The organism is Pseudomonas sp. PAMC 25886 (genome assembly GCF_000242655.1).
GTDB lineage: Bacteria > Pseudomonadota > Gammaproteobacteria > Pseudomonadales > Pseudomonadaceae > Aquipseudomonas.
Genome location: NZ_AHHC01000081.1, coordinates 112,993 through 195,523 on the forward strand (window position 1 = coordinate 112,993; position 82,531 = coordinate 195,523).

At 60.0% G+C, this 82,531-nt stretch carries 82 protein-coding genes and 3 pseudogenes (1 of these 85 cut by a window edge); 48 read left to right on the forward strand and 37 right to left on the reverse strand.

Annotation, left to right across the window (positions count from 1 at the left end; genetic code table 11):
* Positions 1 to 296, forward strand: partial view of an aldehyde dehydrogenase family protein gene (locus tag MUM_RS0125970; protein WP_010175790.1) — the final stretch only. The gene continues 1,096 nt to the left of window position 1, outside the view; 296 of the gene's 1,392 nt are visible here — the last part of the coding sequence; its start codon lies beyond the left edge, outside the window; its stop codon occupies positions 294 to 296.
* Positions 297 to 420: 124 nt separating this feature from the next.
* A complete protein-coding gene (locus MUM_RS0125975; protein WP_010175792.1) occupies positions 421 to 1,053 on the forward strand; it encodes an SMI1/KNR4 family protein in 633 nt (210 codons plus the stop codon).
* Here the strand turns inward: MUM_RS0125975 and MUM_RS0125980 are convergent.
* The gene (locus MUM_RS0125980; RefSeq protein ID WP_010175794.1) at positions 1,050 to 1,688 is read right to left on the reverse strand and encodes a TetR family transcriptional regulator; all 639 of its coding nucleotides are present in this window, start codon (positions 1,686 to 1,688) and stop codon (positions 1,050 to 1,052) included. The two genes, MUM_RS0125975 and MUM_RS0125980, sit on opposite strands and share 4 nt — an antisense overlap.
* Before the next feature lie 129 nt (positions 1,689 to 1,817).
* Between MUM_RS0125980 and MUM_RS0125985 the strand changes: the two genes are divergently transcribed.
* From MUM_RS0125985 to MUM_RS0125995, 3 genes are all read left to right on the forward strand, one after another.
* Entirely contained in the window at positions 1,818 to 2,474 is a 657-nt protein-coding gene (locus tag MUM_RS0125985; RefSeq protein ID WP_010175796.1) for an O-methyltransferase, read from the forward strand.
* Between the two features lie 98 nt (positions 2,475 to 2,572).
* The gene (locus MUM_RS0125990) at positions 2,573 to 3,784 is read left to right on the forward strand and encodes a YeeE/YedE family protein (protein ID WP_010175798.1); all 1,212 of its coding nucleotides are present in this window, start codon (positions 2,573 to 2,575) and stop codon (positions 3,782 to 3,784) included.
* 26 nt (positions 3,785 to 3,810) lie between these two features.
* Positions 3,811 to 4,251: a bifunctional diaminohydroxyphosphoribosylaminopyrimidine deaminase/5-amino-6-(5-phosphoribosylamino)uracil reductase RibD gene (locus MUM_RS0125995; RefSeq protein WP_010175800.1), complete on the forward strand. Its 441-nt coding sequence runs from the start codon at positions 3,811 to 3,813 to the stop codon at positions 4,249 to 4,251.
* A 164-nt stretch (positions 4,252 to 4,415) separates the two neighbouring features.
* Here MUM_RS0125995 and MUM_RS1000000133570 read toward each other — a convergent pair whose 3' ends face one another.
* A complete protein-coding gene (locus MUM_RS1000000133570) occupies positions 4,416 to 4,799 on the reverse strand; it encodes a c-type cytochrome (protein ID WP_010175802.1) in 384 nt (127 codons plus the stop codon).
* 81 nt (positions 4,800 to 4,880) lie between these two features.
* On the opposite strand from MUM_RS1000000133570, the gene MUM_RS1000000132855 reads away from it, so the two are divergent.
* Positions 4,881 to 5,444 (forward strand): hypothetical protein, encoded by a 564-nt coding sequence (locus MUM_RS1000000132855; protein ID WP_141629549.1) that lies wholly within the window; start codon positions 4,881 to 4,883, stop codon positions 5,442 to 5,444.
* Here MUM_RS1000000132855 and MUM_RS0126005 read toward each other — a convergent pair.
* From MUM_RS0126005 to MUM_RS0126020, 4 genes are all read right to left on the reverse strand, one after another.
* Positions 5,441 to 6,346: an alpha/beta hydrolase gene (locus tag MUM_RS0126005; protein WP_050543227.1), complete on the reverse strand. Its 906-nt coding sequence runs from the start codon at positions 6,344 to 6,346 to the stop codon at positions 5,441 to 5,443. The genes MUM_RS1000000132855 and MUM_RS0126005 overlap by 4 nt on opposite strands.
* A gap of 62 nt (positions 6,347 to 6,408) precedes the next feature.
* Positions 6,409 to 6,849: a tryptophan-rich sensory protein TspO gene (gene tspO / locus MUM_RS0126010; protein WP_029616103.1), complete on the reverse strand. Its 441-nt coding sequence runs from the start codon at positions 6,847 to 6,849 to the stop codon at positions 6,409 to 6,411.
* Positions 6,850 to 6,973: 124 nt separating this feature from the next.
* Positions 6,974 to 7,366: a hypothetical protein gene (locus tag MUM_RS0126015; protein ID WP_010175810.1), complete on the reverse strand. Its 393-nt coding sequence runs from the start codon at positions 7,364 to 7,366 to the stop codon at positions 6,974 to 6,976.
* Between the two features lie 45 nt (positions 7,367 to 7,411).
* Positions 7,412 to 8,011: a hypothetical protein gene (locus MUM_RS0126020; protein WP_010175813.1), complete on the reverse strand. Its 600-nt coding sequence runs from the start codon at positions 8,009 to 8,011 to the stop codon at positions 7,412 to 7,414.
* 464 nt (positions 8,012 to 8,475) lie between these two features.
* On the opposite strand from MUM_RS0126020, the gene MUM_RS0126025 reads away from it, so the two are divergent.
* Complete coding sequence (locus tag MUM_RS0126025; RefSeq protein WP_010175815.1) at positions 8,476 to 8,802, forward strand: DUF6124 family protein; 327 nt, start codon at positions 8,476 to 8,478, stop codon at positions 8,800 to 8,802.
* Between the two features lie 171 nt (positions 8,803 to 8,973).
* Positions 8,974 to 9,210 (forward strand): hypothetical protein, encoded by a 237-nt coding sequence (locus MUM_RS1000000133575; protein WP_081480131.1) that lies wholly within the window; start codon positions 8,974 to 8,976, stop codon positions 9,208 to 9,210.
* 123 nt (positions 9,211 to 9,333) lie between these two features.
* Here the strand turns inward: MUM_RS1000000133575 and MUM_RS0126030 are convergent, their stop codons facing one another.
* Both MUM_RS0126030 and MUM_RS0126035 read right to left on the reverse strand, forming a co-directional pair.
* A complete protein-coding gene (locus MUM_RS0126030; protein WP_003214497.1) occupies positions 9,334 to 9,567 on the reverse strand; it encodes a hypothetical protein in 234 nt (77 codons plus the stop codon).
* 216 nt (positions 9,568 to 9,783) lie between these two features.
* Positions 9,784 to 12,645 (reverse strand): DNA methyltransferase, encoded by a 2,862-nt coding sequence (locus MUM_RS0126035; RefSeq protein WP_010175817.1) that lies wholly within the window; start codon positions 12,643 to 12,645, stop codon positions 9,784 to 9,786.
* A 219-nt stretch (positions 12,646 to 12,864) separates the two neighbouring features.
* Between MUM_RS0126035 and MUM_RS0126040 the strand changes: the two are divergent.
* The 5 genes and pseudogenes from MUM_RS0126040 to MUM_RS01000000132715 form a co-directional block, all read left to right on the forward strand.
* Positions 12,865 to 13,240 (forward strand): annotated as a pseudogene (locus MUM_RS0126040) (transposase); the annotation flags it as partial.
* Between the two features lie 217 nt (positions 13,241 to 13,457).
* Positions 13,458 to 15,752, forward strand: a complete 2,295-nt coding sequence (locus MUM_RS0126045; protein WP_010175821.1) for an AAA family ATPase — start codon at positions 13,458 to 13,460, stop codon at positions 15,750 to 15,752.
* The gene (locus tag MUM_RS0126050) at positions 15,749 to 17,596 is read left to right on the forward strand and encodes a UvrD-helicase domain-containing protein (protein WP_010175823.1); all 1,848 of its coding nucleotides are present in this window, start codon (positions 15,749 to 15,751) and stop codon (positions 17,594 to 17,596) included. The genes MUM_RS0126045 and MUM_RS0126050 overlap by 4 nt, the downstream gene beginning before the upstream one ends.
* A gap of 284 nt (positions 17,597 to 17,880) precedes the next feature.
* A complete protein-coding gene (locus tag MUM_RS0126055; protein ID WP_010175824.1) occupies positions 17,881 to 18,444 on the forward strand; it encodes a DUF6990 domain-containing protein in 564 nt (187 codons plus the stop codon).
* 69 nt (positions 18,445 to 18,513) lie between these two features.
* Positions 18,514 to 19,887: pseudogene (locus MUM_RS01000000132715) on the forward strand (transposase).
* A 363-nt stretch (positions 19,888 to 20,250) separates the two neighbouring features.
* On the opposite strand, the gene MUM_RS0126065 reads toward MUM_RS01000000132715, so the two are convergent.
* Positions 20,251 to 21,078, reverse strand: coding sequence for a hypothetical protein (locus tag MUM_RS0126065; protein WP_010175826.1), 828 nt, complete (start codon positions 21,076 to 21,078; stop codon positions 20,251 to 20,253).
* A gap of 398 nt (positions 21,079 to 21,476) precedes the next feature.
* On the opposite strand from MUM_RS0126065, the gene MUM_RS0126070 reads away from it, so the two are divergent.
* Positions 21,477 to 22,421: an EamA family transporter gene (locus MUM_RS0126070; protein ID WP_085989927.1), complete on the forward strand. Its 945-nt coding sequence runs from the start codon at positions 21,477 to 21,479 to the stop codon at positions 22,419 to 22,421.
* A 170-nt stretch (positions 22,422 to 22,591) separates the two neighbouring features.
* Here the strand turns inward: MUM_RS0126070 and MUM_RS1000000133580 are convergent, their stop codons facing one another.
* Positions 22,592 to 23,092 (reverse strand): GNAT family N-acetyltransferase, encoded by a 501-nt coding sequence (locus MUM_RS1000000133580; RefSeq protein ID WP_010175830.1) that lies wholly within the window; start codon positions 23,090 to 23,092, stop codon positions 22,592 to 22,594.
* Between the two features lie 108 nt (positions 23,093 to 23,200).
* Complete coding sequence (locus MUM_RS1000000134345) at positions 23,201 to 24,355, reverse strand: hypothetical protein (protein ID WP_141629550.1); 1,155 nt, start codon at positions 24,353 to 24,355, stop codon at positions 23,201 to 23,203.
* Between the two features lie 701 nt (positions 24,356 to 25,056).
* Between MUM_RS1000000134345 and MUM_RS0126080 the strand changes: the two genes are divergently transcribed.
* Genes MUM_RS0126080 through MUM_RS0126090 form a run of 3 tightly spaced genes read left to right on the forward strand, consistent with a single transcriptional unit; the run spans position 25,057 to position 29,122 of the window.
* Positions 25,057 to 25,509, forward strand: coding sequence for a (2Fe-2S)-binding protein (locus MUM_RS0126080; RefSeq protein WP_010175832.1), 453 nt, complete (start codon positions 25,057 to 25,059; stop codon positions 25,507 to 25,509).
* The gene (locus tag MUM_RS0126085; protein ID WP_010175835.1) at positions 25,509 to 27,761 is read left to right on the forward strand and encodes a xanthine dehydrogenase family protein molybdopterin-binding subunit; all 2,253 of its coding nucleotides are present in this window, start codon (positions 25,509 to 25,511) and stop codon (positions 27,759 to 27,761) included. Before MUM_RS0126080 ends, MUM_RS0126085 begins: the two co-directional genes overlap by 1 nt.
* A gap of 17 nt (positions 27,762 to 27,778) precedes the next feature.
* The gene (locus tag MUM_RS0126090; protein WP_010175837.1) at positions 27,779 to 29,122 is read left to right on the forward strand and encodes a c-type cytochrome; all 1,344 of its coding nucleotides are present in this window, start codon (positions 27,779 to 27,781) and stop codon (positions 29,120 to 29,122) included.
* 325 nt (positions 29,123 to 29,447) lie between these two features.
* Here the strand turns inward: MUM_RS0126090 and msrA are convergent, their stop codons facing one another.
* Complete coding sequence (msrA, locus tag MUM_RS0126095; RefSeq protein WP_010175839.1) at positions 29,448 to 29,954, reverse strand: peptide-methionine (S)-S-oxide reductase MsrA; 507 nt, start codon at positions 29,952 to 29,954, stop codon at positions 29,448 to 29,450.
* A gap of 242 nt (positions 29,955 to 30,196) precedes the next feature.
* On the opposite strand from msrA, the gene MUM_RS0126100 reads away from it, so the two are divergent.
* Together MUM_RS0126100 and MUM_RS0126105 are read left to right on the forward strand one after the other, a co-directional pair.
* Entirely contained in the window at positions 30,197 to 31,534 is a 1,338-nt protein-coding gene (locus tag MUM_RS0126100) for an MFS transporter (protein WP_010175841.1), read from the forward strand.
* 243 nt (positions 31,535 to 31,777) lie between these two features.
* Positions 31,778 to 32,245 carry a thiol-disulfide oxidoreductase DCC family protein gene (locus tag MUM_RS0126105; protein WP_010175843.1) on the forward strand — a complete coding sequence of 156 codons (468 nt, stop codon included), beginning with the start codon at positions 31,778 to 31,780 and terminating at the stop codon, positions 32,243 to 32,245.
* A 6-nt stretch (positions 32,246 to 32,251) separates the two neighbouring features.
* Here MUM_RS0126105 and MUM_RS1000000134830 read toward each other — a convergent pair.
* Positions 32,252 to 32,575 (reverse strand): annotated as a pseudogene (locus tag MUM_RS1000000134830) (hypothetical protein); the annotation flags it as partial.
* Positions 32,576 to 32,606: 31 nt separating this feature from the next.
* On the opposite strand from MUM_RS1000000134830, the gene MUM_RS0126115 reads away from it, so the two are divergent.
* Entirely contained in the window at positions 32,607 to 33,149 is a 543-nt protein-coding gene (locus MUM_RS0126115; RefSeq protein WP_141629551.1) for a GNAT family N-acetyltransferase, read from the forward strand.
* A gap of 6 nt (positions 33,150 to 33,155) precedes the next feature.
* Here the strand turns inward: MUM_RS0126115 and MUM_RS0126120 are convergent, their stop codons facing one another.
* A complete protein-coding gene (locus MUM_RS0126120; protein WP_010175847.1) occupies positions 33,156 to 33,719 on the reverse strand; it encodes a recombinase family protein in 564 nt (187 codons plus the stop codon).
* Positions 33,720 to 33,990: 271 nt separating this feature from the next.
* Between MUM_RS0126120 and MUM_RS0126125 the strand changes: the two genes are divergently transcribed.
* Positions 33,991 to 35,058: a fatty acid desaturase gene (locus tag MUM_RS0126125; RefSeq protein WP_010175849.1), complete on the forward strand. Its 1,068-nt coding sequence runs from the start codon at positions 33,991 to 33,993 to the stop codon at positions 35,056 to 35,058.
* 4 nt (positions 35,059 to 35,062) lie between these two features.
* Positions 35,063 to 36,208, forward strand: a complete 1,146-nt coding sequence (locus MUM_RS0126130; protein ID WP_010175851.1) for an EstA family serine hydrolase — start codon at positions 35,063 to 35,065, stop codon at positions 36,206 to 36,208.
* A gap of 96 nt (positions 36,209 to 36,304) precedes the next feature.
* Here the strand turns inward: MUM_RS0126130 and MUM_RS0126135 are convergent, their stop codons facing one another.
* From MUM_RS0126135 to MUM_RS0126145, 3 genes are all read right to left on the reverse strand, one after another.
* Entirely contained in the window at positions 36,305 to 37,339 is a 1,035-nt protein-coding gene (locus MUM_RS0126135; RefSeq protein WP_010175853.1) for a methionine synthase, read from the reverse strand.
* 27 nt (positions 37,340 to 37,366) lie between these two features.
* Positions 37,367 to 38,350: a DUF1852 domain-containing protein gene (locus tag MUM_RS0126140; RefSeq protein WP_010175855.1), complete on the reverse strand. Its 984-nt coding sequence runs from the start codon at positions 38,348 to 38,350 to the stop codon at positions 37,367 to 37,369.
* A gap of 240 nt (positions 38,351 to 38,590) precedes the next feature.
* The gene (locus MUM_RS0126145; RefSeq protein ID WP_010175857.1) at positions 38,591 to 39,043 is read right to left on the reverse strand and encodes an Lrp/AsnC family transcriptional regulator; all 453 of its coding nucleotides are present in this window, start codon (positions 39,041 to 39,043) and stop codon (positions 38,591 to 38,593) included.
* Between the two features lie 189 nt (positions 39,044 to 39,232).
* Here MUM_RS0126145 and MUM_RS0126150 point away from each other — a divergent pair, with 189 nt between their 5' ends.
* Genes MUM_RS0126150 through MUM_RS0126160 form a run of 3 tightly spaced genes read left to right on the forward strand, consistent with a single transcriptional unit; the run spans position 39,233 to position 41,230 of the window.
* Positions 39,233 to 39,850, forward strand: a complete 618-nt coding sequence (locus MUM_RS0126150) for a LysE family translocator (protein ID WP_010175859.1) — start codon at positions 39,233 to 39,235, stop codon at positions 39,848 to 39,850.
* 24 nt (positions 39,851 to 39,874) lie between these two features.
* Positions 39,875 to 40,714, forward strand: a complete 840-nt coding sequence (panB, locus tag MUM_RS0126155) for a 3-methyl-2-oxobutanoate hydroxymethyltransferase (protein ID WP_029616108.1) — start codon at positions 39,875 to 39,877, stop codon at positions 40,712 to 40,714.
* A gap of 30 nt (positions 40,715 to 40,744) precedes the next feature.
* Complete coding sequence (locus tag MUM_RS0126160; RefSeq protein ID WP_010175864.1) at positions 40,745 to 41,230, forward strand: MaoC family dehydratase; 486 nt, start codon at positions 40,745 to 40,747, stop codon at positions 41,228 to 41,230.
* A 71-nt stretch (positions 41,231 to 41,301) separates the two neighbouring features.
* Here MUM_RS0126160 and MUM_RS0126165 read toward each other — a convergent pair whose 3' ends face one another.
* Positions 41,302 to 42,534: an MFS transporter gene (locus MUM_RS0126165; protein ID WP_010175866.1), complete on the reverse strand. Its 1,233-nt coding sequence runs from the start codon at positions 42,532 to 42,534 to the stop codon at positions 41,302 to 41,304.
* Between the two features lie 65 nt (positions 42,535 to 42,599).
* Between MUM_RS0126165 and MUM_RS0126170 the strand changes: the two genes are divergently transcribed.
* Positions 42,600 to 43,598, forward strand: a complete 999-nt coding sequence (locus tag MUM_RS0126170) for an AraC family transcriptional regulator (protein WP_010175868.1) — start codon at positions 42,600 to 42,602, stop codon at positions 43,596 to 43,598.
* Here the strand turns inward: MUM_RS0126170 and MUM_RS0126175 are convergent.
* Positions 43,595 to 44,458: a LysR family transcriptional regulator gene (locus MUM_RS0126175; RefSeq protein ID WP_010175870.1), complete on the reverse strand. Its 864-nt coding sequence runs from the start codon at positions 44,456 to 44,458 to the stop codon at positions 43,595 to 43,597. The two genes, MUM_RS0126170 and MUM_RS0126175, sit on opposite strands and share 4 nt — an antisense overlap.
* A gap of 107 nt (positions 44,459 to 44,565) precedes the next feature.
* Here MUM_RS0126175 and MUM_RS0126180 point away from each other — a divergent pair, with 107 nt between their 5' ends.
* Positions 44,566 to 44,958 (forward strand): tautomerase family protein, encoded by a 393-nt coding sequence (locus MUM_RS0126180; RefSeq protein WP_010175872.1) that lies wholly within the window; start codon positions 44,566 to 44,568, stop codon positions 44,956 to 44,958.
* 54 nt (positions 44,959 to 45,012) lie between these two features.
* Here MUM_RS0126180 and MUM_RS0126185 read toward each other — a convergent pair whose 3' ends face one another.
* Together MUM_RS0126185 and MUM_RS0126190 are read right to left on the reverse strand one after the other, a co-directional pair.
* A complete protein-coding gene (locus tag MUM_RS0126185; RefSeq protein ID WP_010175874.1) occupies positions 45,013 to 46,122 on the reverse strand; it encodes a threonine aldolase family protein in 1,110 nt (369 codons plus the stop codon).
* A gap of 57 nt (positions 46,123 to 46,179) precedes the next feature.
* Positions 46,180 to 47,106 carry a DMT family transporter gene (locus tag MUM_RS0126190; protein WP_010175876.1) on the reverse strand — a complete coding sequence of 309 codons (927 nt, stop codon included), beginning with the start codon at positions 47,104 to 47,106 and terminating at the stop codon, positions 46,180 to 46,182.
* A 124-nt stretch (positions 47,107 to 47,230) separates the two neighbouring features.
* On the opposite strand from MUM_RS0126190, the gene MUM_RS0126195 reads away from it, so the two are divergent.
* From MUM_RS0126195 to MUM_RS1000000133590, 7 genes are all read left to right on the forward strand, one after another.
* Positions 47,231 to 48,037 carry an AraC family transcriptional regulator gene (locus MUM_RS0126195; protein WP_010175878.1) on the forward strand — a complete coding sequence of 269 codons (807 nt, stop codon included), beginning with the start codon at positions 47,231 to 47,233 and terminating at the stop codon, positions 48,035 to 48,037.
* Between the two features lie 73 nt (positions 48,038 to 48,110).
* Complete coding sequence (locus MUM_RS0126200; protein WP_010175881.1) at positions 48,111 to 48,560, forward strand: MarR family winged helix-turn-helix transcriptional regulator; 450 nt, start codon at positions 48,111 to 48,113, stop codon at positions 48,558 to 48,560.
* A gap of 28 nt (positions 48,561 to 48,588) precedes the next feature.
* Positions 48,589 to 49,152, forward strand: coding sequence for a cysteine hydrolase family protein (locus MUM_RS0126205; protein ID WP_010175882.1), 564 nt, complete (start codon positions 48,589 to 48,591; stop codon positions 49,150 to 49,152).
* Positions 49,153 to 49,154: 2 nt separating this feature from the next.
* Complete coding sequence (locus MUM_RS0126210) at positions 49,155 to 49,484, forward strand: hypothetical protein (protein WP_010175884.1); 330 nt, start codon at positions 49,155 to 49,157, stop codon at positions 49,482 to 49,484.
* Between the two features lie 5 nt (positions 49,485 to 49,489).
* On the forward strand, positions 49,490 to 50,704 hold the full coding sequence (locus tag MUM_RS0126215; protein WP_010175886.1) for an MFS transporter: 1,215 nt from the start codon (positions 49,490 to 49,492) through the stop codon (positions 50,702 to 50,704).
* 176 nt (positions 50,705 to 50,880) lie between these two features.
* Positions 50,881 to 51,252 (forward strand): hypothetical protein, encoded by a 372-nt coding sequence (locus MUM_RS0126220; protein WP_010175888.1) that lies wholly within the window; start codon positions 50,881 to 50,883, stop codon positions 51,250 to 51,252.
* 4 nt (positions 51,253 to 51,256) lie between these two features.
* Positions 51,257 to 51,436: a DUF1289 domain-containing protein gene (locus tag MUM_RS1000000133590; RefSeq protein WP_081480132.1), complete on the forward strand. Its 180-nt coding sequence runs from the start codon at positions 51,257 to 51,259 to the stop codon at positions 51,434 to 51,436.
* Positions 51,437 to 51,455: 19 nt separating this feature from the next.
* Here MUM_RS1000000133590 and MUM_RS0126225 read toward each other — a convergent pair whose 3' ends face one another.
* Positions 51,456 to 52,319, reverse strand: coding sequence for a DNA/RNA non-specific endonuclease (locus MUM_RS0126225; protein WP_010175890.1), 864 nt, complete (start codon positions 52,317 to 52,319; stop codon positions 51,456 to 51,458).
* A gap of 92 nt (positions 52,320 to 52,411) precedes the next feature.
* A complete protein-coding gene (locus MUM_RS0126230; protein WP_032882222.1) occupies positions 52,412 to 53,044 on the reverse strand; it encodes a TetR/AcrR family transcriptional regulator in 633 nt (210 codons plus the stop codon).
* Positions 53,045 to 53,115: 71 nt separating this feature from the next.
* Between MUM_RS0126230 and MUM_RS0126235 the strand changes: the two genes are divergently transcribed.
* Positions 53,116 to 53,982, forward strand: coding sequence for an aldo/keto reductase family oxidoreductase (locus MUM_RS0126235; protein WP_010175894.1), 867 nt, complete (start codon positions 53,116 to 53,118; stop codon positions 53,980 to 53,982).
* Positions 53,983 to 53,985: 3 nt separating this feature from the next.
* On the opposite strand, the gene MUM_RS0126240 is transcribed toward MUM_RS0126235, so the two are convergent.
* Positions 53,986 to 54,681 carry a tRNA (adenine(22)-N(1))-methyltransferase gene (locus MUM_RS0126240; protein ID WP_010175896.1) on the reverse strand — a complete coding sequence of 232 codons (696 nt, stop codon included), beginning with the start codon at positions 54,679 to 54,681 and terminating at the stop codon, positions 53,986 to 53,988.
* A 95-nt stretch (positions 54,682 to 54,776) separates the two neighbouring features.
* Here MUM_RS0126240 and MUM_RS0126245 point away from each other — a divergent pair, with 95 nt between their 5' ends.
* The 6 genes from MUM_RS0126245 (at position 54,777) to MUM_RS0126270 (ending at position 60,103) form a co-directional block, all read left to right on the forward strand.
* Complete coding sequence (locus tag MUM_RS0126245) at positions 54,777 to 55,283, forward strand: GNAT family N-acetyltransferase (RefSeq protein WP_010175898.1); 507 nt, start codon at positions 54,777 to 54,779, stop codon at positions 55,281 to 55,283.
* A gap of 75 nt (positions 55,284 to 55,358) precedes the next feature.
* Positions 55,359 to 56,249: a bestrophin family protein gene (locus MUM_RS0126250; protein WP_010175899.1), complete on the forward strand. Its 891-nt coding sequence runs from the start codon at positions 55,359 to 55,361 to the stop codon at positions 56,247 to 56,249.
* A gap of 128 nt (positions 56,250 to 56,377) precedes the next feature.
* Positions 56,378 to 57,880, forward strand: a complete 1,503-nt coding sequence (gene proP / locus MUM_RS0126255; RefSeq protein ID WP_010175902.1) for a glycine betaine/L-proline transporter ProP — start codon at positions 56,378 to 56,380, stop codon at positions 57,878 to 57,880.
* A gap of 123 nt (positions 57,881 to 58,003) precedes the next feature.
* Complete coding sequence (locus tag MUM_RS0126260; protein WP_010175903.1) at positions 58,004 to 58,432, forward strand: DUF2231 domain-containing protein; 429 nt, start codon at positions 58,004 to 58,006, stop codon at positions 58,430 to 58,432.
* Positions 58,429 to 59,721: a PQQ-dependent sugar dehydrogenase gene (locus MUM_RS0126265; protein WP_010175905.1), complete on the forward strand. Its 1,293-nt coding sequence runs from the start codon at positions 58,429 to 58,431 to the stop codon at positions 59,719 to 59,721. The genes MUM_RS0126260 and MUM_RS0126265 overlap by 4 nt, the downstream gene beginning before the upstream one ends.
* Before the next feature lie 82 nt (positions 59,722 to 59,803).
* Positions 59,804 to 60,103 carry a DUF3144 domain-containing protein gene (locus tag MUM_RS0126270; RefSeq protein WP_010175907.1) on the forward strand — a complete coding sequence of 100 codons (300 nt, stop codon included), beginning with the start codon at positions 59,804 to 59,806 and terminating at the stop codon, positions 60,101 to 60,103.
* A 15-nt stretch (positions 60,104 to 60,118) separates the two neighbouring features.
* On the opposite strand, the gene MUM_RS0126275 is transcribed toward MUM_RS0126270, so the two are convergent.
* Together MUM_RS0126275 and MUM_RS0126280 are read right to left on the reverse strand one after the other, a co-directional pair.
* Positions 60,119 to 60,499 carry a hypothetical protein gene (locus tag MUM_RS0126275; RefSeq protein ID WP_010175909.1) on the reverse strand — a complete coding sequence of 127 codons (381 nt, stop codon included), beginning with the start codon at positions 60,497 to 60,499 and terminating at the stop codon, positions 60,119 to 60,121.
* 111 nt (positions 60,500 to 60,610) lie between these two features.
* The gene (locus MUM_RS0126280) at positions 60,611 to 61,834 is read right to left on the reverse strand and encodes an MFS transporter (protein ID WP_010175911.1); all 1,224 of its coding nucleotides are present in this window, start codon (positions 61,832 to 61,834) and stop codon (positions 60,611 to 60,613) included.
* Positions 61,835 to 61,958: 124 nt separating this feature from the next.
* On the opposite strand from MUM_RS0126280, the gene MUM_RS01000000132720 reads away from it, so the two are divergent.
* Complete coding sequence (locus MUM_RS01000000132720) at positions 61,959 to 62,663, forward strand: TetR/AcrR family transcriptional regulator (protein ID WP_010175913.1); 705 nt, start codon at positions 61,959 to 61,961, stop codon at positions 62,661 to 62,663.
* Here the strand turns inward: MUM_RS01000000132720 and MUM_RS0126290 are convergent.
* The 4 genes from MUM_RS0126290 to MUM_RS0126305 all read right to left on the reverse strand — a co-directional run bounded on the left by MUM_RS0126290 (position 62,566) and on the right by MUM_RS0126305 (position 66,605).
* Complete coding sequence (locus MUM_RS0126290; protein ID WP_010175915.1) at positions 62,566 to 63,489, reverse strand: LysR family transcriptional regulator; 924 nt, start codon at positions 63,487 to 63,489, stop codon at positions 62,566 to 62,568. The genes MUM_RS01000000132720 and MUM_RS0126290 overlap by 98 nt on opposite strands.
* Before the next feature lie 73 nt (positions 63,490 to 63,562).
* Positions 63,563 to 64,075 (reverse strand): hypothetical protein, encoded by a 513-nt coding sequence (locus tag MUM_RS01000000132725; protein WP_010175917.1) that lies wholly within the window; start codon positions 64,073 to 64,075, stop codon positions 63,563 to 63,565.
* Between the two features lie 96 nt (positions 64,076 to 64,171).
* Positions 64,172 to 65,212, reverse strand: a complete 1,041-nt coding sequence (locus tag MUM_RS0126300; protein WP_010175919.1) for a hydroxyacid dehydrogenase — start codon at positions 65,210 to 65,212, stop codon at positions 64,172 to 64,174.
* A 28-nt stretch (positions 65,213 to 65,240) separates the two neighbouring features.
* Positions 65,241 to 66,605, reverse strand: coding sequence for an MFS transporter (locus MUM_RS0126305; RefSeq protein WP_050543229.1), 1,365 nt, complete (start codon positions 66,603 to 66,605; stop codon positions 65,241 to 65,243).
* Positions 66,606 to 66,759: 154 nt separating this feature from the next.
* On the opposite strand from MUM_RS0126305, the gene MUM_RS0126310 reads away from it, so the two are divergent.
* Positions 66,760 to 67,677 carry a LysR family transcriptional regulator gene (locus MUM_RS0126310; protein ID WP_010175923.1) on the forward strand — a complete coding sequence of 306 codons (918 nt, stop codon included), beginning with the start codon at positions 66,760 to 66,762 and terminating at the stop codon, positions 67,675 to 67,677.
* Complete coding sequence (locus MUM_RS0126315) at positions 67,670 to 68,563, forward strand: LysR family transcriptional regulator (RefSeq protein ID WP_010175925.1); 894 nt, start codon at positions 67,670 to 67,672, stop codon at positions 68,561 to 68,563. The genes MUM_RS0126310 and MUM_RS0126315 overlap by 8 nt, the downstream gene beginning before the upstream one ends.
* Here MUM_RS0126315 and MUM_RS0126320 read toward each other — a convergent pair.
* Entirely contained in the window at positions 68,548 to 69,456 is a 909-nt protein-coding gene (locus MUM_RS0126320; protein WP_010175927.1) for a LysR family transcriptional regulator, read from the reverse strand. The genes MUM_RS0126315 and MUM_RS0126320 overlap by 16 nt on opposite strands.
* 116 nt (positions 69,457 to 69,572) lie before the next feature.
* Between MUM_RS0126320 and MUM_RS0126325 the strand changes: the two genes are divergently transcribed.
* The 3 genes from MUM_RS0126325 (at position 69,573) to MUM_RS0126335 (ending at position 72,908) form a co-directional block, all read left to right on the forward strand.
* Entirely contained in the window at positions 69,573 to 70,238 is a 666-nt protein-coding gene (locus tag MUM_RS0126325; RefSeq protein ID WP_010175929.1) for an RraA family protein, read from the forward strand.
* An 11-nt stretch (positions 70,239 to 70,249) separates the two neighbouring features.
* Positions 70,250 to 71,458, forward strand: a complete 1,209-nt coding sequence (locus MUM_RS0126330) for a pyridoxal phosphate-dependent aminotransferase (RefSeq protein WP_010175932.1) — start codon at positions 70,250 to 70,252, stop codon at positions 71,456 to 71,458.
* Positions 71,459 to 71,549: 91 nt separating this feature from the next.
* Positions 71,550 to 72,908, forward strand: a complete 1,359-nt coding sequence (locus tag MUM_RS0126335) for a cation:dicarboxylate symporter family transporter (RefSeq protein ID WP_010175933.1) — start codon at positions 71,550 to 71,552, stop codon at positions 72,906 to 72,908.
* On the opposite strand, the gene yghU is transcribed toward MUM_RS0126335, so the two are convergent.
* The 4 genes from yghU to MUM_RS0126355 are packed head-to-tail and all read right to left on the reverse strand — an operon-like array spanning position 72,841 to position 79,486.
* Entirely contained in the window at positions 72,841 to 73,674 is an 834-nt protein-coding gene (gene yghU / locus MUM_RS0126340) for a glutathione-dependent disulfide-bond oxidoreductase (RefSeq protein ID WP_010175935.1), read from the reverse strand. The two genes, MUM_RS0126335 and yghU, sit on opposite strands and share 68 nt — an antisense overlap.
* A gap of 5 nt (positions 73,675 to 73,679) precedes the next feature.
* The gene (locus tag MUM_RS0126345) at positions 73,680 to 75,122 is read right to left on the reverse strand and encodes an efflux transporter outer membrane subunit (RefSeq protein WP_010175937.1); all 1,443 of its coding nucleotides are present in this window, start codon (positions 75,120 to 75,122) and stop codon (positions 73,680 to 73,682) included.
* On the reverse strand, positions 75,115 to 76,296 hold the full coding sequence (locus tag MUM_RS0126350; protein ID WP_010175939.1) for an efflux RND transporter periplasmic adaptor subunit: 1,182 nt from the start codon (positions 76,294 to 76,296) through the stop codon (positions 75,115 to 75,117). Before MUM_RS0126350 ends, MUM_RS0126345 begins: the two co-directional genes overlap by 8 nt.
* A 1-nt stretch (position 76,297) precedes the next feature.
* Positions 76,298 to 79,486 (reverse strand): efflux RND transporter permease subunit, encoded by a 3,189-nt coding sequence (locus MUM_RS0126355; protein WP_010175941.1) that lies wholly within the window; start codon positions 79,484 to 79,486, stop codon positions 76,298 to 76,300.
* A gap of 288 nt (positions 79,487 to 79,774) precedes the next feature.
* On the opposite strand from MUM_RS0126355, the gene MUM_RS0126360 reads away from it, so the two are divergent.
* Positions 79,775 to 80,191: a MarR family winged helix-turn-helix transcriptional regulator gene (locus MUM_RS0126360; protein ID WP_029616110.1), complete on the forward strand. Its 417-nt coding sequence runs from the start codon at positions 79,775 to 79,777 to the stop codon at positions 80,189 to 80,191.
* 857 nt (positions 80,192 to 81,048) lie between these two features.
* On the opposite strand, the gene MUM_RS0126365 is transcribed toward MUM_RS0126360, so the two are convergent.
* Both MUM_RS0126365 and MUM_RS0126370 read right to left on the reverse strand, forming a co-directional pair.
* Entirely contained in the window at positions 81,049 to 81,993 is a 945-nt protein-coding gene (locus MUM_RS0126365) for an aldo/keto reductase (protein ID WP_010175945.1), read from the reverse strand.
* Positions 81,994 to 82,005: 12 nt separating this feature from the next.
* Positions 82,006 to 82,531, reverse strand: a 526-nt coding sequence (locus MUM_RS0126370) for a TolC family protein (protein WP_010175947.1), incomplete at its 5' end; no start/stop codon positions are given.

Consider the following 82,531-nt stretch of genomic DNA (forward strand, 5'->3'; position numbering starts at 1 on the left):
AACTGTTCGGGCCGGTCGCCTCCATCATCACCGCCCGGGATGCAGAGCACGCCGTGGCCCTGGCCAACGACAGTGAATTCGGCCTCACCGCCAGCGTGTTCACCACCGATCCGGAAAAGGCGCGCAGTATTGCCAACCAACTGGAAACCGGCGGGATCTTTATCAACGCCTACAGCGTGTCCGATCCTCGGGTCTCGTTTGGTGGCGTGAAAAAGAGCGGCTTCGGGCGGGAGTTGTCGCACTTCGGCGTGCGGGAATTCTGCAACGCGCAGACCGTGTGGCTGAACCGCAAGTAATCCAGGACCTGTTCTATCCACCCACAGGAAGAGAACCCGGGTAGCATTCGCTACCCGGGTCTTGCGACGAGATTCAATCGCAGGGCGCCACCACGTTCATTCCAAACCAGGGACGGCAGGTAACATGGCTGAAGCGTTTCAACGGTTGGCAGACAGCATCGGCATCGAACTCCCCGAGCGCTTGTTGGCGCTTTTGAACGCGGCCGAATTGAACCCTCGTCTCCTGGGCTACTTTGTTGATTTCTTCTGGATAGATGCCGAGCAGGCCCAGCGGGAGATTGATGAGTGGCTCAACCCGATTGAGCAATCAGGTCGCACATTCCTGCCGTTTGCCACCAGCGGAGGCGGCGAGCATTACTGCTGGGTTCGACTTGAGAATGGCTGTTCGGGAGTGGCGCAGATTCTCCATTACGGGCAAACCACCTCACTCGCGCATGCGGACATTTCCTCATTCCTGACCAGTGAATACGTGTGCGTCGCCACCGACCTTTCATGGCTCGCGCCTCAAGCGGATGCCGGTGCCACACTGGCAAGTGAAGTCGAATTGATCCGCGCGGCACTGTCACCCAAGGACTACGCGTTTCTTCAGGAGCTGTTTGCCAGCCCGCGCGCCTCCCGAAGTTACAGACCGGGCCCGAGAAGCACGCAGAAGATGGTTGACTCATTCATTTCCCAGGACGAAGCACAACGGATACTCGACACCCTGCGCAACCCGGTCCACAGCGAATTCGAAGTACTCCGTGACTGGATGCGCTAGCGGCCAGATTGGTTAAGCACCGTCACATACGCACTGAACATATCCGCCATCGCGTCCGCGTAGGCGATGATTTGCACCTCGGTGCGCGGGCTTCCCGAGAACTCCTTTGCCACCGAACTGAAGGTGGTAGCGATCAAATCGCACGCCAGTAGGCGAGTGGCGTCCGGCACCTGCGGCAGCAATTCAAACATGAACGCCTGGAAGATGTTTTGTCCCTCCGCCCGAACCTCATGGGCCTCCGGCGCGTCACGGTAAAGCGGTGCCGCATCGCTCAGGGCGACCCGCATCTGCGCCTCATCACATTCCGAACGAATAAACGCATGCACCAGGGTGCGCAGCCGCTCAAGAGGCGGTTGACTCACGTCCTCCAGGATCCGGCTGAGCATTTGCGAGGTTTGCTGCCACTCATCCGTCTGCAACCGGAACAGGATGGCCGCCTTGTTGGGGAAATACTGGTACACCGAGCCCACACTGACGCCGGCCTTTTCCGCGACCCGTGCCGTGGTGAAACGGCTGGCGCCTTCCTTGGCCAAAACCTGAATAGCCGCTTCCAGAATGGCCGACACCAACTCGGTGGATCGCGCCTGTTTGGGCTCTTTGCGTGAGGAAATCTGCGAGGTCTGGCGGTCGGTCATGGCGCGTTCCTGCGGCTGGGCGAATGCGAATAGCGAATGTGACGAATTGTTCGCATACTTTAAATGCGACGAATCATTCGCATACTAGCCCGGCGCCTCCCGGCGCTCAACCTGCAACAGGACATCCCCATGAATACCCTTACCTCAGCCCCGATGGCGGCCCTGATTGAACGACTGTACACACAGGCCGATGCCGTCTCGAGCCCTGCTTTCACCACCATGCCCCACGAAGAACGCAACCGCCTGATGCACAGCAAGACTGAATACCTCGAATTCTACGGCCAGCTGAAAGACCTGTGGCTGCCGGTCTCCCGCGACACCGGCACCCTGCTTTACATGCTGGCACGCAGCGCAAAAGCCCGAGCCATCATCGAGTTCGGCACCTCGTTCGGCCTGTCCACCCTGCACCTGGCAGCCGCCCTGCGGGACAACGGCGGCGGCACGCTGATCACCAGCGAGTTCGAACCGTCGAAGATCGTCCTGGCGCGGGAGCACCTGGTGCAAGGCGGCGTGAGCGACCTGGTGGATATTCGCGAAGGTGATGCCCTGGTCACACTCGCGAGCGGCCTGCCTGAAAGCGTCGACCTGCTGCTGCTCGACGGCGCCAAGGCGCTGTATGGCGATGTACTCAGCCTGGTGGAAAGCCGCCTCAAGCCCGGCGCGTTGATCGTCGCCGACAACACCAACTACTGCCCCGACTACCTGGCCCGCGTGCGCTCCCCGGCACACGGCTACCTGTCGGTGCCGATCGGCGACGACGTCGAGCTTTCCGTACGTCTGGGCTAATGCCCCTCATCGGAGGATTCGAGGCACCCGTGCAAGAGTGCGAGGTTTATACTCGGCCCCCTCGCACTTAACTCACAGCCTTCGAAACGAGATACCCGATGAGCCTTTCTCTCTCTGCAACCCCTGCGCGCAAACCGGTCGCGCCACTGCTGGCGTTTGCCATCCTGGTGCTGGGCGCCGCCTTCCTGCAAAACAGCGTGGGCGCGCGCCAAGTGCTGTTGCTGGTGGTCGGCGCCGCGCTGGGCCTGACGCTGTACCACGCTGCGTTCGGCTTTACCTCGGCCTGGCGGGTGTTCATCACCGACCGGCGTGGCGCGGGTTTGCGTGCGCAGATGGTGATGCTGGCGATTGCCGTGGTGCTGTTCTTCCCCGCGCTGGGAGCCGGCACGTTGTTCGGCCAACCGGTGGTCGGGCTGGTGGCGCCGGCCGGGGTGTCGGTGGTGTTCGGGGCATTCATCTTCGGCATCGGCATGCAACTGGGCGGCGGCTGTGCGTCCGGCACCCTGTTCACCGTGGGCGGCGGTAATGCGCGCATGCTGGTGACCCTGTTGTTCTTTATCTGCGGTTCGTTGATCGCCACCCACCACGTCGACTGGTGGTTCTCGTTGCCATCGTTCCCGGCCGTTTCCATCGTCAAAAGCTTCGGCGTCGTGCCGGCCTTGCTGCTGAGCCTGGCGGTGTTCGGGATCATCGCGGCCGTCACCGTGCGCCTGGAAAAAGGCCGTCACGGGCAACTCGAAACCGGCGTCACCAGCGAACACCAGGGCCTGCGCCGTTTCCTGCGCGGGCCATGGCCCTTGGTGTGGGGCGCGATTGGTCTGGCCCTGCTCAACTACGCCACCCTGGCACTGGCCGGGCGGCCGTGGGGCATCACCTCGGCGTTCGCCCTGTGGGGCGCCAAGGTCGCCAGCGGATTGGGCGTGGACGTCGCCAGCTGGGTGTTCTGGCAAATGCCGGGCAATGCCAAAGCCCTGGCGGCGCCGGTGTGGGAAGACGTCACCAGCGTGATGGACATCGGCATCATCCTCGGTGCGCTGTTGGCCGCGGGCCTGGCCGGGCGTTTCGCTCCCAGCCTGAAGATTCCGGCACGCTCGCTGTTCGCGGCGGTGATCGGTGGCCTGCTGCTGGGTTACGGCTCGCGCCTGGCCTATGGCTGCAACATCGGTGCGTACTTCAGCGGTATCGCGTCGGGCAGCCTGCACGGCTGGGTGTGGTTGGTGGCGGCGTTTGTCGGCAACAGCGTGGGCGTGCGGTTGCGGCCGTTCTTCTTTGCGGGTGAACGGCCGCAAGTGGCGTTGAGCGGGTGCTAAGGCACGACTAGCAGGATCACGACGACATGACCAACCCGTCCTCCAACGCCGACTTCATGCGCCTCGCCCTCGCCCAGGGCCGCTTGGCGCTGCCCAAGTGCCTGCCAAACCCGCCAGTGGGTTGCGTGTTGGTGAGGGATAACGCGGTGATCAGCCAAGGCCATACACAGCCGCCGGGGCTGCATCACGCGGAGGCAATGGCGCTGGGCAACGTGTCCGGTGATTGCTCCGGGGTCACTGCATTTGTGACGCTGGAGCCCTGCTCCTTTCACGGCCGCACGCCGTCCTGTGCGCTGGCCTTGATCAAAAGCGGCGTCGAGAAAGTGTTTGTTGCGATGCTGGATCCCGACCCGCGAAACTCGGGAGCAGGCGTAAAAATGCTGCAGGATGCGGGGATTACCGTGGAGGTCGGTTTGCTGGCAGAGGACGCGGCCAAAGACCTGGCCGAGTTTCTGGTGCGCAAGTAGGAGCCGGCTTGCCGGCGATGGTCGTCAACGATGACGCTGGTACGCTGGATGAACGCAGCGCTCTCGGATTTTTCGCCGGCAAGCCGGCTCCTACAGGGGAAGGCCCGCCCTCGCGAAAAGCCTTGGAGAGCCCCAACACCTGCCGCGAGACTTTCCTCTCAACATCATCGGCTTTTTGAAATCACTCCACTCATGTACTCGTTCAAATCACGAAAGTCCTGAACCTTCCAGGTGAACGGCGACAGCTTCACACCGTTCTCGCGCAACGTTCTGGGAATCAGGTCGCCATTTGGACGAAGAATGATGGATGACACGATAACGCCCGGATAATCATTCAGGCGTTTCTTGAACGCGGGCGTTGTCAGGTCAGGCGTAGGCGGGTTGCTTTTATTGGCCAAGGGGCCTGAGCCCTTGATATCGGCCCCATGACACAGGCCACATCGCTGCACGTAGATGTTTTTTCCATTCACACTGTCCGCAAAGGACAGTGATGTTTGAACGAGCGCTAACACCCCCAACGAAGCGATGAATACTATTTTTGCTTTCACTGTTCCCTGTGACCTTGATATATAAACCGGATGATTTTCCTTCGGGCCGCACTTGCTTGCAAGGATCGCCCAGAGAAACCAATGAACACTCAGCATGGAGCGAGTCGATTGAAAGCCGTTAGATGCCTGGCCCTGTTAGCACTGCCACTGTTTTCCGGGTGCTCTACCCTGGACAGCCTCAAGTCGTTTACCACTGCGTATAAAGAACCGCAAAACCCGACCACCAGCCGACTGAGAGTGATCACTGACCAAGTGGTGCGGTTAATACCAGATACCCGTTGCGTCAACTGGGATTTGCCGGGTGCCGGCATGGTCAACGCCAGGAGCGCGGCCCCGTTGAACGATAAAACCTTCAACGACAAGCGCCTGGAAATCCCGGGGGCCGAGGCTGGGAAAAACAGCGCCGAAGTGTATGTCCAACCCGACAGGCCGCTGACGGTGGTCTACACAGGTTCCGCCCGCCGGTATGAATGCTTCTACAGCGTTGACTTTGTGCCTGAAGCCGGTGCGGACTATGAGGCAACCTCAGCGCTCTGCACGATCGCCATTCATAAGATCGTCAAGAATGCGGCCACAGGGGAAGTCAGTCGCGAGCCGGTTAAAAACGACCAGGCAAAGGTGTGCCCCTCGGTGTCCCCCATCTAATCTGCGACCCGAGCCGTTATCCACTCGCGGCTGTAAGCAAGCACGCGGCTGGACATCGCCGTCGGGAAATGAATAAACCCGTGGGCAGACGCCGGTAAAAGGAACACCTCGGACTCTGCCCAGCGATTACCCATCTGCAGCGTATCGTCGAGCAACGGGTCCAGCTCCCCCACAAACATCAGCGCCGGCGGCAGCCCGGCAAGGTCGCCATACAACGGTGACAACGGCGGCTGCCGACGCTGCTCATCGCTCAGGCCCGGCGTCAGCAGGCGAAGCGCCTCAACCATGCCCGGGCCATCCAGCAACAACGTGTCCGGCCCCGCCGCGCGCACGCTGGGGGTGCCGGTCAAATCGTAGACGCCGTAATACAGCACCGCCCCGCTCACCCGCGCCAGCAACGCTGGCCATTGCTTCAGCGCCAGCAACGTCGCCGCCGCCAGATGCCCACCGGCAGATTCACCAACGACGATCACCGGCAGGCCGGCAAACTCCTCGCAGTCCCCGAGCAACCAGCGCGCCGCCGCCAGGCAATCTTCCATCAGCCCTTCAACCGGCGTATTGACGGCGAGCCGATAATCCACCGACACCACCGCCACGTCGCACGCCTTCACCATCGCCACGTTCAGGTCATCATCCATCTGCGCATTGCCGATTACCCAGCCGCCGCCGTGGATATCCAGCACCACGCCCTTGGCTTTTCCATTCGGCCGAATAATGCGCACCGGCACTGAAGCATCGCCCACACCGACCACACGTGTTTGCGCCTGAAGCCCATGCTTGAGCAATTTATTCGCACCGCCCATTTGGCTGGCCCGCAACAGCGCCTGGATCACCCGGGGCGTGACGCGATTACGGATGCGAAAGCGCGGCAACCAGGCGAGCTTTTTGTTGAAGCGCTGCATTTGCGCCACTTCACCCTCGCCCGCCGGCCATCGCTTGTGGTTCGCCAATTCGAAATTCCTCTTCAGCGATTATTGCGCAAGATGGAAAAATTCAACGCAGCCGCAACGCTGAGCCACACGAGGTAAGGGAACAAAATCAGCCCGGTGATCAGGTCCAGCCGCACGGTCAGCAGCACCATGGCGGCGACCACCAGCCACAGCAGCGCGAGAATCACCATCCCCGCGAGAATGCGGTGGGTGCCGAAGAACACGGGCGTCCACAGCGTATTGAGCGCAATTTGCGCAGCCCATAGCGCCAGCACGATTTCGCTGCCGGGGATCAGCGTCAGGCGGTAGCCGGCCCAGGCCAGCAGCAGGTAGATGATCGACCAGGCGACCGGGAACAGCCAGTTGGGTGGGGTGAAGCCGGGTTTGACGAGAGTGGCGTACCACTCGCCCGGTTTGAAGATAATGCCGGTGCTCGCGGCGGCGGCGCAGGCCAGAAGAAAAATGCACAACGTCAGCATAATTGGTCCTTAGCTGGGAGCAGCTACCTGGAGATGAAAGCCATGACGGCGGTTTCAGGGTTGGACGCTCCGCGAAGCAAAAAGTGTATTTTTCTTTGCTCCGCACGCCGGCACACATGCGCTAGCTGAACGCGATATAGACGGGCTGTTGCTCCACCGCCGCCTGCTCACACGCACGGACCAGATCCCGCACGCAGTAAAGTCGCCAGCCCTGCCCCGCGCCCCACTTGGCAGCCACGTCATCAAGGGATGCCGCCTCATCCCGCGCGGCCCGCTCCCAATCATCGTGGCCGATCTCCGCGATCAAGCGTGTTTGGTAGTCCTGCAAAAAGGGAAGCAAGCCTTGGGCATGATCAACCTCCAGTAGCACAACGTCTGCCGTATCGAGTTGCTGCCTGGCCGCCTCGACCCAGTCCCGCGCCTGCAACGGAAGCGCGTCCAACACCGCCTCAAAGGCCGACCCGGACTTGTCGCTGCCCTGAAACGAACCGCACCCGATATCGCCACCTGCCATGTCGTTCTCCTTGAGAGTGATTCATGTGCGCCGGGTTACTGACGATTACTTTTCCGGGCAGGGATTAAACACTTCCGTCGCCGCCACCGCAGACACATACGGAATTTTCGTACCCGGGACCATCCCGACGGAGTAGGCGTTTTTGCCGGTTTCGCGCACATAGGTCTTATCCGTGGTCAGATCGCCCGGCTGGTTTTCACCCAGCAGGTAATCCAGAAACTGGATCTTCACCGGCGTGTTGAACTGCCCTTCGGCCGTCAGCGGAATGATCTGAGCAGCGCCCGCCCGAGTGAAGGCGAAAAACGCCGCGGCGGCTTCACGACTGCGGAAGGTTTTGACGCACAGCACATCGCGGGTACGCAGCGTGATAAAGCGCTTATAGCTGCCGCCGGAATAGGTACTCAGAATCAAGCCATCGTCCACCAGAACGCCCAGGCCCTGAGTGGCACGGCACTGGCCATCGCCACCATTCTCCGAGCCGTAGGGCAGGTAGCACCAGTTGGTCCGGCTCAAGGCCCGCACCGAGCCGGGGGCAATCTGCAGGTCGCGCTCGATTTGCTGGCGGGCTTCGGGGGTTTGATACGGAATGCTGCAGCCACTGAGGATCAGGGCCAGTAACACGAACAACAGGCGATAAGAGCGCATAGGTTTTCCATAATGGGCACGGCAGGTCGTTGCGCGGGTTGCCAGGGGGTCATTCCTTTGAAAGCTGCGCAGGTTCTGTCACATTCTACGACAAGTGCCTGAGGGCGTACCGGCTGGTGGTTCCGTTTGCGGGGTAAGGGAGACTGTGCGTTGACCGCAGCACCTTGCTCCATTGCCTACGCTTGCGTCAGAATCCGCCGGCTTGTGCACCTGGGTGGTCATCTCTAAGGTTGCTCGGTCGCTGAAAACTCAGTGATCGGGTTTAGTAGCCCTTAGTTGAATTGCGCTTAGTGCATGAGCTTCATCAATCAGACGTTCCTGTCTGTGCTTGATGGTGGCTGTGCGTAGGGCGCCTTCGGGCGCGCCGGCTTTGCGTAATTCCCCGGTCTACTAACCTGCGTGCAGCTGCCACCCTTTTCGTTTAGTAGCGAAAGGGGGTCAGCCCCAAGTCAGGAATTGCGTGTATGTTCAAAGTAACCCCGAACCCTCCGAAAGCCCCGGATTTAAAGCTCTACCAAGCGGCCGAACGCGCCCTTGATCACTATCTGAATCCCGCCAACGAAAGCGCCCCGGACACAAACGCCCTCTTCAGCGTCAGCTCCGACGCCAGCAACGAAACCCTGATCGCCAACAGCTACGAAACCGTCTCCTCCGTCAGCGCCCTGCTGCTCGACCTGTCCGACCAACTGACCGGCAAAGACCGCGACGTGGCATTGGCCATACACCAACTGAGCGAATTGAGCGTATTGCTGATCGGCAAACTGATGGACCGCGAAACACCTCGGGCGTAAAGCCCAACGCGGTCCTGCGGGACTAGCCCTTCAACTCACCCAACCGATTACTCGCCGCGTCGTCGTATGCCACATACAGCGACTCGGCGAGAGGTGCACGGTGCATTCAGCCATTGCTGAACCCCGCCTGGTTCGTTGTAATGAGCCGAGTCGAAACCCAAAAGGTGATTCATGGAAGCTGATCCGCTGTGCCTGGTATTTGTACCCGCCCTCGTAGCCGTTCTCACCGCCGCTGAAGGCAGAAAGGGCTCACCTCTTACTGAGGCTGAGGTCTGTGATATTCGAGACCGGGCGGTTTGTATCACCCTTCCCTTCAGCGTTGCGCTTGATATGGAAAGGCAGCGCGGCTATCCCGATCTGATTGCGGAGAATTGCTGGAGTGAATGGCAAAACCACAAAGGTCGTTGATCTATAAAGACCGCGACGTGGAATAGGCCATTCACCCGCTGAGCGAGTCGAGCGTATTGCTGATCGGCAGACTGATGGACCGCGAAACACCTCGGGCATAGAGCCCAACGCGGTCCTGCGGGATTAGCCCTTCAACTCACCCAACCGATTACTCGCCGCGTCGTCGTATGCCACATACAGCGACTCGGCGATTTGGCTTTTGATGGCTTTGGCGCTTTCCAGGCCCAATACAAAACCTTCAGCCTTGCCGCCTGCGCGGTTCAGGTCTTCTTTGGTGTCAGCACCAGTGATGGCGTCGAGGAGTTTGATGGCCTGAGGGCCTACGCCTTTTGGGAGGCTGATTTGGTCGATGCTCATTGGGATGCCTCGGATGGGGTGGTGCGGGGTGAAGAGGTCATGGGCGATACCTTGAGATTGAGGTCGGTAGCGCGTGGAACCACTGCCGGGGGGACATGGTAGACCGGTATGGGAATTAAAGGGCTGGTTTCGGCCATAGGCGGACATTCTTAGATATCTGCATATGGCAAAACGGCGTCATCACGCTCCGACTCAGAACAAAATGCAAATCCTAGTTTAACTACGATGGCCAAAAGCATCAGTACTTACCAGTGATTCAGGATGTGGGTAGGAGGGAGGCAAGCCCGGACCGTTAACCGTTTGTCCAGCAGCAATCTGCGTGGCGACTGCGTGATTAAGGTTGAGCAATCCTTCAAGCAAATCTTGCTTGGCAGAAAAGCCGTAAGCCTTCAGCACCGCGGTATCAAGGATCGCATGAGCGTCTTTGAGGGGGTTCTTACCGGGTACATCAATGGTGCGATAGAGGGCACGAAGACCTCCATCGAGATGTTCCAAGGCTTGATCGCGCACCTGACGCAAATGACGTCCTGCATTCACCACCGCGTCGATCTCGGCAACGCTTACATCTTGCGGCCAAGGAAAGGTATCAAACACTGATTCCGAGGTGTAGCGCGGGTCCGACTTCATATTAGAGCATTTGGCATGAAACCATTTGTAATGTGCAGCCGATTGTAGGATGCCGAAGCTGTAGTCATCAGCGAGGGCAAATACTTGAAGCGCGTCACCGGGACGTATGGTCGCATCAATGAATGTGAAGATTGGACGCTTCGTGACCCGGGAGCAGGTGAGGTAGCGCGGGACTTCTTTGATGGCATCAATCAAATCCTCACGTCGACGCCAATGTTTCCACCAGTAGTTAATAGATGTTGCTCGCTCAGAAGCCTCTGATTTTGCCAACATATCTGGAAGTACGTTTGTTTCCAAATGGGCAAAAACCTTCTTGAAACGCTTGGCTTGGAGAACGTCCATATCGCCAAGGTCGATAATATTGCGGGCGAGCTGGCGACCACTAAGCAGATCATCACCAACCAGATATGGGTGAATGATGACTTGCTCGTTTTCAGGCATCGCGGATTTAGCGAAGTTGTCCAGTAGAAAACCAGAATGACCAGGGGTAATACCTTGGCAAGTAACGACCTGGCTGTTGCAGGATAGTTTTTCTGCAGCCCCCACATCTACCTTATCCGACAACGACGCGTTGATATGCGTCACTATGCGCATATCCAGTTCGTAATCCTTGCTTGCATGTCCGCTACCACGAGCCTTGCGAGCTTTGGGTGCCTGTTCAATCTTGTACCACAACCTCCGGCCTTTCGGCAGCAATGCAGCATCCTGAGATTTAATCCAGTTAGCGATAGAAACGTGTACGTTGGCTTCTCCGGACCAGGGTTGGTTATCAATGGCCTCGATCACAGTACCGCTTGCACAAATGAAGTCTAAACCACCGATGCGACTAGCATTATTGCGGATATTCTGCGTACCAACCAAACCTGCACGCCCAGACGGCCAGTCGTTCATGGTGCTTTCAGCTAGGTGCAGTTCTGCACGGCGGAACCAGTAAACGCAGAAATCTGCCATGCCCGGTACTTCTGGGTAGGCGTTACGCAAACGCTTGACATAGTCTGCACCATGTTTGGGTTTGAGTAGTTTAGCGCCTAGAAATGGAGGGTTACCTATGATCACGTCGACTTCTGGCCAAGGGGTACGAGCTCCGTCATCGAGTATCAAGGCATCACCGATACTGAAGTTGGCGTCGAGATTATCCAGCGGAAGTGCTTGCTCCTGAACATGTAGTTCCTCGATAGCCAACTTGTGCGCCAGCATCATCGTTACCTTGGCTAATTCAACCGCGAATGGATTGATGTCCATGCCGAAAAAGTTACGTGTGGAGACAAAGCCCATCGGCCTCTGGGATGCGTCAATGCTCTTGTACTCACCCATGCGCTCGTAAATGACAGCTTCCAGGCGTTTGATCTCACGGTAGGCGATATAAAGGAAATTACCTGAGCCGCAAGCCGGGTCCAGCACCCTGAAGCTCTCGATACGCATCAGGAGGTGCTCCAGCTCCGTTAGCGTTTTCGCGTTGTCGATGCGCTGCCGCCAAGGCTCGACAATCGTCGGTCCAACCACCTTCATGATGTCCACAGGGCTTGTGTAGTGGGCACCGTAGGCACGGCGCTCGTCGGAGTCCATGCTGTGCTCAAAGATGGCGCCGAATATCTCCGGTCGCACCTGCGACCAGTCGAACTTTGCTGCTTCCTTGAGCATCACAATTTCGTCCGCGCTGAGTTCGATGCGAGCAGGATTGGCAAATAGGCCGCCGTTGAAATAGGGAACACCCTTGAAGCGGCCTCCGGGTGTTCTGCCGGGGGTGTTCATCTCCACGAATAGCTGTCCGATCAGGTCATAGGCAAGCGCCGGATTTGTGCAGTCATCTAGTAGTCGGGTTAAAAAATATTTCTCAAGTAGGCCAATATCTTCTGCGAACAGCGACATTAGGATTTGAAGCGTGAAACGCTGAGCAAGATCACGATCAACATTTCGCTTGATCAAAGAGCGAAAAAGCAGCACTAACTGATCGGCGGCTTTACGTGTGACGCTTTCTTGGTGGTTACCGAAGACAGGCTCTGTGGGAGCAGCGAATAGAAACGCCAGCGGCCCAAATCGCTCTGGCAACTCACTGAGACGGACCTTGTCGACCGGGCTGTCCATCTGGCTATTGAAATCGAAGATCCAGAACTCATCGAAGTTACACAGTACGACATAATTCGGGCGGTTGGGAACCAAGCGGGTCCAGTATGTGAAAGCCTGAGAGTAATGCTTGGAGAGGTCCTCACCGCGCTTTTTCATCTCCACTAACACCACTGGTTTCCAGACCAAATCCGCAAAGCTGGTGCCCTTGTCCGCCTTCTTAACGCGCATTTCGCAGACGGCGCCTGCTTCCTTAAAGCCTGCATGACCGAAGGCTCGAAAAAGTTGATCCAAGAAAATTTGGGCCTCACCTTTCTCATCGCCGATAATGTGATCCGAGCACCATTGAACAAATTGCTGAAGGGGAGCTTTACAGATAGCGGTCATGTCGGATGTGCGTCCTGCAATGGTTAGGAGTTGTGTAGCACGTAAAATTTCGCTGGCTACTGTACTACGCTACGTAAAAATTTATGTTCAAATCGCCATCATTATGGGTACCTCAGGCCGTTTGCCATTCGCGAGCGGCGGCTCCTGGCCCAGAGTGTGTAAAAACGCCTTCGCGAACCCTTGCTATGATTTCTGAGGATTTCATCGCAGGGATCGCCCATGAAGCGCTTTATCCAAGGTAAACATCGAGGCCAAGGCACCTTACTTCTCGAGGGCCTCGACGACTACGTCAGCGTTATCAACCCGGTGCGCGTAGTCCACGTCTTTGTCAATGACACTCGACCTGGTCTCCTTGGGTTTTGACGGTGCTATCCCAGCCGACACAGGCCGGCCTGCTTATCACCCGGCGATCCTGCTGAAGAGCTACATTTACGGCTATCTCAACCGCATCCAGTCGAGCCGACGCCTGGAACGAGAAGTCCAACGCAACGTCGAGCTGATGTGGCTGACCGGGCGGTTGATACCCGACTTCAAGACCATCGCTAACCTCCGAAAAGACAACAGCAAGGCCATCCGGGGCGTCTGTCGCCAGTTCCGCAGCATTTACCGTGCGATCGCTCAGCCAACGAAGGTCGATGATCCAACGATGAGGTCAAAGCGTTTTTACACACTCTGGGCCGAAAGCTGCCGCTCACGAACGACTACTTTCGGCCAAAAAATAAATTTCTCTCCATTGTTCTCTCTTTGATTGTTATAGGCAGCTAGCTATATTGATAGCAAATTGATACTCCTCAGGCTTTCAAGGACGACCCATGCGCATCCAGCACGTAGAGATATCTAACTTTCGAAAACTGCTTTCTGTCCGAATTGACTTCGCTAATGAGACCACTCTGCTTGTAGGTGCAAACAACAGCGGCAAATCCTCCGCTATGCTGGCACTCCGGAGATTTTTGGTTTCGAAGGCTTCTGCTTTTCGGCTCCAGGATCTGACTCTTTGTCATCTCGCCAAGCTGGACGAGATTGGGAAGGACTGGGAGAACCCACCAGCAAACTATGAAATTCCTACAGCCAAGGACTGGGCCGACTGGCTCCCTAGTCTGGATATCTGGGTGTCGGCAGATCAAGGAGAGTTCCACTTCATCCGCGATCTTATACCCAGCTTTGAGTGGCGCGGGGGGCTTGTGGGAATGCGTTTCCTGCTTGAACCAGATGATATGAATACGTTGTACACGGACTACCGCAAGGAGCGCGCGAGGGTTGCAGAGCTTGAGGATGCTCTAGGGAAGGAAGACCCGCCTGGTAGCCCGCTGACACTATGGCCGCAGAGCCTTCATGATTACTTGAACCGTCGTCTGGGAGATAAATTCAAGATTCGTTGGTACCGCCTAGATCCACAACAACTTAAGAAGCCTGACAAGTCGACTCGAATGGCGCAAATGCAGCAATTGGGCCCTACTGCCCTGCCCTTGGAAAGCAATCCTCTCAGTGGATTAATTCGAGTACATGAAATCAATGCACAGCGGGGATTCGGCGACCATTCGGACGACAATCAAGGCGATAGCACTAGACCCAGCGGCGCTCGAAAACTCTCGGAACAACTCAGATCTTATTACTCCCGACACCTTGATCCAGGTGACAGCCCAGATATTTCAGATCTCGAAGCGTTGCGGGCGATAGAAGCAGCCCAGTCGGCATTCGATACGAAGCTAGGTAGCAGCTTCGAACCTGCTATTAGAGAGGTCGAGGGATTGGGCTACCCCGGCCGCAATGACCCACGCATCAAAGTCGCAAGTCGCCTGGCAACAACTGACGGCATGAATCATGAAGCGGCCGTCCTTTTTGAGTTGGATTCAATCCAGGGCGCTCCAGGAGCCCCTCTTCTTCACTTACCAGAGACCGCTAACGGGTTGGGATATCAAAACCTGATATCTATGATTTTCCGGCTGATGGGCTTCAGGGACGAGTGGCTGAGAAAAACCAGGGCCGCCAGCACTGAAGTAATAGACCGCGTCGAGCCCATCCACCTCGTGCTCATTGAAGAGCCTGAAGCCCACCTTCATGTTCAAGTGCAACAAGTGTTCGTGCGCCACGCCTACCAAGTTCTATGCCGAGACGCTTTGCTTGAACGCTACCCAAATCTGAAGACTCAGCTTTTGGTGAGCACGCACTCCAGCCATGTAACACATGAAGTGGAGTACCAGAACCTTAGGTATTTCAGGCGACTCCCAGCTGGGATGTATGGCATCGGTGTACCGGTGTCGACGGTCTCTAATCTCTCTAACGTGTTCGGCGAGGGAACAAAGACGAAGGAGTTCGTAACCAGGTATTTGCGGGCACAGCACGCGGACATATTCTTCGCCGACGCCGTCATCTTGGTAGAGGGTTCAGCAGAGCGAATGATGCTGCCGCATTTTTTGCGAAATAAGTTTCCATTCCTTGACCGCTGCTACATCACAACTCTCGATATCGGTGGTAGTCACGCACACCGACTAAGGCCTTTAATTGACGCCCTTGGCATCCTCACCCTGGTTATTACAGACCTCGATGCAGGGCTTAATAAAGCTGCAAAACCGGTGCAAAGAAACGCAGATCAGATTACGAACAATCCGACGTTGCGGAGCTGGATGAAACTGATGCATCTGGGCAGCACAGTGGATGAGCTGCTTGAGCTGCCAGCGAACCAAAAAGAGCACCAAATCGACGACCTGTACTCGGTACGCATCGCCTATCAAACTCCTATTTCCACCCACCTGCCCGCTACTGGTAAAGCAATACAAGCTCTTCCAAATACCTTTGAAGACAGCTTCGTGCTTAGCAACGCTGGTCACTTTGCGGAAAAGACAAACAGTACTGGTCTGATGAAGGCTTTCGTAAAAGTTTTGAATGAAGCGCAAACATCGGAAGCCGTCGGAGAAGGATTTTTCAACGAATTACGCGAAGGAAAGAAAGCAGAGTTTGTGTTGCTCGTTTTGGGCGACAAAAACTTTCCCAGCCTCGAAATCCCTGAATACATCTGTGAAGGCCTCAACTGGCTTGAGTCCAAATTGCGAAGCAAGCAAAAAGAGCTGCTGGTAATTCCACCCGAGGGCGTGGAGGTGACGCCATGAGCGAGGCACCTATCGCAGATGCCGACACCATTATGCAGGCTTGCCTGAATCTGGCAGACCCGAAGAGTTTTTTTCTTTACGCAGGTGCTGGCTCAGGAAAAACCCACTCACTCGTCGAAGCTATCCGCGAACTCAAAAGTCGCGAGCGAGAACGCCTGACATTCGAGGGCAGGCGCATTGCGGTGATCACCTATACAAACGCAGCCTGCGATGAGATTCTTCGGAGGCTAGAGTATGATCCACTCGTGGAAGTCTCGACCATTCACGCGTTCGCCTGGCGCCTAATCCAAGGATTCGACAACGAGATCAGAGAGTGGCTAAGAATCAAACTTGCCCAGGACATTGAAAAGATCGAGGGCGAGCTAGCACGCTCGAGAGGCGACAATAAAACATCTCGGGCAAACAGACGGAAGCTACAAAGCAAAATACGCAGGCTTGAGACTCTCGACGAGATTACGAAGTTCATCTACAGCCCCGCTGGCGACAACAGAGAGCGGCAAGCACTTAATCACGATGAGGTCATCAAGTTAACTGCAGCATTCGTTCCTGAACGCCCTTTGCTGGATGTTCTAGTAGACCGCTACCCAGTTGTATTGATCGACGAAAGTCAGGACACCCACGCTCCAGTAATGGAGGCTTTTCTGAAAGTCCAGCAATTGGCGCAGACACGCTTCTGCTTAGGGCTACTGGGCGACACCATGCAACAGATTTACGGCCATGGAGTAACGCGCCTTGATAAAGCGATACCGGGTGACTGGCTGAAACCTGAAAAGGTCGTTAATCGCCGCTGCCCTCGTAGGGTGGTAGACCTTATCAACGTGATTCGAAGCACTGCCGACACTCATCAGCAGACCCCAAAACCTGATGCCATTGAAGGCGTAGTGCGCATGTACTGCATTAGTCAAAGCCAAGAACAGGCATCGAATCTTGAGGAAGGAATCGCTCATTCGATGGCTGCAATCACCGACGACGGAGAATGGGCTACCGGCCCTGAAGGCCGAAAGACCTTGATCCTCGAACATAAGATGGCTGGACGGCGAATGGGGTTCGAGAAGCTGTTCACGCCCCTACACGCGGTTGAGCACCTTCAAACAGGCTTGCTGGATGGAACCCTGCCCGCACTTCGCGTTTTCAGCGAAGGCGTTCTTCCCATTCTTACCGCAAAGGACGATCACTTCCTTCTGCTTGAAGCAGTACGCTCTCGCTCTCCTTTGCTCAGTAAGGACGCTATGCAATCAACAGGGGATCAATCGGCCCACATGCAGCGTGTAGAGGAAGCGACGCACGCCCTGCTCTCTCTTTTCGAAAGAAACGATCCAACACTGAGCGAGGTCGCAACGCTTCTGTTGCAAACCCAACTACTTGATGTCCCTGAAAATCTGGTTGGGGCAATGGTGTTGGGAGCTCCTGGTGAGGCTCCAGATCCTGAAGATACGAACGCGATGACCAACTACGCCTACCAGCTATTCCTTGAGCGTCCATTTTCGGAGCTGGCAGCCTTTGCGAGTTATGCGGATGGCCTTTCACCCTATGGTACACATCAAGGGGTAAAGGGGCTGGAGTTTCCACGAGTCATGGTCGTCATCAACGATGAAGAGGCAGGCGGTTTCTTATTCAGCTACGACAAATTGCTGGGTGTAAAAGAACCAACAAAGACAGACCGAGACAACGAGCGTGACGGCAAGGACAACGCACTAGCACGTACTCGTAGGCTGCTTTACGTGACATGTAGTCGGGCTGAAAAGAGCCTGGCGATTGTCGTATATACACCCCAGCCGACGCTAGCTAAGCGAAACGTTGTTGCTGCTGGCTGGCTTCATGAGAGCGAGGTCGAAATCCTGTGAGGCCTTCCTCCTAGGATTGAGTCGCCCTAGTTGCGTAGACGCTTCCGGGCGTCATAGTGAGGCTATATGAGCGAGCTCCCTTTTTTGAGCAGGGCTTCCGCCAGCGGCTGCTTTTGGCCGATTTCTGCCTGTCACGACTGACCGAAGTCGACCGATTCTGTTGAAAAATTAGGTCTCCTGTCGATCTGTAGCGCGCGACGAGCTAAAGCAGGTTGGCTAGAAAGCGCCCCCTTGAGAGCCTAAGAAACCAGTATCATCCGATATGTGATATCGAGAGCAGAACTATGACAGAGAAAGAGGCATGTGCGATTTTGCAAGCACAAGGTTGGGCCTGTGAAAAGGATGAGGTAAGTGACCGCTTTTGCATCAAGTGTTTGGGCGAGATCCAAGTCCAGATCATTCCGACTATAGGGAAGCGCTCGAATCATTTTAGAGTTTCGTTCATGCCCTCCATCTCCTCGACAGCGTTTTCGGATGCTGTCGCGTTCATCTTTGGGGAGGAAAAATATTTTTCACCTGTCATCGTAAGCGACGAAACGCCCCAGAAGTTAGAGACCATTGGCGCTGACGATGTAGTCGAGCTATCTGACAGGGCGTTATCTTGGGCTCAGAATCAAGATATAGATGCGGGCCTGGCGCTCTACAGGTCTTTAACTACAGACGCCAAAGGAGCAATGCCACTCAGGCATCTAGCTGCACTAGCAATTGCGAAAGATGTCGATCAGTTAGAGGATTACAAAAAAAGCTTTGAAAAGGGCGAAAGGCTGGGGTTCGTCCCATACATCACCGTTGAGATGATTGAGCGCTCGCTGCTGATTGCGCAGGGAAATGCTCCCAAGGTTAACTGATTCCCTGAGTAGCTCCATCGACTGATCTGCGGCAAAATCACTCCATCGGCCAGCGGGAGAGTCCGCAGCATGATGGGACAGTTATCGAGTGGGCAGGATCGGCTGTTTTACTCGTTCAACCTTGAAGACCACATCCCAAAAAATCATCTTCTGCGCAGCATTGATCGGTGCCTCGATCTGAGCGACCTGCGCCACTACCTCGCCGATTCCTATAGCCCAATTGGGCGTCCTTCGATTGATCCTGAGTTGATGATCCGCATGCTAGTCGTGGGCTATTGCTATGGCATTCGCTCCGAACGGCGCTTGTGTGAAGAGGCTCATTTGAACTTGGCGTATCGCTGGTTCTGCCGGTTGAGCCTTGAGGATGAAGTACCTAATCACTCCACGTTTTCCAAGAATCGACACGGCCGTTTCCGGGACAGCGATCTGTTTTGCTGTTTTTTTAATGAAGTGCTAAATCGCTGCATGGACGCGGGTCTGGTCAAGGGCGAAGGCTTTGCCGTGGACGCCAGCATCATCAAGGCGGACGCGAGTCGGCAACATGGAGCGCCTAGCGATGAAGAGATCAACTGGCGCGACCCGTCTCTGAGCACTCGCGCTGTCCGTGAATACCTCGAAGCACTCGATGAGGAGGCGCTCGCTGAAGCTCTTCCCAAGCGCTTATCGCTGACTGATCCTTTAGCCCGTTGGACGGCCGCCCCGGGTGGCCCAGCGTTTTTCGCCTATTCCACGAACTACCTGATTGATGTCGAGCATGGCGTGATCATGGATGTAGAACCGACACCGGCTCATCGAACGGCTGAGGTCGAGATTACCAAAACCATGATTGATCGAGTCGAAGAGTTGTTCGACATCAAACCGGATCGCTTAATCGGTGACACCGCATACGGCACAGCACCGATGTTGGCCTGGATGGTGGAAGAGAAAGATATCGAACCGCATGTGCCGGTGTGGGGCAAAATCGAGCGCAAGAACGACAGTTTTTCGAGCACCGACTTCCACTGGAATGACGAGACTGAGGAGTACTCCTGCCCGGCCGGCAACCCATTGCGCAGCGAATAGCGAGCCTTCAAAAATGAGCGCTCACACGTCACCAAAGCCAACACCATCATCTTCCGATCCAGACAGACCGACTGCGCGACGTGTCCGATGAAAACCAAGTTCTGCCCGAACACTGCGTTTCGTAAGATCGCCCGCAGCGTCCATGAAGCTACTCGGGATACGGCCCGGCGCATTGCAGCAACCCCGGCGTCTCAGCGCTCTCGCCACGAACGTAAAAAGGTCGAAATGTTGTTTGCCCACCTCAAACGCATCCTGAAATTGGATCGCTTGCGACTACGTGGCATGAGTGGCGCGACGGATGAATTCACGCTGGCCGCTGCGGTGCAGAACCTACGACGGCTGGCCAAATTTTCATCTCAAGGGCCACCAGTCACGGGATAGGTGCGCCTGCACCAAGCAAAAAACCTCAAATTAACCCAATAACAGAGCAGCAACGGTCAACGAAGGGCCGAAAAACCACTCAATGTGGTGAGTAGGCTATCCAGTGGCAGTCGTGCCTAAGTTTAGGCGATCTGAAAATCCGAATTTTTCAACAGAATCGGCCGATTGCTGCCCTTCGTAACTGGCTGCTTCTGGCGGCAACTGCCGTTGACGAATGACTGTTCTTGAGCCGGAAACGCCTGTCTTAATTTTTGCGCTTGCTTTTGAACAACTATTACCCAGTGCGATAGTGAGCACTCCTCCGAGGCGAACAGCACGCAAAATAGTGCGGTATCCCAAACGAGTCGACAGGCTTCGGCAATGTTAGCTACCGGGCAATATACAATTACCAAACGAGGCGTTATCTGGCAGCGTACCATCGTCAGCAGAAAACTCCGCTTCGCCGTTCCTCAGCGCATCGTAAGTGGTCCGAATCAGGTTATCTGCGCGATTTAGGTCGTCTTCTTCGGCAGAGAATTTTTCTTTTAGCTCCTCAAAGCTGTTGGATGTTCGAAGCGCTCCAATCAACGCCAAATGGCTATCAAGCAGACGCTCGTACCTTTCATGCATTTTGAGTAGGTCCTCAGCCAGGATTACTGGCAGCCCCCCCATGCTCGCCGACTTCAGTTTTTCTCGATAAGCTTCATCTCTTACCAAGCGGCGCTCAGCAGCTTCCACAGCACCTCCGTTGTACAGAGTGTCCACTCTCGTCCGAGGGCCACCCTTCTCCTGACGATGTTTAATCATCTCCCTGAAAGCCTGAATCTCTCCAGAGTTGTTTTCCTGATAGTTTCGTAGCGCGGCAATTGCCCATGCAGGGCAGGTTCGGCTGCTTTTGTGCCCTGGAGCCATTTGCCAAGCTTGGAGGGTCCGTACCGATACCTTACGACCCGGAGTTTCGTTGAGCACGACGACGGCTTTAGCGTAGTCATTTAGGAAAAGCTGTTGGATCAGTCCTTGCAACTCCCATCTATTTTTCTCTTGCTCATACAGTTTACGAAGAGCATCCAGTTCAGTTGCATCGACCTCAGCACCGGCTTCAGAGGGGGAGAATGGAGGCTGATTGGTGGAGCCCGTCACGTCAACGCTGTAGGTCACGCCGGACGGGAGGTGTTTCGCGACACGATTTGGATAGAAATACTGCCAAGCCATAACAATGCTCCTTTTTTGTGCGCACCTTGTGCGCACAACTATATCCTGACGCTTATCTCAATCACAAGCGCTCCTCGAATATAAAGGGAGGTACGTTTTTTCGACTGAATAAACGGATCGATATTGCCTCTTTTACCCATGACTCTTGGGGCGTGTACGCCGGACTAGTCATACGATCACCCCTCTAATGACGACCAGTTCAGAGCTTTCCAAACCAAATTCTCTCGACTAATGAAAGCAGCATCAACCACCATAAATCGCAATCTTTAAGCAGCTGAACGCAAACCACACCTTGCCCATCTGTACCAAACACGCTACAAACCTCACCACCAAGTTGTACGATAACCTAAAAATAATCCCCATCCCCGAAGATGGCGCCAACTCCCCGAGCCCCCACCATGACTCCCCCTGCCCCCACCCAATTCCCCCGCCACATCGCCGTGCTGATCCTTCTCTGCATGGGCTGCGCCTTCGCCGGCAACCACATCGCCGCCCGCGTAGCCTTCGACGATGGCGCCGGCGTCCTGCTGGCCATCCTGATGCGCTCCGGCGGCACGCTGTTAGTGCTGGCGATTCTGGTCCTATGGCAACGCCAAAGCCTGCGCCTCCCCCCAGGCGCCTGGCGCTGGCAAGTGCTGCTGGGCCTGCTCATCGCCACCCAAAGCCTCTGCCTCTACTCCGCCGTCGCCCGTGTGCCGGTAGCGCTGGCCTTGCTGGTCGCCAACGTGTTCCCCATCTTGCTGGCCCTGCTCACCTGGGCACTCGGCGGCCCGCGCCCCACCGCGCGCACGGCCTTGTTGATGGGCTTGATTCTGGTGGGCCTGGTGTTTGTGCTGGACGTACCCGGCCGCCTCTCCGCCAACACCATCCTCGGCCCGGAATGGCTGCTCGGCGTCTCTCTGGCCTTTTGCGCGGCGTTTGTGTTCGCCTGTGCGCTGTGGATCACCGACCACAAGCTGTCCCAGGTGCGCGGTTCGGTGCGCAGCCTGCTGACGATTTTCATTGTGTTCAGCAGCGTCAACCTCGCGGGTTTGAGCGGTGCGCTTGTGGATGGCCTGAACCTGCCGGCCACCGGTACCGGTTGGCTGGCGTTGGCCACGTTGGTGGTGCTGTATGGCACGGGGTTTATCGTGCTGTTCATTTCGGTGCCGCGCCTGGATATGCCGCGTAATGCGCCGGTGATGAACATTGAGCCGCTGGCGACGTTGTTGATGGGCTGGATCGTGCTCGATCAGATGCTCAGCGCCGGGCAGGTGGTGGGCGGGGTGATTGTGGTGACGGGGATCGTGTTGCTGACGTATCGCAAGTCGCCCCAGCCGGCCGTCAAGGCTCAGGTGGCGTAGGTCCGGAGGCGTAACGGATAGGGGGACGGATCTATTTTCAAAGAGGTCCGTCCCCTTTTGACTGCAATGTAATGTGTGTTGTGGGCTTCAAAACCACGAACAAACCGCTCGCGCCCCCGTACTGGATCAAATCGCCCGACGGATCCCTCAGGGTCTGACCCTGTTTTTCCTCAAATTATTTCACCTGCCGGGCAAAGTGTGTTGCTCGCCGTAAGGTGCTGACGGACATAATAATTGTCGAACTCAGTGCTTTCGACGAACTGGAAGCCGTGGCGGATGTAAAACCGATTCGAGGCGCTTTCTTTGAGGGCTCCCACTTTAATAGGGAGTGCGGCTGCATCTGCGGCTTTGAAAATCTGAGTGAGCACAGCAGAGCCGATCCCCGAACCTTGCGCGCACGGCCTTACGTAGAAGTGGTCGAGCACGAGTTCAGTGGGGTGGTGCTTGACCACTACAAAGCCAACCCTCTCTCCAGATACCTCAATGTAATGGGTATTGTGGGCCTCAAAACCGCTAACAAACCGCTCGCGCGCCCTTACTGGATCAAATCGCCCGACGCGCTCCAGACTTTCGCGCCTGGCGTCGATTCGGATGGCGACAAGGTCGTCCAGGTCGCTTTGTTGAGCGCGGACTAACGTCACTGCAGCGTGTTGATTAGGTTTGATAGGCATATGTTGTGTTGCGCTCTACGTAGCCACCTGGGAGGGCGAGTATAGAAAGAGCGGATCAGATCACGCGCCACAATTTTCTATCGTGGTCTGACCCCATTTTTTCATTGTTTACAATGTTGAATCGCCGGTGCCAGATTCAGCTGACTGCAAATGTACAGTCTCAGAGATGTGGCCCCACCAGTTGAGGAGGGCCCCGCGAACAAAGTAATGAAATGTGTGGAGTGAAATAGGGGCGTCTTCGGGAACCCAACTACCATTCATCGTATGGACGGCTAAGGAAGTAATAGCCCGCTCAGCTGGAGCAATGTCTCCATGCTGATCTGGCTCTCTACACATCGGCGGTGGAAAAGGAACTCCGGCGTGCAGGGCTTTCGATCTAAGTGCATAGACCTTATTGAGAATTTTTTTCAAAGATGCCCATCTCCAATCAATCCGGCGCCAATCAGCATTGGGCCGTACAGGTGGCTCCGCAGGCATAAACTCTTCGCAGAACAGGAGAAATTTCTTTGTCGACCCGAATAAATCCTTGAGGTCTATTGCAGCTTTTTCTAGTAAGTCCTCGCCGCCCGAATCTAGCAGTAGTTGAGCTAATCCAGCCTTCAGCTCCCTAAGGTTTTCGATAGGCGACCCGCTGCTAGCAAACCGCGCATTCGCGGCAATTTCTATCGCTGAGACAAACAACAACCAAGCTAAATGAGGCTCCGCTTCCGCGATCCAAAGCGCGTCTTGGTAAGCTCTCGCCGCTCTAACCAATTCAACATAAAGCTCAGGCTTTATATTTGGTACCGTGGATAGAAGAGGCTGAACCTCATTAAGATTAACGCTTGTAGGCATTGGTATTTTTGGACGTCCAAGACTTACAGAGAGGGACGGCAACGGGCGCCATCGCGACGCTTGAAAGCGCCCATAAGGGTCACTCCCATCAAAATATCTATTTGCATCGCCGGCTTTCAGTCGAATCCCCAACGCAAGTGAAGTCAAAGCTGCTATTTCTTCCGCCAGGCTACCCCCGTGATAGCGTGCGATATCAGTCTTGAGCTCGCCGTCTACACGAAAGGAATAATTGAAATCCTCAAAAATAAAAGATCGCAATATGATAACGATCTCGGCAGTATTCCTCGAGTGCATAGGCAAAGCGTTAAGAAGCGTGTATGGACCCAAGCCTTCGCTGATCTCACCTGTGATGTCCACGTCAGAATAGAAAGGATATTCCGAGCCGCCATAGCAGACACGGTTCTCTGAGACTCCTTCGGCAAACTTCAACCAATTGGATTGTGATGGAAGCTCCCTAGGGGCCCCTATTGGGATGATGGTTTCTATATGATCTCTCCTCGGCCGTTTTCTCGACATACTACGCTTACATCTGCTGCCCCTAGGTCAGCCCTAGGCTTAGTACCAAAGATTAGTTTTTCTAGGAGCATTGTGCCCGACCTTACCTCCGACAAACGTATCCGATAGCCCCACTATTTGAGTGTTGCGGTTACCAGTGCCGCTCTAATGACATAAGACTAACGTAGGGAAGCGTTGATTGCAGGCGTTCGCTAAAACGCGAGCTGGTTTGGCGCTAAATGCATCTAAGTCCTTTTGGCTGGGACCACATGATCCGGGGGGTGACCACTTGGGGTCGAAAGCAGCCATCAGTGAAAGATAGCTACCCGCCAAATCCGCTATCCCATTGGCCTCGGAAAAAACCCACTTCTATGAGGTCACCAACGTAAACCACCGACCGCTCCCCCGCCCCTATCGCAATCCTGTCGAATACTTGCCTAATCCTCCGACCTTTCACCCCCTCGCATAGCGCCCCCCGGACCTACGGTCTAGAGTCAATCCAGTATCCCTCTACACTACTCAAGCTACGTGCGTTCGAACCAAACGGGCCATCGATGCCCAGCGGCGGAGCCCAGCCTCGCCGCCTGAAAAATACTAAAAAAATGCAACACCAACCGATGATCAGCGGGTGAGCCATGGAATTACGAATTAACCAGCAGACCCACCAAGTCGACGCAGAACCCGACACGCCTCTGCTCTGGGTCATCCGCGACAACCTGGGCATGACCGGCACCAAATACGGCTGCGGCCTGGCGCAGTGCGGTGCGTGCTCCGTGCTGGTGGACGGCAATGTGGTGCGTTCCTGCGTCACGCCGGTCTCCGGGGTGGTTGGTCGGGAGATCACGACCATCGAAGCCATCGAGTCGGATGCTGTGGGCAAGCGGGTCGTTGCCACATGGGTCGAGTATCAGGTCGCTCAGTGCGGTTACTGCCAGTCCGGCCAGGTGATGGCGGCTACGGCGCTGCTCAAGCACACGCCCAAGCCGAGCGATGCGCAGATTGAGGCCGCGATGGTCAATCTCTGCCGCTGTGGCACCTATAACGCGATTCATGCGGCGGTGCATGACCTTGCGAAGGGAGAGGCCTGATGAACGTTCGCATTGATCCCGCTGCCCTGCCCTTGGTCGCAGCGTTGACTGATCCGGTGAACCTGTCGCGCCGGCGTTTCCTGGCCAGTACGGCCGTGGGTGCGTTGGTGATTGGTTTTGGTCTGCCGCTGGGTTCTGGCCGGGTGCAGGCGGCCACTGCGGCCGCCGCCGGTGAGCGCGGTACGCAGGTGCCGGCGTTCCTGGAGATTCGCCCGGACAACACGATTCGTTTGCTCAGCCCGTTTATCGAAGGCGGCCAGGGCACGTTCACGGCGATGGCGCAGATTGTCGGCGAGGAGTTGGACGCCGACCCGGCCACGTTCCTGGTGGAGTGTGCCCCGCCCGGCGAGGCCTTTGTGGTGATGGAAAATGGCATGCGTATCACCGGCGGCAGTATGTCGGTGCGCATGAGTTACCCGACAATGCGCCGGCTGGGGGCGTTGGCCCGGGCGATGTTGCTGGAGGCCGGGGCGCAGGCGTTGAAGGTGCCGGTGGGCGAGTTGTCGACCGAGCCGGGCAAGGTGGTGCACGCGGCCTCCGGGCGGTCCCTCACGTATGGCGAGTTGGCCGGGCGGGCGATGGACCTGCCAGTGCCGGACGTGGCCAGTGTGAAGCTGCGCGACCCGAGCCAGTTCCGCTGGATCGGCAAGCCGGTGAAGCGTCTGGACGCGTATGACAAGTCCACCGGCAAGGCGCTGTACAGCATTGATATGAAGGTGGACGGCATGCTCCACGCGGCGGTGCAGCATGCGCCCCGCTTGGGCATGACGGTGGGCAGCCTGCGCAATGAAGACCAGGTCAAGGCCATGCCGGGGGTGCATTCGGTGCATCGCCTGCCGGGTGCGGTGGCGGTGGTGGCTGAGCGCTGGTGGCATGCCAAGCGTGCGGTGGAGTCGATTCAGGTCGACTGGCTGGAGCCTGCGGCCGACTCGAAAGTGCGCGGGATGCCGAAGGACTTTTCAAGCGACGAGCATTTCAAGCGCCTCGCTGCAGAAACCGGCCCGGCCCGGGATGATGAAAACGAGGGTGATGTGGCCGGCACGCTGGCCAATGCCAAGACCAAGGTCGAGGCCACGTACCACAACCAGTATCTGCACCATGCCCAGCTTGAGCCGCCTTCGGCGCTGGCGAGTTTCAATGCTGACGGTTCGCTGGAGATCTGGCTGCCGAATCAGGCGCAGGATATGTTCCTGGCCGATATCGCCAAGCGCACTGGCCTGGCGCCGGAGCGGATTACCCTGCATTCGCCGTTGTTGGGCGGGTTTTTCGGGCGGCATTTCCTGTATGACTCGGCCAGCCCTTACCCGCAGGCCATTGAGTTGGCCAAGGCGGTCGGGCGTCCGGTGAAGATGATCTGGAGCCGTGAAGAAGAATTCCTGCGGGACGTGCTGCGCCCGGTGGCGGCGGTGAATTTCCGTGGGGCGCTGGACGGTGACGGCTGGCCGGTGGCGATTGAGGCGGTGAGTGCCACCGAGGGGCCGACCGAGGCCCTGGCCGGTAAACAGGGCGAGAAGCTCGACCCGACGGCGCTGGAGGGTTTGTCCGGGAAGTCGTATGCGATTCCCAACAAGCGCATCGCGCAAATTTATGTGAAGGGCCCGGTGATGCTGGGCTACTGGCGGTCGGTGGGTAACTCGCTGAACGACTTTTTCTACGAGTCGTTTCTGGATGAGCTGGCGGACAAGGGCGGCAAAGACCCGTTCGAGTTGCGCCTGCATCTGCTGCGGGATAACCAGCGGCTGACCACGCTGCTGAAGGCGGTGGGCGAGTTGTCGGGTGGCTGGAAACGCGGCCCGTTTGTTGCCGAAGACGGCAGCAAGCGTGCGCGGGGGGTGGCGATGGCCTCGCCGTTCGGCACGCAGACGGCGGTGATTGCCGAGGTGTCGATCGAGAACGGGCAGGTGAAGGTGCATGACATCTGGCAGGCGATCGACCCGGGCAGCATCGTCAACCCGGCGATTGTCGAGGCGCAGGTGAATGGGGCTGTGTCGTTGGGCTTGTCCCAGGTGCTGTTGGAAGAGGCGGTGTATGTGGACGGCTTGCCTCGGGCGCGTAACTACGATTTGTACCCGGTGCTGCCGCCGTCGCGGATGGCGCGGGTGCACGTGCGCGTGATCGAGAGCGGGGAAAAAATGGGCGGCATTGGCGAACCGCCGTTGCCGGCCGTGGCACCCGCCGTGGCCAACGCCGTTGCGGCGTTGACGGGGCAGCGCGTGCGCAGCATGCCGTTAAGCCGCCACTCCTTTACCTGACCGGGGCCTGAGCACTTATGAACAACCGCCGATTCGCAAGAACCGTTGGCTGGCTGGCGCTGCCGTGCCTGGTCGCGGCAGGCCTGCTGGCCTGGTATGTCACCCGAGAGCCTGCTTCATCGCTGTCCGCCGGGCCCGTCGCCACGGAGCCGGCGCTGGTCGCCCGAGGCGAGTACGTCGCCCGGGTCAGCGACTGTGTGGCCTGCCATAGCGTGCCCAACGGCGCGCCCTTTGCCGGAGGCCTGGAGATGGCCACGCCGCTGGGGGCGATCCATGCCACCAACGTTACGCCAGACCCGGAAACCGGTATCGGCCGCTACAGCCTCGCGGACTTCGACCGCGCGGTGCGCCACGGTGTAGCGCCGGGTGGGCGCCGGCTGTACCCGGCGATGCCGTATCCGTCCTATGCCAAGCTCAGCGACGATGATGTGAAGGCGCTGTACGCGTTCTTCATGAAGGGCGTGGCACCGGTACGGCAGGCCAATGAGCCGAGTTCGATCCCGTGGCCGCTGAATATGCGTTGGCCCATCGCGCTATGGAATGGCGTGTTTACCGACAGCCAGCCGTACGTCGCCAAGGCTGGCAAGGACGAGCTGTGGAACCGTGGCGCCTACATCGTGCAGGGCCCGGGGCATTGCGGCAGTTGCCACACGCCGCGGGGCCTGGCCTTTAACGAGAAGGCGCTGGATGAAAGTGGCAAGCCGTTCCTGGCCGGTGCCTTGCTGGATGGTTGGTACGCACCAAGCCTGCGGGACGATCACAACACCGGCCTGGGGCGCTGGAGCGAGCCGGAAGTGGTGCAGTTCCTGAAGACCGGTCGCAATAAACATGCGGTGGTTTATGGCTCGATGACCGAGGCGTTCAACAACTCCACGCAGTTCATGAGCGACGATGACCTGGCGGCGATTGCGCGCTATCTCAGGTCGTTGCCGGGGGACGAGCAGCGTGATGGGGCGGCCTGGCAGTATCAGGCGGTGTCGGCTGCGGCACGCCTGGATGTGCCGGGCGCCCATACCTACGTGACCCGCTGCGCCTCGTGCCACGGGTTGGAAGGCAAAGGGCAACCGGACTGGATGCCGCCGCTGGCGGGTGCCACCTCGGCGCTGGCCAAGGAGAATGCTTCGGCGATCAACATTACCCTCAACGGCTCACAGCGCGTGGTGGCGGCCAATGTGGCGGATGCTTATCGCATGCCGGCGTTCCGGGAGCAGTTGTCGGACCAGGAGATTGCCGAAGTGCTGACGTTTGTGCGCGGCACCTGGGGCAATCAGGGCGGAGCGGTGGATGCGAAGGCGGTGGGCAAGTTGCGTGAGCACACGGGCCCGGCGAGCAGCAGCCCGATCATTCTGCAGATGCGTTGAGGGGTATGGTGCCCCCCCTGTGGTGAGCGGGCTGTGGTGAGCGGGCTGTGGTGAGCGGGGCTGTGGTGAGCGGGGCTGTGGTGAGCGGGCTTGCCCCGCGCTGGGCTGCGAAGCGGCCCTAAAACCAGCCACCGCATGGTGCCTGACACTCTGTGGTGGCCTTATTGGGGCCGCTTCGCAGCCCAGCGCGGGGCAAGCCCGCTCACCACAGGCCTGCTCACCACAAGCCCGCTCACTACAGTCCGCTCACCACAAAGGGATTCTGTGCCAGCTGCAAGCGTTGTGTAGATACCTGTGTTCATCAGGTACGCCCGCCCCCACAGTTTTAACCGCGTTTCGGCAGCTTCCAGTTCGGCCGAATAAAGTGGCAGGTGTAGCCGTTGGGAATCCGCTCCAGGTAATCCTGATGCTCCGGCTCCGCCTCCCAGAACGGCCCCGCCGGTTCGATCTCGGTCACCACCCGGCCCGGCCACAGCTTTGACGCATCCACATCCGCCGCGGTGTCTTGCGCCACGTCGCGCTGCTGTTCGCTCAGGTAATAAATCGCCGACCGGTAGCTCGGCCCCAGGTCGTTGCCCTGGCGGTTGGGCGTGCTCGGGTCGTGAATCTGGAAAAAGAACTCAAGAATCTGCCGGTAGGTGATCACCGCCGGGTCGAAGACGATCTCGATGGCTTCGGCGTGGTTGCCGTGGTTGCGGTAGGTGGCATTCGGCACGTCGCCGCCGGTGTAGCCGACGCGCGTTTGCAGCACGCCGGGGTAGCGTCGCAACAGGTCTTGCATGCCCCAGAAGCAGCCGCCGGCGAGGATGGCGGTTTCGGTGTGGTTGGTCATGGTGTTCTTCCCCTGGATGGATACAGCCCTAGTTATGGGGCCGGGTTGAGTAATACCAAGGCTGAACCGCGGGTTACCCGCGCCGCCCGTCGACAGTCCCCGCGCCTTAACTGGCCCAATTCCTGCGTACTCCACACCCGCCAAGTCGCTACTGACTACGCGGACGACTCTTTTGAGCCCCGCCACCCACCCCCTGCCCCCGATAATCAATCATCCCCCTACCACCGCCGAGGCCTTCCCCCATGACGAGCCCCTCCACCGAACAGGTCAGCCCCCAAACCCTGCGACGCGTGATCATCGCCGCCGGCATCGGTAACTTCGTCGAGTGGTTCGACTTCGCTGTCTATGGCTTCCTCGCGACCACCATTGCCCAACAGTTCTTCCCCAGCGGCGACGCCAGCGCGGCGTTGCTCAAGACCTTCGCGGTATTCGCGGTGGCCTTTGCCTTCCGGCCTCTGGGCGGGATTTTCTTCGGCATGCTCGGCGACCGGATCGGGCGCAAACGCACGCTGGCCATGACGATCTTGCTGATGGCCGGCGCCACCACGCTGATCGGCCTGCTGCCCACCTACGCCGCCATCGGCGTGGCGGCGCCGATTCTGTTGTCGCTGATCCGCTGCGCCCAGGGCTTCTCCGCCGGCGGTGAATACGCGGGCGCCTGTGCGTATCTGATGGAGCACGCGCCGAGTGACAAACGCGCCTGGTATGGCAGCTTTGTGCCGGTGTCGACCTTCTCTGCCTTCGCCGCAGCAGCCGTGGTGGCTTATGCGCTGGAAGCGTCGTTGTCGGCCGAGGCGATGGGCAGTTGGGGCTGGCGCTTGCCGTTCCTGATCGCCGCACCGCTGGGCCTGGTGGGGCTTTACCTGCGCTGGAAGCTGGATGAGACGCCGGCCTTCCAGGCGGTGAAGCAGGAACACGCGGTCGCCCACTCCCCGCTCAAGGAAACCCTGCGCAACCATGGTGCGGCGATCTGCTGCCTGGGCGCTTTTGTATCGCTCACGGCGCTGTCGTTTTATATGTTCACCACCTACTTCGCGACGTACCTGCAAGTGGCGGGCGGACTGAGCCGGGCGATGGCGTTGCTGGTGTCGCTGATTGCGCTGATTTTCGCAGCGGCGATTTGCCCGCTGGCGGGGTGGTATTCGGACCGGGTGGGCCGTCGGGTCACGGTGATGACGGCGTGTGTGTTGTTGATCGTGGTGGTCTATCCGTCGTTCCTGATGGCCAGCTCCGGCTCGTTCGCCGCGTCTGTGGTCGGGGTGATGTTGCTGGCAGTGGGCGCGGTGCTGTGTGGGGTGGTCACGGCGGCGTTGCTGTCGGAGACCTTTCCGACCCGCACGCGGTACACGGCTTCGGCGATTACTTACAACATGGCTTACACGATCTTCGGCGGTACGGCGCCGCTGATGGCGACGTGGCTGATCAGCACCACGGGCAGCAATCTGTCACCGGCGTTTTACCTGATTACGGTGGCGTTGCTGGCATTGGCGGGCGGGTTGGCGTTGCCGGAGACGTCGCGGATTTCGCTGCATGAGGTGGGCACCGAGGAAAAAGGCGCGGCGGCAGTCTTGTCGCGTTAAGTGAACACAATACCCAAGACAACAAACATCCCCTGTGGGAGCTGTCGAGCTTTAGCGAGGCTGCGATAGCGGTGGCTCAGGCAACAGCAATGTGGGCAGTGCCGACGCCATCGCAGCCTCGCTAAAGCTCGACAGCTCCCACACTGGAATATCCTGGTTTATTGGATCTCCACTCCCTGAGTAAACAGTGCGAACGAACGCGGGTATGATCCAGGCTGACCCGGCCCGACTGGACCCACCCTCATGCCCGCCTCCCAAACCCGCCCCACCCCCGCGCCACTGCTCAAGCCCGGCGAAACCGTGGTGTTGTTCGACGGCGTGTGCAAGCTGTGCAACGGCTGGGCAAGGTTCCTGATTCGCCATGACCGCGACCACCACGTGCGGTTGGCGGCGGTGCAATCGCCCGAAGGTCAGGCGCTATTGGCCTGGGCCGGGCTGCCGCTGGATCAGTTCGACACCCTCTTGGTGATCCGCGACCGACACTATTGGGAGCGTTCGGAGGCGGTGTTCGAAATCATTGCGCAACTGCCTGCGCGCTGGCGCCCCTTGCTGGTGCTGCGGGCCATCCCGCGCTTCGTTCGGGATTGGGCTTACGATCGCATCGCGCGCAATCGCTATCGGCTGTTCGGAAAGTACGATACCTGCCTGTTGCCGGACCCGGATCATGAACGGCGGTTTTTGAATGACCCGACAGCTGACCGCAGTAATTAATCGCCTTCCCAACAGAGCCTGTGTGACCTGCTCAATGTAATCAAATACCTCAGACTGAACCGAGTATTGATACTGCTTACGGCAATTCTTCGAGACTGTGCCGTTATTGGTCAGACACATCATCACAAGGTTGACCAAGTCACTACCACGTACGTCATAGGCTTCATTGACGGTGCGCACGACGCGGTCATAATTCTCAAGGAAGATCGTCACCTCGCGCTTCATTGCAACAGAGACCGGCAGTAACAGGCCGTTCTCCAGCGCGCCGGCGCGGCACAAGGTTGGGTGGATCAGAAAACGGGAAAGGCGCCCGTTACCGATGCTTGAGGGCCAACAGCAGATCAACAAGGAGCGTCAAATAATGGAGCTATACACCGAACGGCTTTACATGCGGCAACTGGAAGCCGGCGACTGGGACCTTTTCCTCGCGTTGCACACCGACCCGTCAGTGATCCAGTACGTGTGCGACGCCCCCTGCGAAACCGAAACCCGAGAGAAATTTGAATCCCGGTTGCCGCAATGGCTGCCAGGCGCCAGCCATTGGTTGTGCCTCGTCGTCTTCGACCGGCACAGCGGTTGTGCCGTAGGGGTCACGGGATTAAAGCTGGCAACCGATGAAGAGGCGACGGCAGAAGTCGGTTACCTGTTTCTCGCCGGGCATCAAGGAAAGGGCTATGGTTTTGAATCCCTGCAACAGTTGGTGAACTATGCCCGCGAAACGCTTGGGCTGAACACGCTCACGGCCGTCGTGACCGAGGGAAATGCTGCCTCTTGCCGCCTTCTTGAGAAGTGCGGCTTCCTGTTTGAGCAACGTCATTGCGACGCTTATCACATCAATGGGCAGTTACTTGATGACCTCCTCTACCGGCATCGGATAAGCGAGTCTCTGGATAACGGTCAATAGAAGCCCCTACGTAGATCTCAAGTACCGATAAAGCGTCTGGCGACTGATCTCAAAATCGCGCGCCAATTTGGATCTGCTTTCTCCAGCGCAGGCGCGGTCAATCAAACTGACAACCTGAGTGTCAGACAGTTTTTTCTTGCGACCACCGTAGGACCCGCGATTCCTGGCGGTAGCAATTCCAGCGGCCTGTTTTTCCCTCGCCGCAGTGCGCTCGAACTGCGCGACCAGTTCCATGACCGCAATGATGGGCTCCACCACTTCAAGGCAGTCATGCCGGAAAATCAGGTTTTCGTTGGAAAACTCCAGCGTTACCTGCTTTTCAATCAGCCGGCGAATGATGCTGCACAGCTGCTCGGTACTGGAGGTGAGCGAGGCCATGCTGTCCACGACGACAGTGTCCCCGGGCTGCAGGTAGCGAATCAGCCGCTCAAGGCCTGCGCGATTCGCGGCATTGTCTGCACGCTCATCGCAAAACATTGCGTCAAATACATCAGGGCTTGTTATTTCCTCTACCGCGCCCTCAGGTTCTTGTAAGGAAAGCCGGAAATATTTGATGCGATGCAATCTCATGGTGCCTCCTTGGCAATACTTGTACAAAGTCGTTTTGTACTTGTACAAACTGTAACTAAACCATTAATTCCTTACACCTGTAACACTGAACCCACCCAAAATACACAGTTGCAAAGACTTGAACTTACCTTATCATTTTAAAACCTGCAATATTCCTAACAAGTGCAAGAAAAACAGTCGATTTCACTTTTACCGAATGACCCGCGTGAATTCACGCAGTGAATTCGTATGCCCGCTGTTTTATAGCCCGAAGCAAGCAGAGGATGAATTGATGAACGTCATGGAAAACGCGATAGACATTGATCGCCTGACTACCGATCAGGAAAAGATTGATCATGTAACCCGCAGCATTACCGAGCATGGAAATTATCTGCGCAAACGTTATCCGATCCTGCAACACCAGAATGCTCTGGGGGCGAGTGTCATGGTGTTTTCCCTGGTCGGGATGGTCGTGACGGGAGGGCTCTACATTAAGGGTTTCATCCCCGCCTGGACGTGTATCCTGATCAATGCGCTGCTCACGTCGTTCATTCATGAGATCGAACATGACTTGATTCATCGGCTTTATTTCCGAAAGCAGCCGCTGGCGCATAATGCCATGATGTTTTTCTGCTGGCTGGCCCGGCCGGGAATGCCGAGTCCCTGGTTAAGACGCAATCTGCACTTTCATCATCATAAGGAATCCGGAACGGATACGGATGTCGAGGCGTGGATCACAACCAGTGGCAGCCCTTGGGGAATACTCCGCTTATTGAAACTGATCGACGGTTTTGTATTTGGTTTTCTAAACGCGGTTTTTGCGCCGGGATGGCGGCAAAAGGTCAGATTGTTAGGCAAGATTATCCGACTCAATACACCTTTCGGGCTTTTGTACTGGGGGTGTTGGTATGTGTTCCTCGGCTACCACCTGTATGTGTGGGCGGGGTCATTCATGGGTCAGGACATTCAGAGTTCGGCTGCGACGCTGGAGTTCATGAGTGTCATCAATAGCGTGGTAGTTATCCTGATCGCGCCCAATATGATCCGGCAGTTCTGCCTGTTTTTTATAAGTTCAAACATGCACTATTACGGTGATGTTGCCCCGCGTAATGCGCTACAACAAACACAGGTAATGAACCCTTGGTGGTTGTGGCCGTTCCAGATGTTCTGTTTCAACTTCGGCAGCACTCACAGCATTCATCATTTCGTGGTGAGAGACCCGTTCTATCTTCGTCAGATGACGGCACCTTATGCGCATAAAGTCATGGCGCAGGCCGGTGTCAGGTTCAATGACTTCGGCACCTATAAACGTGCGAACCGTTTTTCCCTGGGGCACTCTCAAACTCGGTCGCGGGGGTGAACTCATGAACGTGCAAGGGATGTGTGCGACGCCGTTCGACGCCGTCAGGCAGGCTTTCGAGGAGATGTTTGATGATCCGCAGGAGCGTGGGGCCGGGCTTTGTGTGCAGGTAGACGGCGAGAGGGTTGTCGACCTGTGGGCCGGCATGGCAGATCAGGCAGGCACGAAGCCTTGGGCACGCGATACGCTGGCCAATACCTTCTGCGTTATAAAACCCTATGTTGCAGTGGCCGTTCTGATGCTGGTTGAGGCGGGCAAGCTGGAGCTGGATGCGCCAGTGGCCCGCTACTGGCCGGAGTTCGCCCAGCACGGGAAAGCCAAGGTCACTTTGCGCCAGGTGATGAACCACACCGCAGGCCTGCCGGCGCTGCGGGCACCCGACCATAACGCCATGATGTATGACTGGGAGCATATGGTGCGGGTGTTGGCGGCCGAGCCGCTTTGGTGGGAACCGGGAACAGACCTGGGGTACGGCACCACCACGTTTGGCTGGATTCTCGGTGAGTTGATTCGTCGGGTGGACGGACGAGATCCCTGTGTGTTTATCCACGAGGAAATTCTGGAGCCCCATGACCTGGACGTTCACCTTGGCGTGGACGAAAAACACTTTCATCGCATTGCCCGTTTCGACAGTGCCACGGGGCGAGTCGGTGATCCTTACTCGCAAGCGTTGCGCACCGTGCTGAAAAACCAGCCATCACACATCGCGACATTGGCCTTCACCAACCCCGGGATGGTGCCCAGGCGAACCAGTGACCCGCGCTGGTGGGCCTATCGGCAACCGGGTGTGTGCGGGCATGGCACGGCTCACGGCCTGGCCGGTTTCTACAGTGCGTTACTGGCGGGACACTATATCGGTCGCGAGCTGCTCAGTGAGTTCACGCGAGAGCACAGCCATGGCATGGATCGGGTATGGATGCGCCCCATGCGTTATGGCTTGGGCTGCATGCTGGAGCAGCAACGCGACCCGATGGCTTCCCACGCAATGGGCCCGAACACCTTTGGGCATATCGGGCTTGGCGGTCCGATAAGCTTCGCCGATCCCGAAAAGCGCGTGAGCTTTGGTTTTGTTACCACGACCTCGGGCAGCCATACGATGATTGATCCCCGCGCTGGCCGCCTATCGTCCCTGGTCTATGGGGCGCTTTGAATTCACGCTCAGGGCGACTGTTTTCCTCCGGGTTCCAAAAAGGGCCTGAAGCAGCGCGGTATTTTTTCAAACTACCGCGCCCCTTCCGCCTGTATTTCAGCGCAGGTTCAAGAGTTCTCTTCGAACGATTTCGGCGCCTGCGCTTAACGCATTGAGCTTGCCTCTTGCGACACCACGAGACAAAGGAGCCATGCCACAGTTGGTGCAAGGATAGAGCTTGTCGGCGTCCACAAACTGAAGGGCTTTGCGTAGCGTGTTGGCGACTTCTTCCGGGGTTTCAATGGTATCGGATGCCACATCAATGGCCCCCACCATGACTTTTTTACCCCGGATGAGCTCAATGAGGTCCATTGGAACATGGGAGTTGTGGCATTCCAGCGAAATGATATCGATGCTGGATTTCTGCAGCTTAGGAAACGCCTCTTCATATTGACGCCACTCCGAGCCCAGCGTCTTCTTCCAGTCCGTGTTGGCCTTGATGCCATAGCCATAACAAATATGCACGGCCGTTTCGCATTTAAGGCCTTCAATGGCCCTCTCCAGGGTGGCAACGCCCCACTCATTCACTTCATCAAAGAAAACGTTAAAGGCGGGCTCATCAAACTGAATAATATCAACGCCGGCAGCCTCCAGCTCCCGGGCTTCTTCATTGAGAATTTTGGCGAATTCCCAGGCCAGTTTTTCGCGACTCTTATAATGGTTGTCATACAGCGTATCGATCATGGTCATAGGGCCAGGCAGCGCCCATTTAATGGGTTGATCGGTTTGCTGACGGAGAAACCTGGCATCTTCAACAAACACCGGCTTTTGCCGAGTAACCGCACCCACCACCGTCGGCACGCTCGCGTCGTAGCGATCACGAATTCTTACGGTCTCACGCTTCTCGAAATCAACGCCGCTGAGGTGCTCAATAAACGTAGTCACAAAGTGTTGGCGGGTTTGTTCACCATCACTGACGATATCAATGCCGGCGTGCTGTTGTTCTTGCAGCGCCAAACGCAGGGCATCTTGCTTGCCCTCGACTAATTCCTCGCCTTGCAACTTCCAAGGCGACCACAGTGTCTCGGGCTGTGCAAGCCAGGAGGGTTTTGGCATGCTGCCGGCCGTTGAAGTGGGCAATAGCTTTTTCATAATGGATGACCTTATATTGTTAATAATTTAAAAGGCGCAGTTGGCGGACCACTGTTCAAGCGTGGCCCGGTAGGGTTTGATGAAGTTTTCCTCAACAAATTTCCCCTGCTCAATCGCCAGCCGGCTACGTTCCTCTCGATCATAAACAATGAGCGTTAATGAATAATCCTGGTGCTTCAAACTCGGCTGATAGGACTTTCCTGCGGCGGAATTCGCGTTATAAATCTCGGGCCGGTAAATCTTCTGGAAAGTGTCCATCGTGCTGATGGTGCTGATAAGCTCAAGAGTGGTGTAATCACTGAACAAGTCACCGGAAAAATAAAAAGCCAAGGGCGCAACACTGTTTGAAGGCATGAAATAGCGGACCTTCAGCCCCATTTTCTTGAAGTACTCATCCGTCAACGAGTATTCATCCTGCTCGTACTCAATACCCAACACCGGGTGCTGGTTTTCAGTCCGGTGATAAGTCTTGGTATTGGAAACGCTCAGGCAGATAACCGGCGACTTTTTAAAGTTATCCCTGTAAGCACTTGAGTTCACGAAGCACTTGAACAGCTTGCCATGCAAGTCTCCAAAATCATCTGGCGTACTGAACGTTGGCTGATCCTTGTTATGCCCCAACAACACCACGCTGAAATCATAGTCCCTCACGTAGGAGGAGAAGTTATTCCCTACAATGCCTTCAAATCGCTGATTGGTTTTTCGATCAACGATATTCGTTTTCAATATTTCAATCAACGGAATGGCATGACTGCCGCCTTCAGCGTCAATGTCCATTTCAACAGAGATGATTTCAAGTTCGACGGTATAACGATCCCCCTTGGGATTATCCCAGTGGGCCAACGCATTGAAACGGTTGTCGATCATTCTCAACGTGTTGCGCAAGTTCTCCTGACGGTTCTTCCCTCTCGCCAGATTAGCAAAGTTGGTGGTGATGCGCGTATTTTCCGAGGGATGATAATTCTCGTCAAAACAAATGCTCTTGATCGTAAATACAAACTCTTTATTCATTATAATCTGACACCCTGTTTTCCGGGGCAAACCTGAAGTTATCTAGCACTTTTCTGGCTTGCACCCGGCAGTCTTCATATTATCTATAATTAAGAGGTATTTTAGGCTGAGCCATTGACTGAGTGATAATGAATTGATTTCACCAACTCTTTAGCCCTCTTCATGATGGAATAGTGCTGTCACCGACTGTGTGCATAACCGCTGCGCGGCCGCTGAAGTAAAGAGCACGTAGTGCGCCAGTTACAACGGTAGCGCCCGGTCTTGAATGACCCGCTTCATCACCAGGGTGGAGGTCAACCGTTGCACATTGGGCAGTGTGGAAAGTCTCTCGTCGTAAAGTCTTTGGAAGGCGGGCAAGTCCTGGGCAATCACGTGCAGCAGGTAGTCCGGCTCCCCGAACAGCCTCTGGGCATCGACCACCTGCGGGATATCCATGAGTGCCGTCTCGAACGCCTCGACTGCTTGCCGGTTGCCGTCTCGGAGCGTGGCAAACACCATGGCGGAAAAGTTCAGGCCCAACGCAACGGGATCAAGCTGCGCCCGATAGCCGAGCAACACACCAGACTCTTCCAGTGCCCGCACCCGCCGATGGCAAGGAGAGAGACTCAACCCTACGCGCTCGGCCAATTCCGTGACGGAAAGTCGCCCATCCCGTTGCAGTTCAGCAAGAATCTTCCGGTCTATTTTGTCCAATCAGAGTTTTCTCCTCTTACAAGACACAATAACAGCATGATTTGAGAGCTAATTCTAACCATATTTCACTAATCTTCCTCCCGTCATTAACCACCGTGCCCCACATTAAAAAACCCGAGGGACGGCTTTTGAAAGGACAGGCAGGATGATGAATAAAGCGGTGAGTCACGAATGGGCGCGGGGGACGGCATGAGTTTCAGTACCTTTGCAGCCTTCTGGGCGATGTCGATTCTGTTCGTCATTACGCCCGGTGCGGATTGGGCCTATGCGATTTCTGCGGGGCTGAAACATCGAGTCGTCGTACCCGCCGTGGCGGGCCTGCTGTCCGGTCATTTGATCGCCACGCTGGTGGTTGCCGCAGGTGTTGGCACGCTGGTCGCCAGCCACCCGGTGGCCCTGTCAGTGCTGACGGTGGCCGGTGCGGGTTACTTGTTTTGGTTGGGCCTCAATATGCTCCTTCGCCCCGCCGCGCCCCGGGCGGATGACGTTCAAGCGTCCGGCTCATGGACGCGCTGGATGCTCAAGGGGCTTTGCATCAGTGGCCTGAACCCGAAAGTCTTCCTGCTGTTCCTGGCGCTCCTGCCTCAATTTGCCGATGCCACGGCGCCCTGGCCCGTGCCGATGCAGATGATCGTGCTGGGGCTCGTACACACCCTCAGTTGTGGCGTTGTTTATCTGTTGGTTGGGTTTGGCTCACACGTCGTACTGCGCACACGCCCCGCCGCAGCGCACTGGGTCAGCCGGTTCTCCGGGACAGCCATGCTCCTTATCGCAGTGACGTTGCTTACCAAACAAGTGCTGAACTAACTTTCCATCAGCGAGACAGACACCATGAACAACCAACCTTCGCCGTACGGCAGCGCACCGCTCGCCCGACAGACCCGAGTCCGGATTCCCCATCTGAAACAGATGAAGAGAGAGGGCCAGAAATGGGCGATGCTCACTGCGTATGACATGTACAGCGCCATTATTTTTGAAGAGGCCGGAATACCGGTGCTGCTGGTGGGTGACTCCGCCTCCAACAATGTGTACGGCAACGAATCCACGTTGGCCGTCACCGTTGACGAACTTATCCCTCTGGTTCGCGCGGTCAGCCGTTCGACCCGGCAGGCACTGGTCATTGCCGATCTGCCCTTCGGCTCTTACCAGGCGTCGGCGGAGCAGTGTTTTCATACGGCTGCTCGTTTCATGAAAGAGGCCGGTGCACACGCGGTGAAACTGGAAGGCGGGACCGAGGTGCTGCCTCAGGTCGAGATGCTCACCCGTTCAGGCATACCTGTCATGGCGCACATCGGTTTTACGCCACAGCAGGAGCATCAACTGGGCGGCTATCGTGTGCAGGGTCGTGACGAAGATGCACAGCGCCTGATAGACGTTGCCAAGGCCTTTGAAGCCGCCGGTGCATTCGCCATTTTGATTGAGATGGTGCCCGGTGATGTGGGTCGAGCGATCACCGAGGCGGTTTCGATTCCAACCGTCGGGATTGGCGCTGGCAACCAGTGCGATGCACAAGTGCTGGTCTGGCAGGACATGGCCGGACTCCGCACTGATCGACTGCCGCGGTTCGTCAAGCAATACGCTGACCTGCGTTCGGTACTGCACAATGCGGCAAAGGACTTTGCACTCGAGGTGAGTACAGGAGCGTTTCCAGGCCCCGAGCATACGTTTTAGCTTCCCGCCCTCACCTTTCAAGGAGCCTGTATGACAAGCCCAAGAGAACGTGCCGCCGAAGGTCTGCAGGTTGGAGACCAGTTCACGGTCATGCGTTGTTTTTCAGAAGATGACATTCGTCAGTTTGCGCAGATTTCCCGCGACTACAACCCGGTGCATTGCGACACCCCGTACGCTGCGTTGCGCGGGTTCAAGAGGCCCATAGCCCATGGCCTGCTGACAGCCAGTCTCGTCACCGAAGTGGGTGGGCAAATGGGTTGGCTGGCGACAGGCATGAGTTTCGAGTTCAAGCGCCCCGTGTACGCGGGCGACCTGATCACCTGCCACTGGCTCATCGCAGGCATCGATGAGCAAGGGCATGCAAAGGCCGAAGTGCGGATAGTCAACGCAGAAGGCATCACGGTACTGGAGGCGACAACGACGGGTGTGCTGCCCAGTGCTGAACAACGTGAACGCCTTGGTCAGATGCTTGCTGAAGGAGACCCCACCAATGGTGCTGCCCGCCCCGAGGGTTGATTGATGGAAAGGGGCGAACGGATCGGTCTACCTCGACCCTGTCCATACGCCCCTTTCCCCCAGGTATTTTTTCAAAGATGAAACGCTGCTCCCGCCTCTGCGCCTTGCCCAGGCGCATCAACCTTCACCTTCAACGCAATCAACAGCGCCGCCAGCAGCATCAACACCCCCGCCGCAACAAACACCCCGTCAATCCCACTGAAGCTGAACATCGCGCCGCCCGCCGCCGCCCCGGCGGCAATCGCCGACTGCACCGAGGCCACCACCATGCCGCCGGCGCTTTCGGCCTGATCGGGCACCGCCCGCGCCACCCAGTTCGACCAGGCCACCGGTACACCGCCAAACGCCAGGCCCCAGAGCATCAACAACCCCACCTGGCCCGTCACGGTCGCCGGCAACAGTGCCAGGGCGAGTGCCGCCACGCCGACCAGCGCCGGCATCAGCACCAGCGTGCCGCGGGGCAGACGCACCAGTAGCCATCCGGCCAGCAGCGTGCCGGCAAAGTTCGCCACACCGAAGCCCAGCAACATCAGCGCCAGCTCTTCGGCGTCGACACCGGTGGTGCTTTCCAGGAAGGGCCGGATATAGGTGAACAACGCGAAGTGCCCGGTGTGCACCAACACGCACCCCAGCATGCCCACGGCGATGCCCGGGCGCAGCAGTACGTCGAGCACTGTCCTCAAGCGTGCGGTCCTGCGGGGTGCAAGGGACGGCAATGTGAACAGCTGGAAAACCAGGGTCACGCCCCCCACGGCAGCAGCGGCCAGGAACGCGCTGCGCCATCCATAAAGACCGCCCAAAAAGCTGCCCAGCGGTACGGCCACGACCGTGCCCACCGCGATACCGCTGAAGATGATCGACAACGCACGCGGTAGCAGCGCCGCCGGGACCAGCCGCATCGCCACCGCCGCCGCCATGCTCCAGAAGCCACCGAGTGCGACGCCCAACAACACCCGCATCAGCAGCAGCACCGTCAGGCTCGACGAGACCGCCACCAGCAGGTTGGAACAGATCATCAGCGCGCTGAAGGCCAGCAGCACCACACGCCGATCGACGCCGCGGGTCAGGCCCGGCACCAGCAACCCGGCGAACAACGCCACCACCGCCGTGACCGTCACCGCCTGCCCGGCCAACGCTTCCGAGACGCCGAGTTCGGCCGCCATCGGCGTCAGCAAACTGGCCGGCAGGTACTCCGCCGTGAGCAATCCGAACACGCCCATCGCCAACGAAAAAACCGCCATCCAGGCGGGTGCCGCAGGGGCGGCCTCCACACCGGATACTGCCTCACACACACTATTGCTCATCACCAGACATCCTCTAAAAGTTATCGCGACCGGAAGTCTAGGTACGAAGAGCAGGATGATCTATGATGCAAAATCTTGAATCTTTTACCGAAACCCCGGAAATGATGCCTCCAGAACCGTTCGACGTGTCCTCTGACCTCATCAACGAGCTGCTGCGCGGCATGCGCCTGCGGGGTGTCGAGTACCGGCGTATCCAGGCCGGGCCGGCGTTTGGCCTGGGTTTCCCGGCCAAACCCGGGCACGCCTACTTCCACCTTATCGCCGCCGGCTGCGTCACCCTGCGTACCGAGGACGGCACCCCGTACGAGCTGACACCAGGCACTGCGGTGTTCATCTCCCACGGGGGCGCCCACCAGTTGCTGTCCAGCCCGGAGGTGCCGGTGCAAGCCATCGACAGCTTCGACGCAGCGTCCCTCGGTGATGCGGTGTGTGCGGTGGATGCCCGGCTCGATGGGGGCGAGGATCAAAGCACCCTGCTCTTCAGCGGCTGCATGGAGTTTGAGCTGGGGAGTTTGCAGGGCCTTGGCCGCCTGATGCCGGACCTCATGCTGATCGACGCCAAGGGCCAGCGTTATCCGGGGCTGATGCCGATCCTGGCGGCCATGGAGCGCGAAGTCAGCAGCGCCCGCATCGGCTTCGCCGGCATCCTTGCGCGCCTGGCAGACGTGGTGGCGGCCATGGTGGTTCGAGGCTGGGTTGAATGCGCGTGCGGGAATGCGTCCGGGCTGGTGGCCGCGTTACGCGACCCGCGCCTGGCCAAGGCCCTGTTGGCGTTGCATCAACAGCCGGGGCGCGATTGGACGGTGGAGGAACTGGCGGCGCAATGTCACACCTCCCGCTCGGTGTTCGCCCAGCACTTTCAAAGCACCCTCGGCCTGCCACCGCTGCGCTACGCCACCGAACTTCGAATGCGCCTGGCCAGCCAGTGGCTGACGCTGGAGCGGTTGCCAATCGAAACCGTGGCGCAGCGCCTCGGCTATAACTCCCAAGCGGCGTTCAGCCGGGCGTTCAAGCGCGTCACCGGGCAGCCGCCGGGAGCCAGCCGGCGGGTCTTGAGCCGCTAGGAAAAGTGCGTGACCAACATCTCTCGAACCGCGCTGACCAGCGGCGCTTCACCAGGGCGCGGCGGTAACAGACTGAACTCGACATCGGGCAGCGCCGGAAGCGTTTGAATCGACCGGCAGGCTTCGGCCCCGGCAGGCACGGCCGAGCTGTTCAGGCACGCCACCCCCAGCCCCGCCAGCAGCGCCGATTGCAAGCCGCCGACACCCGACGCTGAATGCGCAATCACATACGGCACGCCACGCGCCTCCAGCAGGTCGATGGTGAACCGCTGCAAACTGCAATCCTGAGGAAGCACCACCAACGGTAGCGGCGCCAAGTGCTCGTGCTGGGCCTCGAACCCACTGAGTGCCACCCACCGCAGGGCCTCCCGTCGCACCGGAATGCCTTCGGGAAGGCTGCGCCCGTCGAGGATCCGCATCGACAGGCCAATATCAAATTCGCCGCTGTTGGCGCCCTTTTCGATTTGCAGGCTTTTGCGCACCGAGACATGCAAACGAAGCTGCGGATAGCGGGTGCGCAACCCCTTCAGCATGCCGGCGATGGCGCTCGGCAAAAAATAGTCGGTGATGGCCAGGCGCAGTTCCCCGCTCAAGGTCACCCCGCGCATGTCCTCAAGCACACAATCACTCTGTGCGAGCAACCCACGCGCATGTGCCAGCAACCGCTCGCCGGCAGGTGTCGGGCTCACGCCTTTTTTGCCGCGCTCCAGCAGCATCACACCGGTAAAGGTTTCCAGCTTTCGAAGCTGCTCACTGAGGGCCGACTGTGAACGATTCAGCCTGGGCGCGGCCGCCGAAAGACTGCCGGACTCCAGGATGGTAACGAAGGAGCGCAGTTGCTCAAGGTCAAAGGGGCGCATATCTATCCTGCGTTTTTTCCGATAGATACCATTATATCTTCCCGTTTTTCAGATCAGCATAATTTTCTTACGCTGGCACCTCACCCTACCCTTACGAGGAATTCCCCATGCCAGGCATCACCCTGAAAATCTCCGGAGAACGCAATCCCGAGCTGGTTCGCCAACTCGTCCCGCAGCTCACTGCGCTGACCTGTGAAGTGCTGGAGAAGCGTCCGGAGCAGACCTTGCTGATTCTCGATTTTGTGCCCCATGAACAGTGGTTCATTCATGACCGTTCGCTGGTCGAACATGGGCGCAACGCCTTCCGCCTGGAAGTGACCGTCACCGACGAGACCAACACCAAAGCGCAAAAAGCGCGCTTCCATCGCGAGGCCTACACACTGCTGGCCGAATTGATCGGCAACCTGCACCCGCACTCCAATGTGCACATCATCGACTGCCGGGCCAGTGCCTATGGGTATGCAGGGGTGACTCAGGAGTACCGGTATCAACATGCTTAAGCGCCCTTAGCGCAACCGCCCGCCGGCGACGGACAGCCCCGCGCCGGCGTGGTGTCAGCGATCTTGAGTCGCCTGCCGCATCAAGTCTGTGAACAGTTGCAGAACCCGCTCATCCTCCACGCCCAATAAGCGGTCACCCACATAACACTCGGTCTTGCACCACCCCGGCACCTCGGTGGGTTCCAGGTGGGTGAACAGCCAATAGCCGTGCTCTCGGGCAATCTCATCGCGAGCGTTGAGCAGTGCCGCCCGGTCTGCGTCGAAATACACGTGGAGCATGTTCACCTGCGGCGTACGCGGCAGAAGACGAATACCGGGAATTGCCTGCAGGCAGCTCGCCAGCCTCAGGGTTCGCTGATAGCAGGCCTCGAGCATCCCCAGGCGGTGATCGAAGCGCATGGCCGCCGAGACCACCATGGGGCTCTGCTTGATCAAGGTGCCCCCCAGCCGTTGGCGCCACAGGCGTGCCTGTTGGATAAAGTCGGTATCGCCAACCAGCAGCGAGCCGGCGATTCCGCCGAGGCCTTTGTAGGCCGAGACGTAGACGGAGGAGAAACCCTCGGCAATTTCCGCGTAGGAGCGCTGGTAGTAGGCCCGGGTTTCCCACAGGCGGGCACCGTCCATGTGCAGCGGCGTACCCGAGGCGGCAGCGGTGGCTTTCAAGGCTTCCAACTCATCCCATTCAGGCAGCTGCCCACCGATCTCGCGGGCGGGCAACTCCACCACCAGGCAGCTCAGTGGCTCGGCAATCGCTGCCAGGTCGTCGGCCAGGATCGGTCGCAAGCGGTGCCCCACCATCACCCCGTGCAAGTGCAGCAAGGCCTGGAATGCCTGCTCTTCGTGGAGCTGCAAATGAGAGGACGCATGGATCCCGAAGCGCGGCAGCCTGCCTCGCTCACTCCAGATGTTGACTGCAATCAATTGCGCCATCACCCCACTCGGCATGAACACCGCAGCAGGCTTGCCCAGCAGTTCGGCCACCTTGGCCTCAAAGCTTTCAATCAACGCACCGCCCCCATAATGATCATGGGACACGTTGTTGGCCTGGGCCCAGTCCGCCATTTCCTGGAACCACTGGGCCGGCGTGGGCTCGGCAAACCCGCTGATCTCGACAGTGCAGGCCGCCTTGAGTTGGCGGCGTTCTTCTTCAGTGTTTGGTATCACGGTAGAGCGCCTGTGCAGGAGAAAGTAGGGGCAGGAATGTCCGGCCCCGTGAACGTATCAGTCCTTGACGAGCCTGGCCATGCGCAGTCTTAACAGATCATGCCCACTCACCACCACAATTCCCACCAGCACCAACACCGAGCCCACAATGAACGATGACTGCAAAGTCTCGTCGAGCAACCACACACCGAACACCACGCCAAACAAAGGCGTCATGAACGACAGCACACCCAACCGCGACCCCAGGTAACGGCCCAGCATCCAGAACCACACCAGCAGGCTCAGGAACGAGAACACCACGGTCTGGAACGCCAGGCTGGCCAACGTAATGGCCGAGAAATGCACCCGGGTTTGCCCGGTGGCCCACGCCAATGCAGCCAGGATTACAAACGCCCCGGCCAGTTGATAAAACAACGTCAGTGGCGCCGGGGCTTCGGCCAGTCGCGAGCAGCGAATGGTGACCGTGGTGGCGCCCCACGCCGCCGCGCCCAGCAAGCCCAGCGCATCGCCCAGGCGTTGATCGGCCATCGAGGCATGGCTTTCACCCGGGGCGAAAAACGCGACGATCACGCCCACAAACGCCAGCAATATGCCGCCCCACTGCACCGCCGTCAGCCGCTCACTGGGGAACCGAACGTGCAACCCGATGGCCGCAAAGATCGGCGCCGTGTACAGGAAAATCACCATGTGCGCGGCGGACGTATAACGCAGCCCCTCGCCGACGGCCACGTATTCCAGGGCAAACAGCGCTCCCACCAACAGCCCGCCGCGCCAGGTGTCGAGGTTCAAGGTCATCTTGTTCCGGCGCAGGATCAGGATCAGGCCCACCAGCGCCGCGGCAATGCCGGAGCGCAGGGCGATCTGGAAGATCGGCGCAATATCCGGCGCGGCGACCTTGATCGCCACCTGCTGAAGGCCCCAGATGGCGCACATCACCGTCATGGTGACCGCAGCGGGCCCATCAATCGGCTGACGCTTCTCCACGACACTCTCCCACTCACGTTTGTATGGGCGGAGTCTGCGATCTGCGGAACGGCTGGATATAGCGCCAAAACGACAAGCGATAGCGCACAATAGCCATTCGACTGGCCGCAGCGGTGTGATCCTGATGAACAAGCCATTTGCCCACCGGGTCGTTGCGCCGTTCACCGATGAACTGCCGGCGCCCCTGTACTTTCGTGCCGCGCAGATGCAGGCCTTGACGACCTACCCGTGGCACCGCCATCCCTGGGGCGAGTTTGTGTATTCGTTCAGTGGTGTGATGGAGATCAAGCTCGCCGACGAGCACTTCATCGTGCCGCCGCTGTTTGGCCTATGGCTGCCGCCCGAGGCCGAGCACCTGGCGCTCAATCGCCAGGAGGCTTATCACTCTTCGCTGTATATCGCGCAGCCGTTGTGTGAACACTTGCCGGACACCGCGTGTGCCTTGACGATCACCCCGCTGATCCGCGCCTTGCTCGACGACCTGCGGGCCTCACCGCCCGCGCCGGTGCAAACCGAGGAAGACAGCCGCCTGCTCTACGTGCTGCCGGACAAGCTGAAGCAAACCTCCCGCGTCGGCTCCTACTTGCCCGGCTCCAATGACCCGGTGCTGTCGCCCATCCTTGAAGCTCTGGAACAGAACCCGGCAGACGCCCGCTCCCTGGCCGACTGGGCGCGCCTGGTCAACGCCACCGAGCGCACGCTGCTGCGGCGCTGCCAGCGTGACCTGGGGATGTCGCTGAACCACTGGAAACAACGGCTCAAGGTGATGCACTCGCTGAGCCTGTTGCGAAGTGGCGTTACCGTCGAGACCCTCGCACTTGACCTGGGCTACAGCAGTTCCTCGGCCTTTATCAGCATGTTCCGCAAGCTCACGGGCGAGACACCCGATGAGTACCGCAAGGCAAAATTAGGGTCAGTCAAGGACGGTTGATACAGGGTTTTCTGACAAAAATTTCATACAGCTAAACTGTACAGTTTTTCTGCACGCATGCTAGTGTCCGGGCATGAACAGATCCTCCAACACCCCAGAAACCCAATCCGCCGCCCTGGCCGCCGAACTGCGCATCTCCCTGGGCAAGCTGATCCGCCGGCTGCGGGAACAAACCCATCCGAATGATTTCACCTCCGCCCAAAAGTCGGTGCTGCTGCGCCTGGACCGTGACGGGCCCAGCACCGTCTCGGCCCTGGCCCGGGCCGAGAGCGTGCGCCCGCAGTCCATGCGCATCACCGTGGCCGGGCTTGAAACGATGAAAGCCGTCACGGGCAAACCCGACCCCAGCGATGGGCGCCAAACCCTGATCGAGCTGACACCCGGCTTTCGCAAACACCTGATCGCCAGCCGGGCCGCCAAGGACGATTGGCTGTTGCGGGCGCTGCAGGAGCAACTGTCTGCCGACGAACAAGCCGAACTCGCGGCGGCCGTAAAGCTGCTGGAGCGCCTCGCCGATTTTTGAGCCACCCCTTCCCGTTTGAGGACATTCCATGGCCGTCACCTCGCTGGATCCCAACACCGCGCTGATCATCGTGGACTTGCAAAAAGGCATCGCCGAATACCCGTTCATCCACCCCATCGGCGGTGTGGTCGAACGCTCCCGTGCACTGCTCGATGCCTTCCGTGAACGTGGCTTGCCGGTGGTGCTGGTCAACGTCACAGGCTTTGCACCCGGGCGCACCGAGCGGCCACGGCGCAGCGATGTATTTCCACCGGGATGGGCCGACCTGCTGCCTGAACTCGGTCAGCAACCCGGCGACCTTGTGGTGACCAAACGCACCTGGGGCGCCTTCGCCAGCACCGATCTTGAGGCGCGGTTGAAGGCGCTCGGCGTGACCCAAGTGGTGATCACCGGGGTGGCCACCGGCACCGGCGTCGAGTCCACCGCCCGCCAGGCCTATGAAGCGGGTTTCAACGTAACCCTGGCCATCGACGCCATGACCGATGCGAACGCCGAAGCCCACCACTACAGCCTGAACCAGATCTTTCCGAAGCTGGGCGAAACCGGTACGGCGCAACACATCATCGGCTTGCTTGAAACAAGGGGTGCGTGACGATGCAGTGGCATGAACTGGTGTCTTACTTCTTCGGCGGTGTGTTGCTCGCCAACGCGGTGCCGCATTGCGTCAGTGGCTTGATGGGCCAGTCATTCCAGACGCCATTTGCCAAGCCGCGCGGCCAAGGGCGGTCTTCCTCGACGCTGAATGTGCTCTGGGGGTTTCTCAACCTGGTGATCGGCTATGTGCTGGTCTGCCGGGTCGGCGATTTCGCGCTCGACAACACGGCGGATGTGCTCGCCCTCGGGCTCGGGGCCTTGGTGCTGAGTGTGTTCCTGGCGCAGCATTTCGGGCGCTTCAACGGTGGTAATCCCTCAAGGCCGGTGTGAGTTCGATGGGCATTTTCCGCTCGCTGCGCAGCGTCAATTACCGTATCTGGGCCGCCGGTGCCCTGGTGTCGAATATCGGCACCTGGATGCAACGCACGGCCCAGGACTGGCTGGTGCTGACCCAGCTCACGCCGCATAACGCCTCGGCCGTCGGCATCGTCATGGCGTTGCAGTTCGGGCCGCAATTGCTGTTGCTGCCCTGGACCGGCTTCGCCGCCGACCACTACGACAAGCGCAAGCTGCTGATCGTCACCCAGGGCGTGATGGGCGTGCTGGCGCTGATGCTGGGGGTGTTTACCCTGACCGGTATCGTGCAGCTGTGGCACGTGTATGCGTTCGCGTTTTTGTCGGGTTGCGCCTCGGCGTTCGACGCCCCCGTGCGGCAGATTTTCGTGGCAGACCTGGTGGGCGAAGCGGACCTGTCCAACGCCATCGCGCTCAATTCCACCTCGTTCAACATGGCCCGCATGATTGGCCCGGCCGTGGCCGGGGTGACCATCGCGTCGGTGGGCACCGGCTGGGCGTTCCTGCTCAATGGCGCGAGCTTTTTCGCGGTGCTGGCCTCGCTGTTTCTGCTGCGGGTTTCCGGCCTGCACACCCGCCTGCGGGCACTGCGCACCAAGGGCAGCCTGACCGAAGGCTTGCGCTATGTGTGGGCCCGACCGGACCTGATGGCGATCCTGATCATGCTGTTTTTGATCGGCACCTTCGGCATGAACTTCCCGATTTTCATCTCGACCATGGCCGTCACCGTGTTCCACGCCGATGCCCGGGGCTATGGCTTGCTGACGTCGACCCTGGCCATCGGCACCATCGCCGGGGCGCTGCTCGCCGCCGGTCGCGAGCGGCCGCACTTCAAGTCGCTGCTGTACGGCGCGCTGGTGTTCGGGGTGGGTTGCACGTTGGCGGCGATTGCCCCGAACTATTGGCTGTTCGCCGGGGCCCTGGTGATCATCGGCGTGGGCGCCCTGACCTTCAGCAACACCACCAACAGCCTGATGCAACTCACCACCGAACCCGCCATGCGCGGCCGGGTGATCGCCCTGCGGGTAGGCGTGGCTCTTGGCGGCACACCGATTGGTGCACCGATTGTGGGGTGGGTGGCCGACCATCTTGGCCCGCGTTGGGCGCTGGCCGTCGGCGCGGCCTCGGGCATCCTGGCCGCCGGGGTGGCGGTCTATACCATGACGCGCAAGCTGGATCGGCCAAAGAAAATCTGACAGGCAAACCCAATCCAGTGTGGGAGCTGTCGAGCCCCAGCGAGGCTGCGAAGAGGCCCTGTCAGTCGATAAAGATGTCGCCTGCCAGTCCGCCTTCGCAGCCTCGCTGAAGCTCGACAGCTCCCACCGTTGATCTCTCGGGTATCATCGCAGCCATCACCCATCCAGGAATCACCATGCCTTCAAACACACGCGACAGCGCCCGGATTGAACGTCGCCTGGTCGCGGCCCTGACCGAGGCCTGTGAAATCGCCAAGGCCGAAATCACCGGCTTCGACTGGCTGACCCACGAAGTCGACTACCTGGCCTTTGCCCGAAGCCTGGTCGTCATCTGGGTGTTCGATACACGGGCGAACCGGGAGCTGGCCCTTTCAAGCGGGCTGGACCGGCGCATGCGCGAGCTGACGGCCACGGCGCTGGAGGATGCCGGGGTGGATCGCCCTTCTTCGGACCGCTACGTGCGCTTCGACTCCGAGGAAGAATGCCACCTGCAGCATGGCGGCGATTGGCGCCTGCGCCTGCTCAAACTGTATGCCGTAAAGGGGTAAAGCCTTGGCTAAAGATATCGAGAATCCGTGCGTCTCAACCTGCCAGCTCAGTGGTGAACTGTGCGTGAGTTGTGGACGCACCAAGGACGATATTCGCAAATGGAAAAGGATGAAGCGGCCAGAGAAGATGGCCGCTGTGCAGCGAGCAATGCTGCGGTTGAAGACGTTGAAAAAGGGCAAGTGACGCACCCGGTTTCAGGCCGTCAAGTACGCCCGACAGACCCCGTCACCGGCAGATTCCCCAGCAGCTTGAGCCCGGTGGTCTTCACAAACGTCGCGTAGTCCATCGGCTTCTCGATGCGGGTTTCAGCGTTGGGCAGCACGTAGGCCCAGGCGCGCCTGGACGATACGTCGTACACCAGCTTGAACAGGCGGGTCGGCACCCAGACCTTGTTGTCGCCGATGGTGCTGTAGCCCGGGTCAAACAGCGGGCCGGTGAACACAAACACATTGCCGTCGGCGCGCTTGGCGAACTTGCGCACGTCCGCCTCGACCTTGCTCCAGATCTTGCGGTTGTTGGTGGGGTCTTGCGGCACCATGTTCGACAGCGCGAAGGATTGGGCCATGGCGTTGGTGCTCGGCGCATCGGCGGCCGGCGATTGATGGCCACGGTCCACCGCCGGGTGTTGGCCACGGTAGTCACTCAACTCGGCGCGCGCGCCCTTGGGAATGCGCGGGTCCGGGTAAAACTGGTTGGTGCGCTCCTCGCCTTTGGCGTCCTGCAACTGGCCGGCATTCAGGCGCTCGACCACCACCAGCGGGGTCTTGCTGGTTTGCGAGTACAGCACCGCGAAATTATCGGAACACAGCGCCAGGGGTTTCATGGTGGCCGGCACCGTGGCGGTGTTGATCGGTTGCGCGGCCGGGAACAGGTCGGCGCAACTGTCGAACGACGGCTTTTTCTGTTGATTTGAATAGAGGTCCAGGGCTGCGCCCTGACTGATGGAGCCCGAGCGGGAGGTGTGTTGCTGATGCGGCGTGATGAGGTCCAGCAGGCCACGGGCTTGCGCCCCGGTGGAAAGCAAAACAAGGGCCGACAGCCCAACTGCAATTTTGCGAAGGTGCATGGGTTAAATCTTCAAAGTTCGATTGCGGGGCTTATGGACCCATAGATGTGACTTTAGTGCGAAGCAGCGCTGCAAAATACCCGGAACACGGTTTACGTAAGTGACTGATAGGTTTGAAGATAAGCCCGCAGCAGCCGGATCACCTGCTGTTCCAGGCCGGCTTCATAGGCCGGCGTTGCATTGCCTTCAAGCAGCGTCCGCACCGGGCCCACCACGGCACTGATCGAGATGGCCGCGGTTAAAAACGGGTCGTCAAAACGGGCATCCGATGCCGTCCCCAACATCGCCGCCACGGCGCCCACCATCCGCTTGTTGATCCGCGCCACAAGCTCCGCACCGCCCCGCTCGGCCGCAATGGCATAGAGGGCTTTGGACGCCGTCGGGTCCATGAGCTTCACCGCCAGAAAAGCCGTGACAAACCCCGACGCCATTTCCGCCACCGTGGTGCCCTGATGTTGATCGCAGGCCTGCTCAACAGTCTCGGCCACGTGCACCAGATGCTTTTCCAGGACTGCCGCCAGGAGTGCATCGCGGTTCGGATAGTACTGATAGAGACTGCCCACCGACATGCCCGCACGCTCGGCCACGCGGGTCGTGGTGCAGCGGACCAGTCCCTGAGCCGTCAGAACCTGAAGGGTCGCCGTGTGCAGCGCCTCGACCGTCGCCGCCGAGCGCGCCTGGACCGCTGATTTTCTTGGCTTTAGGGAGGCTTTTGGAGTGCTCATGGAATGCGAATTCTAAACCTGAAGGATCCTTCATATTATAGGCTTCCTCCCGTCAAGCAAGAGCCACCGCCATGACCCACCCAGGAAACCGCAGCACCTTCACTCTCGGTGATCGCACCGTCAACCGCGTCGGTTACGGCGCCATGCAATTGGCTGGCCCCGGGGTATTTGGCCCGCCAAAAGACCGTGATGCAGCGCTCGCCGTGTTGCGCGAGGCCGTCGCCTGCGGCGTGAACCATATCGACACCAGCGACTTCTACGGACCGCACATCACCAATCAGATTATCCGCGAGGCGCTGCACCCGTATAAAGACGACCTCACGATCGTCACCAAGGTGGGCGCCTGTCGTGGCGCCGATGGCGGCTGGTTCAATGCGTCGTCGAAGGCCGAACTGACGCAGGCCGTGCATGACAACCTGCGCAACCTGGGCCTGGACGTGCTGGACGTGGTCAATGTGCGGGCCATGCACGGCGTGATGGGCACTGCCGAAGGCTCGATCGAAGAACCCCTGAGCGCCATCGCCGAGCTGCAACAACAGGGGCTGATACGCCATATCGGCATCAGCAACGTCACGCCCACCCAGGTGGCCGAAGCGCGAAAACTCGTGCGTTTCGTGTGTGTCCAGAACCTCTACAACATCGCCCATCAACACGATAACGCGCTGATCGACGAGTTGGCCCTGGAAGGCATTGCCTATGTGCCGTACTTCCCGCTGGGCGGATTCTCGCCGGTGCAGTCAGCGGTGTTGTCGAACGTTGCGCAGCGGCTTGGCGTCACACCGATGCAATTGGCGCTGGCGTGGTTGCTGCGTCGTTCGCCCAACGTCCTGCTGATTCCCGGGACATCCTCGGTCACCCATTTGCGTGAAAACCTCGCGGTGGGCGAACTGGAGCTTTCGGATGATGTGCTGGCCGAGCTGAACACCCTCGCGGGCTGACCCTCACGCCAGCAGCTCGGTAATCCACCGGGCTTGTTGCGCGACCTCTTGCACCTTGTCCTCGGGTACCGCCTGCCGCGCCTGGGCAAAGTCGTTCAGGGTCTGGTGTTTGTGGCGCAGGATGCGCTGCCACTTGAGCAGGAACTCCGGGCTGCGGGCCTGCATTTGCAGCGGGCCGAAGTACAGTTGTTCGGCGGTGTAGCTCACAGGCTCGGCGCGCTCGGCCACGATGATCTCGTAGAAGAAGCGATTCTCCCGCAGCAGTTCCTCGCAGACGATGGAGTAACCGTTTTCCATCAACCATTGCCGCAAGGGTTGCTCACCGCCGTTGGGTTGCAGGACCAGGCGCTCCTGGCCGTTGAGGCGCGCCTTGTCGCTGTCGAGGATGTCGCGGATGGTCTCGCCGCCCATGCCGCAGATACTGATCGCGGTGATCCCGTCTCCCGGCTCGATCGCCGCCAGGCCACTGGCCAGGCGCACGCTGATATAGGGCTCCAGTTCGTTCTCGCGCACCGTACGCTCGGCCGCACGAAACGGCGTCAACGCCACCTCGCCCGCCACCGCCGCCGCGATGGCGCCGCGACGCATCAACGCCACCGGCAGGTAGCCGTGGTCGGAGCCGATATCCGCCAGGCGCGCACCGGCGGGTACATGGGCTGCCACCCGCTCCAGGCGCATGGACAATGTGTGTTCGTTCAACTGCCGTTCCTTTTTGCCACGAATGGGCTCGTCTGCTCAGGATAACTGATGGGGTATGCTTGCTCACCGCACAAATTGCCAGGAAGAGGTGATCGATGACGTCATTTAAGGTTCGCGAGCTGAGCAGTACGGACACTGAAGCCTTGCTGGCCTTCGAATCCCGCAACCGTGAGTGGTTCGAGTCGCATATTGATGCACGCGAGCCTTCGTTCTATTCCGTGCAGGGTGTGGCCGAGCACATCCAGGCCTACCTGGCCGACTTCGCCCTGGGCGCCTGGCACCCGTTTGTGATCGAGGACGCCAGCGGCGAAATCGTCGGCCGCGCCAATCTGAAAAGCATCGACTCACCGAAGGGTTCTGCCGAAGTCGGTTATCGCGTGGGTGAGCAAGCATGCGGGCAAGGGCTGGCCACTCAGGCACTCAAGCATCTTATCCAGCAGGCACAGGCACGTTGGGCGCTGACGCAACTGGTGGCGTATGTATTCCCGGAAAACGTGGGCTCACAAAAAGTGCTGCAGCGCTGCGGATTCGTGGCTGAACAGCCTGCACCGGACGACCAGGCTCCTGCCGAAAAGCGCTTCGTCCTGACACTCCAGACCTGAAGACGCGAACCTTTACCCGGAAAACACCGTCCGAGCTAGGGCACTGATGCTTACCGCTCGCCACGAGGTTTCCGTTTGAAAGCTGCCATCGTCAAAAAATACCGCCTGATCATCAAGACCATGGGCTATGTGGGCTGGGCGCTGTTCTGGCTGCTGCTCTGGGATATCGCCGTCACCGTGGACTTCATGCTGTTCCTCAACAGCAAGATCAACCTGCCGCTGATGCCCCTCACGCTGCTCGGCTCGGCGCTGGTGGTGCTGATCAGTTTCCGCAACAGCAGCGCCTACAACCGCTGGTGGGAAGCGCGCACGCTGTGGGGGGCGATGGTCAACAATTCCCGCAGCTTCGCCCGGCAGGTCCTGACGTTGCTGGATGACCCGGGCCACGAGATCAACCCGATAAAAGCGACCTTGCTGCGCCGTCACGTGGCCTATGTGAACTGCCTCGCGGCGCACCTGCGAGGCCAGCCGTGCCCGGATGAGATTCGGGCGTTTCTGCCGGCCGCAGAGTTCACCCGCAGCACCACCACCAATAATTTTGCCAACGACATCCTCAACGGTTCCGCGGCCCTGCTGGCCCAGGAATACAAGGCCGGGCGCTTGGACAGCATTCGCCTGGCGCGGCTGGAGTCGACCCTGGTGGACTTGTCCAATAGCCAGGGCGGCATGGAACGTATCGCGAATACGCCGCTGCCCTACCCTTACGTGTATTTCCCGCGGCTGTTTATTTCGCTGTTCTGCCTGATCGTGCCGGTGGGCCTGGTGGAATCCCTGGGCTGGTTCACCCCGCTGGCCTCCACGGTGGTGGGCTTTATGTTGCTGGCCATCGAACGCATCGGCACCGATTTGCAAAGCCCGTTCCGGGACAGCGAGCACCAGATCCAGATGGAAGCCCTGTGCGAGACCATCGAGAAAAACCTGCAATCGATGCAGCGTGATTCCCTGGGTGGCGACCGGATCAGTTGATCCTTGCCGGGCCGATAACAAAAAAAACCGGCCAGTGGTGAATTATTCAGTGTCCGCATGTATCTGACCCATTAAGCGCATGCCACCAAAACAGTGGCATCGAAATGGACCCGCGGCTGAGTATTCCCATGAAATCACGCAAGAAAACCGTCAATCCGATTGGATTGGATGACATCACCATCGTCGACGACGCCAAGATGCGCAAGGCGATCACCGCCGCTGCGCTGGGCAATGCCATGGAATGGTTCGACTTCGGGGTGTATGGCTTTGTCGCCTATGTGCTGGGCAAGGTGTTCTTCCCCGAGGCGTCCCCCAGCGTACAGATGATCGCCGCCCTGGCGACCTTCTCGGTGCCCTTCCTGATCCGTCCGTTGGGCGGCCTGTTCTTCGGCCGACTGGGGGACAAATACGGCCGGCAAAAGGTCCTCGCGGCGACCATCGTGATCATGTCCCTGAGCACTTTCGCCATCGGGCTGATCCCCTCGTATGACTCGATCGGCATCTGGGCGCCGATCCTGTTGCTGCTGGCCAAGATGGCCCAGGGCTTCTCGGTGGGCGGCGAATACACCGGCGCCTCGATCTTCGTCGCCGAATACGCCCCGGACCGCAAGCGCGGCTTCCTCGGCAGTTGGCTGGACTTCGGTTCCATCGCCGGCTTCGTCCTCGGCGCGGGCGTGGTGGTGCTGATTTCTGCAGTGATCGGTGAAGAGGCGTTCCAGTCCTGGGGCTGGCGTTTGCCGTTCTTCCTCGCATTGCCGCTGGGCATGATCGGGCTCTACTTGCGCCATGCCCTGGAAGAAACACCGGCCTTCCAACAGCATGTGGAACAACTCGAACAAGGCGATCGCGAAGGCTTGGCGGGCGGCCCGAAAGTGTCGTTCAAGGAAGTCGCCACCAAACACTGGCGCAGCCTGATGACCTGTGTCGGCGTGGTAGTGGTGACCAACGTCACGTACTACATGCTGCTCACCTACATGCCGAGCTACCTGTCGCACAACCTGCACTACAGCGAAAACCATGGCGTGCTGATCATCATCGCGATCATGGTCGGCATGTTGTTCGTGCAGCCGATGATTGGCTTTGTCAGCGACAAGATCGGGCGCAAACCCTTCATTCTTTTCGGCAGCATTGCGCTGTTCTTCCTCGCCATTCCGGCGTTCATGCTGATCAACAGCGGCAAGCTCGGGCTGATTTTCTCGGGGCTGCTGATCATTGCGGTGGTGCTCAACTTCTTTATCGGCGTGATGGCGTCCACCCTGCCGGCGATGTTCCCCACGCACATCCGCTACAGCGCATTGGCCAGCGCTTTTAATATCTCGATCCTGGTGGCCGGCCTGACGCCGACCGCCATGGCCTGGCTGGTGGAGACCACCAACAACCTGTACATGCCCGCCTACTACCTGATGGTGTTCGCCGTGCTGGGGCTTTTCACCGCCCTGACCATGAAGGAAACCGCCAACAAACCCCTGCGCGGCGCGGCACCGGCGGCTTCGGATCTCGAGGAAGCCAAAGAACTGCTGCAGGAGCATGAAGACAATATCGAGCAGAAGATCGAAGACATCGACGCGCAAATCGCCGAGCTGGAAGCCAAGCGCGAAAACCTGGTGCAGCAGCATCCGCGCATCAACTGACGCAACATATTTAGAAACGAATAGACGGTGAACTAACGCGCAAGCCACAGGCTCCCTCCTTAAGCGCAGTCAGCGCGGCCCTGATGAACCGCATCAGGGCCGCTCAACGATAAGGAGCCGCCCGTGACCGTCACCCCCGCCCTCACCCGACGCAGCACGCCAGGCCCGCTTCACGCGACCTTGCTTGCCGGTACTGTCCCGCTGTTTCTCGGCGCCCTGCTGAGTGACATTGCCTACTACCAGACCTACCAGATCCAATGGAGCAACTTCGCCGCCTGGCTGATCGCCGGTGGCCTGGTGTTCTGCGGACTGGCGTGGCTGTTTGCGCTGGTCAACCTGTTGCGGGCCGACCGCAAGGCCGGGCGCCCTACCCTGTACTTCCTGCTATTGCTGATCACCTGGGGGCTGGGGTTGGTCAATGCCTTTGAACATGCGAAGGATGCCTGGGCGGTGATGCCGTCGGGCCTGGTGCTGTCCGCGATCGTGACCCTGCTGGCCTGCGTGACCACGTGGGTCGGGCTGACCAACCTGCGTTCGGGAGGTGACCAATGAAGCATTCCAGCGCGTTGACCCTGTTAAGCATGGCGCTGTTGTTGAGTGCCTGCGGTGGCGAAGCCGACAGCACTCAAGCCCGCGGCCCCGACCCCAAGCTGCCGGAACCCCAGCGCGGCCTGTTGCCCAGCATGAAGATTGCTGAACCGGTCGCCTGGGGCGAGCAGAAACCCACGGTGCCCGAGGGTTTCAGCATCACGGCCATCGCCACCGACCTGCGAATCCCGCGCCAGACCCTGGTGCTGCCCAACGGCGACATCCTCGTCGCCGAAGGCCGCGGCGGCAGTGCCGCGAAACTCAAGCCCAAGGACGTGATCGCCAGCGTGATCAAGGCCGAGGGCAACACCAAGGTCAAGGGCGGCAACCGCCTGACCCTGCTGCGCGATGCCGACGGTGACGGCACCTACGAGTTGAAAACCGTGTTCGCCGAAAACCTCAACGCGCCCTACGGCCTGGCCTTTGCCAACGGCAAGCTGTACGTGGCCAATCAGGATGCGCTGGTGCGTTTCGACTATGAAGACGGCCAGACCAAAGCCAGCGGCCCGCCCACCACCGTCACCGACCTGCCCGCCGCGATCAATCACCACTGGACCAAATCCCTGGCGATCAGCCCCGACGGCCGCTCGCTGTATGTGGGCATTGGGTCCAACAGCAACATCACCGAACGCGGCATGGAGGTCGAGATTGACCGGGCGATGGTCTGGCAGATCGACGCCGCCACCGGCGCCCACAAGCCTTACGCCACTGGCTTGCGCAACCCGACGGCATTGACCATTCAACCGGGCTCCGGGCAGGTGTGGGCGGTGGTCAACGAGCGGGATGAACTGGGCCCGGACCTGGTGCCGGATTACCTGACCTCGGTGCGCGAAGGCGAGTTTTACGGCTGGCCGTACAGCTACTGGGGCCAGAACGTCGACACCCGCGCCCAACCGCAGAACCCAGCCAAGGTCGCCGCCGCGATCAAACCGGATTACAGCCTCGGCTCCCACGTCGCGGCACTGGGCGTCGACTTCTCCATCCCGGCCATGGGCGAGCAGTATGCAGACGGCGTATTCGTCGGCGAGCACGGCAGCTGGAACCGGGATAATCCGGTGGGCTACAAGGTGATCTTCGTGCCGTTCAGCAATGGCCGGCCTGCGGGTGAACCGCTGGACTTCGCCACGGGCTTTCGTGGAACCGACGGCAAGACTCGCGGCCGGCCAGTGGGTGTGACTGTCGATCCAAAGGGTGCACTGATCATTGCGGATGACCTGGCCAACACGGTGTGGCGGGTGACGCGCAATAAATAAGGCCTGAAGCGGCCAACGTGGTTGCCTTCCCATGGAGCGCGGCGGTACCTTCGCCGCACTCACGAACAGGAAGGTAACCGCAATGCCAGACACCACCGACAACGGCTTCTACGATCGCGCGGACGCGCACATCGAGCTGTCCAATGAACAGTTCAGGGCGTTCGCCGACCTGGGCAAAGTCAGCGCCTCGATGATGTTTGGCACCACACGCTTCAATGCCTGGGTCAGCGCACGCAGCTTTAAATCCGGCGAAGAAATGGCCCAGGCGCGTGAGGCGATGCTGAAGTATTTCTGTGATCAGTACCGGATGATGCTTGAGGATAATCTGGATGATCACATCAATAATTTCAGCCAGTACATGCTCGTCAAGGCACCTGAATAAGCTGGCTTTCTTTCCTCAAGGCGAGGTCAGCGTAATCAGATACTGCCCCGAGGTCACGGGCTTCCCTTGGCCATCCACCAACGCGTATTGCTGCTGGTAATAGCGGTCTCCCCGGCCGCTGTCGGCGACCAGCTTCACGTTCACGGCGCTGTGATCGAGGGCCGTGACCGAGCCCACCGGTGCCACGCTGCGCACGCTGATGGCGCTGCCGCGTGCGGACGTCGGGCAATGGTTGAGCTTCATCCCGTTAGCCACGGCGAGCGGTGTGCATGACGCTTCGACGATGCTGCCGTGAAACGAGATGACACCCTGCCCCGCCGGACTCGCGGCCATGCAGGCACCGGACAGGCTGAACAACAGGCCAACATGGATTGCAGACATTCTCGTGATGCGCATGCCGATACTCCCTGGGTGATAAAGCCTATGCCCAGGGATATCGGCCGAGTGGCGGGTTATTTTAAGATTTGTCTGATGTTAGCAGCGGTTTTTCCACAGACTCTGGAAATATCAGTGCCCGCCAACTGCAGGCTTGCCGTGTGCCCTGTGCCCCGGCTTGAAGCCATGGAATCGCGCACACCACACAATCGCGAAGCCCACCGCCAGCAGCGCCAACATCGCCCATGGGAAAGAAGCCACGCCCCAGGTATCGAGCAACACTCCGCCGACCACACCACTTCCCGCAATCGCACTGTTCCAGGCCACCACGTTCAGCGACAGTGCCACGTCTGCTCCATCGCCTGCCGCGTCCGCCAATGCGGTTTGCAGCAACGTCGCAGCGCCGCCGAAACTCAAGCCCCACACCGCCACGCCGAGGTAAATCACGCCCTGCACCTGCGCCAGAAAACCGAACGCCAGGCACGTCGCCGCAAAGGCCGCCAGGCTCACCAGCACCGTGTTGCGCAGCGCTGCATCCACCAATCTGGAGGTCATCCAAATCCCGACCAGTGCCGCCACACCAAACACCAACAGCACCAGGTCCACCCGGTCCACCAACCCCGCCGGGGCCACAAACGGGGCGATGTAGGTGTAGAGAATGTTGTGGGCGAGCATCCAGGCAATCACCACCGCCAGCACCGGCCGCACGCCCGGCGTGGTCAGTACCTTGCGCAGGGGCATGCGCTGATGGGCCGACTGGCCGGGGTAGTCCGGCACCTTCACCAATACCCACACAATCAATACCAACGTCAGCGCCGACATGATGCCGAACGTCGTGCGCCAGCCCACCAGCCCGCCCAGCCAGGTGCCCAGCGGCACCCCGAGTGACAACGCAATCGGAGTTCCCACCATCGCCAGCGCCAAGGCCTTGCCCTGTTGATGCGGCGCCACCATGCGCCGCGCATACCCGGCCAACAAACTCCAGGCCAGCCCCGCCGCCATCCCGGCGAGGAACCGCGCCAGCAGCGTCAGCCCGTAGTGGGAGGACAGCGCGGTGATGGAATTGAACAGCAGAAAACCGACGATGGTCAGCAGCAGCACATTGCGCCGACGCCAGCCGCGAGTAGCGATGGTCAGCGGGATCACCGCCAGCACCGAGCCCAGCGCATAGGCGGTGACCATCTGCCCGGCCATGGACGCTGAAATCGACAGGCCGTCGCTGATCAGCGGCAACAGGCCCGCCGGCAGGGTTTCGGTGACGATGCAGATAAAGCCGGTCATGGCCAGGGCGAGCAAGGCGCCGATGGGCAAGCGGTCGGGGACGGCGTCTGCCGATAAGGTGGTTGAGGGGGTCACAGGGAAACTCCTTGAGCGAGAGGACTTAAATACCGATCGATATAAATGTTGGGCTCCGCACGCAGCGTTGTCAACGACTTATGTATCGACTAGTATTTATCTCATCACCCGAGAGGATTTCCACATGGCACAGATGGGCCGCCCCCGCACTTTCGACCGCGACCAGGCCGTGGAACAGGCCATGCACCTGTTCTGGCAGCACGGTTACGACGCGACGTCCCTGAGCCAGTTGAAAGCCGGATTGGGTGGCGGCATCTCCGCGCCGAGTTTCTACGCCGCGTTCGGCTCCAAGGACGCGCTGTTCCAGGAATGCGTGCAGCGTTATCTGGCGACGTTCGCCCAGGTCACCGAATGCTTGTGGGATGACAGCCTGCCGCCGCGCCAGGCCATCGAGACCGCGCTGCGCCAATCGGCGCGCATGCAGTGTGAAGACACCCACCCCAAGGGCTGCATGGTGGCTTTGGGCGTGATGAGCGCGCCCTCCCCCGAGAGCGCGCAAGTGACCCATGCGCTGACCCATTCGCGGGAGCGCACCCGGGCGGGCATCGTGCATTGCGTGGAGCGCGGCATCAGTGCCGGCCAGTTACCCGCCGAGACCAACGCCCGCGCGATGGCCACTGTCTACGACAGTTTTCTGCAGGGCGTGTCGATCCTCGCCCGGGATGGCGTGGAGGCCAGCGCCATCGACGCCGCAATCGGCCAGTTGATGCTGACCTGGGATGTGTCCGCCGCTACAGCGCCGCCCACTCGGCACGGTGCTCCAGCAGAAAATCGACAAACGCCCGCACCCGATGGGGCACGTAGCGGCCGTGGGGATACAGCAAGGTAAACGGCCGCGAACGTCCGCCGTAAGGCTGCAACACCTCCACCAGGCTGCCGTTGGCCAGCTCTTGCTCGACGATGAATTTGTAGGTCTGGAACAGCCCGGCGCCATGCTTGGCCAGGGTCACGCCCCCCAGCACATCGTCGGAGCAGCTGTAACCGGCCTCGCCGGCAAACTCCCGCTCCTTGCCATCGGCCTGGAACAGCCAGGAAATGCGCCGCCCATTGCTCGGCAATTCGTACTGGATGCACTCATGGGCCGGCAAATCCTCCAGGGTCTGGGGCGTGCCGGCGCGCTGCAGATACGCCGGCGATGCAACCACCACCAGCTTGGCGTCTTCGAGCAAGCGCGCGATCAGCGTCGAGTCCGGCTGGGCGCGCACGCGGATCGCCAGGTCATAGCCTTCGGCGACAAAATCGATGTTGCGGTTGCTGATGTGAATATCCACGGTGACCTGCGGGTACAGCGCGCGAAATTTCGGCAGCAGCGGCAGGATGCGGTGATGGCCGTAAGTGGTCGGGATGCTGATGCGCAACAGCCCGGACGGCACCGATTGCGCGCCCATCATTTCCTGCTGCGCTTCCACCAGTTGCGTGAGGGCCTGGCGGCATTGCTCGAAAAACGTCCGGCCGCCATCGGTCAGGCGGATGCTGCGGGTGGTGCGCACAAACAGACGGGAGCCCAGGCGCTCTTCCAGCCGCGAGATGCTGCGACTCACCGCCGCCGGGGTCACGCCCGCTATCTGGGCGGCCGCGGTAAAGCTGCTGGCCTCGGCGGCCAGGCAGAACAGCTCGATGCTGCCCAACTGCAAGTCTTCGAAATGGCGTTTCATGATTGATTACACCGGGTATCGGCTTAAGGATTATCCCTCACTGTTTACCAGCACCGGACACACAAATCCATGTTCACTCCAGGGAACTCGACTGACTGGCGATCACGATTTCCTTGAGCACCGGGAATCGCTGACGGTCGCTGAGGTAGCGCACCACATCGTCGAGCACCTGATAGGCGGGGATGCCCTTGTGGCCGTATTGCGATTCGATGCCTTGCACCCACTGGTCCCGGGGCCACAGGGGCATGTCGTCGCTGGCGCCTGCATCCTCCGGGGTGAGGAAGTCGGGGGCCAGCAACAGCGTGCGTTCGCCGGAGAACTCGGCGGCGCCCGCCAGCCTGGTGTGTTCGTCGCGAATGATCACCACGGCGCGCTCGACGGATTTGGGCGGGTTGTAGAGATCGGCGTTGGCGTAGAGCAGGAACGGGTAGACCTGGGCGTCATGGCCCAGGCGCAGGACCTGGCGAGCATCAGTGTCGTGCCTGGCGTTGGCCCCGGCCTGGAGGTCGACTTTGGTGCAACGGGTCCCCACCGTCATCCAGGCGAAGAAGATCAGCACAGTGGCGAAGGTGCTGATGCACTTCATGTCGGCAGTTCTCGTGTTTTTCAGAAGCCTATCAGCGCGGTTGCCCCCTGAAAAATATCCAGATAATGCGACTTGAATACTTTAAACATATGACGCTCAACCCCTGGCCTGGCTGAGGCGTTCACAGAACCGTTCCCACACCTCGGGGTTCAGCAGGTGCGCCGGGCGCTCGCCCCGCAGCATCAAGGCGATCTGTTGCGCCGATGACCTCGCCACATTGCGCCGCCCGCCGTGGGTGACGCCCGCCGTGTGGAAGGTGGCGACCACATTGGGCAGCGTCATCAGGGGCGCGTCCTGCGCCGGCGGCTCGCAGGCCCACACGTCGAGGCCGGCGCCACCGAGGTGGCCGTTATTCAAGGCCTGGAACAACGCCGCTTCATCATGAATACCGCCCCGGGCGGTGGAGACAAACACTGCGCCCGGCTTCATCGCCGCGAACTGTTCGGCCCCCATCAGGTGGTGAGTCGTGGCGTTCAACGGGCAGTGCAACGACACGTAGTCACTGCGCCCCAGCAACGCCTCCAGGGTCACCGGCTGTGCGCCCCGCTCGCGGATTTGTTCAGCGCTCAGGTACGGATCGTACGCCAGCACCTCCAGGCCAAAACCCTGGGCGATGCGCGCCGTGCGCCGGCCGATTTCACCGAGGCCGATCAGCCCGAAGGTGTTGCCATGGATCTCTTCGCCCATCAGGTCTTCACGGCTGAAACCGCGTTCGCGGCGCAGCTTGTTGTCGGACTCGACGATGCGCTTGACCACTGCCAGCAGCAAACCGAAGGTGTGCTCCGCCACCGAAAACGCATTGGCGCCCGCCTGGTTCACCACCGCGATGCCTGCACGGGTGCAGGCATCGACGTCCACCGTATCAAAGCCCGCGCCACCGGAAGACACGCAGAGCAGATCAGGGCACTGCGCGATCAACGCCTCGTTGACGAACCACGCCCGAGGCAGCTCGTCCTTGGCCGCCGACACATGGTAGGCATGGGCCCGGCTCAGGGCTGCCAGGGTGCGCGGGTCCTCGCCCTGATGGGCCAGCACCTGCAGCGCCAGGTTGGCCTCGCTGGAAACTAGCTCGTCAAACACGGGGCTGATCCATAAATCGAGCCGACAAACCTGCATGACGCGCGACGAATCGTTCATCCGGGATCCTTCAAAAAAAGTGAGTGGTTCAGGGTTTGGCGTGAGCCAGGGGCGATGCCAAGGGCTCGCGGTGGTCCTGCGCACGCGCAGCGGGCCGTGGTTCGATCATGGTCAGCACGGTGGCGAAGGTGATCAGCGAACACACACCCAGGAAGCCGAACACGTAGTCCCAACTGAAGCTGTCCAGCAGCAGGCCGACCACGAACGGCGCGAAGGCCCCGCCCAGCGAGCCGCCGGTATTGACGATGGAGGCGGCAAACGGCACCCGGTCCTTGGTCGCCAGGCCCATGGGGTACACGAGGAAGGTCGAGAAACCGATATTCAGCAACACGCCCGCCAGCAGGAATACTGCCGCCAGCAACGCCGGATCGCTCGGTGAATGCAGCAGCACAAACATCATCACCACCGTGGCCAGCGAACTGATCAGCATGGCCGGCTTGCGGCGCTTGTCGAAGACCCGGTCCGACAGCCAGCCACCCAGCAGGTTGCCGATCACCGCGCCCACCCACGGGGCCGACGCGACGGCGCCCATGGTGATCACCGAAAACTGTTTGACGGTGATCAGGTAGGTCGGGATCCAGGTCATGATCGAATAGGTAATGCCCACCATCATGAAATAGCCGAACGCACAGGCCCACACATTCCACGACGCCAGGATGCTTTTGTTGTCGGCCAGGGGTTTGACGTCGCGGCTGCGAATCAGCCTGTCGACCCATGCCGGCATGCGCACCATGGGCCTGGCCACCACCTGCCCGTGCACCTCGGTGCCCTGGATATGCCGCACTTCACTGGGCGATACATACGGGCTGTCCGCCGGGTCATCCTTGACCAGCCACCACCACAGCAGCGCGACAAAGAACCCCGGCACGGCAAAGAAGTAGAACACCTCGCGCCAGCCATACAGGTGCACGATCCAGGCACACAACGGCGGTACAAAGGCCGGCGCGAACTTGATCGAGGACATGAAAATACCGGTGGCCAGGCCCTTCTCGCTCGGCGGAAACCAGCGGTTGATGATCGACACGATCCCGATATTGATCGGCCCTTCCGCCGCGCCCAACAAGGCCCGCGCCAGCTTCAGTTGCAGCACGCTGCTGGTGAAGCCGATCAAGAGCGTGGCCAGTGAGGTCAGCACCAGGGAGCCGGTGAGCAGCTTGCGGATGCCGTACTTGCCGAACAGGTAGCCGGCGGGGATCTGCACGATGGCGTAGGTCAGATAAAACAGGCTGGCCAGGGCACCGATGTCGGTGTTGCTGAGGTGGTATTCCTGCTTGATGAAAGGCACCACCACACCGATGTTCGCGCGGTCGGCGCCGGCAACCATATAGGCCAGGAAAAACAGGGCCGCCACAACCCAGCGAAAGCCGCTGGCAGGCTTCGAATCCGCGTTCATTTCTTCACCGATTTTATTGGATTTATGGTCGGTAACTTCGTGAAGGGTCATTCACGCCAGTAGGCCGTGAGCCAAATAGTGCCGAGGAAATTTAAGTAGACATAGGGATATTCCGTGAACTAAAAATATTCCAAAAGCAGATGAGACAACACCTGTGGCCACCTTCAAACAGCTGGAAGCATTGATTGCCGTGGTCGATCACGGCACCTTCGAGGGTGCTGCCACGCGCCTGGGGCTGGTGCAGTCGGCGATCACCCGGCAGATCCAGGAACTGGAGCACTGGCTGGGTTTCCCGCTGTTCGACCGCAGCGGGCGCAGCGCCAAACCGACCCTGATGGCCGCCGAAGTCGTGACCCATGCCCGGCAGGTGCTGCTGCAACGCGACATCGTCAGCAGTTGCCTGATCAGCCCCGAGGTGTTGAGCCGCAAACTGCGCATCGGCATTACCGAACTGAGCGCCCTGACCTGGCTGCCGCGCCTGATCAAGGCAATTTCGACCCACTATCCCAAGGTCCGCATCGAGCCGGAAGTGGAGCTCAGCGTGCGCCTGCACGGGTTGCTGATGGCGGGCCAGGTGGACGTGATCGTGGTGCCGGATGCCTTCAGCTCGAACGGCCTGGTCAAGGTTGCGCTGGATGAGGTGCACAACAGCTGGTTCTGTGCCCCGGGCCTGCTCGATCACCAGCGGCCGCTGGCCCTGGAAGACCTGACCCGCTACACCCTGCTCACCCAAGGCAAGCTCTCAGGCTCAGGGTTGCTGGTAGACCGCTGGCTCGCCACCCGGCACGCCAGCCCCCAGGCGCATATTCCCTGCAGCAGCCTGGCCGCGCTGGTCGGCCTGACCGTCTCGGGGCTCGGCGTCACCTACCTGCCCGACTCCACCGCCGCGCCCTACCTGGCGAGCGGGCAACTGGTGCGGCTGTGTGTCGAGCCGCCGCTGCCCTCGACACCCTATGTGGCGCTCGCCCGGGCCGACAGCTACAGCCCGTTCCAGCGGCATGTCATCGAGTTGATCAGGACCCATTGCGACCTGCACCACCCCTATCAGCGGGAGGGCCTTGAGCATGATTAACCTCAAGCAGATTGAAGCGTTCTACTGGACCTTGAAACTCGGCACCTTGCAGCGTGCGGCCACGCAGTTGTTCCTCACCCAGTCGGCGGTCACCAAGCGGTTGCAGGCGCTGGAAAAACAGGCGTGCCTGCCGCTGTTCGAAGGCGCGGGGCCCAAGGCGCACTTGAGTGCCAAAGGCGCCGAATTGCTGGAGGCCTGTGAAGGGTTGATCGACAGCCTGGCCAGGCTTGACGGGCTGCGCGGAGCATCGCGGCACGCCCTGCGCACGGTGCGCATGGGGCTCACGGAACTGGTGACGGTGACCTGGTTTTCGGACTTTGCGGCGCGGGTGAAAGCGGTTCACCCGGAGGTGGCCTTGCACCCGGATGTTGACCTTTCGGCGTCGCTGCAAAGGAAGTTGCTGGATGGCGAGCTGGACCTGGTGGTGATCCCCCAGGACTACGTGACGCCGGCAATGGCGGCGATCGATTTGCAATCCGTCGAATTCACCTGGTTGGCACCAGCGGGCCTGGCGTTGCATGCGCGCTCGCTGTCCCTCAAGGAGCTCGCGCAGTGGCCCGTTATTGTCCAGGGCACGCACTCGGGGATCACCCAGCGTTGCGAGCAGTTATTTGCCCGGGCGGGGATCGAGTTCAACCGGGTGTATGGCAGCAACAGCCTGTTCGCGCTGGTGGCGTTGATCCGCGCCGGGGTCGGGGTCAGTTGCTTACCCCGAGGGCTGTTTGGTGATGAGATCCGGCGTGGCGAACTCCAGGAAATGCTCCTGGATACCCCGCCCGAGCCGGTCAACTATCAACTGGCCTTCCTCAAGCATGGCCACCTCGGCCTGACTGCCTCCCTGGCAGAGCTGGCCAGCCAGTGCGCGGCGGCTCATACAAACCGCTGAAGCAACAGCCGGGAAAAATCGCAGCATCGGCGAGCCAGTTGCGCAACGTTGCGGTTCAAACCAAGCTGGCGGTCCGAGCGGTGCAGGGCCACATAACGGATGCTCGGCAAGGCCGGCTCGGTGACCAACACCCGCAATGCCCCCGCCTCCACCAGGTGTGAAAGGCAGGCCGTAGGCAGGTAGCTCACGCCCACGCCCGACAGGGTCAGGCCCACCTGAACCAGCAGGTTATGGCTGGTCAGGGTGCGGGGCAACTGCACCTCGTGGGCCGCCAGCCAACGCTCGTAGGTCAAGCCGGTGCCCGACTGCGAGCCCTGGGTCAGCACGGTGTAGTCCGCCAGCACCCCGAGGCTGACCGGGTCGTTGTCAGGGATCAGCCCGGGCACGCACATCCAGGCATTCTCCACACTGCCCAGCGGCGTACTCAGGAACCGCGAATCACTGTAGGCATCGGGCACGATCACCAGGTCCAGTTGATCACTTTCCAGTTTGCGAAACAGCTCGCTGCTCAACTCCACCGACGGCTCGATCTGCACCTTGGGATAAGCCTCGCGCAGCGCTTCGACCAGCGCGGGCAACCAGGTCAATGCGGTCAGCTCGGTGACCCCCAGGCGAAACCTGCGCACCAGCACTTCCCGGGCGCTGACCCGTTCCAGCAAGTAGTCGCGACGCTCCAGCAGGTCCTTGCCGTAGTCGAGCAGCTCGGCGCCTTTTTCGGTCAACCGCGCATTGCGCTTGCTGCGGTCGAAGACCTGCACATCGAAGGTTTCTTCCAGCTCCTGGATGCGCTTGGAAATCGCCGACTGCGACATATTCAGCTTGTTCGCCGCGGCCTCGAAACTGCCCAACTCGGCAATCCAGTACAACGCGTCGATTTGCTTGAACGTGATCATCGGCCACCTCCCATGAGAAAAAGCGATCCTATCAGATAATAAAATATCGCTAAAACTGTATGTTCATCGCTCCTAAGATCTAGCCACAGTCCAACAAGATCAATCGGAGATACGCCATGTCCTTGCCCGGTTCCCGCATCCTGCCCAACCCGCCCCTGGCCTCTGCCGAGGTGCTTGAAGCGTTTGCCCAGGTGGTCACCCCGCACATCAGCGACAACCTCGGCCGGCACATCGGCGCCCGGGGGCTGAACCGCTACAACCGCACCGGCAAGCTGGTGGGCACCGCGCTCACGGTGAAAACCCGCCCCGGCGACAACCTGCTGATCTACAAGGCCATGAGCATGCTGCAGCCGGGCCACGTGCTGGTGGTGGACGCCCAGGGCGACACCAACAACGCCGTGATCGGCGAGCTGGTCAAGCTCTACGCCCAGCAACGCGGCTGCGTGGGGTTTGTGATTGACGGGGCGATTCGGGATGTCGCGAGCTTCGAGGACACCCCCTGCTACGCCCGCAGCGTGGTGCATTGCGGCCCTTACAAGACCGGCCCGGGCGAGGTGAATGTGCCGGTGTCCATCGGCGGCATGTTGATCAACCCGGGGGATTTGCTGGTGGGCGACGAAGACGGCCTGGTCGCCTTCTCCCAGGCCGACGCCGCCGAGGTGCTGCGCAAGGCCGCCCAACACGCCGCCCATGAAGAAGAAGTGAAAGCCGAAATCGCCACCGGTGCGGTGCGCCAGAGCTGGATGGACAAGGTGTTGAAACAGGCCGGCCTGGCGGATTGAAGGGGATCATCATGAGCACTGCATTTCTGTCGGACCGGGTGCTGGGCATTGCGCCCTCCCCGAGCATCGCGGCCAACGCGCTGGTCACCGAACTGCGCGCCCAGGGCCGGGACATCGTCAACTTCACCGTGGGCGAGCCGGACTTCGATACCCCGGCGCATATCCTCGAAGCCGCCAGCGCCGCAATGCACAGCGGCGACACTCACTACACCGCCACCACCGGCACCCTCGCCCTGCGCCAGGCCATCTGCCTCAAGCTGAAACGCGATAACCAGCTGGACTACGGCCTCGACGAAGTGGTCGCCGGCTGCGGTGGCAAACACATCATTTATCACGCCCTGGCGGCGACCCTGAATCGCGGCGATGAGGTCATTGTGCACACGCCGTATTGGGTGTCGTACCCGGACATCGCGCGGCTGAATGACGCGACGCCGGTGATCATCCCCGGCGACGAATCACTGGGTTTCAAACTCTCGCCACACGCCCTCGAACAGGCGATCACCCCGCGCAGCAAATGGGTGATCCTCAACAGCCCGAACAACCCCAGCGGCGCGGTGTACAACGAGGCCGAACTGCTCGCGCTGGCCGACGTGCTGCGCCGTCATCCCCACGTGTTGATCATGGCCGACGAGATCTACGAGCACTTCGTCTACGACGAGGCACGGCATGTATCGCTGACCCGACTCGCACCCGACTTGAAGGCGCGCACGCTGATCGTCAACGGCGCCTCCAAGGGCTACGCCATGACCGGTTGGCGCCTGGGTTTCGGGGCCGGCCCGGCCTGGCTGATCGCGGCCATTGCCACGTTGCTCTCGCAAACCACCACGTGCCCCAGCTCCCTCAGCCAGGCCGCTGCGGTGGCCGCATTCGCCGGCGACCAGGCGCCCATCGCCGGGATGCGCGAGGTGTACCAGCAACGTCGCGAACGCATGCTGAGCTTGTTGAACGACATTCCCGGCGTGACCTTCACCCCACCCGACGGCGCGTTCTACGTGTTCGCCAACGTCGCCGGGTTGATGGGTAAAACCACCGGGCACGGCGAACGGATCACCAGCGACACCCAACTGGCCGAGCACCTGCTGCGTGAACACGGCCTGGCGACGGTGAGTGGTGCGGCGTACGGCATGTCGCCGTATATCCGCCTGTCGTTTGCCAGCTCCCTTGACGTGATTGAAGAAGGTTGCCGTCGCCTGAATGAAGCGTGCCATCGATTGCGCTGACGGATTCCCGCCCCACCCGGCGGCCACGGATGGCCGCTCATTGACTGCCTAGAACAACACTCATAATCATTGATATAAATGAGGCATTCCCATGCATACGCCCCGCATCGCGCTGGTCTGGCAGATCCTGATCGGTTTGCTCGCCGGCATCGCCATCGGCGCCCTGCTGCACCGGTTCCCCGAATCCCGGCCATGGCTGATTGAAAACCTGCTGCAACCGGCGGGCGATATCTTTATCAAGCTGATGAAGATGATCGTCGTGCCCATCGTGTTTTCCTGCATGGTGGTGGGCATTGCCGGGCACGGTGACGGCAAGTCCCTGGGGCGCATCGGGGTCAAGTCCCTGAGCTATTTCTTCTGCATCACCACCCTGGCGATCATCGTCGGGCTGGTGATGGGCAACCTGCTCAAGCCGGGTGCCGGCACCGAGTTGTCAAGCCTGCAAGCCAGTGCAATGACCTTGCCCACCAGCAGCGCCGGCGGTGGCCACAGCCTGGGGCAGATCATCGTCGGGATCATCCCGGACAACGTGGTCAACGCGATGGCGCAGGGCAGCTTGCTCTCGGTGCTGTTCTTTGCGGTGATGTTTGGCCTGGGGGTTTCGCGTTTACCGGCCGAGCGCAAGGACCCGGTGATTGCCGTGCTGCGCGGGGTGTCGGAGGCGATGTTCAAGGTGACGTCGATGATCATGGCCTACTCGCCCATCGGCGTGTTCGGGATGATCGCGGTCACCGTGGCCAACTTCGGTTTCAGCTCGCTGTTGCCGTTGGCCAAGTTGATTCTGGTCAGCTACGTGTCCATCGCGTTCTTCGTGCTGGTGGTGCTCAACCTGGTGGCGCGCCTATGCGGGATCAACCTGTTTGCGTTGATGCGGCATATCAAGGATGAGCTGATCCTGGCGTTTTCCACGGCCAGCTCCGCGGCGGTGATGCCGCAACTGATGAAGAAGCTCGAAACCTACGGCGTGCCGCCTTCGCTGGTGAGCTTTGTGGTGCCGGTGGGGTATTCGTTCAACCTGGACGGTGCGTCGCTGTTCCTGGGGATCGGCACCTTGTTTGTGGCGCAGTTGTATGGCATCGACCTGAGCCTTGGCGACCAGGCACTGCTGGTGGTGACCATGGTGTTGACGTCCAAGGGCGCGGCCGGGGTGCCGGGGTTCATGTTCGTGATTTTGTCGGCGACCCTGGCGAGTGCGGGCTTGCCGCTGGAAGGCATCGCCTTTATCGCCGGGGTGTATCGCCTGATGGAAATGCCGACCACCGCGTTGAATGTGCTGGGCAATGCCCTGGCACCGCTGGTGATCGCCAAGTGGGAGCGCCGTGACGGCGCCGCTGACACCTGTGGTGAGGGAGCAAGCTCCCTCGCCACAGGGAGCGCTGGGGTCAGTCGAGGTCCGACGCGTCATGACGCTCGCGCAGTTGCTCTGACGGCTCGCCCGAAACGCGGTTGACCCGGCGCCCACGCTGCACCGCAGGCCGCGCTTCGATGGCATCGGCCCAACGCAGCACGTGCTTGTAATCCTGCACCGAGAGAAACTCTCCACCCTCATACAAGCGGCCTTTCACCAGGCCGCCGTACCACGGCCAGATCGCCATGTCGGCAATGGTGTACTCGTCGCCGGCGATGTATTCGCGCTCGGCCAACTGCTTGTCCAGTACGTCCAGTTGACGCTTGGTTTCCATGGCGAAACGGTCGATGGCGTATTCGATCTTGGTCGGTGCGTAGGCGTAGAAATGCCCGAACCCACCGCCCAGGTACGGCGCGCTGCCCATCTGCCAGAACAACCACGACAGGCACTCGGCACGGGCCGCAGGCTCGGTGGGCAGGAACGCACCGAACTTCTCGGCGAGGTACTGCAGGATCGCCCCGGATTCGAACACCCGAATCGGCTTGGGCCCGCTGCGATCCAGCAATGCGGGAATCTTCGAGTTCGGATTGACCCCGACAAAGCCGCTGCCGAACTGGTCACCGTCGCCGATCTTGATCAACCACGCATCGTATTCCGCCCCCGTGTGCCCCAGGGCCAACAGTTCTTCCAGCAGGATCGTGACCTTTTGGCCATTGGGCGTTGCCAGGGAATACAGCTGCAACGGATGACGACCTACCGGCAATTCCTTGTCGTGGGTCGCACCCGCGATGGGCCGGTTGATACTGGCGAAGGTGCCGCCGTTTTGGGTCTTCCAGGTCCAGACTTTTGGCGGTACGTAATCAGTCATGCTTATTACTCCTTGGGGTTCAATTGCGAGGTGTCGGCCAACTGGGCCAGGTTCCAGCCGCCACCCAATGCTTTGATCAGCCCTACGTTGGCACTTAACTGTTGAGTCTGTAGATCCAGCACCGTTCGCTGTGCCTGCAACGACGCCACTTGCGCCGTCACCACATCCAGGTACGCCGCGCCGCCCTGGCGATACCGCGCCAGTGACAAGTCCTCGGCGTACTGCGCGGCAGCCGCCGCGTCCCGCTGGTCTACCAGGGCGGTGTCGAGCCCCGAAATGATCGACAGGTTGTTCTCCACCTGCTCGAACGCGGTCAACACTACACCACGGTACTTGGCCGCGGCTTCATCGGTGGCCGCCTTGGCACTGTCGACCCCGGCCTGGCGCGCGCCGCCGTCAAAGATTGTCCCCACCAGCGACGGGCCAATGGCCCAGAACAGGTTGGGTGCGCTCAGCAAATGCGCAAACTCGTCGCTCTGGAAACCGCCCTGGGCACTCAGGGTAACCGCCGGGAACCAGGCGGCTTTGGCCACGCCTATGCGTGCGTTGGCCGAGGCGATCCGGCGTTCAGCGGCGGCAATGTCCGGCCGGCGCTGCAACAGCGTAGACGGTACACCGGTGGGCACGCTGGGCAAGGCGATATCCGCAACGCTGGGGGCAATCGTGTAGGTCGATGCGGATTCACCCAGCATCGCCGCTATCGAATGTTCGAGCACCGCACGCTGCACCAGGTTCTGGCTCAGTTGGGATTTGACCGTCGACAATTGGGTACGCGCCCGCGCCACGTCGAGGCCGGAAACGATGCCACCGCCGTGCAGGCCTTCGGTCAGGCTCAAGGCCTTCGCATAGGCGTCGCTGGTTTGCTGCAGCAACTGGTCTTGCCGGTCGATGCCACGCAGGCGGATGTAGCTGTCGGCCAACTGCGCCTGCAAGCTCAAGCGCACCGAAGCCAGGTCGGCCTTGGCAGCCTGGGCATCGCTGGTGCCGGCGGCCACGGTGTCGCGCACACGGCCCCACAGGTCGACTTCATAGTCCACCTCCACGCCCACGGTCCCGGAATCGTAGACATTCGGCGGGCTGGCCGAACGCAACGGACGCGTGTCGGACTGGCGAATACGCTGGGCATTACTGGACCCGATGACTTTCGGAAACAGCCCGGATTGCGCCTGGGCCACGAACGCCTGGGCCTGGGAATAGTGAGCGAGTGCCGCACTCAAGTCCGGGTTGTTTTGCAGCAACTGCTGCTCCATCCCATCCAGTTGCGGGGCCTTGTAAATGTGCCACCAACCGTCGCGGCTCGCTTGGTCGTTCGGCGTGCCGACGGTCCACGGGCCCTGGGTGTGAAACTGCGCGGCAACGGGCACATCCGGCACATCCAGCGGCGGCGCAAGGTGGCAGGCGCCCAGGCCCAGGGTGGCGGCCAATACCAGGCAAGTGCGCTTAGCCATGGGGTTTGGCCTCTGGGGTGTTGGCGGCCAGTTGCACCGAATCGTCGTCGGCCAGGCCGTCGGGCGGGGTGTCAATCACCCGGTCGGTGGCAGCCAGGCCACTGCCGATTTCCACGCTGTCGCCGAAGTCCCGGGCAATGGTCACGGTCTTGAAGTGCACATGATTATTCCCATCAAGGGTCGCCACGCGCATGCCCTTGTCATCGAACACCAGGGCGCTGGCGGGCAGGCGCAGCACATCGGTCTGCACCGGCAAGGTGAACTGCACGCTGGTGTAGGCGCCCGGCAACAGGCGGCTGCCGGGGTTGTCCACCAGCAGTTGCACCAGGGTGCTGCCGGACGCGGCATTCACGGCATCGGCGGTGGCGATCACCTTGGCGGTGAAGGTTTCGCCGCGATATTCCGGCACGCTCAGACGCGCCACGGTGCCCACCTGGATCTGCGGCGCTGACGATTGCGGCACCTGCACATACACCCGCAGGCGGCTGACGTCAGAGACCGCGAACAGCTCTTTGCCGGTGGCGCCACCGGCACTGATCAACGCCCCCACATCGGTGGAGCGCGCAGTGACCACGCCGGCGAACGGTGCGGTCAGGCGCTGGAAGCCCTTGGTGGCAATCAACTGGTCGACGTTGGCCTTGGCCGCGACCACTTTGGCCTGCTTGGCGGTCAGGTCGCCGGTGCGCTCATCCACGTCCTGGCGCGACACCGAGTCCGACGCAAGCATCGCCTGCCAGCGCTTGGCGGTGGTTTGTGCCAGCGACTCGTCGGCCTGTGCCGAAGCCAGTACGGCCTTGGCTTGCAGCAGTTGCTGATCGAGCTCCGGCGTGTCGATTTCGGCCAGCAGTTGCCCGGCCTTCACGTGGTCGCCGATGTCGACGCTCCAGGTCTTGAGGTAGCCATTGACCCGGGCAAAGATCGACGCCCGGGAGTACGCCTCGAGGCGTCCCGGCAGGTTCAGCACCGGGCCCTGGGGCTGCACGCTCGGGGTGATCAGGATCACGCTGGGCAAGGCCTGGGTGTCGGTCCAGGTTTTCAGGTCGCGGGATTCGCTGGCGCGTACGCCGATGCCGAATACCACCACGGCGACCAGCACCACCAGCCCCAGCACCAGCCAGAGCAGACCACGGGATTTACGGCGGGGTGAACCCGGATTGGAAACGGAAATGGACATGTCAAACCCCTTGAGTGGCGGTGGTCGCAAGCGTGGCGTGCTGACGCCGCCCGTGCACAAGACTGAAAATCAGCGGAACCAGGAACAACGTGGCAATGGTGGCGAAGGCCAGCCCGCCGATGACCGCACGGCCCAGCGGGGCGTTCTGTTCGCCGCCCTCCCCGAGGCTCAGGGCCATCGGCGCCATGCCGATGATCATTGAAATGGCGGTCATCAATACCGGGCGCAAACGGGTGAAGCCGGCTTCAAGGGCCGCCTGCACCGCATCACCGTGCACCGCGAGGCGTTCGCGGCAGAAGCTCACCACCAGGATGGCGTTGGCGGTGGCCACGCCCATGCACATGATCGCCCCGGTCAAGGCCGGCACCGACAGCGGCGTGTGGGTGACAAACAGCATCCACACAATGCCTGCGAGCGCCGCCGGCAAGGCGGTGATGATCACGAACGGGTCGGCCCAGGACTGGAAGTTGACCACAATCAGCAGGTAGATCAGCACCACCGCGCCGAGCAGGCCAAACAGCAGGCCGCTGAAGGCCGCGTTCATGGTTTGCACCTGGCCCTGCAACAGCACCTTGGAACCAGTGGGCACCTCGCTGGCGTGGGCGGCGATGATCTTCTGGATATCCGCTGCCACTGCGCCGAGGTCGCGGCCCTGGATCGCGGTCAATACTTCCACCACCGGCTGGATATCCGACTGGGTCACCACCGAGTTGCTGTGAGTACGCTCGATGGAGGCCAGGCCACCCAGGGTCTGGTCTGACGCTGCACCGGCGCTGCCGCTCAACGGCAGGTTATGCAGGGCCGCCAGGGTGTCGAGGCCGTACTGCGGGGTTTGCATCACAATCGGGTACGACACGCCGTTGGCCGGGTTGAGCCAGAAAGTCGGCGCCACCTGGCTGGAACCCGCCAGGTTGACCACCAGGCTGTTGGTCACATCGCGTTCGTTCAGGCCCACCAACTGCGCTTGCGTGCGGTCCACATCAATCTTGAACGTGGGCAGTTGCCGTGACTGCTGGATACGCGCATCCACCACGCCCGGCACCCGGCGAATGTCCCGCAGCAGGGTGCTGGCATAGGTGAAGTTGGCCGGCAGGTTATTCCCGGCGATTTGCACATCCACCGGCGCGGAAGAACCGAAGTTGAGGATCTGCCCGACGATGTCGGAGGCCGGGAACGAGAACACCGCATTCGGGAATTCCCGAGGCAGTCGTTCACGCAGTTCGCGCATGTAGTCGGCGGTGGGGCGATGGCCCTCTTTCAGGCTGATCTGGATGTCGCTGTCCTGGGAGCCAACGGTGCCGGTGTTGTTGTAGGCGACGTTGATCCCGCTGATGGCCAGGCCGATGTTGTCGACGATGGCCGCCAGTTCCTGCGGCTCGATCACCTTGTGGAGGGTGTCCTCGATCTGCGAGACCAGCCGCGCATTGCTCTCTACCCGCGTGCCGATCGGCGCCCGCACATGCAGCAGGATCTGCCCGGAATCCACCTCAGGGAAAAAGTTGCGGCCCAGGAACGGCACCAGCGCAAACGACACGGCGACAAACGCCAGCATCGCAATCACCACCATACGGCGGTGATGCAAGGCACTTTCCAGCGCACCGTGGTAAACCCCGCGAAACGCCTCGAACTGGCGCTCGAACCCGCGCTGGAACTTCACCAGCGGGTTGCTCGATGGCGCCACCACCGGCGTGCCGTCCGCATGGTGTTCATGCGGTTTGAGCAGGTAATTGGCGAGGGTCGGCACCAGGGTGCGCGACAGGATGAACGAGGCGATCATCGCGAAGATCACCGCTTCCGCCATCGGCACAAACAGGAAACGCGCCACGCCTTCCAGGAAAAACATCGGCACAAACACGATGCAGATACACAGCAAGGAGACGAACGCCGGCGTGACAATCTGCGACGCACCGTCGAGGATCGCCGTCTCCACTGGCTTGCCCTGCTCCAGGTGCCAGTTGATGTTTTCGATGGTTACCGTGGCGTCGTCCACCAGGATCCCCACGGCCAGTGCCAGGCCGCCGAGGGTCATGATGTTGAGGGTTTCACCGAGCGCCGACAGCGTGGCAATCGACGACAGAATTGCCAGCGGAATCGACGTGGCGATGATCACCGTCGAGCGCCAACTGCCGAGGAACAACAGGATCATCAGGCTGGTCAGTGCCGCTGCAATCACCCCTTCACGGGCCACACCGCTGATGGCCGAACGCACGAACAGCGACTGGTCGCCGATCAGGTCGATATTCAGGTTGGGCGGCAAGGCGCCCTTGTTGTCGGCCAGTTTGTCCTTGATGCCGGCGATCACCCCGAGGGTCGAGGCCGAACCGGTCTTGAGCACCGGCAGCAGCACGGAACGGTTGCCGTTGACGTGCACGATGTTGGTCTGCGGCGGGTTGCCGTCCCGCACCGTGGCCACGTCACGAATCAATACGGTGGTGCCGTCGGCGGTCTTGATCGGCAGGTTTTCCAGGTCGTGGAAATCCGTCGGCGAGTTGTTCAGTTGCAGGTTGAACTCATAGCTGCCGATCTTTTGCGTGCCCACCGGGGTGATCAGGTTCTGGGTGGCCAGGGCGTTGGCCACGTCCTGCGCCGAAAGGCCCCGCGCCTGCATCCGCGCCGAATCGAGGTCGATCTGCACCTGGCGCGTCTTGCCGCCGAACGGGTACGGCAGCGCTGCACCGGGCACCGTGGTCAGCATCAGACGCACGGTGTTGAGGCCCAGATCGCCCAGCCGCTGCTCGGTGAGCCCTTTGCCGGACAACGCCAGTTGCACGATCGGCACCGTCGAGGCGCTGTAATTGAGCACCAGCGGCGGTGTGGTGCCGGGCGGCAGTTGGCGCAGGATGGCCTGGGACACCGAGGTCACCTGTGCGTTGGCCGTACTGATATTGACCCCCGGCTGGAAGTACACCTTGACGATGCCGAAGCCGTTCAACGATTGCGCCTCGATATGGCGGATGTCATTGACCGTGGTGGTCAGCACCCGCTCGAAGGGCGACGTGATACGGCCGGCCATCTGGTCCGGAGGCAAGCCGGTGTACTGCCAGATCACGGCAATCACGGGGATGCGAATTTCGGGGAAGATGTCGGTCGGGGTACGCCAGGCCGCGAGCGGGCCCACAATCAGAATGAAAATAGCCAATACCAGGAAGGTATAGGGGCGCCGCAATGCGATGCGCACAAGGTTGAGCATAGGTCTGATCCAGACAGGAAGTTGATGACTGAAGGAGGTACCAAACAGCGCTTCCCTCCTGCCCCGCCCGTCTGTGATCCGGGCCAACTGCACTGACATCCGGTCAAAATAGAGGCATATGCCACGATATAGCGTTTAGAGGCATACGCAACTAATTTGTTGCTACATGTGTCAATATTCATCTTGCCGGATTAACGTTCGGTTAACCCTTGGCCTGTAGCGAGTGACCCGCCTGTGAAATGCGCACCGCCCACCCTGAATAGCCCCAGCACCTGTTCCAACGGAGCCGTGCGTCGCGCGTCCCGTCGCATGGCGCAGATCTATGACGAAGCGTTTGTGCCGTTTGGCCTGAAGGCTACCCAGTATTCGCTGATGAACCACATCGCCCAGGGTGACGCGCCCAAAATGCGCGACCTGGCGCATTCGTTGGTGATGGACCTTTCGGCCCTGGGGCATACGCTCAAGCCGCTGGTGCGGGACGGGTTGGTGGTGTTGCAGGTGGACGAGCTGGATCGTCGCAGCCGGCGGGTGCTGTTGACCGACGCGGGGCAGCACAAGTACGAGGAAGCGCGGGTGGTGTCTCGGCAAATGGCGGTTCGGTTTGATGAGGTGTTTGGTGCTGAGGCGGCTTGCGAGTTGCGCAAGGCCATGGACTTTATTGCGTCTGATGAGTTTGCTCGGGCGTTGTTGGGTAAGGGTGGGTGATTGGGGGCATATCCGTTATTTTTGTTATGGCGGGTATGGGTTCCGCTCTTACAGCGGGTCACTTTTGAAAGGAGCCCAAAAGTAACCAAAAGGCTCTTGCCCCACCACTCGGCACCTCGCCTAGGCTCGGTGTGCCCTCACTCCGGTACTACTCCGCGGGCCGCCGCGACGGGGCGTCCCTGCCCCGTCGCGGCTAAACCGGCGTCCTGCCGGTTTACCCGCTCCGTACTACCTGCGTTCGGCCAGCGTGGTTTAACGGGGCGCCTAAGATCAAGATCAAAAGCAGATCAACAGCACAGCGGCCTACAGGCCGGCTTGAGTGGTGTGAAGCAAAGGCAACATCAAGATCAAAATCTACAGCGGGAACGGTCAAATGTGGGAGCTGGCTTGCCTGCGATGGCATCAACTGGGTGTATCTGAAAAACCGAGTTGTCTGCATCGCAGGCAAGCCAGCTCCCACAGAAAAGCAGAGCTGCATCCGTTTCAGATTTGGTTTTCGCTTTGGCTTTCGCTCTGGCTTCTACCACTCAAGCCGGCCTGTAGGCCGCTGTGCTCTTGCTTTTGATTTTGATCTGGCTCTGACTGCCCCAATAAGCCCGAGGCCGAACGCAGGGATTGAGGAGCGGGTAAACCGGCAGGACGCCGGTTTAGCCGCGACGGGGCAGGGACGCCCCGTCGCGGCGGCCCGCGGAGCAATGCCGGAGTGAGGGAACACCGAGCCTAGGCGAGGTGCCGACAGGCGGGGCAGAGCCCTTTGGTTACTTTGGGGCTTTTCCAAAGTGACTCGCTGTAAGAGCGAAACCATAGGAGGCCGTTACCTAGATAACGGATATGCCCCCCTCCCCCCCCGATTGAACTCAAAACTTCTCCCGCGAAATAAACCCCAACACCCCGGTATCCATCACCGGATTAAAACGCACCCGGGTCGTGATGTCCTTCTCGATCTCACGCATCGCCGCCTGAGGCAATGTGGAAATATCCGCATCCTCCTGAATCCGTGCCGGCGTCACCGAGGACGTCAAAAACGCCACCCCACGCTGCACCGACCACGCCAGCGCAACCTGTGCCGGCGTCTTCCGCACCCGCCGCGCAATCGTGGTAATCACCGGCTCATCCAGCACCCGCGGCCTCATCCCATGCCCCAGCGGCGCAAACGCCAACACCACAATCCCGTGCTGTTTGCAGAACTCCAGCAACTCCCATTCGGGCAAATAGGGATGTGACTCAACCTGCACCACCGCCGGTTTTATCCGCGCCACCGCCACCAGCTCCCGCAACGTATCCAGGGTGATGTCCGATAACCCGATGGACTTGCAGCGCCCCTCATCCACCAACCGCTCAAGCACCCGCCACGTCTCGATCAGCGTCACACCCGAGTCATACAGCACATGCCCAAAAGCGTCCCGTGGATGCAGCTCGTCACCCGGCAGAAACGCAAACGGCGTATGGATCATGTAGCAGTCGATCACATCCACCCGAAGCCTGCGGCAACTGGCCTCGAACGCCGGCACCACCCGCTCGGGCCGATGGTTGTTGTTCCACAGCTTGGTGGTGATGAACAGTTCCTCACGCCGGACTTTACCGGCCGTCATCGCATCGTGAAGCGCCGCCCCCACCTGCGCCTCGTTGCCATACCGCTCGGCGCAATCGAAATGCCGAAAGCCCGCCTCCAACGCTTCCGTGACGGCCTGGGTGGTGGCCGTCAGGTCCCTGAACAGCGTGCCAAACCCCACCGCCGGCATCGCGCCCGCGCCATGCTGCAAAGGAAAACGGGTATCGCGAAGGGCATCGTAATAGCTCATTTTTTTACTCCACTAGCGTTTGAAATCGTTGACCGAGCGACCGCCGAGCGCCACGAACAGGCGCACGGTGTCGAGGTGTCGGGCGGTGCTCGCCCGGATCTGCCCGAGCAAGGCCTGCTCATAGGCGCGTTGTGCCTCCAGCACTTGCAGCAAGCCGTTCTCCCCTGCTCCATAGGCGTGCTGGTTCAGGCGCAAACTGTTGTCGGCGGCCTGTAGCGCAGCGGTCTGCGCCTGGTATTCCTCGGCGTCGTGGTTGATCGCCTGCAAGGTGTCTGCGACCTGGCCGAAGGACTGGATGACGGTCTGCTGATAGTGGGCGAGCGCGGCGTTGTAGCCCTCCACCGCCACCTGGCGCTCGGCCTTGAGGGTGCCGCCGTCGAAGATCGGGCCCGCCAGCCCGGCGGCGAAGCCCCAGAGTGCTGCACCTCCGTTGCCCGACGCGGCCTGGGCCAGGGAGGCAGACAGTTCCACATGGGGGTAGAGATTGGCGGTGGCCACGCCGACCGCCGCACTGGCGGCGTGCAGTTCGGCTTCGGCT

Coding starts and splice junctions, on each gene's coding strand:
- MUM_RS0125975 (WP_010175792.1), top strand. CDS start 421: ATGGCTGAAGCGTTTCAACGGTTGGCAGACAGCATCGGCATCGAACTC.
- MUM_RS0125980 (WP_010175794.1), bottom strand. CDS start 1,688: ATGACCGACCGCCAGACCTCGCAGATTTCCTCACGCAAAGAGCCCAAA.
- MUM_RS0125985 (WP_010175796.1), top strand. CDS start 1,818: ATGAATACCCTTACCTCAGCCCCGATGGCGGCCCTGATTGAACGACTG.
- MUM_RS0125990 (WP_010175798.1), top strand. CDS start 2,573: ATGAGCCTTTCTCTCTCTGCAACCCCTGCGCGCAAACCGGTCGCGCCA.
- MUM_RS0125995 (WP_010175800.1), top strand. CDS start 3,811: ATGACCAACCCGTCCTCCAACGCCGACTTCATGCGCCTCGCCCTCGCC.
- MUM_RS1000000132855 (WP_141629549.1), top strand. CDS start 4,881: ATGAACACTCAGCATGGAGCGAGTCGATTGAAAGCCGTTAGATGCCTG.
- MUM_RS0126005 (WP_050543227.1), bottom strand. CDS start 6,346: ATGCAGCGCTTCAACAAAAAGCTCGCCTGGTTGCCGCGCTTTCGCATC.
- MUM_RS0126015 (WP_010175810.1), bottom strand. CDS start 7,366: ATGGCAGGTGGCGATATCGGGTGCGGTTCGTTTCAGGGCAGCGACAAG.
- MUM_RS0126020 (WP_010175813.1), bottom strand. CDS start 8,011: ATGCGCTCTTATCGCCTGTTGTTCGTGTTACTGGCCCTGATCCTCAGT.
- MUM_RS0126025 (WP_010175815.1), top strand. CDS start 8,476: ATGTTCAAAGTAACCCCGAACCCTCCGAAAGCCCCGGATTTAAAGCTC.
- MUM_RS1000000133575 (WP_081480131.1), top strand. CDS start 8,974: ATGGAAGCTGATCCGCTGTGCCTGGTATTTGTACCCGCCCTCGTAGCC.
- MUM_RS0126030 (WP_003214497.1), bottom strand. CDS start 9,567: ATGAGCATCGACCAAATCAGCCTCCCAAAAGGCGTAGGCCCTCAGGCC.
- MUM_RS0126035 (WP_010175817.1), bottom strand. CDS start 12,645: ATGACCGCTATCTGTAAAGCTCCCCTTCAGCAATTTGTTCAATGGTGC.
- MUM_RS0126045 (WP_010175821.1), top strand. CDS start 13,458: ATGCGCATCCAGCACGTAGAGATATCTAACTTTCGAAAACTGCTTTCT.
- MUM_RS0126050 (WP_010175823.1), top strand. CDS start 15,749: ATGAGCGAGGCACCTATCGCAGATGCCGACACCATTATGCAGGCTTGC.
- MUM_RS0126055 (WP_010175824.1), top strand. CDS start 17,881: ATGACAGAGAAAGAGGCATGTGCGATTTTGCAAGCACAAGGTTGGGCC.
- MUM_RS0126065 (WP_010175826.1), bottom strand. CDS start 21,078: ATGGCTTGGCAGTATTTCTATCCAAATCGTGTCGCGAAACACCTCCCG.
- MUM_RS0126070 (WP_085989927.1), top strand. CDS start 21,477: ATGACTCCCCCTGCCCCCACCCAATTCCCCCGCCACATCGCCGTGCTG.
- MUM_RS1000000133580 (WP_010175830.1), bottom strand. CDS start 23,092: ATGCCTATCAAACCTAATCAACACGCTGCAGTGACGTTAGTCCGCGCT.
- MUM_RS0126080 (WP_010175832.1), top strand. CDS start 25,057: ATGGAATTACGAATTAACCAGCAGACCCACCAAGTCGACGCAGAACCC.
- MUM_RS0126085 (WP_010175835.1), top strand. CDS start 25,509: ATGAACGTTCGCATTGATCCCGCTGCCCTGCCCTTGGTCGCAGCGTTG.
- MUM_RS0126090 (WP_010175837.1), top strand. CDS start 27,779: ATGAACAACCGCCGATTCGCAAGAACCGTTGGCTGGCTGGCGCTGCCG.
- msrA (WP_010175839.1), bottom strand. CDS start 29,954: ATGACCAACCACACCGAAACCGCCATCCTCGCCGGCGGCTGCTTCTGG.
- MUM_RS0126100 (WP_010175841.1), top strand. CDS start 30,197: ATGACGAGCCCCTCCACCGAACAGGTCAGCCCCCAAACCCTGCGACGC.
- MUM_RS0126105 (WP_010175843.1), top strand. CDS start 31,778: ATGCCCGCCTCCCAAACCCGCCCCACCCCCGCGCCACTGCTCAAGCCC.
- MUM_RS0126115 (WP_141629551.1), top strand. CDS start 32,607: ATGGAGCTATACACCGAACGGCTTTACATGCGGCAACTGGAAGCCGGC.
- MUM_RS0126120 (WP_010175847.1), bottom strand. CDS start 33,719: ATGAGATTGCATCGCATCAAATATTTCCGGCTTTCCTTACAAGAACCT.
- MUM_RS0126125 (WP_010175849.1), top strand. CDS start 33,991: ATGAACGTCATGGAAAACGCGATAGACATTGATCGCCTGACTACCGAT.
- MUM_RS0126130 (WP_010175851.1), top strand. CDS start 35,063: ATGAACGTGCAAGGGATGTGTGCGACGCCGTTCGACGCCGTCAGGCAG.
- MUM_RS0126135 (WP_010175853.1), bottom strand. CDS start 37,339: ATGAAAAAGCTATTGCCCACTTCAACGGCCGGCAGCATGCCAAAACCC.
- MUM_RS0126140 (WP_010175855.1), bottom strand. CDS start 38,350: ATGAATAAAGAGTTTGTATTTACGATCAAGAGCATTTGTTTTGACGAG.
- MUM_RS0126150 (WP_010175859.1), top strand. CDS start 39,233: ATGAGTTTCAGTACCTTTGCAGCCTTCTGGGCGATGTCGATTCTGTTC.
- panB (WP_029616108.1), top strand. CDS start 39,875: ATGAACAACCAACCTTCGCCGTACGGCAGCGCACCGCTCGCCCGACAG.
- MUM_RS0126160 (WP_010175864.1), top strand. CDS start 40,745: ATGACAAGCCCAAGAGAACGTGCCGCCGAAGGTCTGCAGGTTGGAGAC.
- MUM_RS0126165 (WP_010175866.1), bottom strand. CDS start 42,534: ATGAGCAATAGTGTGTGTGAGGCAGTATCCGGTGTGGAGGCCGCCCCT.
- MUM_RS0126170 (WP_010175868.1), top strand. CDS start 42,600: ATGCAAAATCTTGAATCTTTTACCGAAACCCCGGAAATGATGCCTCCA.
- MUM_RS0126175 (WP_010175870.1), bottom strand. CDS start 44,458: ATGCGCCCCTTTGACCTTGAGCAACTGCGCTCCTTCGTTACCATCCTG.
- MUM_RS0126180 (WP_010175872.1), top strand. CDS start 44,566: ATGCCAGGCATCACCCTGAAAATCTCCGGAGAACGCAATCCCGAGCTG.
- MUM_RS0126195 (WP_010175878.1), top strand. CDS start 47,231: ATGAACAAGCCATTTGCCCACCGGGTCGTTGCGCCGTTCACCGATGAA.
- MUM_RS0126200 (WP_010175881.1), top strand. CDS start 48,111: ATGAACAGATCCTCCAACACCCCAGAAACCCAATCCGCCGCCCTGGCC.
- MUM_RS0126205 (WP_010175882.1), top strand. CDS start 48,589: ATGGCCGTCACCTCGCTGGATCCCAACACCGCGCTGATCATCGTGGAC.
- MUM_RS0126210 (WP_010175884.1), top strand. CDS start 49,155: ATGCAGTGGCATGAACTGGTGTCTTACTTCTTCGGCGGTGTGTTGCTC.
- MUM_RS0126215 (WP_010175886.1), top strand. CDS start 49,490: ATGGGCATTTTCCGCTCGCTGCGCAGCGTCAATTACCGTATCTGGGCC.
- MUM_RS0126220 (WP_010175888.1), top strand. CDS start 50,881: ATGCCTTCAAACACACGCGACAGCGCCCGGATTGAACGTCGCCTGGTC.
- MUM_RS0126225 (WP_010175890.1), bottom strand. CDS start 52,319: ATGCACCTTCGCAAAATTGCAGTTGGGCTGTCGGCCCTTGTTTTGCTT.
- MUM_RS0126230 (WP_032882222.1), bottom strand. CDS start 53,044: ATGAGCACTCCAAAAGCCTCCCTAAAGCCAAGAAAATCAGCGGTCCAG.
- MUM_RS0126235 (WP_010175894.1), top strand. CDS start 53,116: ATGACCCACCCAGGAAACCGCAGCACCTTCACTCTCGGTGATCGCACC.
- MUM_RS0126245 (WP_010175898.1), top strand. CDS start 54,777: ATGACGTCATTTAAGGTTCGCGAGCTGAGCAGTACGGACACTGAAGCC.
- proP (WP_010175902.1), top strand. CDS start 56,378: ATGAAATCACGCAAGAAAACCGTCAATCCGATTGGATTGGATGACATC.
- MUM_RS0126265 (WP_010175905.1), top strand. CDS start 58,429: ATGAAGCATTCCAGCGCGTTGACCCTGTTAAGCATGGCGCTGTTGTTG.
- MUM_RS0126270 (WP_010175907.1), top strand. CDS start 59,804: ATGCCAGACACCACCGACAACGGCTTCTACGATCGCGCGGACGCGCAC.
- MUM_RS0126275 (WP_010175909.1), bottom strand. CDS start 60,499: ATGCGCATCACGAGAATGTCTGCAATCCATGTTGGCCTGTTGTTCAGC.
- MUM_RS01000000132720 (WP_010175913.1), top strand. CDS start 61,959: ATGGCACAGATGGGCCGCCCCCGCACTTTCGACCGCGACCAGGCCGTG.
- MUM_RS0126290 (WP_010175915.1), bottom strand. CDS start 63,489: ATGAAACGCCATTTCGAAGACTTGCAGTTGGGCAGCATCGAGCTGTTC.
- MUM_RS01000000132725 (WP_010175917.1), bottom strand. CDS start 64,075: ATGAAGTGCATCAGCACCTTCGCCACTGTGCTGATCTTCTTCGCCTGG.
- MUM_RS0126300 (WP_010175919.1), bottom strand. CDS start 65,212: ATGAACGATTCGTCGCGCGTCATGCAGGTTTGTCGGCTCGATTTATGG.
- MUM_RS0126305 (WP_050543229.1), bottom strand. CDS start 66,605: ATGAACGCGGATTCGAAGCCTGCCAGCGGCTTTCGCTGGGTTGTGGCG.
- MUM_RS0126315 (WP_010175925.1), top strand. CDS start 67,670: ATGATTAACCTCAAGCAGATTGAAGCGTTCTACTGGACCTTGAAACTC.
- MUM_RS0126320 (WP_010175927.1), bottom strand. CDS start 69,456: ATGATCACGTTCAAGCAAATCGACGCGTTGTACTGGATTGCCGAGTTG.
- MUM_RS0126325 (WP_010175929.1), top strand. CDS start 69,573: ATGTCCTTGCCCGGTTCCCGCATCCTGCCCAACCCGCCCCTGGCCTCT.
- MUM_RS0126330 (WP_010175932.1), top strand. CDS start 70,250: ATGAGCACTGCATTTCTGTCGGACCGGGTGCTGGGCATTGCGCCCTCC.
- MUM_RS0126335 (WP_010175933.1), top strand. CDS start 71,550: ATGCATACGCCCCGCATCGCGCTGGTCTGGCAGATCCTGATCGGTTTG.
- yghU (WP_010175935.1), bottom strand. CDS start 73,674: ATGACTGATTACGTACCGCCAAAAGTCTGGACCTGGAAGACCCAAAAC.
- MUM_RS0126345 (WP_010175937.1), bottom strand. CDS start 75,122: ATGGCTAAGCGCACTTGCCTGGTATTGGCCGCCACCCTGGGCCTGGGC.
- MUM_RS0126350 (WP_010175939.1), bottom strand. CDS start 76,296: ATGTCCATTTCCGTTTCCAATCCGGGTTCACCCCGCCGTAAATCCCGT.
- MUM_RS0126355 (WP_010175941.1), bottom strand. CDS start 79,486: ATGCTCAACCTTGTGCGCATCGCATTGCGGCGCCCCTATACCTTCCTG.
- MUM_RS0126365 (WP_010175945.1), bottom strand. CDS start 81,993: ATGAGCTATTACGATGCCCTTCGCGATACCCGTTTTCCTTTGCAGCAT.